This window comes from Sphingomonas sp. C3-2 (assembly GCF_033025475.1).
GTDB lineage: Bacteria > Pseudomonadota > Alphaproteobacteria > Sphingomonadales > Sphingomonadaceae > Sphingobium_A.
Map to the genome: position 1 here is coordinate 3,362,372 of NZ_CP130322.1, position 115,343 is coordinate 3,477,714.

Below are 115,343 nucleotides of genomic sequence, written 5' to 3' on the forward strand. Positions count from 1 at the left end.
TGAACATGATCGTGATCGCGGCCAGCCCCGCCAGCACGAAATGGAAGGATGGGCGCACCTTGCCAATGACGAGGAAGAACAGCACGCCCAGCGCCGCCGTCACCGTGCCGGTGAACGACGCCGTCAGCACCATCCCGATGATCAGGATGGTCACGGAAAATCCCGCCGCTGCTGCGCTGATCTGGCGCTTCAGCCGCAGATAGAGCGCGCAGGGCAGCGCCATCGCGATCACCGCCGCATTCCAGTTGGCATCGCCCAGAAACGCGGTCAGCCGCCCCGCGCCGGTCACGAATTCATGCGAAAAACGCTGCAATTCCAGATAGGAACCGTCATAGACGAAATAGGCTGCCGCGCCGAACAACTCCATCGCCACCACCCCGGCAAGCGACGCTTTCAGCAACGCATAGGTTCGCCGTTCGCCCTGGCCCATAAGGATCATCGGCAAAAGGATGAGGCTGAACAGATATTGTAGCCCGGCAACCAGCCAGCGGTCGAGAACGCCGTTCGCCATGCTGCCGATGAACAGCCCGATCACCAGCGCCGCCGAGGTGAGCAGCCACAAGGGCGTCGAGTCGTTGAAAGGCTGCAACGGCATCCGCCGCGCCAATATCACCAGCGCTATCCCGATCACGAACAGCCCGTCGCTCAGCGTGAAGAGCATCTCGCTGGGGCGCCAACTGATATAGGGGCAGAAAAAGGCACCCGCGAGAATGAACGGGCGCGCCAGTTGCCATGATAACAGGGCGGGGGCGGATGGCGGGATGGTGCGATACATGGCGCTCAGACCCTGCTCGTCCTCGCCTCTGGGGCCACCAGCCAGGGGGTCAGGTCGCGGCCCAGCAGCCGCCCGAGATTTTCGACATCGCTCAAGTAATATTCGGTCAGCCGCGCGCGCAGGTCGTCGGACAGGGGCGGATAGCGGATTGGCCGCGCAATCGTGTCGCGGATCGCCCGAAACCACGGCCGGTCGCGGTACTCGCTCACCATCTGCTTGAACGGGCGCGCCACGCGGCGCACGGGCAGGGGCAGGATCGGCGTCGTGCTGTCGTTCTTGCGCGTCGCCATCTCGGCCGGGGCCATGGTCAGCGGAACGCCGATATGCTGGCTCACCGCGGCGATCACTTGTTCGGGCGCGCGGGTCACGTCCTCGTGCAGCAGCGTGCAGATCTGCTCGCGCGGGAAATGATCAAGATAACGGGCAAGATGCTGGCCATACAGGCCATTGTCCAGAAACCGCCGGTCTTCGGGATTGGCGGTCCGCAAATAGCGTTCGGGATCGCCCGTTACGGTGCCCCGGCGAAACAACATGCAATAATCCGAATAGGCCCGGTCGACGGGGTTGCGCAGCAGCACAATCAGCCGTGCCTCGGGCAGCTTCATCGCCAGCCGCGCGGGCGCCTGCGGGTGGGACAGATAATCCGCCGATTTCTCGCCGATCTTCTGCGCGGGCGCGGCGGCGGCGAACAGCGATCCGTACCAGCCGGGGCCGCGATGATATTCGGTGCTGAAATAATGCGGCTCGGGGCCGGGCAGGTACAGGTCGGGATGCTGGCGCAGCTGGTGCGCCACCCAGGTCGTCGCGGCCTTGATCGCGCCGATGATCACGAAATCGGGCAAACGCGCGGGGGGAGGCGCCATCGTTTCAGTTCCCCTTTGCCGATGCGGCGTCGAGCACCGATCGCAGCACTTCGCCCATCGTCCGGATGCTGTCGTCATCCAGCGTGTGGTCGATCGGCATCATGATGCTTTCCTCGCCCAGCTGGCGCGCGCTCCGCAGCACGCTTTCGGGGCGGTATCCGGCGCGAATACATGCCTGTTCGCGGTAGATTTCGGGGCAGGATCCGCTCTGGCACGGCAGCCCTGCGGCAATTGCCGCCTCCAATATCGCGTCGCGGCTCCAGCCGGGGGCCAGCCTTTCAGGCCGGACAAAGGCGTAATATTTATAATAAGCGGGTTCGCAATCGTCGGCGGGAACGATCAGGCGCAGCGCGCGCTGCCCCGCCAGTATCTCGTTCAACATCGCCGCGTGCCGCCGCCGCGTCTCCAGCCAGTCGGGCAGCTTGCGCAGCTGTTGCAGCCCGATTGCAGCCTGCATCTCGGTCATCCGGAAATTGCTGCCAAAGCTGTCATGGAGCCACAGGAAACGCCCGCCGCCGCTGGCCTGCGGCATCGTGCGCGGGTTCTTGCCATGGTCCTTATAGGCCCAGGCGCGGGCCCAGTCCTCTTCCTCGCGCAGCAGCAGCATCCCGCCTTCGCCGCCCGTCGACATGATCTTGTCGGTGCAAAAGGAAAAGGCGGCGGCATGGCCGAACGATCCCACCGGGCGCCCGTTGAACCGCGCGCCGTGCGCCTGTGCGCAGTCCTCGATGATCTTGATGTCATAGGCCTCGGTTAGCACCGTCAGCTCGTCCATCGCGCAAGGGTGGCCGGCCAGATGCACGGCGATCACGGCACGGGTCTTGGGGCTCATCGCCTGCGCCACGGTTTCGGCGTTCAGGTTCTGCGTGTCGGGATCGACATCGGCGAACACAGGCACCGCGCCAACGGCAACGATGCAGCTTGCCGACGCCATGAAGCTGCGCGCGGGCACGATCACCTCGTCGCCCGGCGCGATGCCCACCGCGCGGAGCGCCAGCTCCAGCGCCAATGTGCCATTGGCCACCGCAATCGCATGCGGCACCGCGCACATCTGGGCGAATTCGCTCTCGAAGCGGTGGCAATTGTCGCCGTGGTGCAGCGCGTTCACCCGGCCCGAATGCAGAACTGCGGCCACCGCATCGATCTCGTCCTGCGCATAGACCGGCCAGCGCGATCGGATCGGCTCGATATGATGGCCGGTCTGGCGCCGCCGTGTCCGGGCGGTTGTGCGGTTGAGGCGGGGAAGCGGTTCCGAAAAGGTGGAGGCTGCCATATGCGATCCCTCCTATGCCCGGTTGGGCAGGCCGGCCGGGGAAGGCCGTGTCATTGCAGATATGGTGGCGGGTTCGACCGTCCCATCCATTGCTTCGGTCGCGTCGGCATCGGGTCGCAACAGCTGGCGGATACCCGCCAGCACCGCGTCATTGTCGCCGCGGCTCGCCGCCTCGGCCAGTGCGTCGAACGCATGATGCAGCGTTTCGATCGCGATCGCCTGGGGCTCGGCCTCGAACACGCCGGGGACGGAGGAGGGGAGACGCTTCTCGCTCTGGTCGAACAGTTCCTCATACAGCTTCTCGCCCGGCCGCAGCCCGACGATATCGATGCGCACATCCTTTTCGGGCTCCAGCCCGGCCAGGCTGATCATCCGGCGCGCAATGTCGATGATCTTGATCGGCTGCCCCATGTCGAGCACGAAGATCCGGCCCCGCCGCATCTGGCCTTCCAGCGCGCTCGCGGTGCTCTGCAGGATCAGTTGCACCGCTTCGTGCACCGTCATGAAATAGCGTTCGATTTCCGGATGCGTCACGGTCAGCGGCAAGCGCCGGACCAGCTGGCGCTGGAACAGCGGGATAAGCGACCCGCTCGATCCCAGCACATTGCCGAAGCGCACGGTCATGAAGCGCGGCGAATGCTCGCTATGTGCCCCGTCAAGGTCGAGCGCCTGGGCATAGAGCTCGCCCAGCCGCTTGGTCGCCCCCATCACGCCGACGGGGTTCACCGCCTTGTCGCTCGAGACCTGGACGACCGCACGCGCGCCATAGAGCAGTGCCGCGTCGGCCACGTTGCGCGTGCCCAGCACATTGGTCTGCACGCCCGCGCAGGGGTTGGTCTCCACCAGCGGCACATGCTTCAGTGCGGCGGCGTGGAACACCAGCTCGGGCCGGTGTTCGGCAAAGGCCTGCATCACGCTGGCCCGCTGGCGGATCGAGCACAGCACCGAACTGCGCGGGATATGCGGGTAATTTTCCTGCATCTCCAAGTCGATGCTGTAGAGGTTGAATTCGCCGGCATCGAGCAGCACGAGGTGCGATGGTTCCAGCGCCGCGATCTGGTGCACCAGTTCGCGGCCGATCGTGCCACCGGCGCCGGTGACGAGCACCTTGCGCCCCGTGATCACGCGCGTGACGACGCTGTTGTCGAGCTGCGCCTGCGGCCGGCCGAGCAGCACCGAAAGGTCCACCTGTTCCAGCTGCAGCGGCGTCGCGCCGTTCTTGTCGAGCCGTGCAGGCGCGCCGGTGCGCGCAACGGTCAGGCCTAGCCCCTGCGCGCGGGTGACGAGATCGACCATATGGGCGGGCAGCGCCCGGTCGCTTTCATGCGCCAGGATCAGGCATTCAGGCCGCGCATCCTGGCTGTCGAGTTGCTTCACCACATGTTCCAGCGCATCGAACGTACCGAGCACTGGCACGCCGCGCAGCCGCAGGCGGACATGGTGTCCGCTATCGTCGAGGATGCCGACCGGCCGATAGCCCGAACCCGGGCTGTGTTCGATCTGGCGGAGCAGCAGTTCCACCTGCTCGGCGGGGCCCGCGATGAGCGCGCGGCGCAACGCTGTCGAGGGCGTTGCAACGCGCGTAGGCGCCTTGGCCTTGCCGTTATAGGCATTGCGCACCGCGATACGCATCAGGCGGACGCCGCCCAGCATGACGACAAGGACGAACCACTGGATGATCGGCACCGACGCCGGCATCCAGTCGGCGCGGCCAAGCACCATGAGCGTCAGCACGGTGACGAGGATCGCGGCCGTCGCTGCTTCGAACAGCGCGGCGAGATCGGAAATACCCAGATAGCGCCATATCCGCCGGTGCAGCCCGGCTGCATAAAAGATGACGGCGGCCACCAATATGGCCACCGGCATCGCAAACTCCAGCCCTTCGGCCATATGGCGGGGTATGTTGCCGTTCATGCGCAAGGTGAGTGCCACCCCCATCGATGCACCGGCGGCCAGCGCGTCGATCATGATCACGGCCACGTTGCGCGCATATCTGCGCCACGAACGATGAATGGATATGGTGATCACTAGTTGCGCTCTCCCCCTCACCATCAGGCAAGGATTTGTCCGGCACGGCATTCGTTCCTGATCATGGCGGATCCCGAAAGGGGGTCATCGCATGCTGGAATGCGCCTGTGCGGAGCTGAATTTCCATACGCCCTGCAATCAAGGATAGTTAAATGGGGGGGGATGGAAATGCGCTCTTCGGAGCGATGCGAAATGGGGTAGGCAATGCCCCTCCTTTGAATGCGCAGGCGCATTTGCGGGCGGCCGTGATTGGCATATTTCATCGGATAATCGCCGTTTTGCTGTGCTTCTGCGTGGTGATCCGGGCGATCATCCGGGGCCAGGGCGTCCTTTGCTGCGCTGCACGGAAGGATGATGACCGAAAGATCGCATCCAGGCCCTCGTTTTCCTGCTTAGACTTTGCCCCGGTTGTTTCGCATCGGGCTGCGGCAACCGGCTGTTTCAGGCCGTTTCTCGGCATGGATAGCCGATGGCACGGCGTCGTAATCGCCCGAAAATGTCCATGGCTCAGGGGGCTCGATGAAGCTGCTGCACGTCATCACCGCGCTCAATGTCGGGGGTGCTGAAACGATGCTGGCCAAGCTGCTGGAGCAGCCGGCCTACACGCGCAATGGCGTCACGCAGGAAGTGCTTTCGCTGATGGCGCCGGGTCCGATGGCCGAACGCATCGGTGCCACCGGCGTCCCCGTTCATTCGCTGGATATGGGCGAAGGTCAGCTCTCGCTCGCGGCACTCGGGCGGCTGGTTCGCATCGCGCGGGCGATCCGCCCCGATGCGATCATGGGCTGGATGCATCATGGCCATCTGGCGGCCACGCTCGCCGCGCAGGCGGTGCGCCCCCGGCCCGCGCTCATCTGGAATGTGCGTCATTCGCTCAGCGACATCGCGCATGAAAAACGGCTTACCAGAATCGTCCTGCGATGCTGCGCGAAGCTTTCGAACCGCCCCGATGCGATCCTTTACAATGCGCAGGCGTCGCGCACCCAATATGCTGATTTCGGCTATTCCGATGCGCGTGCGCTGGTGCTCCCCAACGGGTTTGATTGCCGCCGCTTCCGGCCCGGCGCCGATGCGCGCGCGCTGCTCAGGGAAGAATTCGGGGTCGCCGAAAAATCGATGGTCGTCGGCATGGTCGCGCGCGCGCACCCGATGAAGGATCCCGAAACATTGATTTCGGCGGTGGAACGCGCGCGACGCGGTGGGCTCGACCTTCATCTGCTAATCGTCGGCAAGGGGATGGAATATCTGCGCGACAATGTCGCCGCCGCGCTCCCGCCTGATCGCGTCACGCTGATCGGCCAGCGCGGTGATGTGGCAGACTGGCTTTCCGGGCTAGACATGCTGGTGCTGCCATCGGCCTGGGGGGAAGGGTTTCCCAACATCCTCGGGGAAGCGATGGCGAGCGGCGTGCCCTGCATCGCCACCGATGTCGGGGACAGCGGCTGGATCGTCGGCAGCGCGGGGCGCATCGTCCCGCCGCGCGATGTCCCTGCACTCACCCGCGCGCTCATCGAACTGGCCATGCTGGGCGATAGCGGTCGCAAGGCGCTTGGCATGAAGGGGCGCGCCCGGGTGATCGAGCGCTTCTCGATGCCCGAGGTCTCGGCAAGCTATTCGCGGCTCTACGATGCGATGATTGATCGGCGACGGGGGACCGTGTCCGGCGTTCGCGGGCAGCCGGAGGTGGTGGCATGAAGATCGTCGTCGTCGCCAGCCTGGCCTATTCGCTCATCAACTTTCGCGGCGCCCTGCTTGGTGAAATGGTGGCCGCCGGGCACGATGTCATCGCCTGCGCCCCCGATCAGGATGCGGAGATCATCGCCGCTCTCGCCGAAAGGGGCATTTCCTTCCGCCAGATCCCGATGGACCGGGCGGGGACGAACCCGATCGCCGATCTCGCGACGCTGCGCGCGCTCGTCGGCCTCTTTCGGGCAGAGCGGCCCGATATCGTTCTCGCCTATACGCAAAAGCCGATCGTCTATGCTGGCCTTGCCACGCGCATCGTCGGAAAAATGCGCTTCTTTGCGATGGTCAGCGGGCTCGGCCATGTCTTCAGTGAGGGGGAGGGCAGCTGGCTCGTCCGCACCATATTGTCGCGCCTGTACCGTGTGGCCATTGCCCATGCCTCGGCTGTCTTCGTCTTCAACGGCGATGATGCGGGTGAAATGCGCGCGCTCGGCATCCTCCGGCCGCATCACCGGGTGATCCAGGTTCCCGGATCGGGCGTCGATCTCTCCCGTTTCCCGCGCCGCGACTTGCCCTTGGGGGCACCAGTCTTCCTCCTCGTCGCGCGGCTGCTGCGCGGCAAGGGGCTGGGCGAGTTCGTTGATGCCGCGCGTCAGGTTCGCCGCCAGCATCCCGAATGCCGCTTCCTGATATTGGGCCCGCGCGATGCCAATCCGGATTGCGTGGGGGAAGACGAACTCCGCCGCTGGGCAGAGGAAGGCGTGGTCGATTATCTTGGCGAAACCCGCAATGTCGCGCCGCATCTGGCTGCGGCCTCGGTGTTCGTCCTGCCGACCTATTACCGTGAAGGGCTGCCCCGGACGATACTCGAGGCGATGGCAACCGGCCGGGCGATCATCACCACCGACACGCCGGGCTGCCGCGAAACCGTGATCGGGGGCGAAAACGGCTTCCTTGTCCCCCCGCGAAACAGCACCGCGCTGGCCGAAGCGATGCTGTGTTTCGCGCGGGAACCGATGCTCGCTGCCACCATGGGGGCGCGCTCCCATGATTTTGCCGTCGAAACTTTCGCGGTCGAAAAGGTCAACGCAATCCTGCTTGGTGCGATGCGGCTTCGCCCGGGCGATCCGCCCGATCCCGTCCAGCCAAGGCGCGCACCGATCCGCCGTGCCGTCGATATCGCCGTATCCGTCGTCGCGGGCATTCTTCTCCTGCCCTTCATCGCGCTCCTCGCGCTATTCGTGTCGCTATCGATGGGACGTCCCGTCCTTTTCGCGCAGGTGCGCGGCGGGCAGGGCGGGCGCGCCTTCCGCCTCGTCAAGTTCCGCACGATGACCGACGCGCGCGATCGCACCGGCCAGTTGCTGCCCGATGATGCTCGCATCACGGGTTTTGGGCGGTTCCTCCGCCGCTCTCGGCTCGATGAACTGCCCGAACTCTGGAACATCCTGAAAGGCGATATGAGCCTGATCGGCCCGCGGCCGCTGCTTCCGGGCTGGGCCCCCGGAGGCACAGAGTCGATCGCTCAGCGTGCCGTGATGCGGCCGGGGCTCACCGGCTGGGCGCAAGTGAACGGCAACACGCTGCTTAGCGACGAGGACAAGCTGGCGCTCGATCTCTGGTATGTCGATCATGCGTCGCTGCGCACCGATATTTCGATCATCGCGCGCACCATCGGCGTCGTCCTGCACGGCGAGCGGATCAACCAACCCGAGGTGCGGAGGGCCTATGCGGGCCATCATCGTCGGGGCAGTTGAAAGCACGCGCGTCGCGCTGGAGGCGTTGGCCGCCGCACCCGACTGGCAGGTCGATGCGCTGATCACGCTGCCGCGCACACTCGCCGCGCGCCATTCCGATTTCGTCGATCTGGAACCGTTCGCTGCCGCAGCCGGCGCGCGCATGATCGAGGCGGCGGACAGCAATGCGCCCGATGTCGTTGCTGCGGTGCGCGAGGCTGTGCCTGACATGGTGTTCGTGATCGGCTGGTCCCAGATCTGCAAGGCGCCGTTCCTCGACGCGGCCTTGGGCAATGTCATCGGCTATCATCCCGCGCCGCTCCCGCAATTGCGTGGGCGGGCGGTGCTTCCGTGGACGATCCTGCTGGGCCATACGATCACCGCGTCCACGCTCTTCTGGGTTGATGGCGGGCTCGATTCCGGGCCGATCCTCGCCCAGCGCTTTCTGCATGTCGCGCCCGACGAGACAGCGGCCACGCTTTATGATCGCCATATTGTAGCGCTTCGTGACCTGCTTGATGAAAATCTGCCGTCGATCGCGAAAGGCTGCGCACCGCGAACCCCTCAGGATGATCGCTACGCCAGCTGGGCCGCGCGGCGTACGGCGGAGGATGGCCGCATAGACTGGCGGCGCGGGGCCGAGGATATCTGGCGGCTGATCCGTGCCGTTGGAAAACCCTATCCCGGGGCGTTCACCCATACCTCGGTGGGCAAGCTCGTCCTGTGGCAGGCCGATCTCTGGGATTGCAGCCGCCATCCCGGCGCGCTTCCGGGGCAGGTGCTGCTCCGGACCGAGCATGGGTTCGGCGTTTGCTGCGGCGACGGACGGGGCATATGGGTCAGCGACTGGCAGAGCGAAAGTGGCCGTCCGCCCGCACTTCACCGCATATTGGGGCAGGGAGGGGTGCGATGACCGGTTGGGAGGGGATTGACCGCGCCATGGTCGTGGCCCCGCATCCCGATGACGAGGTGTTAGGCTGCGGCGGCACGATCGCCCGGCTGGCGGCGCAGGGCGTACGTGTCGATGTCGTCATCGCAACAAAGGGGCGCGTTGCCGATTTCGGCGCAGAGCGCGTGGCTGCCGTCGAGGCGGAGGCTGGGGCCGCCCATGCCCGGCTGGGGGTAGCGGAAACCCATTGGCTCGATTTCCCGGCGGCGCGGCTCGATGGGGAGCCGCATGCCGCCATGAACCAGGCGCTTGGCGCGCTGGTCGCCGCGCTCCGTCCACAACTGCTCTTCATTCCCTTTGTCGGCGACGTCCATCTCGATCATCAACTGGTGTTCCTGTCGTCGCTCGTCGCCGCGCGGCCGCGCGGGACGGATAGTCCCGCTGCGATCTACGCCTATGAGACGCTGTCCGAAACCAACTGGAACGCGCCTTATCTGTCGCCTGCTTTCGCGCCCAATATCTTTGTCGATATTAGCGATTTTCTCGCGGCAAAGCTCGATGCCTTTCGTCTCTTCCGGTCGCAGGTCCAGCCCTTCCCGCATGAGCGCTCGCCCGAGGCGGTCGAGGCGCTGGCACGTTTGCGCGGGGCAACGGTGTGTCGGCACGCCGCCGAAGCGTTCGTGCTGGTGAGGGAGGTGTTATGAAACCTGAAATGCTGTGTCAGCGGAGCGATCTGCCGCTTCGGATGATGATCACCTCGGCCGGCCGCCGAGTCGGGCTGCTCAACAGCTTCCGCAATTCGGCGGCGGAATTGGGCCTGCCGCTCGAAATCCTCGCTTGCGATTGCAATGTCGCGATGAGCTCGGCCTGTCATGAGGCGGATCTCCGCTTTGCCGTGCCCCCGGCGTCAGATCCTAGCTATGTCGAGGCGCTTCTGGATATTTGCCGCACGCACGGCGTCGCGCTGCTGGTGCCTACTATAGATCCCGAATTGCAACCGTTGGCTGACGCGGATCAGCGCTTTGCCGAAATCGGCACATATGTGTCAGTCAGCGCGCCGGCACTTGTGGCCATCGCGCGCGACAAGCTGGAAACGGCCCGGTTCCTCGCCGCCGTCGATGTTTCAGCGCCGCGTTCGGCAACACCTCAGGATATTCTGGATGAGCCCGAAGGTTGGGCGTGGCCGCTGCTCGCCAAGCCGAGCCATGGAAGTTCCGGCCGTGCAGTCCAGCGTGTCGTCGATCTCGATGCCGTCCGACATCTTCCCACTGACGAGGACTTTGTCGTTCAGGAGTTTCTCGAAGGGCGGGAGCACACCGTCAATCTCTATTTCGATCGGTGTGGTCATATGCGCTGCGCCATCCCGCATGAGCGACTTCAGATCCGCAGCGGCGAGGTCGAAAAGGGCATCACCTGCCATGTGCCCGCGCTCGAGGAAATCGCCGAAAAACTAGCGCGGGCCTTGCCGTCTCCGCGCGGAGCCTTGTGTTTCCAGGCTATGGTGCGGGCCGATGGCTCGGCATCGGTGTTTGAAATCAATGCGCGGTTCGGTGGCGGCTATCCGCTGGCGCACCGCGCTGGCGGCCATTTCACCCGCTGGTTGCTCGAGGAAGTCTCGGGGCGCACGGCAAGCGCGAATAATGGGTGGCAAGAGGGGGTGCTGATGCTTCGCTATGACGCCGCATTCTTTGTAACGCCATGAACAGGACGCGCCGGCTCATCGTCTTCGATCTCGACGACACGCTCTATCTCGAGCGGGATTATGCGCAAAGCGGCTTTCGCGCGGTCGGGCGCTGGCTCGAAGACAGCATCGGCCCAAACCCCTTCGCCGATCTCGCCTGGAGGCAGTTTTGCATGGGCCGCCGCAACGACATCTTCGACGCGGTACTCGAAGAGATGGATATCCGGGCCAACGGGGCGCTCATTCGCCAGCTCGTTTCGGTCTATCGACACCACCATCCCGATATCCATCTCGCCCCCGACGCCGCGCGGCTGCTCGGCACGCATCCGCCTGAAGGCACGCGCTATGCGCTCATTACCGACGGTTTTCTGGCGGCGCAGACGCGCAAGCTCAGGGCGCTGGGCCTCTCGGAAATGGGGCTCTGGCCGCTGATCTGCACCGATATTTGGGGGCGGGTATATTGGAAGCCCCATGCGCGCGCCTTTGAATGCGTGCAGGCAATGCACGGACTGCCGTCACACGCGATCACCTATGTGGCTGATAATGCGACCAAGGATTTCATCGCGCCGCGTCGTTTGGGCTGGAATACCGTGGAATTGCTGCGTCCCGAACGCGTCAGGGCCAACGAGGATATGCCATCGGGGGAAGGGGCCGATCGTTCGGTTGTCAGCCTCGATGCGCTGGAAGAGCGCCATTTTCACTCACTCGGCTAGTATACGTAAAATTTCCATTCGCGTCAGAACCACGCCCGAGTTATAAAAATCGGGTTAACAAAATGTTGACCTTGTCACAGGAACTGGGCGGCATTTGTTCAACCTGCTGAAAATTCCGGTTCTGGCCGTAATTATCAGATAACTTACACAAGTGTTCATAGATTATTTTTTTAAAATAAAAACGAAAATACTTGTGTCTAAAGTATAGTATATTTTTGATGTAGGCCGTTAGTCATGGTCGTGGGAATTATAATTCTAATGGTCGCGTGATCCGAATGGCGCCAACGGGCGGCGCAACTGGAGGAAATATTATGCGCGAGAATATTCAGGTTTCCATCCTGGGGCGAAACGAAATCGTACGCGAAGGACTTCGCAGAATTCTTACCGAACAATCCTTTCATGTGCGTGCAGTGGTTCCCGATCCCGATGAATTGGGGGAAGAAAACAGTCAGGATGAAGAGCATTGCCTCTTCATCGTCGATTCCGCTTCCGACAGCGATGGACTCGATGCCTGCCGGCGCTTGCGAGAGCGGTTCCCGGATGGTCGCGTCGTTCTGATGGCGGACGATTATCGTCTCGATACCATTGCGCGCGCTTTCGATGCCGGTGCGCATGGCTATCTCGTCAAGGCGATTTCGTGCGAACCGCTCGCCGGCGCGCTCGAACTGGTCGCGCTGGGTGAAAAGGTGGTGCCCACGCAGATCGTTGACTCGCTCGCCAATCTCCGCTGGCGGCCGCATAGTGGCGATTGGGAAAGCAGCCGTGCTGCGGCCAATTTGTCCGATCGCGAAATCGAGATATTGCAATGCCTTGTACATGGTGAAGCGAACAAGATCATCGCCCGCCGTCTGGATATCACCGAGGCGACGGTGAAGGTTCATATCAAGGCGATCCTGCGCAAGCTGCACGTTCTCAATCGCACCCAGGCGGCTATCTGGGCGGTGCTCCGGGGGCTCAACGATCAGGAACCCGCTTCGGCTGCCTGTCACTGACGGCTGATCCGGTTCGGATATGCGCGAAAGGGTGGTCCCGAACAGGGGCCACCCTTTCCTTTGTCCAAAGCGCATGATTTCGCATCGGTGGGGGTAGGCGCGGCGCAAAGGAAGTGTGCGCTATCCCTTGGGCGTTATCACGATGCTCACTGGCCATGAACTTCCCCGGAACAATAGAATGAAGGCCTCCTTATCGGGCGCGCGGCGTGGAGTTGCCGCAGGGATTCATTGTGTCACGACAACAGCCAAGGGGGCGTTATGGCAAGCCGCGCACTGAAGCAGTTCGATGGACGGGGACTTGTGGGGCAACCCATTCCCCGCGAAGCGCCACCGCCACCGCACACTCCTCCGGGCGCCGCCTATATCGGCCTTGTCGAACTGATGCGGATCTTGAAGCGGCGCGGGCGGCTGGTGCTGGCGACCATTGCGGTGGTGATGGCGCTCACCATCCTCGCGCTGATGATGGCGACGCCCGTCTACAAATCGTCTGCGGTGATGCTGGTCGAACCCACCAGCGATCCGGTCGCGCAGTCGGGCACCCCGGTCGTCGCGAAACCCGATGAAGAGCTCCGGATCGCGACGCGGATGGAATTGCTGCAATCGCGGGCGCTGGCCCGGCGTATCGCGCGTAACATGCGGCTGGCCGAGGATCCCGAATTCGCTGTGGGCCGCGATGAAAATCCCGGGATCGTACGGCGCCTGATTGCGCTGGTGCGGCCCGACAAGAATAGCGGCGACCCCGAATATACCGGTGGGATGAGCGCGAAGGATATTCAGCAGGCGAGCGATCAGGCCGAGATGGAAGCCGTCACTTCGCGGCTGATGGATCGGATCACGGTCGAACGAGTGCAGAAGTCCCATCTGGTAAGCATCACGGCGGAATCGCAAAACCCCTATAAGGCTTCGCTGCTCGCAAACCGGCTGGCCGAAACCTATATCAAGGGTCAGGTGGTCGAGCAGGGCGATGCCTATAAGGCGCAGGTTTCCGGCCTCCGCCAGCGGGTTGAGCAATTGCGTGAACGCGTGAACCTCGCGGATCAAGCGGTGATCGATTATCGCCGTTCGAATAATTTGTTCGCCTCGCGCTCCGAAGAGATGAACACCGCCATGTATGCGCGCCTGTCCGGCGCGCTCGCTGAGGCGCGTGCCGCCAGTGCGCAAAGTTCCGCGCGCGCCAGCGGGATGAGCGGATCGGCCGCGTTGCTCGCTTCGTCGCCGCTGCTCAGCGAGTTGAAGGGCCAGGAGGCACTGCTCGGCAAGCGCATGGCCGAATTGTCGAGCTTCTACGGCCCCGGCCATCCGGACATGGTCAACGCCAAGGCGCAGCTGGACGATGTTCAGAAGCGCATCGCCGCCGAAACCGGGCGCGCGCAGGCGGCGGTCGGGCGCGAAGCCGCAATCGCCAGCGGCGCGGTCGGCGCAAGCGTCGGCACGCTCGCCTCCGAACTCGGCGCGCTGCGCAGCGCCAATAGCCATGAAGTCGCGGCGTCGGTTGGGCTGCGTGAACTCGAACGCGAGGCGGAAACGAGCAACGCGCTCTATGTGTCGCTCATGGCACAGCTCAAGGAAGTCGGCGGGCGCGGCGCAAACGACAAGCCCGATGCACGGATCGTCTCACGCGCGCCGATCCCCGACAGCCCCGCCTATCCCGAAGTGAAGCGGACGCTGGTGATCGCGTTCATCGGGGCGCTTGCGCTGGCCGCGATCCTCGCCTTTGTTGTCGAAAATCTCGACAACCGGGTGCGCACGGCCGATCAGGTCGATCGCCTGCTTGGCCTCCCCACGCTTGCGATGATCCCCGACGTGTCGGATCAACTGGCCTTCCGCCAGCCGCACGAGATTATTCAGCATGAACCGCGCTCGGTATTCGCGGAGTCCGTTCGAAATCTCTATATCGAGCTGCTCGCGCAGTTCGATCAGCCGGGCTCGAAGGTGGTGGTCGTCACGTCCCCGCTTGCCAATGAGGGTAAGTCGACGGTCGCCAACAGTCTCGCCGCCGCCGCCACCACGCTGGGGCATTCGGCGGTCATGCTTGATGTCGATCTGCGCAAACCCGCAGTATACGATGCACTGATCGGTGAGGAAGGGACGTCGCACGCTGCGGGCCACGCCGATATCGTCGCCTATCTCAATGATCGCGCGCGGCTCGATCAACTGATCGGCGCAGAGGCCGATATTGCCGATGGCGACCACGCTTCCTTTGTCCGTATCAATGCGCACGAGGCCGCGCAGGATCCGGGCGCGCTGATTTCGTCGCCGCGCCTTGCCAAGCTGATTGCGCAGTTGCGGGAGCGTTTCGATCTGGTCGTGCTCAACGCGCCGCCCATCCTGCCGGTGCGCGATGCCAAGATTTTGGCGGGCTATGCTGATGGCGCGCTGATGGTGTTGCGTTGGGGTTCAACCCATCCCGATGCCGCGCGCGTCGCGGTCGAGCTTTTCGGCGACAAGATGATGGGCGCGGTGCTCAACCGGGTTGATTATGCCGAGCATGCCCGCCGCAATTATGGCGATGCCATCCATTATTACGCGCAATATGCGGGCCAATATCCCGAAGACGGCAAGATGCCCAAGCCCATTGGCCGCATCTTTTACCGGGCGCTTGGGCGTACGGCACCCGCCGACGCCTGAAGGCTGGTTGATCGCGGGCCGGTCGCGCAAAGGCGCGGCCGGCCCTTTTTTGTTTTCAGGGCAGGTCAGGCCGCATCGTGCCGGAGCGTATCGGCGCAGCGATCGGCGGCAGGGCTCTGCTCACAGGAAGACGCGGCACGTTCATCCTCACGCCGCGCCTGCGCAAGCCCGCTCTTCAGCAGGATGGAAAGGCCCAGCAACCAGACGCTGCCCAGTACGATATGCGCGATATTGGCCCCCATCGGCCCTATACGGGGGATGAGCAGCGCCGCTGTCGCGAAGAACAGCGCGATGGAAAGGACGACCAGCCCGAAAATCTGGCGCTCGCGCCCCATGGACAGCAGCGCCACGCGCGCGATCGATCCGCTCAGCACAAGCGTTACCGCCACCATCTGCACCACAAGCAGCGGGGCCGCGCCCGCAAAGGCCTTGCCCGCCACCAGCAATATGACCGGCTTGGCCACCAGCAGCGTTGCGCAGAAAAGCGCCAGCCCGGCGCTGGCAAGCAGCATTTCGGTCTGCAGCACGACATTGCGGAACGCACGGATCGCGCCGGCCTGCCACAGCCGGGCGATCTCGGGATAGGCGACAGCCTGTACCTGCGCGCCCGCCTGCTGCACTGCGCGTCCGATCCGTTTGGCAATGTGGTAAAGCCCGGCCGATGCCGGGTCGGTCAGCGCGCCGACCAGCAACACATCCAGTTGCTGCGCGCTCGACCATAGGGTGAGCGAGAAATTGGCAGACCAGGTAAAGCCCCATATCCCCGGAAAGCGTGCGCGAATGCCTTTCAGCGACGCCTTGTCGAGCCGATGGAGCCCACGGCTGCGCAATTCGCGCCAGGCGGCGAAGGCAAGCAGCAACTGGCTCAAAATCTGCGTCGTCATCCAGATGACGGCAAATGCAAAGACCCCGCCGCCCATCGCAAAGGCGATCGCGCAGCCGATCAGGCGGGCGCCTACGCCCAAAACCTGCAGATAGGCCGTCGCCCGGAATTTTCCGGCCAGCCGCAGGATCGCGACGGGCGTACCGTTGACGCGAAACAGCAGGACCAGGCTGTACGTCAGCACCGTGGCGTAAACCGCCGGCTCCCACCCCAGCAAAAACCCTGCAATCGCGGTAACGCCAAGCGCGATCATCCATCCCGTAATGGCGGCCGCCATGTCGAGCAGCAGCCCATATTTGAACAGCGCCATCAACTCGTCACGGTGCGCCTCGTCATCAAGATCGGCGCCGTAGCGGATAAGCGGTTGCCACGTCTGGAAGTTGACGAAGGAATCGATCGCCTGCGCGCCGCTGATCACCAACGCTAATATGCCGTATTCATGCGGCCCCAGCGCACGCGCCGTGAGTGCGACGGCAAACAGCCCGATGACAAGCGTGGCGGCATTGCCCGAAAGAAGATGGCCGACATTGGCATAGCGGCGGCGAAAGGATTCGGCCGTAACCGCCTTGCGCAAGGCGCGCGCACGCCCCCTGATCTTTGTCATATCCGATGCGCCCGTAGCTGGTGCAGGGAATTTGGTAATGCAGATCCCACAGCCATGGGCAGCATAGTGGTCCAGCCCTTGGAAAATGCGCACCGATCTCCGGTTTTACTCCGAAATTGCCTGTCGCTCCGGGGCGCTCGGGATGGTGTAATCCGCGTGTCGCCAGGACGCCGTCATGTGCTCCGCAACACAGGCGAATGGGCGCGATTGGTTCGGCCGCAGCGACAATGGGGGCAGGCTAGATCAGATGACGTTGACCGCGACAAGCTTCTTCTCCGCCGATCCCGGGTCGATCAGCCCGCGGGCAGAGGATCGTTTCTTCGGCGCTATCCGAAACCGGAACAGGACGTTCAAGTTCACCGGCACGGCGCGGCTCACGGGGCTTGATGAGGCGCTGGTTCGCCAACTCGAAGCGCGCGGCCTGCGCGCGGGCGAGGTGCTTGATATCGGCATGTCCTCGGGCGTCACCACGCTCGAACTCGCCGATTGCCTGCGGCGTTCGGGGCATGATGCCATCGTCACCGGAACCGATCTCACGCTGCGGGCCTATATCGTTCCCGTCGCACCGGGATGCCGGGCGCTGGTCGATGCGAATGGCCATGTGCTGCAATATGAAGTCGCCGGCCGCGCGCTTAATCCCTGGGGGCGGCGTCTCGATTATTTCAACGGCATGGTCGCGGTGCGCGCGCTGGCGGATCGGCTGCTCGCCCCGCGTGCGCGCCGCGCGATGAATGCCGGGCAGGGCATTCGCCAGGTGGCGCTCGTGTCTCCGCGGCTGTCGGGGCGCGCGGATATCGGTGCGCTCGAAGATAATGTGATGATCCTCAATCCGCGCTTCCTTGGGCGTTTTCCGGTGGTGCGTGCCGCCAATATCCTCAATCTCAGCTATTTCCCCGAGGCCGCGCTCAACACGGCGCTGCGCAATGTCGCCGCCTATCTCGCCGGCCCCGGTGCGCTGCTGCTCGTCGTACGCAGCGTTCCCGGCATGGGAAATCATGGCAGCCTGTTCGAAGTCTCGCCCGATGGCGCAAGGCTGATCCTCGTCGAACGCTATGGCAACGGGTCTGAGGTTGAGCATCTGGTTCTGGCGACGCGGCGCGCGGCGGGCATGGCGGGTGAAACCAGCCATGGCTGAGCAACGGCCTTTGATCTGCTTTCCCTTTGTCGGCGACGATATCGGGGGAAGCCATATCTCTGCGGCGGGATTGATCCGCCGGATCGATCCCAACCGATTTCGGGTCCTTGTCCTGCTGCAAAATGTGAACGGGGCGATGGCGGCGTTTTTCCGCAAGGAGGGCATTGGCTTTGAAGCGGCGCCGCCCTCTGCCGCGCTCGCCCATGGGCAGCGGGCCGGGCTGGGGCAGGCGCTCGGGCTGGTGCGCGGCGTGATGCCGCTTGTGCACTTCCTGCGCCGCCGCGGCGTCGATCTGGTACACAGCAATGATGGGCGCACCCATGCCACCTGGGCGCTTGCTACCCGGCTCGCGGGGGCAAGGCTGCTCTGGCACCATCGCGGTGATCCCGATGCGCGCGGGCTGCGCTTCGTAGCGCCGCTGCTCGCCGATCATGTCGTCGCCGTGTCCCATTTTGCGGTGCCCAGGCCCGGAATTTACAGCGCGGCACGGCGCACCGATGTGGTGCACAGCCCATTCGATACCAGCGTGCACGAGGATCGCGATGCCGCGCGCGCCGCGCTCATCGCCGAACTCGGCCTTCCTGCCAATGCGCTCGTCATCGGCTTTTTCGGCGCGCTGATCGAGCGCAAGCGCCCCCTGTTGTTCGTCGATGCCATCGCTGCGCTTCGGGCGCGGTTGCCCGGCCGCCCGGTGTACGGCCTGTTGTTCGGCGAAGCATTCGATGGCGCCGAACGCGCCATCCCCGCGCGGGTGTCGGCACTCGGCGTTGCCGATCAAATCCGCATGATGGGGTTTCGCGCCCCCGGCACACGCTGGCTCGCGGCGTGCGATATGCTGCTTGTTCCCGCGATCAACGAGCCTTTCGGGCGCACCTTGATCGAGGCGATGCTCGTCGGCACCCCGGTCGTCGCCACCGCATCGGGGGGGAATATCGAGGCGATCCGCCACGGCGAAACCGGGCTTTTGGCGCCGCCCGACGATGCCGAGGGGCTTGCCGATGCCATGGCCCGCCTTGCCGACGATCCGGCGTTGATGGCCACCATCGCCGAACAAGCCGCGCTCGGCGCGCGCAGCCATTTCGGCATGGCGCGGCATGCCGACGCGATCATGGCGATCTATGATCAAATGCTTTCGCACGGGCCGACGCGCTCGGTCCGTGGCAATCGCCACGCCCGCCGGCCCGCACGCGGGATTTCCTGACTCGCAGACACGATGGTCGGGGAAGGGGGCGCTGCCCCGTTCCCCCCATCCTCAGTCGCGCATCGCCATGCCGCCGTTCACGCTGAACACCTGCCCGCTGATCCATTCGGAATCGTCAGAGGCAAGGAATGCCACCATCGCGGCAATATCGTCGGGTTTGCCAAGGCGCGGGCATACGGCGCGCTCCAGCCCGGCATCGACATATTCCTGCGTCAGATGTTCTTTCACCGCTTCGGTCAGCACCAGGCCGGGCGCCACGACATTCGCGCGCACGCCCTGTTTGCCATAGCGCGCGGCAACATGGCGCATCAGCGCATGCACGCCGTTCTTCGCGATCGGATAGGCCACCTGAAAGGCCGCCCCACCATAGGCCGCACCCGAACTGGTATAGATCATCGCGCCGCCTTGTTTCAGCAACTCGGGCAACGCCTTTTGCGTGCAGATCAGATAGCTTTTGAGATTAAGCTCGATTGACCGGTCGAACACTTCGAGCGGTACGTTGATCGCTTCGATGTCCCCCTGCGTGCCGCCGGCCGCATTGGCATGGAAGAAGTCGAGGCGCCCGTAATTCTCCACCGCCGTGTCGACCAGTGCCTGCACCGAATCCTCATTGCAGATATCAAGCGCGGTGCCGATCGCGATGCCACCGTTCTGGCGGATCTTTTCGGCGGTTTCCTCGGCCCAGTCGCCGCGAATGTCACCGATGACGACGCGCGCGCCTTCTTCGGCAAGTCGTGTCGCGGTTGCCGCACCAATGCCGCGGCCGCCGCCTGCAACAATACCAACCTTATCCTTTAGGCCTCTCATCCATCCTCCTCATGGCGCGTTTTTATTGAATCGCCAATCACTGGACTGTGGTCTAATTATTTCGAGAGGCCAAGGAAAAACGTGGGTTTACTCGTTATCCATCAGGCAGAAAATCAGGTCGCAGGCCCGGCGCAGATGATGGTGCAGGTCGTAATCCTCGGTGATCCGCCAATTGTGGATGATGCCGACATAGATGGCGACCGCCGATTCGATCACGGGATGTTCAAGCGTCTCATGCGGATCGGTGATGCCGTAACCCAGCATGTTGGAAAATGCCGCGCGCAGCCGCGCCATGCGCCCGGCGCCCGTATCCTCATGGATCGCAAGTTCGGAATAGCCCACCAGATGCTTGGCGCCGCGCCCAAGCTTGTCCAGCCCGTTCGCGCCATGGTCGAAAACGGCGATGGTGCGTTCCCGGATGGACGGGATGGTGCGGCACAGTTCGGCGATCGCGTCCATGAACGCATCGTCCATCAGGCTCACGATTTCATCGACGATTTCTGTTTTACTGGCGAAATAATTGAACAGCGTCGCACGCGAGATTTCTGCGCCCTCGGCGATCTCGTCCATCGTTGTGGCATAGATCCCGGCGCGCCCGAAACCCTTTCGGGCCGCATTAAGGATTGCAGCACGCGTCCGAGCCTTGTTACGCTCGCGCCGTGACAGTTTCTCCCCGGTGGAGCCCTGGTCTTTCAGCGTAGCCATCCTCTCGCTTTGTCTTTTTGCGACACTCACAACTGTAGACTTTCATCCATATTTGTAGTCCAGTCAATAATCACCGGACGGGCCGGCGCCAGGGCCGACGGAAAACAAAACGGCGCACGGAGAAGGATTGTGAACCAGATTTCCCAAAAGGATTTGGATTACTTCAATGGCGCCAATCGCGCCCTCACCACCGAAAGCTCGGTGCTGATCAGCTCGTCACCCTATCTCAATCATCCTCGTTTGCCGGGGCTGATTGCACAAGAAATGCTGCGCCGCAACGGGGCAGACCTTGCGACGACGGCCTATATCCCCGAAGTCGCCACCTGCCTCTTCGAAGTCGAGGATCTCGCCTATGTCGAGGGGCTGATCGCGGCCGAGCGCGTAAAGAACCCCGAATTCGCCGCCTGGCTCGATCGTCGGCACCTGTCGAACTTCGTGGTCGATGACGTCAAGGACTGCGCCCCCGGTACGCTCGGCAGCGTGATCCACGATTTCCTCGCCAACAGCGGCTACCAGATCGACTATTTCTTTCAGGGCATGCCGGTCGAAACCGATTACGATTATTACAAGAAAGAACGCGTCTTCACCCACGACATCGAACATATGGTGACGGGGTTCGAAACCGATTTCGCCAGCGAGGTCGGGCTGATCTTCGCGAATCTTTCGGCGTTCTACAAATATTTCACGCCCGAACTCGCCAGCGAATTCTGCCGCGTGAACGGTTATCTCTCGGCCAAGTCGATGATGCGCACGACGCTTTTCTATCCCCGCATCATGAGCACCTTCCTCGAGGCGCAACAGCGCGGCATCATGATGGGTCAGGGCTGGAAAAAGCCGCTGATGCTCGTCGCCTGGCGCGATCATCTCGATTGGACGATCCCGCAGATTCGCGAAGAATATGCGATCTCCGGCAGCCCCGAGGACGGGGCATGGAGCTGGACGACCGCCGCCGTACAAGATTGAGTAAAAGGCGGCGCGTAAGGCCGCCACGGAGACGCAGATGACAAGCCGTCCGATACCGAATTCCGTATCTCTGGATGCCAGCCGAAATCAGGTCAGCAAGGCATGGTATGCCCTTGCGATCCTGCTGATCATCTACACGTTCAACTATGCCGATCGCTATCTGATCGCCAGCCTGGCCGAGCCGCTGAAGCTCGAACTGGGGCTCAGCGACAGCTTTGTCGGTGTGCTGATGGGGCCGGCCTTTGCCGTGCTCTATACCATCTTCTCGATCCCGCTCGCGCGTCTGGCGGATCGCACCTCGCGCCTCGCGGTCATTTGCGGCGGCTGCGTCATCTGGAGCGCCTTCACCATCCTGTCGGGCATGGCGACCGATGGCTGGACGCTCGCTCTGATGCGCATCGGTGTGGGGATTGGCGAGGCCGCCTTTGTCGCGCCCGCCTATGCCCTGTTGGCGGATTATTTCGCGCCCAATCGCCGGGGGATGGCCTTCGCGCTGTTCGGGCTGGGCATCTATTTCGGCCAGATGGGCGGCTATATCGCTGGCCCCGCCATCGCGGCAACCGAGGGCTGGCGCGCCGCGTTCGTCTGGGTCGGTGCGCTTGGCGCGCTGTTCGCCGTGATCGGCTATTTCACCGTGCGTGAGCCCAGCCGTGATACCAGCACGGGTACCGCAAAGCCCGCCGCACCGCCCGTGCTGGCAACCGTTGCGGCGTTGTGGCGCCGGCCAACCTATTGGCGCATGAACATCGGCGTGGCGCTTGGCAGTTTCTCGGGTCTTGCCTTCGGGATGTGGGCGCCAACGCTGTTCGTCCGTAATTTCGATGTGTCGCTGGCCGAGGCGTCGAGCAAGTTCGGGTCGGCCTTCGGGGTTGCCGGGCTGATCGGCATGTTCCTGTTCGGGGCGCTGTCCGATCGCCTGACCGCGCGGGACATCAACTGGCCGCTCCGGCTCTCGGCGATTGCGCTGCTCTCGGCCACGATCGCCGTATCCTGCGCCACGGTCGCGCCCAGCATGGATGTGGTTCTGATGATCGCCATTCCCAGCGGGCTGCTTGGTGGCGGCTGGGTCATCGGCGCGCTATCGTCGCTGCAGCGCATTCTCGATGACAGCATCCGCTCTACCGGCGTCGCGATCTTCAACTTCGTGACGACGTTCGCCGGACTTGTCTTTGGTCCGTTTGCTGTGGGCGTGCTCAGCGACGCGCTGGGTGGCGGGGCCGATGGGCTGCAAAATGCGGTGCTGCTCGCGATCTCGCCCGGCGTCATCGGCGCATGGCTGTTCTGGAGTGCGTCGCGCACGCTGAAACAGGACGTGACCGAAGCCTGATATGCAAAAGGCGGGGAGGAAACTCCCCGCCTTTTCACTGTACCCGGCCGATCAGGCGCTCCCAATTTTCCACGGTCATCGCCTGCAGATATTCGGCCTGCATTTCGGGCGTCAGCAACTCGATCATCTGGCGGCCCTCGATCCATAGTTCGATCACGCCGAACTGGCCGCCACGCTTGCGATATTTGGCCGGCCAGTTTTCGCGCGCGGCAATCTCGAAAACCCGCTCGCTATCCAGTGCCGTCCCGATCGCCGCATGGGTTGCCGTAAAGCGCTCGGCGGTTTGCTTGTCTCCACTCGCATCGGCATCGCCCTCCGCTTCGCGCAGCACGGTGCCCAGTGGATAGACCTCGATCGCGGTGCCGCGGTCATCCCCGGCCATGGCGATCCAGCCATCATCCGAAACCGGTGGGAAAGGGGCCGCCTTTCCGCCCCAGAATTCGGCCAGAACCTCGGCCACATGGCGCGGTTGTTCCGCCGCGATAGACAGGTGATACAGCATCGTCACACCCACATCTGAAAGGCGGCGCTCATAGCATGCGGCCTTTCTCAGATGGTGGGCGCAAAAGGGGAGCGCGAAGGGATAGGGTAAATTCCGCCTCGCGCTCAACGGCTCATACGTCGCGCGCTTCAGTGGCCCTTTGCGGCCATCGCGGCGTCGTTTTCCGCCTTCGAAATCATCCCGTCGCTATTGCTGTCGGTCTTGGCGAACCAGGCCGATTTCTTCGACATGAATTCCGATTGAGACATTTGCCCATCGCCGTTGCTGTCGGCCTCGCCCCATTTTTCGCCGGCCTTTTTCCCGGCCTCGGCCATGGTGAGTTGGCCGTTCTTGTCGGCATCCATGCGGGTCCAGGCGGCAGCGGTTCCGGCATCATATTCCGAACGGGAAATCTGCCCGTCCTTGTTCTGGTCCATGTCCTTCCAATGGTCATGGGCCTGCGCGGTAGCGGCCAGTCCGAGGCACAGGCCTGCGGCAATAATCGCGCCCTTCATAGACAATCCTCCTCCATATGACGGCGTCGGCCGTCCATGACGACCGAACGCCCGGGAACGCCGCTGCTATCCGTGCGGAAACGTCGAAACGGCACGTTTCACCCCGTTCTTCCGCATTATTCTGGGAGCGCGCCTCTTCTGCTATGATCCGCACGGGGACGCATGGAGGATTGTGCCGTGTCGGAACAAGTGCTGATCGTCGGCGCCGGGCCAACCGGCCTCGTCCTTGCCTTGTGGCTAAGCCAGTTCGGCATCCGGCCACGGATCATCGACCGCGTGGCGGAGCCCGGAACAACCTCGCGTGCGCTTGCCGTGCAGGCACGAACGCTGGAATTGTACCGGCAAATCGGCCTGGCCGACGATGTCATGCGCGCCGGGCACAGCGTCAAGGCGGTCAATCTCTGGGTGCGCGGGCAGCGCGCTGCCCAACTGCCCTTCGGCGCAGTTGGCGAGGGGCTGACCGCTTATCCCTTCCTCCACATCTTCCCGCAGGACGAGCATGAGCGGCTGCTGATCGCGCGCCTCGCAGCCGCGGGCATCACCGTCGAGCGCTCGGTCGAGCTCATCTCCGCCCGCAATGCCGGGGACCGGGTCGAATTCGCTCTGCGGCATGCAGGCGGGCGTCAGGAACAGGGGCAGTCTGCCTTCGTCGTCGGATGCGACGGGGCGCATTCGGCGGTTCGCGGCGCAATGGGCGTCAGCTTTTCGGGCGGCACCTATCGCCAGCTCTTCTACGTCGCCGATATCGAAGGCGCGGGGCTGGCGCTCGACGGGCAACTGCATATCGATCTGGATGAGGCCGATTTTCTCGCGATCTTCCCGCTGTCAGGCACAGGCCGTGTGCGGCTGATCGGCACGGTGCGCGACGAACGCGCCGACGATGCCGGGGCTCTGGGTTTCGACGATGTCAGCCAGCGGGCGATGACGGGGCTGGGGCTCGTCGTCAACCGGGTCAACTGGTTCTCCACCTATCATGTCCACCACCGCGTTGCGGACGCCTTTCGCGCGGACAGGATGTTCATCGCCGGCGATGCCGCGCATATCCATTCGCCGGCGGGCGGGCAGGGGATGAACACGGGCATTGGCGATGCGATCAACCTCGCCTGGAAGCTCGCCGCCGTCCTGAACGGCAAAGCATCGATGGCGATATTGGACAGCTATCAGGCCGAACGGATCGGCTTTGCCCGGCGGCTGGTGGAGACGACGGATCGGGTGTTCAGCTTCGTCACCGCCGAAGGGCGGCTGGCTGATCGGATCCGCATGCAGCTCGTCCCGCGCCTTTTCCCGCGCCTCATCCGTCTGGCGGCGGTGCGCGATTTCATGTTCCGCACCGTCTCCCAGATCATGATCAGCTATCGCGGTGGCCCGCTGGCCGAAGGGCGCGCGGGGGCGGTTCACGGCGGGGACCGTCTGCCCTGGGTGCGTGTCGATGGCGGTGACAATTTCGCGCCGCTCACCGGCATGCACTGGCAGGTCCATGTCTATGGCGAACCGACGCCGGACCTTGAGGCGTGGTGCGCTGAGGCCGAGGTGCCGCTTCATGCCTTCGCATGGCAGGATATTTGGGAACGCAAAGGGCTGGCCCGCGACGCTGGCTATCTGATCCGTCCCGACGGTTATGTCGCGGTCGCCGATCCCGACGGCGCGCCGGATCGGATCGCGGCGTTTCTGGAAAGCCGGGGGTTCATAATCGCATCCGCCGACCCATCCGAAAATCACCCCCTTGCCCCGGTTTGAAGGGTGAACCTATGTTCTCCCCGTCAAAACAACACATTGGGGAATGCCATGGCGACGCCACTTTACACTATTCCGCTGAATGCCATCGACGGGGCCGATACCTCGCTCGACACATATGCCGGCAAGGTTCTGCTGATCGTCAATGTCGCCTCGAAATGCGGGCTGACCCCGCAATATGAAGGCCTTGAAAAGCTCTATCAGGGCTACCGCGATCAGGGGCTTGAAGTGCTTGGCTTCCCCGCAAACGACTTTGCCGGGCAGGAACCGGGCAGCAACGCCGAAATCCAGGAATTCTGCCGCACCAATTTCAGCGTCGATTTCCCGATGTTCGCCAAGATCGCCGTCACGGGCGACGAAACCCATCCGCTCTACCGCGAACTCACGGCCGCCACACCCGCGACCCATGTGAAGGGCGATGAATTCCGCGAGAAGCTGACGGGCTATGGCATGACGCCCAATCCCGAACCCGGCATCCTCTGGAACTTCGAAAAGTTCGTGGTGTCACGCGGTGGTGAGGTCGTCGCCCGCTTCTCGCCCGATACTGCGCCTGACGATGCACGCATCGTCGAGGCGATCGAAACCGAACTGGCCAAGGGCTGATCGGCACTATGGGGGCGGCGGGGCCGCCCCCGAATGTCGCGGTGTCTTCAGGCCGCGGCCGAGGCCGTCGTCACCACCGGCCCGCGAGACATGGTGCAGGTATAGACGCGGTGCTTCACGCGCCAGCCGGCCGGGGTGCGAACCAGTTCGTCGTCATATTGGCCCCACATCGAATATTGCTCGCCCGCGAAATCGCGCTGGCCCTTATGTTCGGCATAATAATGGACCTTGGCGCGCGCGGTGTCGCCATCCACGCTGATCCGGAAATTGCCGACATTATGATGCGTGGGGCCGCAATTGGAATTGGCACCGAGATTTTGGTGGAGCGAGGCGATCAGGCTTGCGCGATTGGGGCTGATCACGCCGGGGCCCAGCGACTGGGTATAGTCGCCCACGGCATCCTCGACAAAAACCTCGTCCATCGCCTCGAACTGCTTGCTGTCGACGATCTCGCAATAGCGCACATAGACCTGCTCGATCGCGCGCAGGTCCAACAACCCCTTCAGATCCATCATTCTCTCCTTGTCTGTGCGCCATAGCTGCCCCGCCATCCGGCTCATGACAAACGGAAAATGAGGATTTTTCGTCAGAGCGCGGGCCCGTTGTCCCTGTCCGGGCCGTGATCGGCCAGCCGCAGATCGCGCCGCTTCAGGAAATCGGTGACGGCACCGGCGGCGATATGCGCGCCTTGCGCGCTGAAATGGGCGTCGGCGGCGTAGAGCGTTTCCGGTTGAGGATGGCTGCGGAAAATCGGCGCGAGATCGACCACGGGAATGCCGTTCTTGGCCGCGCTGGCGAGCACCTTTGATCGCACCTGGTCGTAAACGAAGTCGCGGTTGATCAGGCCCAGAAACCGGTCCTGAAGCGGGATGTAGAGGATGATCAGATGGCCGCCCCAGCCCTCGACGATCTGCTTGGTCCGCGCCAGTATCCGCGAATATTCGGGAATGGCCGGCGGTGCCTTGGGATAGGCTATGCCAAGGCTGAGCGAGGTTTTCTGAAGCGCCGCCAGATTGCGCAGGCTGTGCGTCCGGCTCAACATTTCAACCGCGCCGGGCATGCGCATGTTCTGCCAGTCGTCGATCACCGAATGCGCGCGTTCCAGTGTGGCCGGGGCAGGGGTAACCCCGCCAAAATCGGCATTGGGGGACAGCGCCTGCCGCAGATATGGGGTCCGCAGTTCGGCTTCCAGATTTTCCCAGTCATTCCCCTCGAAAAAGGCCATGACGACCGTTCTGGGGTGGAATTTGCCACCATAGCGGCCCGTTGCCGCCAGCCCATAAAGCGGGCCGGCGCCGCGATTGCCGATCCCCAGCGTCGCCGTCGTCGTCCGGCGTAACTGGCCGACCAGTGTCTGTGCGGGCTCAAGGCATATGCCCTCGACGAACGAATCCCCCACCACCATGATGTCCGGCGCGCGCGCATAGGCGGCGGGGGGATTGTTGAACCCCATCTGGTCCGCCTGATAGAATATCGGCTTGGCGCCGCTCGAACAGAGATAGACGCGCTTGCCCGGAATATTGCCAAGCACCGCGTCCGACAGCGCCGTCACCCCAATCGCGGTGTTCAGCGCCTTTACGGTTCTGCTCGGGGGCAGCGTGTCATCCACCCGCTGTGCACGCAACCAGGATTTTTCGGGCAGCGCAACCAGCCCCATCGTCGCCGAATAGGTCCGCGCCGTCATGAAAAATTCGAACGCGAACATGCCGACAAAGATCGCGAGCCCGCACGAAGCGGTGATCGCGCGCGCGTCCGGCCGCATTTTCCACGCGCAAAGGGCCAACAGGATCGCGATGGTGCCAGGGGCGATCACATAGCGTAGCAATTGTGGCCGCGCCGATGCGAACTGGTTAGCGTGGATCAGCGCAAAGAGCGCCGTACCCGCGAAATAGGCTGCCAGAAAAAGGCAGATGATCGTTGAAATTCGCCAGCGTTTTTGAGGCGTACCCGCTTCGCTCATTGCTGCGCTACCTACTGACTGGGACGACCCGTGCCGCTTTGCGGCGGATGGAGGGGGGACCCTAAAGGACCGATAGCCAGCTAAACAGACGCAACTTTGGGTAAGCTCTAACCCCGATGGCGCCGTGCCTTCGTCTTTTGGAAAGCATCGCAAAGCGCTTGCATCTTCGTTCGTCTTATGTTCTCCGAGGCGCAAGGTGTTGGAAAAGACGATGGGCGCGCGCAAGATCATCCATATCGACATGGACGCGTTTTTCGCCTCGGTGGAGCAGCGCGATCATCCCGAACTGCGCGGCCGCCCGGTGGCGGTGGGCGGATCGCGCGAACGCGGTGTGGTTGCCGCGGCCAGCTATGAAGCACGCGTCTTCGGCGTGCGTTCGGCCATGGCGTCGGTCGTCGCGCTCCGGAAATGCCCGGAATTGATCTTCGTGCCCCCGCGCTTCGATGTCTACCGCAACGTTTCCCGCCAGATCCGCGCGATCTTCGCCGAATATGCGCCGCTGATCGAACCGCTTTCGCTCGACGAGGCCTATCTGGACGTTACCAGTGATCTCAAGGGCATCGGGTCCGCCACGCAGATCGCGTCCGAAATCCGCACGCGCATCCATGCCGAAACCGGGCTCACCGCCTCGGCGGGCGTTTCGTACAACAAGTTCATCGCCAAGCTCGCCTCCGATCAGAACAAGCCCAACGGCATGTGCGTGATCCGCCCGCGCGATGGCGCGGCCTTTGTCGCCGCCTTGCCCGTTCGGCGCTTTCACGGGGTCGGTCCGGTCCGCGCGGCGCAGATGGAACGGCTCGGCATCCGCACCGGTGCCGATCTGCGCGACAAGGACATGGCGTTCATGGAACGGCATTTCGGCAGTTTTGCCGGCTATCTCTACGGCGCGGCGCGGGGGCATGATGAACGCGCCGTCCAGCCAGATCGCCCGCACAAGTCGATCAGCGTCGAAACCACCTTCGACGTCGATCTGAAAACCTCTGCCGCACTGGCCGAGGCGCTCGAACCGATTGCCGAGTCCCTTGCCCAGCGGGTCGCCCGCGCGGACGCTGCCGGGCGCACGGTGACGCTCAAACTGCGCTACGCCGATTTCCGCATCGTCACCCGCAGCCGTACCCTGCTTTCGCCTGTCCACGCGCGGGAGGCGCTGCTCGAGGCAGGCGGGGAACTTCTGCGATCGGTGCCGGGTATCGGGCAGGGCGTGCGGCTGCTGGGGCTTGGGATATCCAATCTGCACCAGCAGGCGGGCGAGGTGGCGGTGCAGCCTCAGCTTCCCTTTGGCTGACCCGCGAAAGGGGCTCGACGCGTGATCGGCAACGGGGCATTCGGTGGTTTCAGAAAGTCGTGAGGAGTTTGGTGTAACGTGTTGGCTTCAGGGCAATTGAATCTGCTCGCAGGCGCCTTGTTCATCGGCCTGTTGATCGGGCTCGAACGCGGCTGGACCGCGCGGGAACAGCCGGCGGGAAGCCGCGTCGCGGGCTTTCGTACCTTTGCCTTGCTGGGGCTCGCAGGCGGCGTTGCCGGGCTCTTGCCGCCGATCATCGGCGCGGTGATCGCGCTTGGCGTCACCGGCCTACTGCTCATCGGCTATTACCGTGCGAGCGTCAGCGATGATCGTCTTAGCGCCACCAACGGCTTTGCCGCCATGCTCACCTTTGCGCTCGGCATGATGGCGGTCACCGGCTTTCAGATAGAGGCATTCGCCGCCGCCGCGATCACCACGCTCATCCTCGCCATGCGCGGCCAGATGCATGGCCTGCTCAAGGGGATGAGCGCCGAAGAGGTGGGCGCCGTCGGCCGCTTTGCGCTGCTCGCGCTCGTCATCCTGCCGCTCATGCCCGATCAGACGATGGGGCCCTATAATGCATGGAACCCGCGCCAGATCTGGCTGGTCGTCGTGCTCGTCTGCGGCCTGTCGTTTATCGGCTATGTCGCGGCGCGGCGCACCGGGCCCACGCGCGGGCTGCTGATGACCGCGCTCACCGGCGCCATTGTCTCGTCAACGGCGGTGACGGCGGCCTTCTCGCGCAAGCTGGTGCAGCCGTCGGACAGCGAAGGCGCGCTGATCGCCGGCATCGCGCTGGCCTCGACCACGATGTTCGTGCGCGTGCTGATCCTCTCGGCGGGGCTGCTGCCCTGGGCCTTGCCCTATCTCGCGCTGGCGATGATCCCGGCCACCATCGTCTCGGTCGTCATGGCCGGGCTGGCGCTGCGCCATGCCAATCGGTCGGGCCCGGCCGAGCCGATGCCGCTCGGCAATCCGCTCGATTTTGGCCCGGCGCTCTATCTGGCGGGCTTCGTCGCGGTGCTGGCGGTGGTTTCGCGCTGGGCGGAGGCAAAGTTCGGCGGGGCCGGCATCGCGGTTCTGCTCGGTATCACCGGCATGGCCGATGTCGATGCTGCGGTGATCACCATGGCGGGGCTTCCGCGCGATATGCTCGATCCGCGTCAGGCCGGTCTGATCCTGTCGATCCCGGTGCTTGCCAACACCACGCTCAAGGCGTTTCTGGCGATGCTCATCGCGCGCAACCGGCGCGGCGTGCGGGCAGCGATGCCGCTTCTGGCAAGCGTCGCGGCGTCGGGGATCGCGCTTCTTTTTCTCTTTTAGGCGCTTGACCCTGACACGGTGTCACATGACAGGACGGTGCCCGAACACAACGAATGGCACGAAAGGTTTGGTAGGTGGAGGCAATGCAGAGCAGGCGATCCCTGATGCGCGGCGGAATGGCGATCGCGTTTCTCGCGCTGGTGGGCTGCGCGCCCGCAGACGGGGCGGATAGCGGATCGGGCACCGGTGAACGCGTGCCCTTCGCGCAAGCAGCCATGACCGTCCACCGCGATCCCAGTTGCGGTTGCTGCGAGGCTTGGGCCGAAATCGCGTCCAAGGCGGGCTACAAGGTCACCGTCGTCCAGCATGACGATATGACCGCGGTCAAGCAGCGGCTCGGCGTTCCCGCCGATCTCGCCTCGTGCCACACCGTTGAGGTGGGCGGCTATGTGCTCGAAGGCCATGTCCCGATGGATCAGGTCGAACGTCTTCTTCGGGAAAAGCCCGGCGATATCGCCGGCATCGCGGTGCCCGGAATGCCGCTCGGCTCGCCGGGGATGGAGGTGCCCGATGGCACCGTCGATGACTATCAGGTGATCGCCTTCGACCGCGCCGGCAACGCCCGCGTCTACCGCGCCTGAGGGCCTTTTAGGCGATGACCAGCGATCTTCCGATCCTCTACAGCTTCAGGCGCTGCCCCTATGCGATGCGGGCGCGTCTGGCGCTGCTGGCCAGCGGAACGCAGGTCGAGATCCGCGAGATCGTGCTCAGGAACAAGCCGGCCGCGATGCTCCAGGCATCGCCCAAGGGCACGGTGCCGGTGCTCGTGCTGCCGGATGGCCGCGTGATCGAGCAGAGCCTCGAGATCATGGACTGGGCTTTGGCGCGGAACGATCCGGAAGGCTGGGCGGACAAACGCGACACCGATCTGATCGCGCTCAACGATGGCCCGTTCAAACATCATCTCGATCGCTACAAATATCCCGAACGCCACGGATCGGACCCGGTCGAGCATCGACAATCCGGATATGAAATCTTAAGTTTATTGAATAAAAAACTGACAATAAATGATAATTTGTCAGACGTTGTGCGCGGTTTGACAGACGCTGCGATCATGCCCTTCGTGCGGCAATTCGCCGCGACCGACGCGGCATGGTTCGACGCGCAGCCGTGGCCACAGCTGCAACACTGGCTCGCATTGCATGTCGCATCTGACCTGTTTGCCGCGGCGATGGTCCGGCTGGCGCCATGGCAGCCGGGGGATGCGCCGGTTTATTTCGGCGCGGATGGCTGAGCACTTTCCCGTTCCCAGCCGCCGCCCAGCGTCTTGAACACCGCCACCTGCTGGCGAGAGATCAGCGCGCCTGAAGCGGCCAGCGCGGTTTCGGCCTGCGCCAGCGTGCGCTCGGCGTCGAGTACGGTGAGATAGCCCTCGCGCCCGAAGCGATAGAGCTTCTGCGCTTGCCCCACCGCCTTGGCCGCATCGTCGCGCGCGGCAGACAGCGCAGCGTGGCGCCGCAACTCATTGCCATAATTGGTCAGCGCGCTCTCGGTTTCGCGCAGCGCCTCAAGAACGACGCCGTCGAACTGCGCCAGCGCGGCGCGCTCGGCCGCCTCCGCCTGATCGATATGCGCATGCGCGATCCGGCGATTGGGAAAACTCCAGGAAATCAGCGGGCCCAGGCTCAGGCTGAACGAACTGGCCGAGCCAAGGCTCGAAAAGGGGCTGGCCACGCCCAGCGATCCCCCGAGGCGAACCTGCGGATACAGCTCGGCCACCGCCACGCCGATCAGTGCTGAACGGGCGGCGATCTCGCGCTCGGCTGCGCGAATGTCGGGGCGGCGGCGGATCAGCGCCGCGCCGTCGCCAACGGGCAGGGGCGTCGCGATACGCGGTGGCGTGTCGCACTGCGAAATCTCGGCCGGAAACTCCGCCGGCGGCCGTCCAGCGAGTACCGCGAGCCGGAACAGCGCGTTCTGGCGGGCGGAATCGAAATCGGGAAGAACGGCGCGCAGCTGCTCGACAAGCGCCTCGGCGCGTGTCGTGTCGAGCGCGGTACCGCGCCCGCCGCGCATCAGCCGCCGTGTCGTCTCGAGGCTGCGTTCCTGCACGCCAAGCGTCCGCAGCGCGGCGTTTTTCTGGAAACCCGCCGCACAGGCATCGGCATAGGCGCCGACGACATTGGCAACCACCGTCATCCGGGCCAGATCATAGGCCGCCTGCGCCGCCTCGCTGTCAGCCTGCGCCACCTCGATCAACCGCTTCAGCCGGCCGACGACATCGACTTCATAGGATGCCGAAAGCCCCGCATTATACCCCAGCTCTCCGGGCAGCGATCCGCCGGTGCCGGATGGCCGTGCCAGCGTCACGCCGCCACCGACCTCGGTCTGCACCTGACGGGAAAGCCCGGCTTCGCGCAGTCGCGCTTGTGCTTGCTCGATATTGGCGGTCGCAACGCGCAGATCGGTGTTGGCCTTCAGCGCATCGGCCACCAGTGCATCGAGCCGGGGATCGGCATAGAGGCGCCACCATTCGCCCGGCACCGGATTGTCGACGAACGGCCCGCTGCGGCTGCTCGCAAAGGCCCCGGTCGCGCTGGGGGCGGCGGCGGTTGGCGATTGCGGCCCGGCATAATCGGGGCCGACCGTGGTGCACGCGGCGAGCGCGGTGGAAAGCCCGAGGGCCAATGCGGCGGCGCGAAGGCGGGGGAGGCGCATCACCGGGTCTTTCCTGCCTGCTGTGCTTGCTTTTCCTCGCGGTCCTCGGGTTCGATGATCGTCACGGTCGCGGTCCGCCCGGCGATCAGCCGGATGTCCTTGGGCACATGGAGCAGCTTAACGCGCACCGGCACGCGCTGGGCAAGGCGCACCCAGTTGAAGGTAGGGTTGACGCTCGGCAGCAGGTTGCTCGATGAGCTGCGGTCGCGGTCGTCAATCCCCGCGGCGATGCTCTCCACCCGGCCCTCGATCACGTCCTTCTCGCCCATCAGCGTCACCTGCACCCGGTCGCCGATGCGGATATTGGGCAGCTTGGTTTCCTCGAAATAGCCGTCGACGTGGAGCGAATCCTCGTCCACCAGCGCCATCGCCTGCGCGCCGGCCTGAGCATAATCGCCCGGGCGGAGCTGGAGGTTGGTGACGGTCCCGTTCACCGATGCCGTCACCGTGGTGCGCTTCAGGTTCAGCCGCGCGACGTCGGCGGATGCCCGCGCTTGTTCGAGCGCAGCGACCGCGCTTTCCACCCTTGCACGGCCCTGTTCGCGTTCCTCGCCCGCCACAAGGTCTCCCAGCGCGTCGTTGCGCCGCGCCTCGCGCTGCGCCTGTAACAGTGTGGCGCGCGCACTCGCGATCGCGGCTTCAGCCTGCGCCACCGCCAGCCGATAGCGCGGCGCATCGACCACAAAGAGTGTCTGCCCCTTGGTCACGCGCTGGTTGTCATGGACGAGCACCTCGGTCACCAGCCCGGCGACATCGGGGGCGACGCGCACGACATCGGCGCGCACGCGGCCGTCACGCGTCCAGGGTTCCTCCTGATAATGGTGCCACATCCACAGCGCTGCCCAAGCGGCCAGGGCAACAAGGGTAAGCGTCACGCAGATGCGGACAAGATTACGCAGGGCGGGGGTCATGCAGAAACCTGTGAAAAGAAGGTGGAGGAAAGGGCAGCGAGGCCCCCGAGCACAACGAGGTAGAGCGCGACGTCGAACAGCGCGCGGTGCCAGACGAAGCGGTAGAGTTGCCAATGCTGGATCAGCTTGCGGATGAGCAGCGTGGGCACCGTTGCCATCACCGCAAGCACCAGCAGGGCCGGCAGGTAAACGCCGCCGATCGCGATTTCGCCGCTCATGCGCCGGCCCTTTCGATGGTTATGGATTGCGGGAAGAGGAGGCGGCGGAGCCCGGCGAGCGCAAGCAACGCCTCATGGCGCAGCGGGCTGGCAGGCTGTCGGCTGGCGTCATCGATGGCGGCGTCTATGCGCGACATAACCTCGGGCGACGGAACATCTTCGCGCCCGCTGGCCTTTCGCCTGAAATGGCGGTTGAGCTGTTCGAGCACGGCGTCGAGCGCGGGCCCACCCATGCCGCTGCTGCGCAGCGCGCGCAGCGACAGGATGTTGAGGCCCGTGCGCAGGTCGACCACCGCTCCGCTCAACACGGCATCGCGGTCGGGCAGGGCGCCGAGGCGCGGGCCGAGCAACCCCAGCCGGTCGACCATGCGCGTGATCCATTCCGAACGATCCGGCGGCTTGCGCGTGGTGCTCGCCCGCGCCAGATCGCGCCAGGCGGCGTGGATGATCCGCCGCGCACCGAAATCGGCGCCCACCGAGCGGATAAGCCGGGTGATGACGCCCGCCGCGAAACACCCCGCCACCATCGCGATCGACGAATTGGCAAAGCGCGCAAAATCGGGCGCAAAGGTTTCCTGAATGGCCAGCGCCCCCGTGACGCCCAGGATCACCGGGATAACGCGCGGTGCATAGGCGGGTATGGCCGCCAGATAACCGCACCCGATCAGGAAGGGGGAAAGCGCCAGCGCCAGCATGGGAAAGCTGTCGAGCGGTTGCATGATCGCGAACAGGTAGATCGCGGCAATGGGGATGCCGAGGGCGGTGTACAGGGTAAAGCCGCTGATCGCCTTGGCCGGATCGTCCATGCTGGCGAAGAAGCACATGAAGATCGCCGTCATCATCGCCGCCGTGCCCCCATCGGCCCATCCCGTCAGGATCCAGAACGCACAGATGAGGAGAATGGCCGCCGTCGCCGCGAGGCCGGACCATATCGCCATGCCGTAATCGAGGTGGAGCGACTGGCGCTGGGTTTCCGCCGCCAGCGTCCGGCCTTCGGGCGGCAAGGCGGTGCCAAAGGTCAGGTGGCGGCTGAGCATCCGGCAATCGCGGTAGATGATGATGAGCTCGACCAGCCGGGCATGAAAGCTTGCCGCCATCATCTCGTGCATGTCGGGGTCGGCCGGGATGGTGGGCTCAAGCGCCTTTGCGCGGGCCAGCAAGTCGGCTGCATCCTCCACCCGCGCATCGAGCCCCAGGCCCACCCACACGGTCACATCGGCCAGCAGGGCCTCGGTCTCAGGGGGCAGCGGTCGCGGGTCCTGGCGCAGCATGTTCAGCCGGTCGCCGACGGTGGCGGCGAGGGGGAGGAGCATCGCCATGCGTTCGGACAGCTTGCTCACCTCGCGGCTTTTGGTCTGCAGGTCCGACGTGTCAAAGGGCAGATGGGTAGCCATGATGTAAAGCTCGGTTACATCGGCAGAGAGCTTATGGGCATGGGGCGGATTGGCGACATGCTGTCCGGCCAGCGCGTCGAGCGTCCAGGTCTGCGCGTCGCGCATGAAGGCGGTGATCCGCGTGGTCAGCGAGACGCGCGCACCTTGCGGATAGATGATGCTGTGAAACGCCGTCGCGCACACGATGCCCAATCCGATTTCTTCGACGCGGGCCAGCGCCACGTCAAAGATCACGAGCGGGTTGTTGACCGTGGTGAAGCCAATGAGCGCCGCGGTATAGCCGCCAAGCATGAAGACATAGGAACGCGGCGTCCGGTCGAGCAGCGCGACGCCAAGGCACAGCCCCACCCAGAGCGCCAGTGCAAGGCTCAGCATTTCGGGCGCATTGCCAAGCGCGGGCACCATGATCACCGATGCCGCGCCGCCCGCGATCGTGCCGAGCAGCCGGTACAGCGCCTTCGATCGCACCGATCCGGCTTGCGGGCTGCTGACGATATAGACCGTCATCATCGACCAGAACGGGTTCATCAGATCGAGGCTGAGCGCGATATAGAGCGCCAGCATCGAGGCCGCGAAACAGTTCAGCGAAAAAATCAGCCGGTGGGTGACGACGCTCATGGCCGACGTGCCTCCTCGGCGCGGGCGCGCTCATGCTGTTCCAGAATGGCGGCAAAGCGGTCGAGGACGTCGATACAGGCTTCGATTTCATCGGGGGAGATCGAGGAAAGAATTTCGTCGCGCAATCCGGAGATGGTCTCTTCGATGCGTTTCGAAAGATCCTCGCCTTTTGCGGTCAGGTGCAGCCTGTTCGCCCGCCGGTCATTGGGGTCGGTACGACGATCGATCAGGTACTGCTCGGCCAGCCGGTCGAGCACGCGCACCAATGCAGGCCCGCGAATGCCGAGGCGTTCGGCCAGTTCAACCTGCGTGATCCCGCCGCCGGCGCGGGCGATCTGGACAAGGGGGGCCGCAATCGCCTCGGAGATATCGAACCGCGCCAGCTCTGCATCCACCACCCGGCGCCAGAAGCGGCCGAGATAGGGCAGGGCAGATGTAAAGCGGACGGAGGGATGCATCGAGACTCGCTTATCGTTCGTATGCAAACTAATATCATCCGAGCTATTATGTGCGCAATCCCATTATCATGGCGAATACGCATCGGGAGGATGGTTGGATATTCAGTGTGTTCCTGCGAAATGGTTCCCGCATCATCGCCGGAAAAATTTGCCGCTTCGGCCATATCCCGATGCAAATCGCCATTTTAACCCGGATCGAGATGCGCTATCCGCAATGCATGCGTAATCCGATGTCGTTCCGACCCGTTCAATTGGCAATCGCTCCGATGCTGGCCGTTTCCGCGCCGCTATTCGCGCAGGCACTGCCTCCCGCATCGCCCGCCACGGGTGTGAAGCCGCCCGAAAATATCCTTCCCGTTGCACCGCCACAGGTCGCGCCGCAGCCGGTTCCGTTGCCGCAACTCAGCCAGCCGCAGGAACAGTTCCTGCGCGACTGGCTTGCCCAGGGCGCAACGCAGGGGCTTTCGATTGCGCGCACCTCACCCGTGTCGCTGACGGGCGATGCGCTCGTCCGCACCGCGCTTGATCGTGCGCGCGCACTTCATGTCGGCCGCGTGGATCCGTCCGACTTTCTCGAGGTTTGGGCGCTGCGCCCGGCGGCCTATGATCCCTTGCCCGCCTTTGCCGATGCGGTTTCGGCGGATCGGCTGAGCCAGTGGGCCAATGATCTGACGCCGCCCTATGCGGGGTATGAGGGGCTCAAAAAGGGGCTCTTCACCTATGAATCGATCCGCGATCAGGGGGGGTGGCCCAAGCTTGTCGCCGCGTCCGACGCCGCAACCGTACGGGCGCGCCTCGCGATCGAGGATCCGGCGGTAACCTCGAACGAAAAGCTGGTCAATGCGCTCCAGCGTGCGCAGAGGCGCTATGGGCTCAACCCCACCGGCCAACTCGATGCCCGGACGCTGGCGGCGCTCAACGTGCCGGTCGAAGATCGCATCAAGGCGATCATGGCGAACATGGAACGGTGGCGCTGGCTGCCGCGCGAATTGCCGGTCAACCGCGTCCAGGTGAATATCGCCGCTGCGGTGCTTACGGTGTTCGAGGGGGATAATCCGGTGTCGTCGATGCGCGCCGTCACGGGCAGCCCCGGCAACGAAACACCGATGCTCGTCTCGAACATCCACTCGATCGTGGTCAACCCGCCGTGGAACGTGCCGCAGTCGATCGCGAAGAAGGAATTGTGGCCGAAGGGGCGCGCAACGCTGCTGCGCGAAGGGTACAAGATCGTCGGCACGCCCGAGACCGGTCAGCGCATCGTTCAGCCCGCCGGGCCGAACAGCGCACTTGGGCGCCTGAAGTTCGATTTTAACAATCCCTTCGCGGTCTATCTTCATGATACCCCGGCGCGCGCGAAATTCTCGAGCTATGATCGGCTTGCCAGCCATGGCTGCGTCCGGCTTGAAAAGCCCATTCCGCTCGCGGAACTGATGATGCGCGACGATCCCGCATTTGCAGGACGCATCCAGGAAGTGATCGATGCCGGCAAGACGCGGCGCGTGCAGCTTCCCAAGGAAGTCGCCGTCTATCTGCTCTACTGGACGGCGTTCGCCAGCTCCAACGGAACGATGAATTTCCGCGCCGATCCCTATAATTGGGACAAGCTTCTCGCCTCGAAGATTGAGGATTCAAGCCGTCGTGCGGCCACCACCGCCATTGCATCCAAGGAATGACGAATATGCGTAAGATCGCCTTTGCGGCCATTGCCGGCACGCTTGTCCTCAGCGCCTGCAACAGCAAGCCCGAAGAAGCGCCGGTTGAAAACGAAACGCTGAACATCACCGTCGACGAACCTGTGGTCAATGAAGTCGTCAACATCGTCGAGCCGGAAAAGCCCGTCGTGAACGAAACGCCGCCGGCCGCTCCGCCGCCAGAGGTTTCGGAGGAAGAGCAGATGCTTGACGATGCCGATGCCACCGGTCTCACCTCACGTCTTCCGCGGTCGGATGATGCGGGGGCAGGGTCGACTGAAAACGAAACGCGCCCGGCCGAATAAGTGCCCCGTTGGAGGCACGGCTAGGCAATGATATAAAAATATCATGGATCGCAGGACTTTTTCGAAATTCGCACTGACCGGGATGGGCCTTGCCTGCCTGCCCGGTCCGGTTGCCCGCGCCAGCATCGGTGGTGCCGGCATGTCCTTTTCGGGGCAGGGCAAACCTTATGAAAGGTTGCTGGAACGCGCAAAGGCCGCGCTCGCGCAGCATGCTCGCTCGATCCCGCTTCACGATCGGGTCGCGCTTGCCGATTTCAATGCCGCCTCCAACGAACATCGCTTCCATATCGTCGATCTGGTAAGCGGGCGAGCAATGTCCTGCCTCGTGGCGCATGGCCGCGGGTCCGATCCCGGCCATTCGGGTTGGCTGCACCGTTTCTCGAACGAGCCGGGCTCGCTGGCCACCTCCAGCGGCGCGTATCGGACCGCTGAGATTTACCATGGCATGCACGGGGCCGCGATGCGCCTCAATGGTCTGGATCCGCAAAATTACAATGCGGAAAGCCGTGCCATCGTCGTACATGGTGCCGATTATGTCAGCGAAAACCATATCGCGACCTGGGGCAAGCTCGGGCGCAGCGAAGGCTGTTTCGCGGTTGCGCGGCACATTCTTCCGGAAGTGCTCGGCATGCTCGGGCCCGGGCGCTTGATCTACGCCGACAAGGTCTGATCGGCGTCGGCCTTCTGATACCTCTTCTGTATCGATGGCGCCGAAATCAATATTTGCGTGGTTAGTGCTGTCGACCTAGCAAAGGGCTCTTACAAGTCTTTTGAAACGGGAGAGCAGCGTTGGAACCCTTTCTGATTGTCGAGCGTGACGGACCGGTCGTAACGGCAACGCTCAACCGTCCGGACCAGCGCAACGCGATTTCCACGCAGGACGATGTTCTCGCGGTCGAGCGTTTCTGCGCCCATGTTGCGGCCGACATGTCGGTTCGCGCGGTCGTGCTCACCGGGGCCGGTTCGGCGTTCTGCGCGGGCGGCAACGTCAAGGACATGCATGGCCGCACGGGCATGTTCGCCGGCTCGCCCTATGCGCTGCGCAATGCCTATCGCGCCGGCATCCAGCGGATCCCGATGGCGCTTTACGAACTCGAGGTGCCCGTCGTGGCAGCCGTCAACGGCCCGGCCATCGGTGCCGGGCTCGATCTGGCCTGCATGTGCGATATCCGCATCGCCAGCGACAAGGCGAAGTTTGCTGAAAGCTTCGTCAAGCTCGGCATCGTCCCGGGCGATGGCGGAGCATGGCTTCTCCCGCGCGTGATCGGCATGGCACGCGCCAGCCTGATGACGCTTACCGGCGACATGATCGATGCCGCCAAGGCGCTTGAATATGGTCTGCTCAGCGAAGTCGTGTCGTCAGACGATCTGCTCTCATCCGCTCAGGCCATCGCGCAGCGCATCGCGGCCAATCCCGGTCATGGAACGCGGCTTGCCAAACGCTTGCTCCGCGAAGGGCAGGATATGAAGCTTGCACCGCTGCTCGAACTTTCCGCCGCCTATCAGGCGCTTGCCCACCATACCGAAGATCATCACGAAGCTGTCTCGGCGATGCTGGAAAAACGTCCGGCGGCACTTCAGGATCGCTGATCGGCGCTATTCGCGCCTTTGCACGGCAATGAACCTGGCCCAGCGCGCGGAGATTTCGACCCGTTCGAAGATCCGCGCGCCATGGCTATGGAGTGCTGCCCCAAGGCAAAGGCCGATAAATCCCAGCGCGGCGAGCAAGATTTCGGCGATATTCGCGTCATGCTCCGGCGGAACATGAACGGCGTTATAGAGCAGCTTCATCGCCAGTGCGCCCGCCAATAGCAGCATCAGGCCAGCCAGCCTCAGCCAGAGATCCTGCCTCGTAAACCCCTTATGCTCTTGCATGCCGCCCTCCATTGTGGCGGCGAGATACCTAAAGATCAGAGCATAGGGTTTCGAGCGGAGGAAACCGCACCGCCCATAGTATTCTCATAAATACAGCCCTGAAGGCGCGGTGCCGGCGTTGGTGACCCCTACGGGAATCGAACCCGTGTTTCAGCCGTGAGAGGGCCGCGTCCTGACCGCTAGACGAAGGGGCCGCGTTGGAGTGCAACGCAGCGCGTTTCACCTCATCTACGATCGGTGGCGGCGTGGCGTCAAGTGTGCCGGGAAGCGTATCGGGGCGGCTTTTCTCTCGTTCCGGTGGCGATACAAGCCGGGATCATCTTTGCACTTTGGTAATAATCACTGGGCTATGGCGGCAATCAGAGGGTCTTTTGGATGCGATGGTTGCTGAATAATCGCAGCGGAAAACGGTGGCTGGGCCAGCACAAGCTGCTTGCCTGGCTGGTTTTCGTTTCGCTGATTTTCGGCATTATCGAATTCGGCGCGCCGCTTGATCTCGTTTTGCGCACGATGCGCGACAAGATGCGCTCCCAACCCGTGAGCGGTGAGGTCGTCGTCGTCGGTATCGACTACAAGGCGATGGGCGAAATAGGCTCCTGGCCCTGGAAGCGCGACAAACTAGCGGTTCTCACCGATCGGCTGTTCGAAGCGGGTGCGCAGCGGGTGTTCTTTGAGCTGTATCTGGAGCCGCTTGACGCCAAGGGTGACCAAATTCTTGCAGATACGTTCAAGCGCTATCCTGATCGCGTGTTCGTGGCGAGTTCGATGGATTTTTCTGCCAACGTATCCGGATCGCGGGCCATCCTGCCGATGCCGCAAATTGCAGACAAGGTCGAAGCAGTAAGCGTGATGCGCTGGGTGACGCACTGGAATGGCGTTACGGATCTTCCTTACAAGAAGATGATCGGTGGTGCCCCGAGGCGCTCGATGGAAGCTGCCATTTCCGGCGTTGAAGGGGCAGTCGATGAACAATTCCCCATTGATTATGCCTATCTCGCAAACAGCATCCCTTATGTCGCTGCAGGCGATATTTTACGGGGGCCGCTTAAGCCCGGCACGTTGACAGGCAAGTCGGTCATTGTCGGTATGAATCTGGGGGGGCTGGAAGGGGCCCTGATGGTTCCGGGTCAGGGACGATATGCCAGCGTTTTTGTATCCGCTATCGGGGCGGAAACGTTAAAGGCTGGAAAACCGATAGACCTGGGGTGGTTTCCCTTATGGCTCCTGACCTGCGGACTTGTCCTCTTTCTCTTGTCCCGGAAAAGCATTGGTCCTTCGGTCATCACTGGGTCCGTCTCGTTGGGCTTAGTGATCGTCGGTCCGGTTTTTCTTGAAGAGCAGAATATCTTCATGGATATCTCGCCCGCGCTCTTCCTGCTGCTTTTTGCGATCGTAGCGAGTGTCTGGCAGTGGATCGGAAGGCGTAACCGCGATCAGGGCTCGACCAATCCGATTTCCGGGCTTCGCACCGTCAACGCCTTTCTGCGCGATGAGCGGTTCAATCCCCATATCCTTGTGGCCGTGCGTCTCCGTCGTTTCGCCGAGATCATCAGCACTTTGCCATCGGATGGCGAGCGTGAGTTTCTTCGGCAGGTTGTGGCGCGTCTCTCAATGGGGGCGGGGGATGCCGAGATGCTGCACGGAGATGATGGCAATTTCTTCTGGTTGCTGCCGACCGAAGAGCTTCCATCGGTTGTCGATCGGTTCAAGGCGCTTCAGCTGATTTTCCGAACGCCGATTGGCGTCGGAGATCGCCGTTTCGATGCCGATGTCGCCTTTGGCGTCGACCGGGAAACGCATATTCCGCCATCGACGCGGCTCGCGAGTGCTCTGGCCGCAGCGCATGCTGCGGCTGACGAAGGGGTGTGCTGGAAGGTGCATGACCCTGCGTCCAGTGGTGAAAAGGAATGGACGCTTTCGCTGCTCGGCGAACTCGAAGAGGCGATCGACGCGGGCGATGTCTGGGTCGCCTATCAGCCGAAAATGGAATTGGCCACGGGCAAGATCATCGGTGCCGAAGCGCTTGTCCGTTGGACCCATACCAAGCGCGGCCCGATCGACCCGGGTGAGTTCATTGCCATGGCGGAGCGCTATGGCCGCATTGATCGGTTGACCTCTTTTGTCCTGAATGATGCTGCGCAGACGGTCACCTCGGCGCTGTTGCGGGATCCGAATTTTAAGGTTTCGGTTAATATTTCCACCCGTCTCCTCGTCGACCGGGGCGTGGTCGAGATGGTCCGGGCATCGCTCGAGCGATATAATCTTTCGGCGTCCTGCCTGATCCTGGAGATCACCGAAACCGCTGCGATGAGCGAGGGGGACGGCGCTTTCGAAGTGCTCGACGAATTGCGCAGCCTTGGCGTGGGCCTGTCGATTGATGATTACGGTACCGGCATGTCGACGCTCGATTATATTCGACGGATACCCGCTAAGGAATTGAAAATAGACCGCTGCTTTACTGCGGCGCTTCTCGTCAGCGCCGAGGATCAGGCGGTCATGCGCTCGACGATCGAGCTTGCCCACATGCTTGGCATGCGAGTCGTTGCGGAAGGAATCGAGACCGACGAATCACTCAGATTGCTTCGAACCATGGGGTGCGAGATCGGACAAGGCTATCATATCGGACGGCCAATGCCTTGGATTCGCTTGTGTAATGAGATCTGGCCGCCCCTCCAACTCGTGGCAGATGGTTAACACTTGTAAACCATTTCCATTTACCATATTTAGTCTCCCAGATCGCGTGGGCGGTCCATGCTCATTCTTGGGGGCTCAATATGAAGAACCTTTCTCGAAATCGTCGTCTTCCCGTCGCAGCATCGCGTCAGCAGCAGCCTGCTCGTGGCTTCTGGGATTGGCTGATGGGTGGCGGCTGGGTCGGCGCACAGCGCTAATCCCGGTATAGTTTGAGTTTCAGGAAAAGCCCCGTTCAGGGGCTTTTCTTTTATCAGCTGAATGCAGCCGTTGCTGATTTGCGATCATCAATAAAAAAGCGCCCGAAACCATAAGGTTTCAGGCGCTTTCTTATTAAAGCGGAAGAGGGGCGATCAGGCCGCGGCTTTGCGACGCTCCGCCAGTTCCTGATTGAGCATTTCAGCGAGCAGGAACGCCAGTTCCAGCGACTGGCTGGCGTTGAGGCGCGGGTCGCAATGCGTGTGATAGCGATCGGCCAGCGACTGCTCGGTGACGTCGACCGCGCCGCCCGTGCATTCGGTGACGTTCTGCCCGGTCATTTCCGCATGGATACCGCCGGCAAAGCTACCTTCGGCGCGGTGGACAGCGAAGAAGCCGCGCACTTCAGCCAGAATGCGGTCGAACGGACGCGTCTTGTAGCCATTCTGCGCCTTGATCACGTTGCCGTGCATCGGGTCGCAGCTCCACACCACAGGATGGCCTTCGCGCATCACCGCGCGCACCAGCTTGGGCAGCCCGGCTTCGATCTTGTCGTGCCCGTACCGCGTGATCAGCGTGATGCGTCCGGCTTCGCGGCCGGGGTTCAGCGTGTCGAGCAGACGAAGCAGCGCGTCGGGCTCAAGGCTCGGGCCGCACTTCATGCCGATCGGGTTGCCGATACCGCGCAGGAACTCGACATGCGCCGAGCCCTCGAAACGCGTGCGATCGCCGATCCACAGCATGTGCGCGCTGGTGTCGTACCAGTCACCGGTCAGCGAATCCTGCCGCGTCAGCGCCTGCTCATATTGCAGCAGCAATGCTTCGTGGCTGGTGTAGAAATTGGTGCCCGAAAGCTGAGGTACGGTTTCGGGGTCGATCCCGCACGCCGCCATGAAGTCGAGCGCTTCGCCGATCCGGTCCGCGGTTTCCTTATACTTCTTGGCCCAGGGGCTGCGGCCCATGAAATCATGGGTCCAGCGGTGCACCTGGTGCAGATTGGCATAACCGCCCTGCGCAAAGGCGCGCAGCAGGTTGAGCGTGGCCGCCGCCTGGCTGTACGCGCGCACCATGCGCTGCGGATTCGGGATGCGGCCCGTTTCCTCGAACGCGATATCGTTGATGATATCGCCGCGATAGCTGGGGAGCGATACGCCGCCGATATCTTCCATATCCGCCGAGCGCGGCTTGGCGAACTGGCCCGCCATGCGGCCGACCTTAACCACCGGCAGCTTCGAGGCATAGGTGAGCACCACGGCCATCTGGAGGATGACGCGGAAGGTGTCGCGAATGTTGTTCGGATGGAACTCGGCAAAGCTTTCCGCGCAATCGCCGCCCTGAAGCAGAAAGGCCTTGCCCTCCGCCACGCGGCCGAGGTCGGCCTTCAGGTTGCGGGCTTCGCCGGCAAAGACGAGCGGCGGATAGGAGCCAAGCTCCTTGGTCGCGGCTTCGAGTGCGGCGCCGTCCGGATAGTTCGGAAGCTGCCGTGCTTCATGGTTCGTCCAGCTGTCGGGGGCCCATTTGGCGGCCATTTTTGTTCGTCCAATATGTGTTGAAGGCAAGTTTCCTTGCGGAAAACTGGCCGGAAAAGCAATGCCAAATGGCTTTGCTGCTGGATAGCGGTCCTTTTCGCGGGGCTCAGAGCCCGAGTTCACGGGCCGCCTGATCGAAACGTGCGAGTTGCGCCGAGTCCCCGGTAAAGGCGGCGCGGGCGGAGGTGAGCGCCGCGCGCGCTTGATCGCGTTCACCCAATACCATGCGGCTGCGCATCAGGCGAATCCAGCCATCGGCATCCTTGGGGTTGCGCGCCAGTCGCTCGGCCAGCCCGTCGACCATGCCACGCACCATCTGCTGCTGCTCGCTTGGCGGCAGCTTGGCGGCGGCGGCCATGTCGTCGCGCGAGGGGCCGGGAATGGCGGCCGTGGCGACCGATCCGGCCGCGGGTGCCATCGGCGCGGCGGGCGTTGCTGCAGCCAGACGGGCACTCACGTCGATCTTGTCGCGGGCACCGACCTGTTCGATCGTCCGGCGCAGATCCGCTTCCCAGGGCGCGCCGGCGGGCGTGTCCTTCAAAAGTGCAAACCAGTCTTCAAGCGCGTCCTTCGTTTTTCCGGACAAGTCCTTGTGAACGCCGATGAAATAGCGCGCACGCGGATCCTTTGGATCGACCGCCAGCGCCTTCTCAAATGCCGTCAATGCATCGACGGGCACCGAGCTGCCGTCGCTCGCTAGCACCAGTGCTTCGCCAAGCGCCGAGGAGAATTCGGCATTATTGGGGCTCAATGCCACGGCCTTGCGATAGGCGGTGGCTGCCTCGGCATAGCGGCCCGTTTCGAAAAACGCCCAGCCCAGCATCTGCCAGCCTTCGACATCGTCGGGGTTTTTCTTCAGCTTGGCTTCAAGCTCGGCAATTGCGGCCTCGGGAGAGGGCGCGGCGGTAGTGGCGGCCGTGTCTTTCGCGCTCGAATCGCCGGATCCGGTGCTACGGAAAATCGCAACGGCAATGGCGATGGCGGCGATGATCGCAGCCAAAATCAACGCTATGCGCCCGATTTGCAGCGCACTGCGATCAGAATTTTCCTTTGCCGCCATGATTTTAACCCCATGTTATCAGCGATAATGCAGGCAGCGTCTCTAGCGCGTAACGATCATTTTGTTAAAGTGGCCGTGGGGTCGCACCGAATTTTTACATAAAAGACCGGGACATGGCGTCCGTTTACGGTCGAGGATAGGGCTGTTCGTGGGGGAAAAATTTCGGATTGCGATCGTCGGTTCCGGGCCGGCGGGATTAAGTGCCGCCGCGCGCGCCGCGGCGCTCGGGTTATCGCATGTGTTGCTCGAAAAGACGGACCATCTGTCCGACACGATCTTCAAATATCAAAAGGGCAAGCACGTCATGGCGACGCCGAGCCAGCTGGTGCTGCGCTCGGATGTCGATTTCGAAGCGGGCAAGCGCGAAAAGATACTCGGTGTCTGGAACGAGCAGGCGGCCGGCGCCGGCATCAACGTGCGTTATCATGCCGATGTGGCGGCCATCACGGGTGAGAAGGACGATTTCACGCTGAGTCTTGCGGGCGGCGACAGCATCACGGCTGAATTCGTGATCCTCGCCATCGGCACACAGGGAAACCCCAATTTGCTGCGCTGCGCCGGGGGGGATTTGCCCCATATCCAGTATCAGCTCGACGATCCGGGCGCCTATATCGATGAGCATATTACCGTCATCGGTTCGGGCGATGCGGGGATCGAGAACGCGCTTGGGCTGGCCGCGGACCCCGAACAGCGCAACATCGTCACCATCCTCAATCGCGGCGCCGATTTCGCGCGTGCCAAGGGCGCCAATGTAAAGCTTCTGATGCAGGCGCGCGATGAAGGCCGCGTCCATGTCCGCACCGAAACCTCGCCCGCACGCGTCGAACAGGGCTGGCTGGTGCTCGACACCCGCGATGGCGAGGAGCGCATCCGCTGCGATCGGGTAATCGCGCGCATGGGCTCGGCGGCGCCCCGCAAGTTCGTCGAAGGCTGCGGCGTCGTCTTCACCAGCGAGGATCGCGAGGCCTTTCCCCAGCTCTCGCCCGTGTTCGAGGCGACAAAGCCCGGCATCTTCGTGATCGGTGCGCTCGCGGGCTATCCGCTGATCAAGCACTGCATGAATCAGGGCTATGACGTCGTCGAGTTCATCAACGGCAATACGGATCTGAAGCCCGCCGACGAGCCGATCCTCGAAGAGCGTTTCGCTGGCCTGCCCGGCGGTCGCAGCGTTGCCGAGTGGCTCGAATTCCTGCGCGCCAATATCGCGATCCTGAACGACCTTTCACCGCTTCAGATGCGCGAATTCATGCTCGATTCCGAGGTGCGGGCCTACCGCGCCGGAGAAATCGTCTTCTCGCGCAACGAACCCGGATCGTCGCTCTTCGCCATCGCCGATGGCGGCGTGCTGGTGGAGGTGAACAAGGACGATCCCTCGATCACCGTCCCGATCGCCAGGGGATCGATCTTCGGCGAAGTCGGCCTCATCTCGGGCCGCCGCCGTGGGGCGACGATCCGTGCCGCCGAACCTTCGATCCTTGTCGAGATTTCGCGCACCGCCGCGCTCAAGCTGATGGCCTCGGTGCCCGCCGCAAGGCGCGCCGTTACCCGCATTTCGATCGAGCGGCAGCTGCTCCAGATGTTCGGTTCGGGGCTGGTGGCAGGCGATGTCCAGCATCTGCTCGATACCGCCGAGGTAAAGCAGATACGCGCCGGTCAGGCGATCATCACCGAAGGCGAAGAGGGAGAGGATATCTTCGTCATCCGCTCGGGCTCGGTGGTCGTCGAAAAGACGGTCGGTGGAAAGCCGGTCTTTCTCTCCTATCTCCCCGCCGGCTCCTATGTCGGCGAAATGGCGCTCATCGCGGGTGGCCGCCGCACCGCAACCGTGCGCGCAGCGGTCAAGTCGGAGGTGATCCGCCTCGATGGCACCGCCTTCCGCACGGTGATGGAGGCAAAGCCCGCGCTCCTTGAAAAGGCGCGGCGCGACATGGCCTCGCGGCAGGATCTGAACGCCTTTATCGAGGCGAAGAAGGACAGCTTCTCCGGTGTCGTCGACATGTATTCGAGCGTCGCCAACTTCCTAGTCGAACAGGGGATTGGCGAGGCGACCGACGTTCTCCTCATCGACGAAAATCTCTGTGTCGGCTGCGACAATTGCGAAAAGGCCTGTGCCGACAGCCATGAAGGCCTGTCGCGGCTCGATCGCGAGGCGGGGCGCACCTATGCGCATCTCCACGTGCCCACATCGTGCCGGCACTGCGAACATCCGCATTGCATGGCCGATTGCCCGCCCAACGCGATCCACCGTGGTCCCGATGGTGAGGTGTTCATCGACGATAGCTGCATCGGCTGCGGCAATTGCCAGCGCAACTGCCCTTATGGCGTGATCCGCATGGATGCCGTGCCGCCCAAAAAGCCGGGACTCTTGTCGTGGCTGCTCTTCGGACGCGGGCCGGGGCCGGGGGAGCCGTCGAAGAAATGGTCCTACGCGCATAGCGATCCGGCTGTCGAAAAGCCCAAAAAGGCGATCAAGTGCGACATGTGCGCTGGGCTCGAAGGTGGCCCCGCTTGTGTGCGCGCCTGTCCCACGGGGGCTGCCATCCGCGTCGCGCCCGAAGATTTTCTCAGCGTCTCCCGCCTGCAGCAGGGGGCCGCGTGATGGCCACGCGCATCGGAACCCCCGGCCGGGTAAAGGGCGACGTGCTGCACGACGGTTTCCTGCGGCACCGCAATTTCCGCTGGGCCAAGATCGCCACCATCCTCTCGGTAGTGCTGATCGCGGCCTATATGCTCATCGATGTGACACCGCGGCACAATGGCGGCAGCTGGTATGGCTATATCCTCGGCACGCTCGGCGCGCTCCAGATCCTCTGGCTGACCGCGCTCGGCGTGCGCAAGCGGGCGATGACGCGCGGGCGCTGGTCGCTCAAGGCATGGACTTCGGCGCATGTCTATCTCGGCCTCAGCCTGATCGTCGTCGGCACACTCCACACCGGCTTCCAGTTCGGCTGGAACGTCCACACGCTCGCCTATGGGCTGATGATGCTCGTCATCCTGTCGGGGCTGTTCGGCATGGTCGCCTATGCGACCATTCCCGTGGCGCTCAGCAGCAACCGCGAGGAAATGACCCAGCCCCAGATGATCGAGGCGCTGCGCGCGATCGATCGTCAGTTGCACGACGCCGCCCAGCCGCTCGATCAGGCGATGGCTGGTGCCGTGCGCCAGTCGCTGGATCAGGATCCGTTCGGCGGTGGGCTCATCCGGCGTCTTTCGGGCCGCTATCCCGATTGCGCGACGCGCGCGGCGCAGGTGGCTGTGCGCAAGGAAACCGCCTATCGCCCGCGCATTGGCGATGATCCGCTGGAAAAGGTGGATGCGCTACTGGTGCGCAAGGAAGCGATCTTGGCCCGGCTGCGCCGCCATCTTCAGCTCAAGGCGATGCTGGAAATCTGGCTCTACATCCATGTGCCCATAACCTTCGCGTTCATTGCGGCGCTGTCGGCGCACATCTTCTCTGTCTTCTTCTATTGGTGATACGGCCGTGAGCTTTCTGATCAGGCAGATTTCGCGAACGGCGGACGGGCGTGAAATCGTCCGCGACAATCGCGTTGAAACCAGCACGCTTTCCGTCGGCCGCGATGCCGCGAGCGACATCCATCTCGCCGATCTCGGCGTAGCGCTGCGCCATGCGCAGATTACACGGATCGATGGTCGTCATATCGCGCTCCGTCCGCTGGATGGCGCACGCGTCGATATCGATGGCCAGCAAAGCGCCGGCGCCGAAATTGACGCCGCGCGCGGTGCAGAGCTGCGCTTCGGCAGCCACCGTGCCACGGTCTCGCTCGAGGATGGCACCGTCATCCTCGCGATCGAGCGTATCGAGGCCTTGTCCGATGCGTCCGAATATAAGGACGAACAAAAGGTCTTCTCGCTCGCGGGCATCCTGCCCGGCAAGCGGATCGGGGCCTGGAGCTTTATCGGCCTGGTGCTTGCCTGCTTCCTCGTCTTTCCGCTGTGGAGCTGGGCGACGTACAAGGATGTGAAGACCCGTCCGCCGGGCTTCCACGCCGATCAGACCTGGTCCAGCGGCAAATTGTCGCTCGCCCACAAGTCGCTCGAAAATAACTGTCAGGCCTGTCATACCGAAGCGTTTGTCGCGGTGCGCGACAATGCCTGCGCCACCTGCCACACCGATGTCCATGATCATGCCGATCCCAAGCGGCTTGCCGGTTCCAAGGCCGCGCCGGGGCTAGGGGGGCAGGTCAAGCTTGCCTTTGCCGGTGCCTTCAACATTCCCCAGGGGCGCTGTGTCGAATGCCATACCGAGCATGAAGGCGCCGGGAAGATGCCGCCTCCGGCGCAGCAATTCTGCGCCGATTGCCACGGTGATCTCAGCAAGCGGCTGACCGATACCAAGCTGCTCGACGCCGGCGATTTCGGCACCGCGCATCCGCAGTTTCGGCCCGCCGTGATCGTCCAGCCCAATGGGACCACCCCGGCGCTCCGCCGTATTTCCTTCGATCGCAAGCCGACCGAGGATAACGGTCTCAAATTCCCGCACGATCTCCACCTGTCGCGCACCGGCGGCGTTGCCCGCATGGCGCAGACGATGAAGGCGGAGCAGGGCTTTGGCGATGCGCTGGCGTGCAAGGACTGTCATAAGCCCGATGCCACCGGAACACGCTTTACCCCGGTCGAAATGGAACGCGATTGCGCCATGTGCCACAGCCTGTCGTTCGACAAGGTCGGCGGCACCGTTCGTACGCTGCGTCATGGCCAGCCCGAACAGGTGATCGCCGATCTGCGCGCTTTCTATCGTGGCACCACGCCCGTCCGCCCGGCCAATCTGGGCGGCATGGCGCGCCGGCGCCCCGGTCTCTATGCCGAGGGGCAGGTCTACCACGCCTATTTTAACGCGGCTGCGGCGCGCGGCGGGCAGGCGGATGCCGCCATCCACGCCGTCTTTTCCGAAGGCGGCGCTTGTTATGATTGCCACACGGTCAGCAAGACGGGCCCCTCCGTCGCAGACATCCGCGTGCATCCGGTCAGCCAGAACAGCCGCTATTTCCAGAAGGGCTGGTTCGATCACAACGCCCACAAGACGGAAAGCTGCGAAAGCTGCCACGCCGCGCCGAAATCGAAGGCGGCGACCGATCTGCTGATCCCCGATCTCAACAGCTGCCGCACCTGCCATGTCGGCGAACAGGGCGGAACGCTGGTGAAGGTCGAAAAGCCCGTGCCGTCCGGCTGTGCGATGTGTCACAGCTATCACATGGGCGATGGCTTAAACTGGAGCGTACGTCAGCGGGTCGCGTCGGGGAAGGGCGGAAACAATCCGGTCCTACCCGCCAATGCTGCTGCAAACGGCAATGGGCGGGGAGAATAGGGTATATGTTGATCGGCCAGATCACCGACATTCATCTGGGTTTCGAACCGGATAATCCGGGGGAGCTCAATCGCCAGCGGCTCGATGCCGTGCTGGCGCATATGGCGGGGATCAGTACGCGGCCCGATATTCTTCTCGCCACCGGCGATCTTGTCGATCGGGGCGACCGGGAAAGCTATGAACGCTTGCGTCAGGCCTTTTCGACCTGCCCGATCCCGGCATTGCCGTGCATGGGCAATCACGACGAACGCGCGCCCTTTCGCGCCGTCTTTCCCGAATTTGCGGGTGAGGGCGGGTTCATCCAATATCATGCCGATATCGGCGCGCTCCGCCTGATCATCGTCGATACGCTTGAGGAAGGCCGCCATGGCGGCGCCTTTTGCGATACGCGCGCGCGCTGGCTGTCGAATCGGCTGGGTGCGGAAAAGGATCGGCCGACGCTGATCGTCATGCATCATCCCCCCGTCGAACTCGGCATCGAATGGATGAACACCGATCCGCGCGAACCCTGGGTCGCGCGCTTTGCCGATGCGATTTCCGGGCACGCTCAAGTGCGCGGCATTATCTGCGGCCACGTCCACCGCCCGATCGTTTCCGCCTTTGAAGGCGTGCCGTTGGCCGTCTGCCCGTCCACCGCGCCGCAGGTCGCGCTCGATCTGGCCCCCATCGATCCCGAACGCCCCGATGGCCGCCCGATGATCGTTGCCGAGCCGCCCGCCTATGCGCTCCATTGGTGGAACGGCCAGGCACTGGTCAGCCATTTCGAAAAAGCCGAAAGCTATCCCGTTCTTGCCAGCTTTGATGAACGGATGCAGCCGCTGGTGCGCGGCATGGTGGGCGAACGCCCGGCCTGAAACGGAAAGGGGCCGCAGATGCGGCCCCGAACCTCAGTTGATTTCGTTTTCGACGGTCTCGCTGGCGGACTTTAGGTCATCGCCCGCGCCCGAAACCGTGTTGCAGGCCGCCACGGTAAAACTGCCGAGCAGCGCGAAAACCAGAACGATCCTTTTCATCGCGTCCTCCTTCATTGTCGAAAGAACAACGCCCAAAAGGGGTTAAGGCTCCGGTCGCGCGCCGATCCGGGGATTTTGCGCGACCGGGCGTCCCTCAATCGCGCGCCGCAAGCGCCGGCACCCAATCGTCCAGCGTCACGGTATCGCGCACCTTATAAGGGACGCCGCGATTGTTGAGGAACAGCTTCTCCATTTCCTTGCGGGTGAACGGACGGCTGCCGAGGCGGCCGAACACCGCGATCTGCCCGCCGGTTTCATCAACCGCACGGTCGCGGTCCAGCCCCTTCGAAACCGACAGCGCGGGCGAGGAGGTTTTCGCCCAGGCGATCAGCTCGGGCACCGGCGCGGGGGAGAAGCCGTAAAAATTGGGCTGGCTGTCCGGGTTGGTGAGCTGCAGCACCTTCAGCCCGTTCCGCCCGTCTGCGACATAGGCGAAGGCGGATGCGTTGGTGCTGGCGACGATCACGTCCTCGGCATCGTTCATCCGGCCGCCCAGATTTTCCTTCCGGAAGATGTGCGGGCGCTCGGGCGACTTGATGTCGACGATCACAAGCCCATCGGCCTTGGCGGCGACATAGGCATAGGTACGCGCCAGATAGATGCGGCGCGCATCCGCCAGCGGGACGGTGCCCGAGGGGATGGCCAAAGGCTGGTCCATCCGGGTGATATCGAACAGCTTCAGCCCCTCGGAATCGCTCACCCACAGGTAACGGAACTGCACGGCCGAGGCGCGCGCATCGGTCAGCGCGAGCGTGGTCACCAGCCGCGGCTTGGCCGGATCGTCGAGGTCGACGACGACAAGCCCGGCCTTCGCGGTGATATAGGCGAAATGCCCCGCCAGCGTGATGTGGCGGGCGCCTTCCAGCACGTTGCCCGGGTTCCACGTCACCGTGCGCTTCAGGAAGTTGTTGCGGAATTCGCCGTCAACCAGCGTGTTGACGTCGACCAGGATCAGGCCTTCGACCGCATCGGTCACCACCGCATAGTTATAGATCGGGTGGAACGGCTGTTCCTCGTTCATGTCACGCAGCTCGGGCGTGTTGCGCAGCGGCGCGATCGGCTGGTTGGTGGGCAGCGCCACGCAGGTGGCGTTGCGGCTCTTCACCTGAATGTCCTGGCCCAGCGGGGAGAAGGGCGCCGTCACGATCCGCTCGGAAAAGCCCTTGTTCGCGATCGAGGCGACGTCATAGGCACGGAAACCGCCCTTGCCCTCGGCCACGAACATATATTCGCCGCGCAGCTGCAGGCAGCCGACCGCACCGGCGGTGCCCTGCGTCACATTGGCGAATTCCTCCAGCGCGCGGGTCTCGCCCGAAAGCTTCTTGTCAAAGGTCTTGCCGCGCACCCAGTTCTTCAACTCGCGCCCGTTCTTCTCGACATGCATCGACCAGTAATCGGGATAGGCATAGCGGTGGAGATAGGAACCAATCACCGCCTGCGGTTCGTCCCATTCGGTCACGCGCGTTGCCTGGAACCCGCCCTCAAGCCCGGTCCAGGCATGAAGCCCGACAAAGTTCACATAGTTCGTGCCGAGCAACAGCAACTGCGACATGATCGCGTTATTGTCGTCCTCGGCCGACAAGTGGCAATCGGTGCAGGTCTTGGTTTCGGTCAGGCGCACCGTGTGCGGGAAATGCGGTGCAAAGGCCTGCGACGAATAGCCGATCGATGAAATCGGCGGCTGCTGCACATAGATGCGTTCGCGGTTGAGGTTGGTCGACGACAGCACCAGTGCCGAGGTCGAGCGCACCGGCGCGACGATATTGCCCTTGGTCGTCTGGTGACGGCCCAGCTGGAACATCTCGTCGCGGGCGACCTGGGGGTTATAGGTCGCGAAATTGCGCGTTTCGCCGCCCTCATATTTGTGCTGCGTCGTCTTCCAGTTCGCCTCGATCGGCAGGTGGCAGCCGCCACAGCTCGTCGTCCAGCTCAGATGGCAGGTGAAACACGCCATATTGTCGTCGCTGTGCGCGCGGTCCGATTTCGGCACGCCGGGGCCAAAGCTGAACGTGCCCGTTTCCGCGCCAGACCGACTCATCAGCTTGGCGCGCGCGGCCTTGGCGTTGAAATGCGGGCTACCGCGATCAACCGCGTCCTTGACGAGTGACACCTGCCATTCAAGCTTGGGGTCGACGATCGAACGCTGGGTCAGCACGCGGTTTCCGCTCGCGTCATAATGCCATTCGAAACGGCGGCGGCCATCCGCGTTGCGGATCAGCGACAGGTCAGTGCCGCCCGGCCGCGCGGCGGGGCCAGAGGTCTTCAGCGTCGGATGGGCATCCGTCGTCCCGTGGCAGTCCTTGCACCCGATCTCGATCGCATTGGCCACCTCGCCGTAAATCAGGCCGTTGCCATGATTGTCCTGGCTGAAATGGCAGTCGGCGCACTGCATGCCCTTTTCGGCATGGATGTCCATCAGATGGACGGCCTTGCCCTTTTGCTCGCCGGGCTGGACGAATTCGGCTGCGCCGTTCTTGCGGAATTTCTCCGGATCGTCGGGCGATACGATATTGCCCTCGGCGTCGAGCAGGTTGCCGTCGCGGTCGCGCTTGAACACGGCACGGAAATTCCAGCCATGGCCGTGATAATCGGCGAACTGGGTGTCCTTGGCCTTGGGGTTCACATCGTCATAGACGCGGCGCAGGAAATCGAGGTCGGCCCATTTGCCGCGCGGTGCGGCGCCTTCGGGATTGCGGTCCAGCACTTTGCGCACTTCGGCGGCGGTCGGATATTTCTGCTGCTCGGGCCACATCAGCGGCGCATCCGCCTCATAATCCCACATCGTGTAGCCGAGATAGGAATTCAGGAAGATATTGGGCTGGTGCATGTGGCAGTTCATGCACTGCGCGGTCGGGATCTGCCGCGTGAAGACATGCTGCAGCGGGTGGCCCTTTTCCTTCACCGGCGCCTTGGGCGCGGGGCCATGGGCGTCGCCCGGCTGCTTGATCGCGCCGTGCTTGCCGTGTTCCTCGGGTTCCAGCTTGTCCTTGATCGTCGGGTCGACGGTGATCGTCTGCCCGTCGCGCCCGTGCTGGGCATAGATCAGGCTGTGCCGGGGTTCGCGGTCATTGGCATAGATGACATGGCACGAGGCGCAGCCCGAATGGCGGTAATCGCCCGGCTGGTCGTTGGTGCCCATGAACCAGGTGAACGGGTCGTTGAGGCGCGTCTTATGGATGTTGAGCACGGGGATCGCGACGCGCAGGCCCGTCGCCGGGCCTCGGTTCGATTGCTTCAGGTCGGGGCGGCCCGGTTCCTCAAGCCGCTGGATGCTGCCCGTGGGGTTGGGCAGACCAATCTCGGCGAACTGCGTGCCGATGTTGCGCCCGCCGCGCTCGAACACGCGGAAAATATCGCCCGGCGGAATGACATGCCAGGTGGGCAGCGGGTAAAGCTGCGCCAGCGCGCCGCGCTTCTTCTGCGCATCGGTCACCGTGCCGTGCGGCGTGCCGGGCGAAACGATCTTGGCGGGCTGCCCGTCGCGGGTATAGGCCTCGCCAAAGACATAGTTCTTATAGGGGACGATGCCGTTGTTGTAGGCCGCGCCGCCCCACAGCATCGCGCCCGACGCCATCAGCGATCGTTCGGATGCCTCGATCACTTCCAGATGGCACGCGCCGCAGCTCTCGCGCGCCACGCGGTAGTCGGACGGGTTCACGAAGCGAATGAATTCGGGGCTTTCGCGGTTGAGCAGCGTATAGCTCGCCTTGGGATTGGCCGAGCTTGGCCAGTGCCAGCTTTGCGGAAAGCGCGGCAGCACATGCGCCTTGTCGCGCGCGGCGACATAGGCGGGGGCAGTGTGCGGCAGTTCCGAATTTCCCGCTACCTTCGGGTCGCCGCCATGGCAGTCGACACAGCCCAGCTGCACCGCCGGGCTGGTGTGCATCGTCGGCGCGTCTGAGGCCGTATGGCAGGTCAGGCAGCCTTCCGATTTGCTCGCCGCCTGCTGAGGCGTCTGGCTCTGCGGCGCGGGCGCGGTGAAGGCATAGATGCGCTGGACGGGCTTTTCGCCGCCGCCGGCCGCCAGTGTGACGGAGGCCGGGATGAACAACAGCATCGCGGCGGCCAGAAGCTTGCGCGGAAAGGCGAGGGATCGGATCGGAAAAGCGCGCATCAGTAAGCCAGAATCGCGTTGAACAGGACGGAATAATAGCGGTCGTCGCGGCGGGCGTTGGTGAACAGGTCACGAAAGCCCTTGGCGGGATCGAGCACCGCGCCGGACAGGCGGAAAACGATGTTCTGCGTCGCCTTGGGGCGCCAGATCGCGGCGGCGGACAGGTCCCAGCCGATATCGTTGGGGATCGATCCCTCGTTGCGCAGCGCCTGCAGCACAGCGGTCTTGTGGAACCACAGCCGGTTCACATTGCCTGAAAGCCGGAATTGCGGGGTCAGATCGAAATCGGCGCCCGCGCCCACCAGCATCGTACCCGGATTGTTGAAATTGGACTGGCCCTGTTCCTTGGAGGAACGCAGCGAATTCAGGATGCCGTTGCGGCCCTGAACGCCGATCGCCCGGCCGCCGCCGGCAAAGGGAATGGTCTGCCGGATCCAGTAGCTGGTATCGGCGCCCGCAAAGATCGGGTTCTCGAAAATCGCGTCGAAGCCGGTTTCCCGGTTGTCATAAGGGTCGCCGTCACCGCTGGCGAACAGACCGGACAGGCGAAAACGCGCCCAGTCGACATCATAGCTCGCCTCGGCCGCGGCGAAATAGCTGCGCACCTTGGCGGGCTTGCTCGTGAAGATGCTGTTCCGGTCTTCGCCCAGTGCGGCATAGAGCGAATGGGTCAGGTTGATCCGGCCAATGCGGCCATCACCCGAATAGCCGAGATAGACGATATCGTAATCGCGCGCGCGCAGGTCGCCGATCAGCCCGGGGCGCACCGGAAAGCCGTTATCGTCCACCTTGATCTGATCGCCTTCGCGATTGCGGTTATAGGTGACGGAGAACTGGCTGGTGAAACCGGGAAAGGGCAGGTCCTGCCGGAACACATTGGCAAAGAACACCCAGTCGTCGCGAATGCGCTGGGTTACGTCGTTCAGCCCGCTATTCGTGTCCTTTTCCAACCGCCAGATCGCGCCGAGGTTGAACTGAACACGGTTATTGTCGCGGTTGCCGAACAGGCGGATGCCCAGCTGGTTGTCCTGAAACAGGAAACCGCGGAAATCCATGTTGAACGGCTGGATACCCGCGCGGATCGAATAGAAATCATACCGGTCGGACGAGTTGCCGAGGTGATAGTCGACAAAGGCTTCCTGCACGCCAAGGAAATCGTCGGTGCGGTTGGTCGGCTTCGATGGCTCGACGAACAGCACGCGGCGTTCGGCCACGTCGACATGGTTTATCTGATAGGCAAGCGTCAGTCGATATTCGACATCGGGCGGGCGGTAAGCGGTCGATCCCTTGATCAGCGCGCCGCCGACGATGAAGGTCTGCGCGGTGACCAGGCTGTTCGACCGGCCGAACACATCGTTGCTGCCGGGGCGGTCGGTGGTCTGCACCCCCACCGGAATGGGAAAGCTGCGCGGCTCGACTACAGTGTCCGACACCGCATTGGCGACGAAGAACCAGTCATTGCCCTTGATCGGCAGCCATTTGGGCTTCTTCTCAAGGCTGATCGGCCGATCGCCCTTCAGCGTGTTCTGGTGATACGGGTCGAACCAGCGTTCCTTCACCACGCCCAGCGTTTCGATCAGGCGCCAGCGGTCGGGAACCGGAAAGCTTTCGGTCGGAAACGCCTCGGGCGGCGGCGGGCGGACCGCGCCGGGATTGTCCTGGATGATCTTTTCGGGGAGCCCGCGCTGAAATCCGGGGCGTTTGCGTCCCTCGACCAGCGCCTCCTCGGCATCGATCGCGCTCGCGTCATCGGCGGGCAGGGGCGCCTGCACATCGGCAACAACGGGCTGCTCCTGTGCCTGCACGGGGGCGGCGGCGAGGCTGGCGATCAAGGAAACAAGGGGCAGGGCGGACGCCATCGTCACAGCCCCTGGCACACATTCTGGTCGCTGCTGCCCAGGAACGGCGCGAACGGGCAGTTGATGTAGCGCAAACGCACCTGCTGGCTGCCGACCGGCACGGTGATCTGGTCCGCCCGGGCAGAGGGCGCGGCATTGCCGATGCCGCCTACGCGCAGGCCCGCATTGTGCAGCCCCAGAAAGCTGATCATGTCATCCTGGTCGATACCGTCGCCCGACACGCCGATGCCACCCACCAGTTCGGATCCGCGATAGATCGGCACCGAACCCGGAAAGATCTGGATGCCGTTCTGCAGTCGGTTCTGCGCCGCCGCCACATCGGGCGTCGCGGTGCAGCGCTGCGGCGTATCGGGATTGGCACCAAGGATGAAGCCGACATGCGTCAGCACATTGTCTTTGATCAGCGCCGATTGCAGCCCGGTCGAAAACGGGTTGAAGCTGGCGATTGGGCGCGAAAAGGGCCCGTTCGGGCGGCCGACTTCGCCGTCCGGGAAATAGGGGCGCGAAACATTGCCGTTGGCACGGTCGGAAAAGGCATATTTCCCGGTCAGCGCCGCCGGATCGTTGAAGAATGTCCGCGCCGCCGCAACGAAGGACTGCACATCGGCGCTCGGATTGGCGAGCAGCTGCGTGCCCGCCTGCGCGTTCGAGAAGAACATCGCCGTCCGCGCCTTTTGCAGCGATACGTCGGTGCCGAAGATCGGCGCGTCGGGGGAACGGACGATACCCAGTGCCACGCCGTGCGTGTCGACGATCGAAATCGTCACCTGCGCGCGGCTGTCGAGCGGCTGGCGGATCTGCGCGCGCGCGCGCGACATCACCGAAAAGGCTTCTTCCAATATCGCGCGCACTTCGGCGGCGCTGAGCGGGGTGGAAACCGCGCCCGTATCGCTGCCCGCGCGGATGGGATAGCGGTTGGCGCCCGATCCATTGGTCAGCACGAATGCGTCGCTGTTCGAAAATTCGCCGGTCCCCGCGCGGCGGATGCCCGATGCTTCGGTGCCATAGGCGGTCCCGGCGCGCACGCCCGCTGCCGCCTCGAAATATCCGGCCACGCTCACCAGCGCGCCCAGCGCCCCGTTGATCGCGGCGAAGCCGGCGGCGCTTGCGGGATTGCTCTTCAGCCCTGTTGGCATCGCATCCGAAAAGCGCAGCGCGGTGCCGTCCACGGTGATCCGGTCGGCGCGGATGGTCTCGGGCGCGGCAAAGCCGGTCGTTCCGGCCAGCGCGATAAATTCCTCGTCATCCTCGTCGGTGTCGAGGATATTGGGGTCGAACCCATATTCGCCATCGGCCATCACGCCGATACCGCCCACGACCACGCCGTTCTTGTAAAGCGGCAGGCCACCGGGGTCGGCCGACAGGCCGAGCGGGGAGCGTTTCGGGCCGATCAGCGCGGTCGCACCGCCCGCCGGCTGGAACCGCGCGGCAAGGTCCGAACAGGGAAGCTGGCTGAATTGCACGCCAAAAAGTGGCCCCGATTCCAGCCCCACGGTCGAGGGGGCGGGCGGGAAATGCTGCTGAACAATCTGGCTCGCCGTCCGCGTCGAAAAGGCGTTGCCCGAGGATGAGAGATAGGCACCCGTGATCGCCTTGGCGATGGCCCCGGCCACCGCGCCGGGCACGTCCACGCCCTGCAGGTCGTTGGTGCTGCCATCGGTGGGGCGGGGAACGGCCAGATTGGGGTTGGCGCCGTTCATCACGAACACCGCAAGCACATTGCCCACCCGGTCGACCACGGCGATATTCGCCGGACGGCCGCGCGCCTGCGCTTCGGCGGCGGCCTGTGCAATCACCTGCTGCACCTCGGCGCTGGTCAGCGCTTCCTGGGCGGGGGCGGTGTAAAGCCCGCCGGTTGCGGGCGGGGTGGTCGGCGTCGTCGGCTGGCCCGATCCGCCACCATCGCTGCCGCCGCCACCGCAGCCTGAAAGAACGAACATCGCCGCGCCCAGCAACAGGGCGGCCTTACCATGGATTGTCATTACTTCAGTGCCCCGATCGAACGGGCTGCGCCGCCCAGTGCCTGGCGGAATGCCGCGGGGCGATAGCCATTGGGGTCCTTCACCGCGGCATAGGCGGCGTTGATGTCGCGGCGGATCGCGGTCGCCTGCGTCGCCGACACCGAACCGCCGTTGACGAGCGCGTTCAGCAGCGTGTCGACCGCCATCACCGCCTGCACGCTGCCTTCATAATCGGTGAAGCGCGGCGTGATCGCCTCGCTCGCAATCGCCTGCACGATGGCAAAGCTCTGCTGCGTGCCAAAGGGGCTGCTAGCGAAGCGGTCGGCCAGCGCTCCGGCGCTTGCGCGCAGCCTTGCGGCGGCGGTTACGGCCGCCCCGCGATCCTGCGCCAGCGCGGCGTGGAAGGCGCGCGAGTCCGCGTCGAACTGACGGCCCAGATCGGGCGCCACGACGCGCGCTGCGGCCGAGAGCATGATCATATTCTCGTCGTTGAACGCGGGCATGCCTTCGGGGATCGGGCGGCCGGGGTTGCGCACGCCGGTCTTCACGCCCTTTTCATCGTCGAAAATCTGGCGGTGGCAGGTGTGGCAATCGAAGAAATAGAATTCCGGGAAGATGCCTTCCTGGCCAAGGCGCGGATTGGCGTAGAGCGTCAGCGCACGTTCCAGCGCCATCGCCTGGCCCACCGCCCAGAAACGGACATTGTTGCTCCGGCCCTTGCGCTGCGCATAATCGGCGTCTTCGTCGTGATGCTGCTGCAGCGTCGAAAACAGGTCGAGCTCGAACGAGATGCGCGGATGGCCTGCCGCCATGATCCGGTGGTCGACAAACTGGCCCTGTTCCGCGCTGCCGAAATGACAATCGAGGCAGACCGAGGCGCGCGCCCGCGGATTTTCGAGCGGGATCATGCCCAGCGCCACATTGTTGCGGTGGCTCGCACCAACCGAATAATGCGCCGAAATCCAGTTCGATGCGCCGCCATGGCAGGATTCGCAGCCCACCCCGTCCGATGCCTGAAAGCGCGGGCCGCGTTGGCTGGCCGGGGCGCTGTGGCAGCCAAGGCACATCGGTGCCGAGGTGGCCGGGCCGATGCCCAGTCGCGCGGCGATCTTCTGGCTGCGGGCATTGGAAAGCACGTCAAAGGCGCGGCTGTGCGCGCCGCCTGCGCTCGATGGCTCCTGCCAGCGCATCAGTTCGTCCTGACGGACGATCTTGCCATCGGCTTCCTGTCGGCCATGGCAGGTCGATCCGGCGCACGATGCCACACCCAGATGCACGCCGCGCTGCGGGGGTTGTGCAGTGGCGCTGCTGGTACCGGGATTAAGGCCAATGGCGATCGCCGCCGCAACCATCGCCATGATGGCGAACAGCACGAACGCGCCGATATACCGACTGGAAGACAGCCCCCTGGCACCCATTATACGCAACGCCCCCTGCCTGACCCCCGTCAGGCTTATCAGAATTGAGGTGCGACCCAATCAGCCGCGGTTATGTCGAAGGGGGTGGGGATAGGCAAGAAAAACCGCCCCTAAATCGCGGTAAAATATGCCTTTACATGAAATTATGTTGCGCGCGCACCTTGTCACTACGTCAGTCGAGCGAGATCGACCATTCCCAGCCGAGCGGATCGCCGTCCATCAACTCGACGCCAAGCGCCTTCAGATCGTCGCGGATCTTGTCGGACGTCGCAAAGTCCTTCGCCGCGCGCGCCTGCTGGCGTTCCTCGATCCGTGCCGCAATCCCGTCTTCGCTAATTTCGGCATCGACCGGGCGGATGCGCAGATCGGCGCGTTCGGTGTCGATGAGGTTGAGCCCAAGGACAAGGTCCATGCTCGCCACCAGCTTCAGCCGGTCGTCGGCGGGCATGCTCTTCAGCCCGACGATTTCCTCAAGCAGCGGCAAGGCCCGCGGCACCATCAGGTCGGCGGCGATCGCTTCGTCGAAAGGCGTCAGCACTTCCAGCGCGGCCTTGGACAGTCCGGCCTCGATCACGCCGCGCTGATAGGCAAAGGATGCGCCCTTGCTGTCGCGGGCCTCGCGCACGACGCGCAGCCAGGCGGTGTCCTTGGCCTTGGTCTTGAGCGTGCCGACCGCCATCAGCAGCCGCTTCAGCCGGGTAAGCGCCGCTGCCACGCTTTCACCCGAAAATTCCAGTTCGGACCGGTAATGGGCCGACAGGCAGAGCAGGCGGTAAGCCAGCGGATGCACGCCGCGGTCGATCAGCGACTGCAGTGTGGTGAACCCGCCCTTGGATTTCGACATCTTGCCGCCGCGGTCGACAAGGAAGTTATTGTGCATCCACCAGTTGGCGCCGGTATCGTCGGTGCCGGTATAGGCCTGATTCTGCGCGATCTCGTTGCAGTGATGGATTTCGCGGTGGTCGATCCCGCCGGTATGGATGTCGAACCGGGTGCCGAGATATTTCATGCTCATCACCGAGCATTCGAGATGCCAGCCGGGCGCGCCGGGGCCCCAGGGGGACTGCCATTCCATCTGGCGCTGCTCGCCGGGGGCGGATGCGCGCCAGATCGCGAAATCGGCGGCGTGGCGCTTGCCCTCCACCGGATCGATCCGGCTTTCGCCCTCATCGGTGCCCGCGCGCGCCAGTCGGCCATAATCGGCCACGGTGCTGCTGTCGAAATACAGGCCGGTGTCGAGGCTGTAGCAATGCTTGTCGGCGATCTTCTCGGCATAGGCGATCATATCCTGGATATGATCGGTCGCCGTGCTCCAGATCGTGGGCGGCAGGATGTTGAGGTCGCTCAGGTTCGATTTGAACGCCGTGGTGTAAAAGGCGGCAATGTCCCAGATCGACTTGCCGGTCTTCGCGGCGGCGGCTTCCATCTTGTCGTCGCCGGCATCGGCGTCGGACGTCAGATGGCCGACATCGGTGATGTTGATGACATGGTTGACCGCATAGCCCTTCCAGTTGAGCGTGCGGCGCAGCGTGTCGGTGAACACATAGGCGCGCAGATTGCCCAGATGCGCAAAGTTATAGACGGTCGGCCCGCAGCTATAGAGCCGCACCATATCGTCCGAAATCGGTACGAACGGGTCGGCGGAACGGGTGAGGCTGTTGTAAAGGACAAGCGGCGCGTTCTGGATCATGGCTCAAGCCCTTTCCCGCAAACGCGCCGCCCGTCAACCATCTGCCGCCATTATGGCCGCGTCGGCGTGGCGCAGCCCAGCGCCGGGTCGCATTCGGGCATCCACAGATCGTCATTGCCCGCACCCGTCACCGGTTCGTCGATCAGCGGTTCGAAGCCGAGCGGCTGGAAATCCTGCAATTCCATCAGCGTCAGCGGGAAAAGCTGCTCGAAACGTTCCTGCGCCTCTTCGGGGTTGATCGGCGCCTCGAAAATTTCGCGGGGCAGGGGCGTATCGGGCGTCACCATCCCGTCGCAGAAGCCGGGGCTGGTCAGGATGCAGCCGTTGATCGTTGATCGGCGGTCGATGCCCGTCACGCGCGCGCCGCTCTCGCCGTTGATCGAAACACGCGCGATCAGGTCGGTGCCGGTGATGTAGCCGCCCGCACCGTCTTCCTGACGGCCATTGATCACGATCCGCGCGGCGGTGCCGCTGGTCGTGATCGCCAGCCCGCCGCTCCCCACGGTAAACCCGCGCCGGTCGGCATTTTCGGTGCCCGTGCCGGAATTCTGGATGAAGAATCCGTCGCGCACATTGGCCTCGATCCCGCCCGCGCGAATAAAGCCTTCGTCATTCGCGTTGCCGTCGGTGATCGCCAGCCGGTCCTCGATCGCATCGATATCGGTTGCTGCGCCGACATCGGCGATCGCCGCCATCGATGCCACGATTATATCGTCGGCGCTCATCGCCAGCGTGCCGGCAAGCCCGCCGGTGCTGTTGTGCATGTCGATCGATCCGCCTGCGGTGTCGATCTCGATCGCTTCGCCCGCTGCCAGTTCAAGCCGGTTGCCCGCCCCCAGATCGGTGAACGACACCGCGCCCACCACGCGCATCTTGCCCGTCGTTGCAATCCGCAGTCGCCCGTTCGCACCGATATTGCCCGACGAATTGCTTGCCCGGCTCGAAAGCGTGAAGGGGCCAATGACGACATCGGGCTGCCGCGCCGAGCCGACGGACATGGGCAGCGCACCGCCAAAGGCGGGCAGCGCAATCGCGATGTCATCGGCATATATGCGCCCGATCTCGTCGGCGGACAGGCTATAGGCACCGGCCTGATCGCCCCCGCCAATATAGCTGCGGCGATTGTTGTCGGTGTTGAACAGGCTCACCTGCGTCGTCCGGCCGCTCGTGCCAAGCTGGCCGTTCGCGCCGATCACGATATCGCCCGACCGCACCGAAACGCTCTGCCCGGTCGCGGTGCCGTTGATGGTTGCCGTCCCCGCAGCCGAGAGGTCGAGGGCGGTCGCCGCATCAAGCGTCCCGACGCTCAGATTGCCGCCGCTGCTCGTCAGCCTTATCTCGCCGGTGCTGGCCAGCGTGTCGGTCACATCGAGGTCGCCGATCGCCGTCAGGTCGACCGAGCGGCCCTGTGCCGTGACACTCCCGGCAATCAGGTCGGTGCGCACGATCACGGCGCCATTGTCGGCAATTAGCCGCGCATCGCCGCCCGCTACGGTGAGCGTGCCGATATCGATCCCGTGCACGGCGTTCACCGAAAGCGGTTCGCCCGAGGTGACGGTGGTGGCGGTGAAGCGGCCGTCCAGCATCAGATTATAGGGATCGACGGTCATGCCATTGGCATCGACCGTGCCGATGCTGCCGCCGCTCGCAAGCGTTCCAAAGGTCGCATCGCCGGTTGCATGGATGCCGACGAACGATCCCGCGCTCACGGTCGAACCCGCAGCATTGATCGCGCCCGCCGATTGCAGGCGGATCACGCCCGGCGCGCTGATCACCGCGCCGCTGCCAAGGGTGAGGGGGCCGCCCAGCGCATTCAGCGACAACAGGTCCATCGCGCTCACGCTGCCGCTGGCAAGCGCGCCGTCCGCCGAGATCGACGCCAGGCCGCCGCTGGCAATGCCCGCCAGCGCCGCGCTGGTGTAATCGCCCCCCGCATGGATCGATACGCCACCGGCATCGATCACGGTCGCCGCGTTTGTGCCGCTGTAACCGATGTCGACATTGCCGCCGCCAAAGGCGTCGAACATGCCCGCGCGGATCTGCCCGCCGGCGCCCGCGTCGATCACGATGTCCGCATCGGTCGTCAGCGATGCCTGACCCGCAATTTCGAACGGCGTGCCGCTGAGGTCCACGAAAATCCCGCTGACAAGCCCGCCGCTCGCCATGGCGCCATTGCTGGTTGCGCTGAGCATATCGACGTTCAGGCTGCCGCTGGTTGCGCTGTTCTCGATTTCGATGCGTCCGGCCGTGGCCGTCGCCGGCACCCCGCCGCTTGCACTGCCCCAAGCGCCGCTGGCACCGATTGAGAGGCCAGCCAGCGTCACGGCACTATTCGCGCCGCTGTTGGAAAATGCTGCAATCCCGCCGGCGCCGCTGCCGGCATTGCCTGCCGCTGCGGCACCTGTCACGTCTCCGCCGCGCCCGCCAACGCCGTTTGCCGAGATTTCGACGTCACCGGCGGTCACGTTCGCACCGGTGAATGCCAGTCGCGCTTCGCCACCGCGGCCGTCGCCGCCATCGCTGGCATCGCTGTCTAGGCCGCTGCCGGAAATCCCGTCCTGCCCGTCGCCGCCCAGGCCTTCAGCCAGCACCCGGAGTGTTGTGGTGGTCTGCAGGCTGGCGTTGGTGACCACGAAAATGCTCGTGCCGCCCGTGCCTGTGCCGCCATCGCCCGCCCGGCCCACGCTCAGGCCGAAACCACCCGAACCGCCGAACCCGCCCGATCCGCTGGACGACGTTCTGAAAACGCCCATGACATCGGCGGACGCACCATCGGCAATCGTCGTGCTGGCATTGCCGCCCATGCCGTTGCCGCCGGCCCCGCCTGCCAATCCGGCACCGGTGCTGTCGCTGCCGCCAGAGCCGCCCGATCCACCAAAGGCGTCGGCCTCGACAAACAACCCGTCGGTTACGCTGAAGGTTGTGCCTGCCCCCGACAGGGTAAAGCTGGCATCGCCGCCTGTGCCGTTGCCGCCCGCACCGCCGATGCCGGAATAGCTGAAGCCGACGTTACCGCCATTGCCTGTCGATCGGAGAAGGACGGAACCGGCTGACAGCCCGGCTGCGGTGGACGAAAAATGGGTTCCACCCGTCGCCCCGGCTCCGCCAAAGCCATCGCCGCCCGCGCCGCCGATCGCGCCATTGCCGCCGAAGCCGCCGTAACCGTTGGTGCTTGCATCGACGGTCGACAGATAGAAGCCTTGCGTCAGATTAATCCGGACTTCGCCGCCGCGGCCTGTGCCACCGTTGCCGCCGTTGTCACCAGCGGCCGTTCCGTAAAGGTTGCTCCCGCCAAATCCGCCAGAGCCGTCGGCTGATGCAGAAATTTCACCGATTTCGCTCGCCTCGGAGGAAACCGTCAGATCGACTCGGCCCCCCGTCGCATTGCCGCCATGTGCGGCCGCAAATCCGCTGTCTGCGTCGCTGCCGTGGCCGCCGTTCGCGCTGGCGCTGAGGTCGAGGCCGGAGGCAAGCAAAGAGCCGCCTGTAATCTGCGCGGATACATTCCCGCCCGTGGCATTCCCGCCATTGCCCCCGTGCGTGCTGTAATAGTTACCGCCATCGCCGCCATACGCAGTTGCGTAAATCGTTATGTATGTGGTGCCGCTAAAATTGGCACTGCCCTGCATCGTGGCATTGCCCCCCAACGAGAATGTCGCCGATCCCCCATACGCATCGCCACCATTGGATACCCCGGTATCGATGCCCATGCCTGTGCCGCCGCGCGCATTGACGTTCATCGAGATGCTTTCGACCGTTATCGTGCCCGACGTTGCTGTGAGCGTTGCTGTACCGCCATATCCGTCGCCCGGTCGCGCCAACGCACCCGCTTGTGCGCTATTGGTCGTACTGCCGCCCTGGCCATTGGCGGAGAGAGAGATCAAATCGGCGGTCACGTCGGCCCCGGCCAGCGTCAGGCTGGCCGTGCCGCCTCGGCCATCACCTGCCTGTGAGGTGGTTGCTCCCCCCAGATACGCGGCGTCGGCACCATAGCCGCTGACGTCGATCGAAATGCTGCTCGCGGTAAACTGCCCCCCCAGAAGGTTCAGCGATACCGTACCGCCAATGCCCGCGCCGCCATTGCCGCCAGTCGGCATCCAGACGTCTGTCGGGGGCGTGCCTCTACCGTCCGCTTGGGCGCCGAGAAAACCCGCCGAAATGCTCGAGAGGTTGGCTGCCGTAGCGCGTGTTTCCACGGTGATGACGCCGCCTTGGCCAACCCCCGAATTGGGCAGGTCGCTGCCGCTGCCCGCCACCGCCCCGGCTTCGAAGCTCGCCGAGCCGAGGGCCAGCGTGCCGTCTTCGGCATAGACGGTGATCGTGCCGCCGGTGGCGTCAACGCCCGTCGCGCTCGCGCCGCCGGTTGCGTTTGCATATACCTCCAGCGACGATGTTGCGCTGAAGCTGCCTTGCGTGGTCGCGTCGCCGCTCGCGAAAAGCGTGAACGAACCGGCTCGCGCGGCACCGCTCGTGTCAACCGCGTGCGTGGTGTTCGCGTCGATCGACGCGGTGAATCCACCAACCGAAATCGTCCCCGCGTCCGCCCCGGCGGTGATCGAACCAGCTATTGCCCCACCGGTGCTCAGCAGGCCCGCATTGTATGAAAATGTCCGCGCATCGGCAGAAAGGATGACGCCGCCAGAGCTTGCCGTGATCGAACCACCATCCCGCGCCAGCAGTTCGATCGTGCCGCCGTGCGCATCGCCGATGCTGATGCCGTCGCCATAGGCGGTCGCATTGGCGGTAATGTCCAGGAACGAGCCGATGTCGAGGCTGCTGCCGGTGCCCGACACGGTGAGCCGCGCGGTGCCATTGGCGGCATTCGCGCTGCCGCCAATTCCGGTCGATGCCATGCCGGTTCGCGCACTGATATCGAGCGAAAGCAGCCCGGTATTCGTCGTCCCCCCGCCGGTGATGCTGAATTCGGCGTTTCCGGCCGTGGCGCTGCCGCCATTTTCGCCGTCGCCGCCGCGCCCAACGGCGTCCAGGCTGATCCCGTTCGAAATCGTCGTCGTACCGCCCGATTGCAGGTAGCGGACGGTCCCGCCCGTGCCGTTGCCGCCACTCGATCCGGAAAACCCCATCGGGTCGCCCATGCCAAGGCCGTTTGCCTGCACGATCAGGTTCTGCGCGGCAAAGTCACCCGAACCGATCAGGATTTCTGCGGTGCCGCCCACGCCGTTGCCGCCGGTCGTCCCCATGCTGTCGATGCCGCCCGTGCCATTGGCCCGCACCTCGGTATCGCCCAGTGAAACATCGCCGCCGCTGACCGATAGCCGCGCGGTGCCGCCGGTGCCGGTTCCGGACGCGCTGCCGCTGAAACCCCCTTGGCCTTCGGCCAGTATCTGCGTCTGGCCCATCACGTTGATCGTGCCGCCCGGCGCAAGCAGTTCGGCGGTGCCGCCCTGTCCATTCAGCGCACCGACCGCCCCGGCATTGCCGTTGGCATCAAGGGTCAGGTCTGCGCCGACATAGATGGAGGAATTGGCCGAGGCCGTGGTCGCAAGCCGCACCGTCCCGCCCGTGGCGCCGGTGCCCGCCTTGGCCAAGAGCGATCCGTCCACCGTAATCGCGCCACCCGCGATCAGGTTCACATCGCCATCGGCCAGCAGTGTCAGGTTTCCGGTGGCATTGAGCGGGGTTCCGGTTCCATTGCCGATATTGCCGGCGGCGTTTGCGGTCGTGTTCGACGTAAAGCTCACCCCCGTCAGATCGATATGCGCGGGATTGCCGCCATTGGCCGCGATCGGGCGGGTGTCGGGAATGTCATAGCCTGCATAAAGGACGACGGTGCCGTTTTCGACGCCTGCCGATCCTGCCGGCTGATAGCCGATATTGCCGCCCACCAGCATCGTCATCGCGGTGTTGCGGGGGATCGCCACCATGTACGTCCGATGGTTGTCGCCCACGCCGCTCGATGCAGCGCCGGTTGTCGTGCCGGTGTGAACGATACCGTTGGCGTCGCTCGTGCCTTGCTGCACATCAATGTTGAACAGGCCATTCGCCATGTTGATCCGCACCGATTCGGCAGCCACCAGCGCGGCCGATCCGTTGACGTCGATCGTCCCGCCCTGAACGATGCGCGGCGCCACCAGCGCGACATAGCTGTTCTCGTTGATCGCGGAAATCTGCGCGCCCGGATTGATCGTGATCGCCCCCGCGCCGGGGGCGGCCGTGAATTGCCGCGTGCTGCCGCCCAGAAAATTGGCGTCGGTGACGTCCAGCGTAGATAGCGTCAGGCTGCCGACATCGAACCGCGCGGTCGATCCCAGCACAATCCCGCCCGGCGAATAGAACCAGACATGCCCGCCCGCAGAGGCCGTGGTTTCACCGTTGAACTGGATTGCGCGCCCGGCAGCCGCGCCGTCCGGAACGATCCGGTTGAGCACGGTATAATTGCCGCTGCCGCTGAAATTGGCGGTGGTGCCCGCATCCTGAAAGATGATCGGCGCGCTGCCGCCGTTCACGTCATTGGGCTGCCAGTTGATGATCGCGTTCGGCTGGTTCACCGTGATGGTGGTGATGCCGGGGGAGGAGTTTTCAACCGTCGCGCCGATCGGCGATCCGATGACGCTGCCCTGATAGGATTGCGCGTGCGACGGCCCGGCATGGCCAATCGCGGTCAGCGCAAGGCCGATCGCGCAGCTGCTGCGCAGACGGGTCATCCGGGGGGCGGTCTTGATCGTCTTGGTGACCATGGCGTTATCCGTGCGCATCAGCGGTTCCAGGGAAGAAATTTGACGATAAGGGAAACGAGCAGGCGCGGGTCGGCGCGCTCGGCCTGAAGCCCGCTCTTGCGAAGCGGCACGGCAAGCCCTGCGTCCAGCCGGGCATGGTTGCCCCATGCCGCGCGCACGCCGCCACCCGTTGAAAACAGGCGCGAACGATTGTCGAGTACAACCAGCGTCCGGTCCTCGTTCCACACCTTGGCCGCGTCGAAAAAGACGTAAGGCTGGATCGCCACCTTGTTGGCGGCGCCCGCCATCAGGCTGCCATAGCGCAGCTCCGCCTGCACCCCGAGGCCGCTGTCCCCGATGATCGTGCCCGGATCATATCCGCGCCCGACCGTATAGTTCCCGCCCGAAAATTCTTCATAGCTGAGCAGCGCATGCGGCGCCCATTGCGCGCGTGGCGTCAGGCTCAGTGCCAGTTCGGGCACGGGCCGGAATTCGGCATAGCCCGATGCGCGTGCGACGAATGCGGTGGGGTCGCCGTCGATCCGGCTCAGCGCCGTGCGTGGGGAAATGCAGTTGAGGTAATTGGCGCCGCACGCCTCGCTTGCACCCAAAATGTCGAGCCCCTGGCGCAGTTCAAGTGAGGCCCCCGCGCGCCAGCGCGGCTCTGCCGCCGAATAGCCGCGCGTGCTGGAAAGGCTCATCGGGTCGATGATGTCGTAATCGATGCGCGCGAACGCCACGCGCAGCTTGTCCTTGCTCAGCGTGACCGCGGGAGAGGACCGGAATTCCACCTGCTGGTCGACATAATCGAGGCCGAAGGCCGCAAACAGGTTGCGGCTCTGGCCGCGGATGAGGGGGTAGGATGCATTGACGCTCCACACCAGCGCGTTCGATCCAATGCCAAGCGCGGTGTCGGGGCGGGTCCAAGCATAGGTGAAGTCGCCCGAAATCGTCAGCCCATCGCTGTTCGCGCGAAAGGCATGACCCAACTGCAAAACCTGCTGTTCCTTGAAATCGCTGGTCGAGAAAAAGCCTATCGTCGTCCGGTCGCCCATCCCGGTCAGCCCGTTCAGCTGGACGCGCGCCTGCCCACCAAAACGGCCCACATCGCGCGATCCCATATTCTGGAAATTCGCGTCGATCTCGACAGGGGTATAGTTGACGGTAACCTCACCGATCACCTCGCCGGGCACCGTGCCCGCCGGGCGCAATGTCATGCGCACATCGTAACCGGGCAGGTCGCGGGCGAGCAGCAGATAGCGTTCGGCCTCGTTGATGTTGAACACCGGCTGGTCGCTCAAGGGGCTCAGCTGGCGCGCGATAATGCCTTGGGATCGGCCGACATTGCCGCGTACGCGGATCGCGGTCATCCGTGCCATCAGCACATCGAAACGGACAACGCCGTTCTCCTCGATACGCTGTGGGGGCACCTGCACGGCGGCAAGATAGCCGGCGCGGCGCAATATGGTCGCGGCCTCGTCGCGGATCTCGCATACCGTGGCCACCGGCACGGTCTGGCCCTGATAGCGCGCCCAGGCCGAACGCAGTGCCTCGGCGCTCACACCCTGCAAGCCATCGAACTGCACGTCGGACAGCGTTATCCGGACATCGCCGAAGCGCGGATCGGCGAGCGGGCAGGGCGCGCGCTCGATCGCGCCTTCCACGGTCACGCGCTGGCCGGGCGTGGGGACGGAAGGGGTGGTCGGTTCACGCCGGATTTCCTCACGCGTCACCTGCGCAGCGGCCATATGGGGTAGCGCCAATGCGGCAAGCAGCGGCAGCGAAGACGTGGCAAGCAGACGCGAAGTGAACATTGGCAATCCCCAGCTACCGCCGATGTGGCGGCATTCCCCTTATCGACCGGGCCCCGTGCGGCCCGGATAGTAGCTACGGGCACGGGCGCGATGCCCGTGCCCCGCACGGATATGTCAGTCGCCCGTCTTGTCCGCGTCGGCCTCGATCGCGGTGATCATCAGGTCATATTGGGCCTGGCAATCCTGGCTGATCAGCGCCCCGGCCAGCGCGGCCGGATTGGCCAGATCGGCATCGATCGCGGCAAAGGTCACGCGAACGCTCGTGCCCTTGTCCGCGCGGGCGAGGGTATAGCGTGCGCCCGCTGCGGGCTTGGCTGCGCCCATGGGCCATTCGGCTTCCTGCGCGCCCACGGCGAAATTGACGTCGCTCGCGCGGCCCGCCTCGTCGGTCAGCACCAGCTTTGCCGCCCGTTCCTTGTCGGCCCGCCACAGGCGCGGCGCGGTGCTCGCTGCCGCGCAGAAGGTGCCGCCTCGGCTGGTGTCGACATCCCACAAATTGGTCGGGCGGGGCGCCGCTTCGCCGCCGACATTGCGGACGGCCCCGGTGCGTGCGCGGCGCTTGTTCTGGGTGGAGACAAGGCGCGTGAAGCTCGTGTTCGTCGCCGCGCCCGATGCGGCGGCCAGGCTGAACGTGCCCGGCCCGCGCAGCGTGCGGGTGCCCTTGCCGTCGAGGATGGTGAGCGTATCGCCCGCCGCCAGCGTCACCGATCCGCCCGCAACCGGCTTGCCTGCGGGGTACCGCGCGGCAGAGGGGCCGCCCGCGCGCACGACGATCGTCTGCGCCAGCGCGGTGCCGCCCATGGCCGCGAAAAGCGCCAGCGCCATCACGCCGCGCCGTATCTTCCTGTCAGTCGAGAACATAAACGCCTCCAGCTTCCACTGTCTTGTAACGATGAACCAGATTGGCGAGCGCGCCGTCGTCCTCGTGCGCTTCTGAAAGCTGTTCGAGGTCGCGGATCGCCGCCCTGTCGCCATCGTCTATACGATTGATAATCTGCGCGAAGTGATGCCGGTCACTGGCGGCCAGTTCGGGCACGGGCTCGAACAGGTCCACCGCCGTCGCGCGTCCGCGCAATTGCACGCGGCCCATCGGCCGCCACCAATCGAGCCCCGATCGCTCCACCGCCTCGCGGCTGGCCAATACGCTCGTCTTCAGGGGCTTGCTCGCCGCCTCGATGCGGGCGGCGGTGTTCATGCTGTCGCCCAGCGCGGTATATTGGATGCGGCCTTCGCCGCCGAAATTGCCGACGATCGCGTCGCCGAAATGCAATCCGACGCGCGTCTTGCCGATGGGCGGCACCCCTTCGGGGGCGTTGCGGCGAAACGCCTCGCCCGCCTGCCACATGGCATAAGCGGCGCGGGCGGCACGCTCGCCGTCATCAGGCCGCGAAATCGGCGCGCCCCAAAAGGCGACGACCGCATCGCCCACAAATTTGTCGATCGTGCCGCCATGTTCCAGCACCACATCGCTCAGCATGTCGAGATAGGTGTTGAGCAGCCGTGCCACCATTTCCGGCGGAATCTCGTGCGACAAGCGGGTAAAGCCCTCAAGATCGCTGAACACCACGAAGATTGCACGCTTCTCGCCGTGTAGCGCCAGCCGGTCGGGATCGGCCATGATCTGGTTGGCAATGTCGCGCGGCAGATATTTGCCCAGCGCCGATTGCGCGAAGCGCCGCTGCTCGGAACCCACGGCGCGCGCGGCGGCGCCCACCGCGGCAAAGGCGATCATCCAGCCCACGGCCCATCCGAATGCGGGCACGAACTGGGTGTCGATGCCGCTCCGCTGCATCCAGAAGGGCAGCCCGCCGAACAGTGCTAGCTGCGCGGCGAGAAGGATCGCCATCCGCCACCATGCGCCCAGCATCATGCTCGAAAGCGCACCCGCCAGCACGGCCAGCGCGGCCAGCCCCCAATTGACCCAGCCGGGCAACGCCGAAAGCTTTGCGCCATCGAGCAGCTGGGCGAGCATATGCGCATGCACCTCAAGCCCCCACATCGCGCTGCCGGTGAGCGGGCGGAGCGGGGTCTCGAATTCGTCGACATCGATGATGGCGCCGCCGATCAGCACATATTTGCCGCGTATCTGCTCGGCAAAGGCAGCGGCGGTCGCGTCGTCGGCGAACAGCTGGATCGGGAAGCTGTCGAAAACCTTGCGCTCGGCTTCGGCGGGAATGCGAAAGCGGATCGATCCGCGGTGGTCGGCAAAGCTTTGATCGCCGGTCATCGCCACCGAGAGCAGGGGCGGCAGGCCCGGCAGGCTCTGCGGCCAGCTGCGCACGACATTGTCGCCGTCCACCTCCAGCCGGATGCTCGTCGGCGCGGTCTGGCTGCCTTTCAGCTGCGCCTGGAAATCCTCAAGAAATTTCTGCTGGTTGAACTGGATATCCTCGGCATTGCTGCTTGCCGAGGCATAGGCCAGCCAGGTCGGCGTCCCCATCGCGCGGAAACTGTCGATCAGCTGCGGGTCTTCGTCCTGCGGCTGGTCGATCAGGATATCGATGCCGATCGCCTTTGCGCCCATCGTGTCGATATTGCCGAGCGCGCGGGCAAGCATCGCACGGTCGAGCGGCGATCGCTTGCGCGTTTCGATCAGCGTGTCGTCGTCATAGACGACCATCACGATGCGCGGATCGGGTTCGGCCTTGGGCGCCGTGCTGGTGGCGCGCAGATCATAGAGCGCGCGTTCGGCCTGTCCCGCCAACGGAATGTCCCAGCTGAACCGCGCGATCAGCAACGCCACCGCCAGAAACGCGATGGTGATGGCCAGCCGCACGCCCCCGATCCGGCGCAGCCTTTGCAGGATGCGCGGGCGACGCGGCGGTGCGGCGTCGGTCTGGGGCGGGGCGGGTTGGTCGGTCACGCGGCGGCCGCCTCAGCGCGCCGTGATCAGCGGGCGGGCACCGTCACCCACAATCGCGAACCCCGACCAGTAATAGGGGTGCGATGTTTCCGCCTTGTCCATCAGCGCGCTCGCCGCATGTTGCATCGCCGCGCCCACGCTGTCACCGGCCCCTGTCTGGAAAAGGCCCGAGATCAGCTTTTCGGTGGCGTTGAAATCATCGGGTGCGGGCCAGTGGCTCGCCACCACCGATCGTCCGCCCGCGCCGATGAACGCGCGCACCAGCCCGTCAAGCGCGCTGCCGCCGCCCGTCGTCACCCCGGCTTCGCGCGTCGCGGCAAGGCTGGCCTTGCCCGCCGTGTCGCACGCCGAAAGGATGACGAGATCGGCGTCGATCTTGAGGTCATAGATTTCGCTGAACGACAGCAGCCCGTCCGAATTGCCGTCCCCGAACGAGGTGAGCAGCGCGGGGCGGGCGGCGCACTCGGGCCGCGGCGCCGTCACCAGCCCGTGCGTCGCGAAATGCAGGATACGGTAATCGGACAGGTCCTGCCGTGCGCGAATATCGCTGTCGGTGAACGCTCCGCCGGTTACGATCAGCGACTGGGTATTGCCAAGGATCGCGGCCGTCTGGCGCAATTCGCGGTCGGCAATCGGTTTGTTCCATTCGGTCAGCGGCCAGTCGCAACCTTCGCCCGCGGCCCCGCCCAGCGATCCGCGCGATGCCGATACGAACTGTTCGGTCGCCGAAATCGGCGCGTTCTGGCCAAAACCCATATATTGGCGGCCCGCGCGCGACGCAGGCATCTGGCGCGCCTCACGGAAACTGCGCGCCGATACCGCAGTGCTCACGGCATGGCTCCGCCCCAGCCAGGTGATCCCACGCATGTCGAACGGGTCGCCGTCGGGCGCGTCCGCGCGCTTCAGATAGGCATCGATTCCGTTGTCATCGGCAATCAGCAGATTGGCGGGCAATTGCAGCATTGCGCCGTCAGGTTCGAACACAAGGTGCTGCGCCGCCTTCAGCCGTGCGTCGACCGGGGCGAACAGGTCGCGGTAAAGTTGGCGCGCACCCTTCACGTCGAAGGGATAGGTCACCTGCTGGCCGTTCTCCTCGACCGAAATCGTCTCGCGCAGCCCGCGCACCCGGCCTTCCAGGTCGCGCACCGAAAGCGGCAGGCGATATCCGGTCGCGCCTTCCGCATCCGCCCAGACCGCATAGATCGCGTCGCCACTCACCGCGAGCTTGTAATAAGCCTCACCGGGCTTCAGCGCTGCGCGCAGATCGGCAAGCGTCAGTACATCGGTCGAAAGCGCGCGGTACTGCGAATATCCCGAAAGCTGTGCCTGGGTTTGCGCCTGTTGCTGGATCAGCGCGTCCAGCTCTTCTTTCAGGCTAACGGCGCGGCCGCTCGTTTCTGCCTCGGTTGCATCCTGCGCCTGCGCCAGCGCGATGCGCGTGCGTTCGATATCGCGCGTTAACGTCACCGATTGGCGGAACAGGCGTGATGCTTCGCCGCCGCCATCGCTCAGTTCGCGCGCCAGAACCGCCTGCGTGTCGGCAACGCCGGGCCGCACCAGTGCCTGTGTGGCCAGGAACATGTCCTCCACCAGTTCGGGGCGGCTGGGGATCTGCGCAGCGAGCAACGTAAAATAGGGTGAAAGCTGGTTCGAAAGCCCGGTCGTCGCGGCGGGGTTGCCCGCGCTCGACTGCACAACCTCGCGGTACAGCGCGATCGCCTGTTCGGCCTTGCCGCGCCGCGCGAAAAAGGCACCGAGCCGCGCGCGCGCGCCGTTCACCGCGCTGGTTTCGGGATATTGCGCGGCGATCAGCTGCAGCGCGGCCGAAAGCTGCCCCTCGGCGGCGCCCAGATCGCCTTCCTGTTCATGGGCCAGCCCGCGTTCGGCCATGATCTGCGCGCGCAGCCGGGTGATCGATGAAACCCGTCCGCCGCGGATCGCGTCGACATCGGCCATCGCGCGCACCAGCAGTGCTCGCGCCTCGGCGGGCTTGCCCTGCATGCGCAGGATCGTACCGCGCAACTGCATTGCCTGCGCATCGAGGATCGCGCCGCGTTCGGCCGGGGTCAGGCTGGTGCTCTGCCGCACGCCCAGCCGTTGCCCGGCGGCGGCGCTGTTGATCTCGGCGGCCAGTTGCGGGCTCAGTTCAACGCCGCCCGCTGTGTCGGGCTCGATATTGCCAAGCGTCGAGACCGAACGTTCAAGCACCGCCAGCGCATCGTCGAAACGGCGTTGGTTGATCAGGTTCAGCGCCTCGAAATTGCGGCGCAGGCGCATCTGGACGCGGTCGAGCGTCGGGATGCGCGCGGCTTCGGCGAACAGCCTGTTGGCTTCGGCGAACTCGCCCAGATTCGATTTCTGCAGCGCGCGGTTGACCGCATATTCATGGCGCAGTTCGTCGCGCGCCGCGCCGCTTCCCGCCATGCCCGCCTCGGCGGTCAACCGCTGCTCCAATATGTCGAAAAACGCCGCTGCCTCGGCATAGTCGCCCGAATTGTTGCGGCGATAACCTTCGCCCAGCGCCTGACGCGGGTCGAGTGTACCCGCCTGCACGCGCGCAAAGGCCTGTGGGTCGCTGACGCCCGTGGTCGCCACCGCGATATCGCCGGGCACGATCCGGTCGGCGATCACGGTGCGCAGCCCCAATGTCAGTGCGCTGTCATATCCGGCCAGCCCCTGCGCCAGCCAGCGTGTATCGCCCTTGGCCACCTCATAGATGCGGTAACCGACATCGCCGCCTGCAACGCTGCAGTTGCTCACCGATACGTTGCCAAGACCCTCGATGGTCTGCGCCACGGGCGCCGCGCAGCTGATTTTCTCGGTGCGCCCCTTGGCGATCCGTGGCAACGCGTCCTCGCCCGCGCGCAACTGGTATAGCTGGCCGACGGGGCGGGCGGCGTCGCGGCACACGATCGTCCAGGCGCGGTCGAACATTCCTTCGATCGCGGCATCGGCGCTGTTGTTCTGGACGCGACAGAGGATCCCCGCACCGCTGCCGAGGCGAAAGCTGTCCTCAAGGCTGGGGCGGGTCGATTGGGCTGAGGCAGGAGCCGAAAGAAGCGCGGCCGACATCGAAATGATCGAGACGCAGAACAGATGGGCGCGCAAAATTTCTCTCCCCCACAGAAGATGACCCCGGCGGCACCGCTCGCGCAGGCACCGGAACGATTGAGAGCGACCCGAATCGAATTCGCCGTTAATTACATAAGCAGGTTAATAAGTGTAAATATCGTAAGCAGGCATGATTTTTCGCGCCTGTGGGGCGTTGGTCTGGACCCTCCCTGTTAACCATTTTGGCACCGGGCCAAAGGCATATGCGCGATGGCGCAACCAGAACCACATTCTCCGATTTTAGATTGCTCTCGGCCTATTTGGTGGGTCAAAAAATGCGCAGGCGTCGCCCGGTTATGCGCATCACCGAAAAAACTATCTGATTTTAACGATAAAATTTGACGCCAAGGATATAGTTTTACAAAAAATTTATTCTATTAACACGCGCTTATATCTGAAAGTTCAAACCAAAATCGGCAATCTGGGGTAGTGATAATAATGAAGAAAATGGTTCTGGCGGCAACGATGCTGGCGGTCGCCACGCCGGCTGCGGCAACACCGCTGTGGCAGGGGGTTGAGGCGGGCATGAGCGGGCGTGACGTGATGAAGCTCTACCCGAAGGCCAAGAAATCGAAGAAGCAGATCGACATCAAGAAATATGAGCCGATTGCGGGCTGCAAGGGTGAGGTCAACATCATGCTGGTCAAGGACGCCGTCACCGAGGTGATCGTGACGGGCGACGACAACAAGTGCGCCAGCAAGCTCTACGTCGCGTTGATGGGCAAATATGGCAACCCGGCCGATGCGAGCCAGTCCGGCAAGGGCGGCGGCGCACGCGGCTATCTCGATGGCCAGGTGAACAAGGGCCTCGGCAACCTGATGGACCAGGCAATCCCTGGCGGTGCGCTCGCCTCGAACCTCGTCGATGGCCTCGGGCTGTTCGGCGGCGATAGCAAGAAGGAAGCAACCTGGTTCCAGGAAGGCGCCATGCTGCGCTTTGCCCTCAAGGGCGGCGACTGGAGCATGACCTACAGCCCGATGGAAGATCTGGGGCTCTAAGCACACCACTTTGGCGACCGCTATGGGGTGCAACGGGCTTCCCCGCAGCGGTCGTCGCAACTCGACCAATTCGAGAAGGGGGCAAGCGCAGCGGAATCTGCGGTTCGGCGTTCGCCAAGGACTGCGCAAATGCCGGGACGCACGGCGCAGCGCGCGCATAAGCGCGCTGTGGGCAGCCAGCTATCAGTGAATTTTCAGGAAGTGGAGGCCCGAGCCGGAATCGAACCGGCGTGCAAGGATTTGCAGTCCTCTGCGTAACCACTCCGCCATCGGGCCGAGGACCGCGCAAATGCTTGGGTTTTCGCGCCGTGTCAAGCGGGAGTTGCATCCCGCCCGCACAGATTTTTCACCCTTCGCCCGCTTCGGCCAGCTTTTGCTTGCGCTCGGCGGATGCGCGCGGCGGCAATGTCCGGATGGTTGCGGCATATTCGGCGAACAGGATGAAGATCCAATATTCGACGCCAGCCAGCGTGCCGTCCTCGATCGCGGAGAAAAGGCGCAGGATCAGCCCCAGCACCACGACCATCCGGAACCAGAACCAGCTTGCCGTCGGCCGGTCCGCGCGCAGCGACGCGGTCAGCATCATGAAAAAGCTGCCAAGGCCAAAGATCAGGTAATCGACCGCATTGTCCGCGCGGTACAGGCCGCTCAGCATCGCCATGAACCAGAACAGGCGCGACACGGCATATTGCGACTGGCGGGTAAGGTGGCACAGCTTGACGATCGGCGGAATGAACAGCGTCTTGCCGAGCCAGAGGTCGAATTTCCTGAGCACTTGAACGGGTGGTTCCATCTGCGGTTTGGGTGGTGCGGCGCTGTTTATACCGGGCATGGGGGGCAGGCCAAGCCCGCACATCGGCAGGTCTTTGTCCTTTCCGCAAATGTTTTGTGCATATTTGTTGGCCGCTTGCGCTTGGCTCCGCGCGCCGCAGGGGATAGAAGCGCCTGTCACCCCATTTAGTGTATTGCGCGACTATAACGGTTGTGCGATCTGGAAATAGTTATGACCGAACCGAATTTTGAATCGATGCGTCGTGCCATGGTTTCGAACCAGCTGCGGACCAACGCGGTAACCGATCCGGAGATCGTGTCCGCGATGGGCGAAGTGGCACGCGAACAGTTCGTGCCCGCCGATCGCGCGGAAATCGCCTATCTCGACAAGCCCGTGCCGCTCGCTGCCGGCCGCGCGCTCAACGTGCCGCTCGCCACCGCGCGCCTGCTCGATGCGCTGGCCGTGCAAAAGGGCGAGAAGGTGCTCGTCGTTGGTGCCGCTACCGGTTATTCGGCGGCGCTGCTCGGCCATGTCGGCGCCAATGTCGTCGCGGTCGAGGAAGATGCCGTTCTGGCCGAAGCCGCGCGCAAGGCGCTTTCGGACGTCGCCGGCGTCAAGGTCGAAACCGGCCCGCTGGCGCAGGGCTGGGCCGCTGGCGCGCCTTATGATGCGGTGTTGATCGACGGCGCGGTGGATCATGTGCCCCAGGCGATCAGCGATCAGCTGAAGGATGGCGGCCGGATTGCCGCGGGTCTCGCCGAACGCGGCGTGACGCGTCTGGCGTCGGGGCGCAAGGCCAAGGGTGGCGTCACCCTGACGGCGTTCGTCGATTCCGAAACGATTGCGCTGCCGGGCTTTGAAGCGCCCAAGGCTTTCGCATTCTGATAAAAATATTTTGAGGGGGAAGGGTGACGCGCGTGGGTAGGATCAGGTTCAGGTGCCGGGCGCTTGCGGGCGCCGCGTTGGTTGCGCTTGCATTGGGCGGTTCACCGGTTTCGGCCGAAACGCTCAAGGAAGCGTTGACCAAGGCCTATCTCTCCAACCCGACATTGACCGGCGCGCGCGCTGGCCAGCGGGCCGAGGACGAAAACGTCCCACTGGCACGCGCACAAGCCCTTCCGTCCCTCGGTGCGAACGCCGAATATACCGAGGTTCTGCGCAAGCCCGATAACAGCTTCAATGCTCCCTCGCGCAGCGTGTTCGCGGGTGCGCGGTTGGCGGTGCCAATCTATCGCGGCGGCGGCGTCAAGAACGCCATCCGCGCCGCCGATACCCGCGTTATGGCGGGGCAGGCGGGGCTGCGCGGTACCGAATCGATCGTGTTCACCAACGTGGTCGCGGCCTATATGGACGTGATCCGCGATTCCGCGATCGTCTCGCTCAACCGCGCCAATGTCGGCGTGCTTGAAGTCAATCTTCAGGCGACCAAGGACCGGTTCGAGGTCGGCGATCTGACGCGCACCGATATCGCCCAGTCCGATGCACGCCTCGCCATCGCCCGCAGCGATCTGCAGGCGGCCGAAGCGCTGCTGATCGGCAGCAAGGAACGCTATATCCAGCTCGTCGGCAACGCGCCCGGCACGCTCGAAAACCCGCCCGCGCTGCCCAATTTCCCGACTTCGCCGGATCAGGCGGTCGAAACCGCGCTCGAAAACAACCCCGATCTGATCGCCGCCCAGCGCGAGCGTGAGGCCGCGCGCTTCGACGTGCGCGGGGCCAATGCCTCGCGGCTGCCCAGCGTCTCGGGTGTTTCGGAAGGCAGCTACACCAATTATCTCGGCACGCTCGGCTCCTCGATCCCGGGGGCGGCGATTGCGCAGTCGACCAAGACCGCAACTCTGGGCGTCGAAGCCACGATCCCGCTCTATCAGGGCGGCGCGCCCTCTGCCCGGATGCGGCAGGCGCAGGCGCGCGAAAGCCAGTCGATCGAACGCCAGATCGAGGTGGAACGCAGCATCATTTCGCAAACGCGCGCCGCCTATGCCAGCTGGCGCGCCTCCAACGAGGTGATCGAAAGCTCGCGTCTGGCGGTTTCGGCGAACACGCTCTCGCTGGAAGGCGTTCGCGCCGAAAACAGCGTCGGCACACGCACGATCATCGAAATCCTGAATGCGGAACAGGAACTGCTCAACGCGCAGGTCCAACTCGTGACCGCGCAGCGCGACGCCTATGTCGCGGGCTTCTCGCTGCTTGCCGCAATGGGGCAGGCTGAGGCGCGCGATCTCGGGCTTGAAGGCGGCCCACTTTACGATCCGATGACCAATTACAAGCGCGTCCGGAACCATATCGGCGACTGGGACAGCGATCCCACGCCCGAACCGGTCGCCACGCGCACCGTTGACACGCCCGCCCAAAATCCGTCAGTGGTAGCTTTCCCCAAGTAACCAGGACCAGGAATATGGGTGGGATTGCGAACGAACCGTCGATGGAGGAGATTCTGTCCTCCATCAAGCGGATCATTGCCGAAGAGGGGGATCAGCCTCTTTCGGCGTCGCGTTCGCGTTCTCCATCGCGCAAGCCAAAGGTCGATCTGTCAGCGCCTGCAGCGGATGCCGACGAGGTGCTTGAGCTGACCGATCCGGTCGGCGATCTCGAAGACGCATCGGCCGCCGCCGCAGAGCAGGCCGATCTGGCCCAGCTCGTCTCCTCCGATGCGGCGATCGCCAGCCGCGAAAAACTGGCCTCGCTGTCGGCGCTCATCATTCGGCCCGATGCGGGTGACAACACGCTCGAAGGGCTGGTCCGCGAAATGCTTCGCCCGATGCTGAAGGAATGGCTCGACGCCAATCTGCCGACCTTGGTCGAGCGCATCGTCGCGCGCGAGGTCGCGCGGATCACCGGGCAGGGCGGCTGATCGCTGTTCTCCAAAGAAAATATCAATCGCAACTTTCTTGGGTTGCGTTATAATTTATCAATATAAATGAATGCATTATATTTAACTTCTCAAACATTTTGAGAGGTTTTTGCCTGCGGCGAACGGTGCCATTTGCCCGACCGTTGCTTTGCGCGCTTCATTCTCCGTGCTAGCTCTGCGCCCCATGAAAAAGCTTCTGCTCGCGAGCCTGGGTGCGCTCGCCATCGCCCAGGCGCCCACCGCTGTCCTTGCCCGCCCGATGACGGCTGAGGACCTTGCCACCTTCCGCCGCATCGCAGCCCCCACCGTCTCCCCCGACGGCAAATGGGCGGTCTATCAGCTGCGTGAAACCGATCTGGCGGCGAACAAGGGCAAGACCGATCTCTATCTGCTCGATCTCGCAAAGCGCGGGGCAAAGCCGGTGGCGATCGCGTCCGCAGCAGACAAGAACGAGCATGATCCCAAATTCTCGGCCGACGGCCAGCACGTCTATTATCTCAGCAACGCCTCGGGTTCGGATCAGCTGTGGCGCGTCGCGCTCCCCGGCGGCGCGCCCGAACAGGTGACCGATCTCAGCAGCGACATTGCCGGTTTCGTGCTTTCGCCGGCCGGTGACCGCATCGCGGTCTGGGCGGACAAGGCGATCGACTGCGCCGATTTCGCCTGCACCAATGTGGCGGCCAAGCCCGATACCGGTTCGGCGCGCACCTATGATCAGCTCTTTACGCGCCATTGGGACAGCTGGCGCGTGCCCGAAGAACGCTCGCGCATCTTCACCTTCGCGCTCGAAAACGGCAAGGCGGTGGGCCAGGGCATGCCGGTCACCGGCACGCTCGTCGGCGATGCGCCGTCCAAGCCCTTTGGCGGGGCCGAGGAAGTCGCCTTCAGCCCCGATGGCAAGACGCTCTTCTTCGCGCTGCGCGAAGCCGGGCGGATCGAACCGCTTTCGACCAATCTCGATATCTTCTCGGTGCCGGCCGATGGCAGCGCCCAGCCGGTCAACCTCACCGACGCGAACGACGCGCTCGATAATATGCCCACCGTTTCGCCGGACGGGCAATGGCTCGCCTATGTCGCGATGAAGCGCCCCGGCTATGAAGCCGATCGCACCGTGCTCCATCTGCGCAACCTCGCCACCGGCGAAACGCGCGCGCTGACCGAAGGCTGGGACCGTGCGGTCGGCTCGGTCGCCTGGGCGGCCAATGGCAAGAGCCTGATCGTCACCGCGGGCGACACGCTCGACAATCCGGCGTTCAGCGTCGACGCCACCACCGGCAAGGTCACGCGCCTCACCAAGGCGGGCAGCGCGGGCAATATCGTGCCGCTGGGCGATGGCTCGATCCTGCTCACGATGAACTCGATCCAGGCGCCCGACGATCTTTATCGCCTGCGCGGCGGCAAGCTGGAACAGCTGACCGCGGTCAATGCCGACAAGCTGGCCGGGCTCGATAAGGTCGCGGTCAAGCGCTTCAGCTTCAAGGGCGCGAACGGCGATACGGTCTGGGGCCAGATCGTGAAACCGGCGGATGCCAAGGGCAAGCTGCCCGTCGCCTATCTCGTTCATGGCGGCCCGCAGGGCTCGTTCGGTGATGGCTGGTCCTATCGCTGGAACCCCTGGCTCTTCTCCGCGCCGGGCTATGCCGCCGTGACCGTAGATTTCCACGGATCAACGGGTTATGGGCAAGAGTTCACAGATAGTATCAACAAGGATTGGGGCGGAAAGCCGCTTCAGGACCTGAAGCTCGGCCTCGCTGCGGCGGGCGCGAACGATGCGTCGGTTGATATTTCCAACGCCTGCGCGCTGGGCGGCTCGTACGGCGGCTACATGATGAACTGGATCGCCGGAAACTGGGCGGACGGGTTCAAGTGCCTCATCAACCATGCCGGCGTCTTCGATGCGCGCGCCATGGCGTACGAGACCGAGGAACTCTGGTTCGACGAATGGGAACATGGCGGTCCCTATTTCCAGAACCCCGCCGAGTTCGAGAAGTGGAACCCGGTAAACCACGTCACCAACTGGAAAACGCCGATGCTCGTCATCCACGGTGAAAAGGATTTCCGCATTCCCTATACCCAGGGTCTGGCGGCGTTCACCGCGCTGCAGCGTCGGAATGTGCCGTCGCGTCTCGTCATGTTCCCGGACGAGAACCACTGGATCCTGAAGCCCAAAAATTCGATCCAATGGTATGGCGAGGTGTTCGACTGGCTCGGCAAATGGACGGGCAAGGCGGGCAAATAAGCGCGCGGGCTTGAACGCTGCTTTGAAAGGGCCTCTTCCCGGTCGGCCGGGAAGGGGCCTTTTTCATGGGTGAACGCCCGCGACACATTTGGAAACGTCATGCCGCTTTTGTTTGGCGCATCGCCTGCGCCCGACATGAAAAAACCCCTTCGCACTTTATCGCCAACTGTTTTAGAGGCGGGGCATCATGACTGAACTCGCAAAGACCTTCGATCCTGCCGCCATTGAAGCGCGCTGGTATAGCCATTGGGAAGACAAGGGCCTGTTCCGCCCCGAACGCGGTGAGGCCGAACCCTTCACCATCGTAATCCCGCCGCCCAACGTAACGGGCAGCCTGCATATCGGCCACGCGCTCGACGATACGCTGCAGGACGTTCTGGTCCGCCATGCCCGTCTGCAGGGCAAGGATGCGCTCTGGGTCGTCGGAACCGACCATGCCGGCATCGCCACCCAGATGGTGGTCGAACGGCAGATGAATGCGCGCGGCGAAAAGCGTACCGATTATTCGCGCGATGCCTTTATCGACAAGGTCTGGGAATGGAAGGCGGAAAGCGGCGGCACGATCACGCGCCAGCTGCGCCGCCTCGGCGCGTCGTGCGATTGGGCCAATGAACGCTTCACCATGGACGAAGGTTTTTCGAAGGCCGTCCTCAAGGTGTTCGTCGAGCTTTACAAGCAGGGCCTGCTCTACCGCGACAAGCGGCTCGTGAACTGGGATCCGGGTCTCAAGACCGCGATTTCGGATCTCGAGGTCGAAACCAAGGAAGTCGGCGGCAAGTTCTGGCATCTGAGCTATCCGCTCGAAGACGGCAGCGGCACGATCTCGGTCGCCACCACGCGCCCCGAAACGATGCTCGCCGATATGGCGGTGGCGGTGAACCCCGAGGATGATCGCTACAAGGCGCTCATTGGCAAGAATGTCCGCCTGCCGATCACCGGCCGCCTCATCCCGATCGTCGCCGACGAACATGCCGATCCCGAACTGGGTTCGGGCGCGGTGAAGATCACGCCAGGGCATGACTTCAACGACTTTGAAGTGGGCAAGCGCGCCGGGTTCAAGCCCGCCGAGATGCTCAACATGCTCGACGCCGATGCGCATGTCATCCAGACGTCGGACGGCCTGATCCCCGAAGAATTCCTCGGCCTCGAACGCTTCGAGGCGCGCACGCGCGTCGTCGCGCGGCTCGAAGAACAGGGCATTCTCGGAAAGGTTGAAGACCGCGTCATCCAGACACCGTTCGGTGATCGTTCGGGCGCGGTGATCGAGCCCTGGCTCACCGATCAATGGTATGTCGATGCCGAAACGCTCGCCAAGCCCGCGCTTGAAGCCGTGCGGTCGGGGGCGATCAAGGTGGTGCCGGAAAGCTGGAAGAAGACCTATTATAACTGGCTCGAAAACATCCAGCCCTGGTGCGTCAGCCGCCAGCTCTGGTGGGGCCATCAGATCCCGGCCTGGTATGATGAAGACGGCAACGTCTATGTCGCCGAGGACGAAGCCGAGGCACAGCTTCAGGCGGGCAACCGCAAGATCACGCGCGACAGCGACGTGCTCGACACCTGGTTCTCGTCCGCGCTCTGGCCCTTCGGCACGCTGGGCTGGCCCGAAAAGACCGAGAAGCTCGAACGCCATTATCCCAATGACGTGCTGATCTCGGGCTTCGACATCCTCTTCTTCTGGGATGCCCGCATGATCATGCAGGGCATGCATTTCATGGAAGAAGTGCCGTTCAAGACCTTGTATCTCCACGGTCTTGTCCGTGCGGCCGATGGCTCGAAAATGTCGAAGTCGAAGGGCAATACCGTCGATCCGCTCGGCCTTATCGACAAATATGGTGCCGATGCGCTGCGCTTCACGCTTACAGCGATGGAAAGCCAGGGCCGCGACATCAAGCTCGATGAAAAGCGCGTTGAGGGCTATCGCAACTTCGCGACCAAGCTCTGGAACGCGTCGCGTTTCTGCCAGGCGAACGGGATCGGCGCGTCGAAAACGCTGCGCGCGCCCGATGCCGCAGCGCCCGTCAACCGCTGGATCATCGCCGAGACGATCTCGACCGTCCAGAAGCTCGATCTGGCACTGGCCGATCTGCGCTATGATGAAGCCGCCAACACCATCTATCACTTCACCTGGAGCCGCTTCTGCGACTGGTATCTTGAGCTGATCAAGGGCCAGATCGATGACGAGACCCGGGCAGTGGCCGGTTGGGTGCTCGATCAGATCCTCGTCATGCTTCACCCCTTCATGCCCTTCATCACCGAAGAACTGTGGCATGCGATGGGCGCGCGTGAAAACGAGATCATCGTCGCGCACTGGCCGCTGGCCGATACCCATGCGCTCGATGCCAATGCCGCGCAGGAAATCGACTGGCTCATCCGCCTCGTCTCCGAAATCCGCGCCGCGCGGTCCGAACTCAATGTCCCGCCGGGCGCCAAGCTTGCGCTCCACGTCCGCGATGCGTCGGCGGTCACCGGCGAACGGCTCGATCGTCAGGCCACCGCGCTTGGCCGTCTGGCCCGTGTCGAAACGATCAGCCTCGATCCGGCGCCAGCCGGTGGGGCGGCACAGGTGGTGGTCGACGAGGCAACTTATGTGCTGCCGCTCGAAGGCGTGATTGATCTTACGGCCGAACGCGCGCGTCTCACCAAGGGTATCGAAGCCGCCGCCAAGGAGCGCGACTCGCTTGGCAAGCGCCTTGAAAACCCGGCCTTTGTCGAAAAGGCGAAGCCGGAGGCGGTTGAAAAGGCGCGAGCCGACCATGCCGAGAAATCGGCCGAGGCCGAACGCCTGTCCGCCGCGCTGGCACGGCTCGGCTAATGGCTGGGGCAGCGCGCGGCAGTCAGGATCTGCTCAATGGTCCGATCAGCCGCACGCTGCTGCTTTTCGCACTGCCGACCCTTGGATCGAACGTCCTCCAGTCGCTGAACGGCTCGGTCAACGCGATCTGGATCGGTCGTTTTCTGGGGGAGGACGCAATCGCCGCCACCGCCAATGCGAACATCATCATGTTCCTGATGTTCGCGGCGGTGTTCGGTTTCGGCATGGCCGCAACCGTCCTGATCGGGCAGAGCTTCGGGCGTGGTGATCTGGACGGTGCCCGCCGCGCCATGGGAACGGCGATGGGGCTGTTCCTGCCGCTTTCGGTGCTGGTCGGCCTCGCGGGCTGGACGTTTTCGCCCAATATCCTGAAGGCGCTCGCAACGCCGGGCGAGGCATTCGAACTCGCGCATGATTATCTGCGTCTGATCTTCCTCTCGACGCCCGCCTCCTTCCTCATGGTCCTCATGATGATGGGCCTGCGCGGATCGGGCGATTCGATGACGCCGCTCTGGTTCATGGGGCTGAGCGTGGTGCTCGACATTATCCTCAATCCCGTACTGATCCTCGGGCTGGGCCCGGCGCCCGCAATGGGGATTGCCGGTTCGGCGATGGCCACCGTCATCGCGGGCTATGTCAGCCTTATTGGTATCATCATCTATGTCTATGTCCGCGATCTGCCGCTTCGCCTGAAAGGACGCGAACTGGGCTATTTGCGCCCCGATCCGGCGCTGCTCCGGTCGATCGTGCTCAAGGGCTTTCCCATGGGCCTGCAGATGGTCGTGATTTCTTCCGCCGCGATGGCGATGGTCGGGCTCGTCAACCGCGAGGGGCTGCTCGCCACCGCGGCCTACGGCGTCACCCAGCAGCTCTGGACCTATGTTCAGATGCCCGCCATGGCCGTGGGGGCGGCGGTCAGCGCCATGGCCGCGCAGAATATCGGGGCGGGGCGGTGGGACCGCGTCGCGCGGATCACGCGCACCGGCATCTTCTACAATATCGTGATGACGGGCGCGCTCGTCGTCCTGCTCACATTGGTCGACCGCGCCGCGCTCGGCCTGTTCCTCGGCACCGAAAGCCCGGCGATCCCGGTCGCGGCGCACATTCATCTTCTCGGCGGGTGGAGCTTTGTCTTCTTCGGCGTCTCGCTGGTGTTGTTCGGCACGATGCGCGCCAATGGCGCGGTGATCGCGCCGCTCATCATCCTCTTCCTGTCAATGTATCCGATCCGCCTCGGTTTCGTCTATTTCGCCTATCCGGTGCTGGGCGCGGACGCGCTCTGGCTCAGCTTCCCGCTCGGTTCGCTGGCGTCGACGGCGTGCGCGATCTGGGTTTACCGGCGCGGCGGATGGCGCAAGGCCAAGATGATCGAGGCGCCCGATCCCGAGGAATGCCGCGAAGCCGTTCTGGCGGAAAGCGAACCCGCAGGCCGCCTCAATCCCACCGGTTAAGCGCTGTCCCTCGAGGCGGGCGGCGCCGCCACCCAGATCACATCGGCGGCAATCTTCGCGGTCACCGGCGTCCTGGCCAGCACTTCGCCGTCGATCGAAATGGCAAGCGGCGGCTCGGTCGAGATTTTGAGGCTCCGGCCATAGAAATTCTCGACCGTTTCCTTGCGCGCTTCCAGCCGAAAGGCGCTCGCCACCCAGTTCCAGATCAGCCGCCGTTTCAGATGGCCGGTCACCGCCTGAACCACGATCTCGCCGCTGTCGACCGCTGCATCGTCCACCAGCTCGGTACCGCCATGATAGGGGCCGTTCGAAATCCGCACCTCGACGACGTTCAGGCGTTTTTCACCGTTGCCGTCATCGACGATCAGCGTGAACGGTTTGAACTGGACGAATTTCCACGCCGCCCAGATCAGATAGCCGAGCCGCCCCAATGTCCGTTTCAGCTTGTGCGGCACCGTGGCTGCGATCAGCGGCGAAAGCCCCATCGCCGCGCAATTGGCGAAATAGTCGCCGTCGATCATGCCCAGGTCGATCCGCCGCAAATGCCCCGCGCCGATCACCGCCATCGCGCCTTCGAGGGTCAATGGAATTTCCAATGTGCGGGCAAAGCTGTTCGCCGTGCCCAGCGGCAGCACGCCCAGTGCGATGTCGCGGCCGACAATATGGTCCACCAGCCCGCTGATCGTGCCGTCGCCGCCGCCAAGGATCAGCATGTCCGGCTTATCGGAGAGAGCTCGCCTTACCGTTTCGTCGAGCTTTGCGGGCTTGCGGACTTCAAAACATTGCACCGGAAAATCGAGCTTGGCCGCCAGCGCGCGCGCCTCACGAAACAATTTGCGCCCTTTTCTGGACTGCGCGTTGACGACGAGTGCCGCGGACCGGATTTTCTGCATCGATCACCAAAATGTTTGAACCGGCTATCAGGATGCAACCGCCATCCCAAGTCCGCAACCTTCTGCCGCTTGCGCCGACTCGGTTTCATGGCCGAAAGCAGGGCTATGACCGCTTCCTTTCCCGCGCTTCGCCTTCGCCGCCCCCGTGCCACCGCATGGAGCCGCGCGCTTCACGCCGAAACGGTGCTCACGCCGTCCGATCTCATCTGGCCGCTTTTCATTACCGAGGGGCAGGGCGTCGAGGAACCGGTGTCGAGCCTGCCGGGCGTGTCGCGCTGGTCGGTCGATCTGATCGTCGATCGGGCGCGCGAAGCCCGCGATGCCGGCATCCCCTGTCTCGCGCTTTTTCCCAATACCCCGCGCGAAAAGCGCAGCGAACGGGGGGAGGAAGCGCTCAATCCCGACAATCTCATGTGCCGCGCCACACGCGCGATCAAGGACGCGGTGCCCGATATCGGCATTCTCACCGATGTCGCGCTCGATCCCTATACCGCGCACGGCCATGACGGGATCATCGATGCCGATGGCTATGTGCTCAACGACATCACCTCCGAACTGCTGGTCGAACAGGCGCTCAATCAGGCACGTGCTGGTGCCGATGTGATCGCCCCGTCTGACATGATGGACGGCCGCGTCGCTGCGATCCGCGCGGCGCTGGAGGGCGAAAGCTTCGTGAACGTCCAGATCATGGCCTATTCGGCAAAATATGCCAGCGCCTTTTACGGCCCGTTCCGCGATGCTGTCGGCTCGCGCGGGCTGCTGAAGGGGGACAAGCGCACCTATCAGATGGACCCCGCCAATGCGGAAGAAGCGTTGCGCGAGATTGAGGCCGATCTGGCCGAGGGCGCGGACAGTGTCATGGTGAAGCCGGGCTTGCCCTATCTCGACATCATCCGCAGCGCCAAGAGCCGCTTCCAGGTGCCCGTCTTCGCCTATCAGGTGTCGGGTGAGTATGCGATGATCGAGGCGGCGGTGGCCGCGGGCGCTGCGGACCGCGATGCCATGGTCCTGGAAACGCTGATGGCGTTCAAGCGCGCCGGCTGTTCGGGCGTGCTGACCTATCATGCGCTCCACGCCGCGCGGCTGCTCAATGGCTGATATCATCATCGAAACGCCCCGCCTGCGTCTGCGGACCTGGGATGCGGGCGATGTCGATGCCTTTCATGCGCATCTCAATTCGCCAGCGGTCATGCGCTGGCTGGGCGGGGTTCAGCCCCGCGAGGCCTATCAGGCCAGCTATGAGCGTACGGTCACGTCGCACGCGCGCTACGGCCATTGTTTTTGGGTGGTCGAGCGGATCGCCGACGGCGCGCTACTCGGTTTTTGCGGTCTGAAGCGCGTGGATGCCGAAGGCACCGACCTCACTGGCAGCTTCGAGATCGGATGGCGGCTGCGTGAGGATTGCTGGGGGCAGGGCTATGCCCGGGAGGCCGCCGAGGCTGCACTCGGCCGCGCCTTTGGTGTGCACGATGCACCCTTCGTTGTCGCCTTTACGGTCGAAGGCAATGCCGCCAGCTGGGGGCTGATGAAACGCCTCGGCATGGAAAGGCACCCCGAACTTGATTTCGTCGATCCGCGCTTCGGTCCGGATCTCAATCCGACGATCGTTTACCGTATTGGGAGAGAACAGTGGAAGGTGTGAGCATCATAACGTTCAACGGCAAGACGCCGAAGATCGATCCTTCCGCCTTTGTCGCGCCGGGCTGCCGCATCATCGGTGATGTCGAAATCGGGCCCGAAGCCAGCATCTGGTATAATTGCGTGCTGCGCGGTGACGTGAACTTCATCCGCATCGGCGCGCGGACCAATATTCAGGACGGCACCGTCATCCACTGCGATTCGGGGCATGGCAGCGGCGAGGGCTTTCCCTCGATCATCGGCGATGACGTGCTCGTCGGCCATATGGCGATGCTCCATGGCGTCACCGTCCAGGATCGCGGCTTTGTCGGCCTGGGATCGGTGGCGATGGACGGCACTGTGATCGAATCGGGCGGTATGCTTGCGGCCGGCGCGCTGCTCACGCCCAACAAGCATATCGGCCGCAACGAGATGTGGGGCGGCCGCCCGGCCAAGCTCATGCGCATGCTGACCGATGAGCAGGTCGCCGCCAATCTTATGGGGGTCGCTAACTATTGCCGCCTGGCCAAGGCACACAGCGCCGCGATTACGGGCGCCTGAGCGCGTCCCGCAGCACGGTCAACCGCTCCGCCTGCCGCGCGTTGATCGCCTCGGCCTCGGCGCGGGCGGCCACGGCCTCTTCTACGCCACCGATCTTGGCATCGCGCGATGCGCCCTCGGCGCGCGCGACGAGGAGCTCGTCAAGCGAGGCCAATGCGGTGGAGGTGGGCGTCCGCGCCGAATCGAGGATCGAGATCAGGCGCTGGGCCTCCACCCAGGGCTCGCTCGCCGGTGCCGCCTGCCGCGCGGCATTCACCGCCCGCTCGGCTGCCGGAAGCGCGGCCTCGAACGCGCTGTCGCCCGCGCGGGCCTGTGTCAGCAATTCCGCCAGTTGCGCGGCGAAGGCCGAATCCGCGGCCGCCGGGGCGGGGGGCTCGGGCGTTTCAACCTCTTCGCTGCGCTGTTCCACCGGGCGCGGCAGCAGCGAGGGGAAATCGCCCTGGTTTCCGGCACAACCGGAAACCGCAGCGGCAAGAAAAAGCGGAGCGACGCGAAAAATTTTCATGTCTTTTCCCTAATCGCGTCAGAAAAGTGCTGCAACGGGGTTGCGCTCTTTGCGCATCCCCCTTAGAGGCCCCTCCACACCGCGCGCCCGTAGCTCAGCTGGATAGAGCACCAGACTACGAATCTGGGGGTCAGAGGTTCGAATCCTTTCGGGCGCGCCATTTTCTCAAGATCAAAAGACGCCGTACCGGCGACCGTGGCCCCGGAGCAAAACCGGACGCATGGGTATTAGAATCCCTCAGCGGTTCAAACGAACTGGCTGGCCGTTTCGACCTTCCCCCCCATGGCATTCCCTGCAAGGTCACCGCGTAAGTTTCTGGCGCACGGAAACCGCCCCCACCGGTTCGGCAGGGGCGGCTATATCCGGGTTACGCCCTCAGGTCGTACCGATCGGCGTTCATCACTTTCTGCCAAGCGGTAACAAAGTCCTTCACGAACTTTTCGCCCGCGTCGCCCGAGGCATAGACCTCGGAAAGAGCACGAAGCTGCGAATTCGATCCGAAGACGAGGTCGGTCCGCGTTGCAGTCCATTTTTCGGCACCGGTTGCACGGTCCGTGCCGACATAGACCTCATCGCCGCGGTCGCTCACTTCCTTCCACGCCGTGCCCATGTCGAGCAGGTTAACGAAAAAGTCGTTGGTGAGCTGGCCGGGACGATTGGTCAGCACGCCATGCTTGCTGCCGCCATGATTGGCGCCCAGCACGCGCAGGCCACCGACAAGGACGGTCATTTCAGGTGCGCTCAGACGCAGCAACTGGGCACGGTCGACCAGCAATTCCTCTGTCGGCACGTTGTACCGAACCTGAAGATAGTTGCGGAAACCATCGACCTTGGGTTCAAGCACCGCAAAGCCGTCGACATCGGTCTGGTCCTGCGATGCGTCGGTGCGGCCCCATACGAGCGGGATCGTCACGTTCACACCAGCATCCTTCGCGGCCTTCTCGATACCGGCATTGCCGCCGAGCACGATCAGGTCGGCGATGCTCACCTTCTTGCCACCCGCACTGCCATCGAACTCGGCTTTGATGCCCTCATAGACCTTCAGCACCTTGGCCAGTTGATCGGGCTGGTTGACCGCCCAGTCCTTTTGCGGTGCAAGGCGGATGCGGCCGCCATTGGCGCCGCCACGATGGTCGGACCCGCGATAGGTCGAGGCCGACGCCCAGGCCGTCGTCACCAGTTCGGCAACGCTCAGCCCCGATCCAAGGACCTTGCCCTTGAGCGCGGCAACATCATTGTCGTCGATGGAAGCATAGTCCGCCTTGGGGATCGGATCCTGCCAGATCAGGTCCTCGCTCGGCACTTCCGGGCCGAGATAGCGTGACTTGGGCCCCATGTCGCGGTGGCAGAGCTTGAACCACGCCCGTGCAAAGGTATCCGCAAATTCTTCTGGATTGTCGCGGAAATGCTCGCTGATCTTGCGATAGGCAGGGTCGGTCTTCAGCGCGATGTCGGCGGTGGTCATCATCGTCGGCAGGCGGCGTTCGGGGCTGTGCGCGCCCGGCGCCAGGTCTTCCGGCTTCTGGTTGATCGGCTGCCACTGCTTGGCGCCCGCGGGGCTGCGCACCAGCTCATATTCATAGTCGAGCAGCATGTGGAAGAAGGTCATGTCCCAGGTCGTGGGGGTCGGCGTCCACGCGCCCTCGATGCCACTGGTGATCGTATGGTCACCCACGCCACTCTCATGGCTGCTGGTCCAACCCAGCCCCTGCTGGGCGATATCCGCACCTTCGGGCTCCGCACCCACCTTGGATGCGTCGCCGGCGCCGTGCGCCTTGCCAAAGGTGTGGCCGCCCGCGGTGAGCGCTACGGTCTCCTCGTCGTTCATGCCCATGCGCGCAAAGGTCTCGCGAATGTCGCGCGCGGATTGCAGCGGATCGGGGTTGCCGCCGGGGCCTTCGGGATTGACATAGATCAGCCCCATCTGGATCGCGGCCAGCGGGCTTTCCAGCGCCATGTTCTTTTCGGGCTGGATGCGGGTTTGATTGCCTTCCTGGTTAACCCACAGTTCTTCCGTGCCCCAATAGACGTCCTTTTCGGGTTCCCACACATCGGGGCGGCCACCGCCAAAGCCGAAGACCGGCCCGCCCATTGACTCGATCGCGACATTGCCGGCGAGGATCAGCAGATCGGCCCAGCTCAGCTTGGCCCCGTATTTCTGCTTAATCGACCACAGCAGGCGGCGGGCCTTGTCGAGATTGGCGTTGTCGGGCCAACTGTTGAGTGGTGCAAAGCGCTGTTGCCCGGCGCCGGCGCCGCCGCGTCCATCGCCGGTGCGATAGGTGCCTGCGCTGTGCCAGGCCATGCGGATGAAGAAGGGGCCGTAATGGCCATAATCGGCCGGCCACCATGGCTGGCTATCGGTCATCAACGCATGGAGATCGCGCTTCACCGCTGCGTAATCGAGCGACTTGAAGGCTTGCGTATAGTTGAAGGCATCGCCCATCGGGTCGCTGGAAAGGCCATTCTGCTGCAGGATGTCGAGGGACATCTGGTTCGGCCACCAATCGCGATTGGTGCGGCCGAGCAGCGATCTGACCGCTGCGGGCTCCTTCATCGGGCAACCTAGGGGATCGCTGGTTTTGGCATCCATAATGTCCTCCATCTCTTCTGGTCGTTCGGTGCGTCCAGTCAGTTCAGCCAATATCATGCCGTGCACGGCTGGTGGGCAACTGTCCCACATCTCGCCCGGTTTTACAGACGATTTTTTACAATATCGCTGTGCGAAAATTTTCGCTGTACATCAGGGTGATGTCGAAATTGCGTTCTGGCACAGCAACATGCCGATCGAATCATATTTTCGCTGGGGCTTGCAAAGGCTGTCCGCGCGAGCAGCAACAGCGATTGCAGGCGGCCATGCCAGGTTGCGCCCCGGTGCAGGTCGCGGCGGGCCAGCCGATCGAAAATCTCGCACTCCCAGCCGCGCCAGCTTCATCGCAAAGGGGACAGTTCAAGGGCTGACACTCCTTCTTTTGGGCATGTTCGGGCTCACAATCACAGAAGCGCGGTGGGGATCATCCGCAGCAGTGGCGAGATCTGCTTGCGCCAGCGGACCGCATTTCGTTGACGTTGCGGCAGATCCTTTGCCATCCGATACATGGCCCTGCGCGACATTCCGGTTCGCTCGCACAGAAAGGGATGGCGGGGGCGGTTCGCGAAATAGCTGTAGAATATGGCCGCCCGATCACGGCCCGTTGCCGGCTTCCCCCGGTGATAGAAGCGCGCGGTGTCCGTGAAGATCACGGTTCCGCGCGGGCCCTCGCAACTGGCAATGTCGGCTGTGAAATCGGGGCCGAGATGGCGGGCCAGTTCTAGGTCGTCTGCCAGCTCATAGCTAAAACCGTCAATGTCTCCCGAATGCGCGTCCTTGCGCGGGATCATCTGGAACGGCCCGGCATTTTCGTCGACGTCATGCAGGTAGATGGCGATTTTCAGCATCCGCCTGTCTTCCCAGTCGCGATGCCATTTTCGCGTCGATATCTCACGGCCATCGGCAACGGTATAATTGACGGTCACGCCGTCATAGGCGGGCGGCAGGCCCAGATAGGCTTCTGCGATGTTCAGCAAGCGGTCTTGCAGCCCCCACAGGAATATCTCTGGATTGGCGATGATCCGGTGGGACGGGACGATCAGGAAATCTTCACCGAAGCGTACGCGCAGACGGGCCTCTTCAGCGAATTCTTCGGCCAGTTTCGTGCTGCTGGCCAGCATCGCATCGCTGGCTGAAAGCCCGAGCTGGTCCAGCGTCGTGACATACAGGCCGCGTTCCTCGATGGCTGAAACGATTTCCGCCGACAACGCATCCAGTGCAGGTAATTGACCCCGATGCCGTGCCAGTGCCACGTCGTGGCGCCTGCGCAGCAAGACGCGCACATATGGGTGATTGCTTGCGCGAAGCGCGAGGCGTGAGGGAAGATTGCGCCATCTGCGAAGCTGGCGCTCTAACGCGATATGCAGCGGTTGCCGATCGGCCCCAATTTCCATCGATGTCCTGCTCCGGATTGAGCCGCCACGCTAGTCTCTCCCATTTCGTCTCGGCATTGGGGGATGGCGGCTCAGGATTTTGGGGTGGGAAATTTGGGCCGAAATGCCAAAAAAACAGGAGCCCAAAATCCGAGCAGAAGCGAACCGCGCAAACCGGCATGATACGCGAGGCAATCTGACGGGGGAGCCGGAAATTTGGCGCGCATCCATCGGAATGTGCTCGTAGCGCTGGGGCTATTGCTCCTGATAACCGGGCTTGTGGTTTTTGCGGTGCCCACACGCTGGGCGGCGGCGAATGGCGAGGACGTTCAACTGCCACGGCCGACGGCGACCCGACTGGGTATCAACCTGTTCGGGCTCGCGACGTTCAATCGTCAACAGGTATTCACCAACATGATCCTGCAGAGCGAATGGTTTTCGTCGCGCGGACAGGGGTGGACGGCCTTTCCCGACCATCAGCTTGATGAAAATGGCTGGGTGCGCTTTCTGGAACCGGGGCAAACCGCGCCGCGTCCGCTCATGCTGCCGCCCGCCCCATATCGGGCGATCATCGTCCGATGTCGTTATGCGGGGCGGGGCGTGCTGTCTGCAGGAGGCGCGGCAAGAGCCCAAGAGCCCGTCGGCAACCAGGAGCTTGTTCTCGATCTCGCGCTCACCGGCGCTGATGACGAAGGCGCCTGGATCGAGCTTCTTGAAACCGATCCCGCTAATCCTGTCAGGAACATTGATTGTCGGGAAGGCGGTCGCCCCGCCACCGAGCGTTTCCATCCCGAGTTCCTGTCTTTCGTGCGCCCGTTTCGGATCGTGCGCTTTCTCGATTGGCAACGGACGAACGACAATGTTTCTGTACGGTGGGAAAACCGGACAAGGCCCGATAGCGCCAGTCAGGTCGGGGTCTATGGCGCTGCGATCGAGGATATGATCGATCTGGCGAACATCACGGGCGTCGATCCCTGGTTCCTGATGCCGTATCGCGCCGACGATGCCTATGTCAGGAAGTTCGCGCAGCTTGTCCACGAGCGTCTGGCACCGGATCGCCGGGTCCATGTCGAACTCGGCAATGAAATCTGGAACGACATGTTCGATGCGGCCCAGCAGGCGCAGCGCGAGGGCTTGGCGCTCGGGTTGGGGAAGGGGGATCCGGCCCGTGCGAAAATGCTCCGCTATGCGCAAAAGCTCCGCCAGACGATGCGCATATGGACCGAGGTTTTCGCCGATCAGCCCGATCGGCTGGTTCGTGTCGCATCCAGCCAGAACGCCTGGCCCGATCTCGCAAGAATGATGCTCGAAGACGGGGATACGCCGCAATGGATCGATGCGCTTGCCACCGCGCCTTATGTCTGGCTCGATCTCGATCGATATTCATCGGCCGACATTGACCGCGTTTTCGCGGATGTGCCGGCGGCGGTTGCCGACACGATCGATCATGCCGAGATCCATCGCAAGATAGCCCATGCGCATGGTTTGCGTTTCCTTACCTATGAGGGCGGCCAGCATCTTGTGACCCGGGATATGGCGTTCGCCCGGGCTATCCAGCGCGATCCGCGTATGGGCGCGCTCTACCGCGCTTATTTAAGCGCCTGGCAGGACCGTATCGGCGGAGATCTCGTCCTCTATGCCTCGACCGCACCGATATCCGAATATGGGGCATGGGGCTTGCGCGAATATGCCGGCCAGCCCCTGCAGCAAGCACCGAAGCTCGCCGCTGTTCGGCAGTTCATGGGAACAGGGGAATGAAGCGCGACGATCTTGTGCACGGCGCTGTGCCCGTTCTCATGGCCTCGTTCTTGATTCTGGCCTATTTCACGATCAAGCACGCGCTGCACGTGGCGACGCTTGGGGGGCTGGCCGCTGCGCTGTTTCTGTTCTGCCTCCCCGCCGCCGCCCGGCGGGATATGGCGGGGCGCTGCCTCTTCATTGTGGTGGGCATGCCGATCATCGGCTGGTCATTTACAAACCCGTGGCTGCTTTACCTTGTCATGTGTCTCTGGGTGCCGATGGTCGCGTTGCGGATCGACAAGATCGTACCCGTCTATCTCTTCAGTCTGCTCATGCTGCCAGGGCTGGATTCTACTGCGGCTATCGGCGTACTGAAACTGTTCGATTTCGGCGTGCATGATGCGCTGGCCATCGGTGCCGCGATCGCGCTTTTTTTAAATCCGGCCAAGGCTCGGTCCAACTGGCTTATCGATCTTCCAGCTTGTGCGCTCCTCCTCCTCCTTGCTGCCGCCCTGGCGCGCGATACAAGCTTTTCGAATTTCCTGCGGTCGTCGTCGAACGTGATCCTTGATCTGGGATTGCCCTATTACATCGTCAGCCGCGGCATCCGCACGATGAAGGAATGCAAGGCCATCCTGTTGTGGCTGGGCTGCGGGGGGACGGTGTTGTCCGCTATCCTGTTCTATGAATTTATCCGCTTCTGGCCGATCTACAACGAACTCTACGTCAATTATGAATTGTCGACGTTGCTGCTCGTCAAATCGCGCGGTGGATTTCTGCGGGCCGGTGGGCCGTTTGTCGAATCAACATCGGCGGCGATGATCCTCGCGATCTGCGTTCTGGCGTTGTCGCTATGCCGAAATCAGTTTCGCACGCGTTGGTATTTTTTTGCGGCGATGGCCTTTTGTTGCGTGGGATTGGTGGCGCCCCAATCTCGCGGGGCATGGGTCGGCCTTTTCTTCGCGATGGCGGCCGCTGAAATTTATCGTCGGCGCTATTTCCAATTATCGGTCGGCGCGGTGGTCGTGGCCGCAGGCATTGCACTGATAGCCGTGGGCGCACAATTCTCGTCCAGCTTTTCGGAAAGCATCGGGCTATCGGGCAATTCCAGCGATACGTCCGATTATCGCCGGCTCCTGCTCATGCGGGGGCTGCAGGAATTCTCGAATAGTCCCCTGATCGGCTTTTCCCTGCCGGAGGCCCAATGGCGCCTGCACGATCTTATACAGGGTGAGGGGATCGTCGATTTCGTGAATAGCTATGTCTGGATCATGATGATTTCGGGGGTTGTCGGTCTCGCCATCTTTATCTGGGCGTTTGTCTTTTTCATCATTCGTTCTCTGGCGTTTCGTCCCTCCCGAAGGAAACGCTATGACGATGCCGAGGTGCCCGCCTTTATTTTCTCCAGCCTTGTCATGATGATGGAAATGCTGTTCTTCACATCCTTCGGCACACGCCCTGCCATTTTTGTGTTCGGCCTGTTCGGATTTTCAGCGGCCTTTCTCAAGATCGCCCATCTGCGCGCGCATCGTCGATCCCCAGTTGTCCGGCTGCCAGAAACACCGGCGCCCGTTTCCTCAGCCAAGGCTGTCTATTAGCAGCCAATTGACCACAGCGCCGATCAAGATCCCGGCGGCCCCGGCGGATAGGAACAGAATTTCATACCCAAGGCGCAGCAGCGCCGCACGGTGCATCTGGATCCATTTGACGAGCAGAGCCGGCACTTCCATCAAGCCGATCGCCGCGACCAACCCGATCTCCCCGCCGAACACGAAGCCAATCGGTGCCGCGATCGCGAGCCAGACGAGCTTCGATATGCTTGCCTGCAATGTCGCCTCGATCCGCCCGGTGGCCGTCAGCGCCTCATTGGCGCTGTTCGATGCGAGCGCGAAAAACGGATTGAGCGCAAGCAGCTGAAGATAGAGGCTCGCTCCGGCATAGCGCGGGTCATAGAGGACCGCGATGACGAGCGGCGCTGATCCAATGAGGCCACCGGCGGCAAAGCTGTAGAGCAATGAGGGGCCCCAACGCTTGGCGTAAAATTGCCTGCACAGATCGCCGACGCCGTCCCGCCACAATTGCGCATAGGCGGGATACAGTACGCGCGAAGCATAGGCCGTGGTAAATGCAAGCGGCGCGGCAACGAGATTGCCGGCAAGGATGTAGAGCCCGAAATCTTCCAGCGGCATCAGCCGCGCCAGAACCAGCTTGTCGCTTTGAAGCAGGATCAGCGTGATGATGCTCGATCCAGTGACATAGCGCGCGAAATGCCACAGATCGCGCGCATATCCACGGTCGAACGCGATCCGCCGTCGCGCGCCGGAAAAAATGATGTAGCTGAGAGCGGTTTTCAGGATGCTGCTGATAAGCAACGCCACCAGCAGCGCCCAGATGTTCCGCCACAGATAGGCGAGCACAATCCCGACCACGATCTGGACGGCCAGAACGCTGAGTTCCAAAAGCGAAAGGCGGATAAGCTGGCGGTTCCGGATGGCAGTCAGCAGCGTGAGCGATGCGAGACCTTCGATGACGAAGCTCAGCGAAGACAGTGCGATCAGCGGTGCCAGTTCGGGCTTGGCAAGTATGTTGGCGATCGGCGTCGCCAACACCGCCAGCGTTGTCGTTAATACGGCCGCGCGAATAACCGCGATCGTCCAGACCGTATCGAGAAACTCGGGCTTGTCTCCGTCCTGATGGCGAACGACGAAAGCCTGAAATCCGAGGTCTGACGCCATCGCGGCCGCAAAGGATATCGCGCCGATGATACCTGACATGCCGAATATCTCGGGCACCAGCAGCCGGGTTAGGATAACGGTGCTTATCGCGCGCAACAAATTTGTGACGATAACCGAGGCGATGACGACATTGGTGTCCCGACCGATCAGGCCGCGCCACCGCTGGAGGGGCCGGCTCCCATCCGGCAGCGCAGTGGACGGGCTCGCTGTCACGCCTTCATCTGCTCGGCGCAGGATGCATAAAGGTCGAGCATTTGGCCGCCCACCGCATCCAGCGAAAAATGGGTTTTGCAGCGGCTATGGCCCTCTGCTCCCATCTGAGCGGCGTGCTCGGGATTGGCCATCATCCACGAAAGCCGCTCGGCCATTGCGGTTGGATCATCAATGGGGGGAGATAAGGCCGCCAGTCGCGTTTCCAGAATTTCAGCACTGCCGGCCCAGGCTGTCGAAAGGGTTGGGCACCCCTGCGCCATGCTCTCAAGCAGCGTGTATGGGAAATTCTCATATCGTGATGCGACCACGCTCAAAAAAGCGTTGCGCCGAAGTGCTTCGATCTCCCCTGGCGGAAGCTGCCCGGTAAAGGTCACGCGGCTACGGGCTTCCGGTGAAAGCTTGGCACCGAGGAAGTCGTGAAATCGCGTCACGCGCCCCGGTCTCTCGGCAATGCCGATATCGCTTCCCACAAGCGTAAGCCGCGCCGATGGGAGGCGTTTCAACATCTGGTCAAAAGCCAGCAGCAAGGTGTCCGCGCCCTTGCAGTGGTCGAAGCGACCAACCATCAGAATATGGTTGCGGTCGCAGGCGTCGAGCCGCCATTGCGTCCCTGCCGCAGTCATCCGGATCGGGTTCGGGATCACAAGGTTCCGGCTGTCGGTAGGTCGGCCCAGATGCGAGCAGGCGGTGGTCATCATCGTGCGGGTGGGGGCCGTCAGCGCGCCGGCATATTTGACCGCGCGTTCCTCGGCGCGACAGCGCTGCCTATGGGTACGCGTTTCCAGCGCCGTTCTTGGAGTTTTCGGGGTGAGGAACCAGGGGCCATGAAGCCGGGTGATCACCGGAACGTCGATTGCCCGCTGGACGAGGCGGGACCAGCCAAAACTTTCTTCCATCTCCAGCACATCGAATGGCTCTTCCTGATGCACCGACCGAACCTGGTCGGCTATGGCCAGACCGATGCCCGGCAGGTGGCCCCTATACCGATCAAGATATCGATCTACGCGCCGCCTGAAGCCAGGCTGACCTGCAATGGGCGTTTCACGGTTGTCGCTGTCGATCCAATTTCCTTTCGCAAGGATCGAAACGCGGTGCCCTTTTGACAAAAGATATTCACGGACTGCGGAAACATAGGTCACGATGCCGTTTGCCGACCGGGACGGCGGCCAGTCAGGGGAACAGAAACCGATATGCACCCGTGCGTCTCCCGCCGATTGCGATGCTTTCCGTTCTATCGACAGGGGCGAAATCAATCGATCATGAGAAGTGCCAAGGGGTTTTCCATCGCTTGTTCGGCGGCCCAGCACAGCGCCTAATCGGAAGGTGAAGACTGCCCGGTTGCGGGCGATTTTTGTGGTGCAGCAGTGACGGTTCAGAGGTAGCAATGCCGATACTCAAGCTCGACGATATTCGCGGATATCGCTGCTTCGATCATGATCAGTGCCAGCAGGCCGGGCAGGCATTGGCCGCGCGCTATGCGGTTGATGACCCTTTTCCTCACATTGTCCTTGACGATTTTCTGGATCAAAATCTGCTGCGCGCCGTGGCTGCCGAATTTCCGGACAGCGCGGGGCATGACTGCTTCATGCGCGATCAGGAACGGCTGAAGTTCCAATTTCGACCTGATCAATGTCAGGGGCTTGCAACCCGCATGTTGTTCGCTGAGCTCAATTCGCGCGCTTTCTTGACGTTCCTGTCGGAACTCACAGGCATTGAGGGGCTGATCGCTGATCCCTATCATGCCGGTGCGGGGCTTCACGAGATCAAGCGCGGCGGCCATCTCAGCATCCATGCCGATTTCCCACAACATGAATGGATGAAGGTGGATCGCCGGCTCAATCTGCTCATCTATCTCAATGAGGATTGGGAAGAGGCTTATGGCGGTTCGCTGGAATTGTGGGATCGCCGTATGAAGTCCGTTCGTCAGCGCATTTCGCCGCTATTCGGGCGCGCTGTGATTTTCAACACCGATCGGGATACCTTCCACGGGCACCCCGATCCTCTGAACTGCCCTGATGGCCGTTCCCGTCGGTCGATCGCGACCTATTATTATACCGCCCAGCCCTCGGTACGGCAGGCCTTCGAGCGCACAACCGATTTCAAGGCACGTCCGGGAAGCACCGACAAGCGCGATTGGCGGATCATGCTGCACCATCTGAAGGCTGACTGGATTCCTCCAGTTCTGCAGCGCCGCCGTTCGGGCTGACTGTGCGGTTAGGGGGGCGTTTCTCTTTCGGTGCGCACCCAGTGCCGTTCACGCCGCGTGAAAAAGCGCATCAGGATAGGCAGTTTCCATAGGAAATAGCCCGGTAATCCGAGCAACGCTGCGGGTGGTAACAGGGTTCGTCCCCACTTCAACCAGACCAGCCCCAGCGACAGCGCAAACGTACCGAGGCAGATGAGAAGGAATAGCAACGGGGCCATCGAGGCGCCGGCGACAGCGCCCGCACCGATCGCGGCCAGCGCCAGGGCTGCGACGATCGCCAGCGCACCGAGTGGGGGCACCATAAGATCGAGGCTCAGCGCTATCGCGCCTGCGCGACCGCCCAAGGCTGCGCGCATCAGCTTGGCGGATAGTCGGGGTGCAGCCGAGAGATAGCCGTGCTCCCACCGCGTGCGTTGCGAGCGGGTTCCTGCCGGCTCCGCAGCCCCACTTGTAAAACGCGCGCGTTCGCAGAAACCCACTTTGGTCCCGCTCAAAACTAGGTCCGCACCCAGTTCGAGGTCTTCCACCAGGCTGGCGCTGGCCAGCGGTGCCCGCCGAAATATCTCCCAGGGAAAGGCCATGCCGCTCCCCTGAAGCAAGGCAAGCCCCGACAGCCGATAGAGCCCCTTTTGCCGTACGAGATTTTTCAGCCAGAAGGCGAAGGTCGAAATACTGACGACCGGGTCATTGCCCGGCGCTTGAAGCAAATAGCATCCCTGCAGCACGGCCTGTTCGTGCCATGCCTGTGATGCGATATGTTGAATGGCACCTGCTTCAGGCAGCGTGTCCGCATCCATCACGATAACGATCGCGGGCGGGGTATGAATCGTCAGAAAATCGCGGCCAAAGTCGAGCGCGTACGCCTTGCCGCGTCGCTTGGGATCATGCCGCTCAATCACCTCCGCCCCGGCTCTTGTGGCGATGATGGCGGTATCGTCGGTGCAATTGTCTGCAACCACGATAAGCCGGTCGCATGGACGCATCTGCTCCTGGGTCGCCGCCAGTACCGCGCCGATCCCCGCCGCTTCATCATGCGCGGGGACTAATATTGCGATCGGTGGGGCGTCCATAAGGGGCGCCGCATCTATTCGCCGGTCAGTCAGCGCGGCCAAGCATTCCACGCTTATCGTTACAAGCGGTATGGCGGGCAAAAAGGCAATGGACCAAAGCAGCACCTTACCACACCGGCATTTGCGCGTAATGCACGATGGCTTCGACCGTATCGAAATTGTCCAGCGTAACGTCCGCGGCATCGATCTCATGCCCGATCGCATCCTCGACAAAGCAGATCAGGTTCAACATCGAAAGCGAATCCAACGCCCCGGATGAAAAGAGCGCCGTTGTCGGCTGGATCTCCGTGTCCGGCAATTCGGCACGAAGATGGGCGATAAGCGTCGCTTCGGTCAGCCTCATGGTGGTCCTCCCTCGATTGTGGCAGGTTTCTTTGTCTCATCGCCCGTGCAGTTACGCACCACCTCTGCCCGTGCCAGTTTGCCGCTTGCCGTTTGTGGCATCGTGTCTGGCCAGATGTGAAACCGCACGGGCTGCATATAGGCGGGCATTGTCGCGCGGCAGTGCTCGCGGAGCGCTTTCTCCGAGAAACCGGGAAGGGGCGTAACCGCCGCATGGATTGCCTGTCCGCGCTCCGCATCCTCGATGCCGAAGGCCACGGCATCGGCGACAAGTCCGCTGCGGCACAAAAGGTCCTCCACTTCATCGGGGCTAACCCGAAACCCTTGGGTCTTGATGAGGGCATCGGTGCGACCGACGAACCAGAGATAGCCTTCCTCGTCGATGCGTACGGTATCACCGCTATAGACGACGGGATCGGTGCCGATCATCGCGCGCAGTTCCGGGCATGGCCGGATGCGTTCGCGGGTTTTCTCGGGACGCCCCCAATATCCCATGCTGACGAGCGGACCATGGTGGACAAGCTCACCCTGCTCACCGGGCCCGGCCGGGCCAATCCCGTGCTTGATCACATGGATGTTCGCGCCCGGAATTGCTCGCCCGATCGAGCCCATTTTTCGGGCGAAGTCAGCCGGTGGCAGATAGGTCGATCGAAATGCCTCGGTCAGGCCGTACATCAGATAGATTTTTGTGCCCGGAAACGCCGTCGGCATTTGCTCCAGAATGTTCTTCGCTATGCTGCCGCCCGAATTGGTTATCCGTCTGAGGGCTGGCAATATTGTCGGGCTGTCTTGCTGAAGCCGGACGATCTGACCCCAGAGCGGCGGGACCGCTGCCAGCCCGGTCGCGTCGTGACGCGCGGCGGTGGCGATGATTTCGGCTGGCATGGGCACCGGTTGATGGATCACCGTGCCACCGAGCAGCATCATTGTGGTAAGCTGGTTCAAACCATAATCGAAGCAATAGGGCAGCACGCTCAACAGGCGATCGTCTCCATCGAGCTCAAGATATCTTGCCACCGATCGCGCCCCCGCCAGAAGATTACGGTGGCTCAGCATCACGCCCTTCGGACCGCCCGTCGATCCCGATGTGTAGATCAGCATCGCCAGGTCGCTATCGAGCGGAGATGCGGAGGGAGGAGCGCTACACTGCGCGGTTGTCGTTGATGATTGGAACCTGGGGCTTTCCGGCGCGGGGCCCGCCACAACGACCCTCCGTACGCTTTCTGATATGTGCACGCCTGTCAGCCTGCGCGCCATGGATGGCTCGACGATGATGGCCGCCGCGCGGCAGTCCTTCACGACGTTGAGTAATTGTTCCGCAGTCCACTGGGCATGCACGTTGACGATCACCGCGCCCAGCCTTGCAACACCAAACATCGCCGCGACTTCCGCGATCGATTTGCGAAGCTGAATGACGACGCGGTCACCAACGCCTATGCCTGCAGCATGAAGCTGCGCGGCAAAGTTGACGACTTCCTCTTCCAGTTCGGCGTAAGTTACGGAGCGCCCGGGATCGATGATCGCCGTTTTGTCCGAATGGGTATGAAGGTTGTCGGCCAGCAGCTCGTAAAAGCAGGTGGTGATCGCGCCCATCAGGCCCTCTCCACGTCCTGTACTTGATGAAAATCGGGGAACGGCCCCAGGCGGGGATAGATTTTGGCCGGTGAACCGATCGCGATGCAGTCCGCGGGAATATCCGTCGACACAGCGGTATTTGCACCAATTCGTACCCGGTCGCCGATCTTCACCGGGCCGAGGATTGTCGAGTTCACGCCGATAAATACGTCGTCGCCAATGATCGGTGCCGGGCCGCGCATGTTGGTCCCGATCGTCACATTGTGCATCACGCCAACCCGGTCGCCGATCACCGTGTCCGGATGGATCGACAGAGAGCCTTCGGCGTGGATGATATGGAAATCGGCGCCGATCTGAACCTGCGGCGGTATCCAGATCTTGGAAATATTGGCGACGAAGACGTTCATCACGCCGTAGCATTTTTGCATCGCATACCGACTCAGCGGGTTGGATCTGCGCATGCCCCAGCGCCCGAACCGATAGATACAGAGCGATAGGAAGCCCATGTTCGTGAAGGAACTCCCGTGCCGGGTATAATCGGCGTTGATCGTTGAAAAGCCCATGGCTCAGCTCGCTATCAGATCAAGGGTACGTTCGATTTCATACGGGTCGATGTGAAACTGGTTGGCACCGGCATCCGTGCCGATCACCAGCGCAAAGCCTTGTCCCTGACGGTCGGTCACGATCTTCAACGCTGAGGTGACACGGGCAGGGGGCTGCAGGGTCAGCAGCGTTGCCGTTGGTGGCATGATGATGAGGCCGTGGGCAAGTTGACTGCCCTCCACACCGATCACAATCCGGGCGCCAGCACAGGCCTCGACGATGTCGTCGACAGGGGAAGAGACAGGATCGATAACACGAAAGCCGTGGCGCTCAGCTAAAAATTCGGCGATCTCGCGCTCGTTGACAAGCACCCGCCGATCGCCGCTGGTTCCCCGTAATAGGAAAGTGCCGACATGCGGTTCCGGTCGTGCGCCCGCGATCACAGCAGCACGCATGCGATCGGCGCGTTCACGCTTCCCGTCATTGTGCGAAGCATCCCCGAACAGGATCAGTTCATCGAAGGAGGCATCACCAACGCTCGCTGCCTGCATGGCAATGCGCTGTGCATATTCGGGCATATGGCCAATCAGATTCCGCCGCGTCATGACCGGGCGGGGGTGCTCGCCTGACAGGGCGTAGGTCAGGCAGTCATTGATCAGCCAGTTGCCGAACCAGCGATTGCCCACCCAGCTTTCAAAGAGCGTAGCCGACGCATGCCGTTTCGGCCGTCTATATACCGGACGAAAACGACGCGCGCGGGGGCGCAAGGGGCTGGCGGCATCACCGGCATAAAGAACGCCGTCGACAAGATCGGCGTCCTTGACCCGAAACCCATAGGTTTCGGGTTGATGCGCGTCATAACCGCCCTGAAAATCGCGCACGACCTCGGCCACCGTCCCGAATTCTGTTTTGCAGATGCGTTCAAGCTGTCCGGGCAGGGCATATGCGGGCCGGATGGGGCGGCGCGTTGCAGGCGAAATCGTCCAGCGCTCTACCGCTGCCTGTTCGATATCGATCGGGCGCACCCCGCCCAATTTCCTCGCGGCGTGTATGGCGGGTCGGATGGAAAACAACGCGCCTCCTTGCCGCAGCCCTATGCTGCACATACCGGAAATCATCATTCGCTAAGCATGTTATGCCGGTACGCGATCACTCGATATGCGCAGGATAGGCCTCGGGATTTTCCCCAATACGTTGGAGGGATAGAGTGGCCGCGACAAATGCCGTCATCGATGGAAGAACGGATTTCGGGGGCTGTTTCGGCCGAACAGGATCGCCCACTCGACCCGGTGGCGGAACCACTGGATCTGCCCTTTTAGGCCCTGGTTCGCATAAGTCGGACGGATGTACCGTAGATACTGACCGATAAATTCTTGTCGCAGATAATCGCGGCACGCCTGCATCGACATGGGCTGCATCGTCAGCCGATATTCCCGAACGAACCGATCCGCGATCGGCGGCAGGCTCTGTTGCGCGGCCAAAGGGATGCCGCTGGCCGGCTGTTCAATGGGCGACTGCCCCTTGCCGAGCCAAGCGTGGGTCACCAGCGCTGCATAATAGGCGCCTGTCGGTGTCGGATGCACATCATCTTCAAACAATGTGGCAAGGGCACGATCTGCATCTGCATTGGCAACACCGGGCACATGCACGGCGCTTGCCATGGCGACCAAGTTAGCGAGTGCCAGAGCTGTGGGTATCACGCCGATGCGATCCGTGCGCCCGTCGGCTTCAAGCGTCATATTGACGCGGCGGGCGAGGCATTCCCAGACCGGAGCGGCCCCCCGCTCAAACTCTATCCAGCGTCCCGCTCGCGCCGCATCTACACCCAGCCATGCCGTGAACAGAAAGCTTTGCCCGGTCGGGTTCTCGGCAATGAACCGGTCATGCATTGCGCGCAGGCTCTGAACGCTGTCGTTCCAGACGAGATTGTCGATCAGGCTGTGTTGTTCGGCGACGATCATCGTGTCGGCATGGTTCGGAACCGTTGGCGGAGACAGCGATGGGTTCGTTGCGGCCAGCCTGTCCTTGATCGATGTTCCGAAGCGGTTCGCGGTATCAATTCGAACGGTCTGGCCCGTCTGGGCAAAGACCGTGGCCAGCATCTCCGGATAAGGTCGCTCGGTCAGGCTATGGCCCGAAATGAATATATGGCTTGGCACCCTTGTTGGCGGTGCGGCTTTTCCGGTTGTCATGTTTTGAGCGTCCGGGAACGGCGCGCTCGCGGTCAGGCCGGTCGCCAGCATCAATGGCAGGATGGCATGGCCGGGACGCGCCCAGTACCTCTTCATCGCGCCGATGAAGTGTCTGCCGCCCGCGCCCGCCAGCGATTGAATATCGGGAATATCCGTGGGCCATCGACCAGATAGCGCTGCGTCAGTCTTGAGGGGTTGGTGGCGAGCCGGAACAACCATTCCAGCGCCAGTTTCTGGACAATCACAGGCGCACGGCGCTGATCGCCGGTCAGAAATTCCAGGCTGGCGCCGATGCACAACCCGGTTCCTACTGCCCGTTCGGAACGCGCGATCCGATAGGCAAGAATTTCCTGCTGGGGGGAGCCCACCGCCAGAAATGTATAGCGCGCACGCGCCTCAATGGCGAACGCGACGGCGCGCTCCATTGCCGCTGCATCGTTGACGAAACCCATTGGCGGGTTGTGATGGATCACATTGCCGAGCCCAAATTTTTTACAGAGGCGCTCGATCATCGTGGCATTGCCGCCGATAATGGCAATGCGGTCGCCCGGCATAATGGCCTTGCCCAAAATCGCAGCGGTCAAATCGCTTCCTGGAACTGCTTGAATTGTCTTGCCGGTCGAGCGGGCCAGCGCCGAAAGGATGCGGCTATCGCACAGTGTAAGCCACGCCGCCCGATAGACTGGCCAAAGGTCGGATCGCTGCTGCTGCAATCGCACCATATGGTCTACATTTGGTGTAACAACATAACTAAATGGGACGCTCTCTCCTCGTGAAGCAATCAGCCGCAACGCGGATTCTTCGCTAAGATCGGCGAAATCCAGATCTAGAAAATGCGTCCCGCTCGCTGTCCGGTCTTCGGGTGCCGGGGATAGTAGCGCATTGGCGATCAGCCTTGGTGCGTGGGAAGCCAATTTCTTCTCCGCCGATTAGGTGCCTCTGAATTGGGCACCGCTCTCCTCCTTCCGGCTTAGCCGCAGGCGCGGGGCGGCCCAATTCACATAAAACCTAGGCCCGAATACCTCGTGGAAAATCCCTAGGACGAATGATCGGAATTGCTCGGAGAAATCCCCACGCAAGAATTGGTTCTGTTGAAGCAGAATGCCGTCAAATGGCTCATCGCATTTAATATGCCTGCGCGCCCAAGCTTTGGAACAGGCAGCGGAAATCATGGCGATCAGCGAACAAAAGCCCGGCACATATCCACGCACTTCAGGCGGTTTCGCCCGATGGGGCGGATGGCTGATAACCTCGGCCGCCATCGCACTCGTGTCGCCGGGAACGGCTTCGGCGCAAATGGCAAGCGTGGTCAGCGCGCAGACGGTCGATGAAAGCGATTACCGCGTCAACATCGGTGACGAGCTTGAAGTCCTGGTCTGGGGCGAGGAACGCCTTCAGCGGACCGTCCGGGTTCAGCCCGATGGCAATTTCGCCTTCCCGCTCGCCGGAAGCGTGCCGGCGGCTGGAATGTCCGCAAACGCGATCGGCCGAGAGATCGAGGCCCGCCTTGCCCCCAAATATCGTGGTGGCCCGCCTGATGTCACCGTCACCGTGCGCGATCCTTCGGGCATGCGCTTCTTCGTCATCGGAAAGGTGCGCACGCCCGGTGGGTTCGCCGCCAGCGGGGGGATTGATATTCTTCAGGCGCTCAGTCTGGCGGGTGGACTTGCCGAATTTGCCGACGTCAAGGGCGCGGTGATCCTCCGCCGCACCCCGCAGGGGCAAACGGTCGAGCGGGTTCAACTGGCACAGGTGCTGAAGGGGAGCCGTCGTCTTGATCCTGGCGCATTGCCGGCGCCTTTGCCCGTGTTGAAGAGCGGCGATGTCCTGGTCATTCCCTAAATGGCGATCAGTCTCACATTGCGGATGCCGGACGCTGATCTCAACCGGCATTGCGCTGTCCACCGCATGGCCTTTCACGCCAATCCGCGCGCAATCCACCATCGTCGAGCTGGAGGCCGAAGCAGGGGGCGTGATCTCCTCCAATCCGCTGATGCTCACCGATGGGCGGAGCGCGCTGATGGGTGAAGTGGCGCTGCACCCACGAATTCGTACTGAGTTTCCGACCGGGTCGATGCTCGATTTCTCAGCGCGGGTGGCCGATCGGCAATATAGCCGGGATTTCGGGAATATTCTGGTCGGCAACGCCGTTACCGAGATGCTCTATCGCCGCAACGAACGCTTGTCGCTTCGCGGCCGGGCGCTGATCGAACGCGATGTGCTGGCGGATCGCATTACGTCGGGCCTTGATGCGGCTGTCAGCAGCCGTGCGGTGCGCGCAGGCTATGGCGCCCTGATCGGTGCTGACTGGCGCCCCGATGTCTATTGGGAAATCCGGCCCGAAGTCCATCTCGATGGAAGCCATTACAATGTGGCCGGGTTGTTCGATACGCGAACAATCGGTGCAGACCTCTCCATCAGCCGGCGGCTCAGTCCCTATACGCGCCTTGGTGCCCGCTTCGGCGTCGATCGCAATCGCGCCGATGGCGTGGGCAGCTTCACTGTCGCGTCCGCAATCTTCGTTATGTCCCAGCGCTTCAGCCCGCATCTGCGTGGTGACTTTGAGCTGGGTGTGCAGCATTACGGATCGCGCCCCACCTTCGCAGCGGGCGTTCCCAGCGTGCAGAAGGGGACGCTCAATCTCCTGAATGTGAAGGGCGAACTCTGTCATGAAAGCACGCGCACATCGGCCTGCTTTACGACGGAACTCGGCTCGGGCGTGACGGCGGTTGGCGGTGCCGAACGGCGTTTTGTCGTCGGCGGTCGTATCACGCACCGTCTGGCCGAACGGCTGAGCCTGTCGGCATCGGCGGATTACCAGCGCGTGAAACTTCTGGAATCCGATGTGCCGCACCTTAGATCAGCGCAGGTTCGCCTGGCGCTCGATCATGATCTTGGTCGCCGCCTCACGCTAGGGGGCATCGCCGAATATCGTCGCCGGGAAACCTTCGGCGCGCAGACGGTCGATGCCGGCTATCTGGGGCTGCGCTTGCGTTATCGCTGGAGGCGTCCGTGAACGACGAGGACGAAAACACCGTTCCCCTGATCACCTGGCCCGAACTGCTGGCAACCGCCTATCGCAGGCGGTGGTGGATCGCGCTCCCCACGCTGGGGGGCGGACTGGTCGGGTTGGGCGCGGGCTTTGTGATGGAGCCGCAATATACCTCGACGGCCTCGCTCCTGATCGCCTCGCAGGAAATTCCGACCGCTTTGGTGGCATCGCCGCTCACCCATTATGCGGATGAACGGATTGCCAAGATACGCCAGCAAATTCTCAGCCGTTCGAACCTGCAGCAATTGATCGCGGCGACAAATCTCTATCCGGAAGAACGCAAGACGCTCACCCCGGAACAGGTTGAAAATCTCGTTCGCCAAAAGATCGCGGTCGATCTGCTCAGTACCAACGCCGCTAACCATACCGGGCGCAGCATGGATACCACCATCGCGTTCAGTATCGCTTTCACTTATCGTAATCCGGTGCAGGCACAGGCGGTCACCGAACGGCTGACGCAGAAGTTCATCACCGAAGACAAAAGGCTCCGAACCGAGCAGGCCTCGGGAACCGCTGCCTTTCTGGCGCGTCGCGGCAATGAACTGCAGGAACGCCTGATCGACTTGCAAGGCAAACGCCGCGAGATCGAGGCCCGCTATCAGGGGGCCTTGCCCGATCAACTGGCGCTCAGCACCCAGTCCAATTCTGCGCTGCGGGCAGAGGTTTCGCGCATCGATGCCGAAACCCAGGGCATCATGGGGCAGAACAGCGTTCTGGCGGCCAGAGAGGCTGAGCTGGTATCCGGGCCGGGGGCGGGGGGCGATAGCGTCCGCCGCGCCGAAGAGCGGCTGGCGCAGCTCGAGGCCGTGTATTCCGACGAGCATCCTGATGTGCGCGCCGCGCGCAGTGCGTTGGACGTGGCACGCAACAATGCTGACCTGCCGGGCGGCGCCGGAACCCGGATCATCTCGGCGGAAATCGCGGCTGGGCGGTCACGCATTGCCGAGCTCAGCCATCGGCGCGCGCAGATGGTCGCCTCGATCGGGCAGATGGAGCAACTGGCCGCGCTCGCCCCGCAGGCCGCCTATGAACTCAACAATCTCGAACGCGATCATGACAATTTGAAGCTGCAATATCAGGATATCCGCGAGAAACAGTTGGAGGCGCAGGTCGCCGCCAATCTCCAGGCCGAGGACAAGGGCGAACGCTTCTCGCTCGTCGATCCACCCAGCCTGCCATTGGAACCCATCCAACCCAAGAAGCAGATGATGCTTCTCATGGGGCTTTTCGGCGGCTTTGCCTTTGGCATTGCGCTGTCGATCTGGCTCGAACTGTTCGGAAACCGGGTGCATGGGCGCTCTGCCGTCCAGCGGGTTACCGGAAGTCGGCCGCTTGTCGTCATCCCCGACATTTCCGACAAGCCGTCCTCTCCGTTCGTGCGAGTATTTCGGCGCTTATTGCCGGCGCGTGCCACGCAAGGGGAGGGATAGTCATGGCGAGCGAATTCATCCCTGATCCGCACCGAGCCGCCTTCGCCCCGCGGGCATTGCCCAAGCCGGCCAATGAGCCGGCCGCCGCCGGGCAGGTAGCGTTGGACGCCGATCACCTCCATAGCAACGGTATTTTCGGCTTTGACGAGCTCGATATACGTGGGCGCAGCTTTACCTTTCTGCGCTCGCTCCTGCACAATGATTTCTATCGCCCAGGCGGTCGCGTGCTGGCGATCTGCTCGGCGAGACCGGGGGACGGAAAAACCTTTGTCGCAACCAACCTGGCTGCTGCGATCAGCAGGATCCAGCCCGCATGCCTTGTCGATCTGGACCTGCGAAAGCCGATGCTGGCAGAACGCTTCGGGCTGGTGCCGCAGGCCGGCGTCGATGATCTGCTCGAACAGGCGCAGTCGTTCGACGATGTCGCCGTTACGGTTGCGGGGGAGGCATTGACCTTGTTCCCGATCCGCCAGGCGCGAAGAAACTCCACCGAACTTCTCTCCGGCCCCATGCTGGCGCAGATGTTCGCCGCGCTTCGGGATCAGCCGGATCATCCGTTCATCCTTGTCGATACGCCTCCGGCGCTCGTGCTCGATGACATGCTCCTGATCGCCGAACATGTCGATGGCGTGATCTTCGTTGTGGAGGAAGGAAAGTCCCGAAGCGACGAATTGAAGGAGGCAATCCGGCTTCTGCACGGGACGCCGCTCATAGGAACGGTGCTCAATCGCTCGCTGTCCTCCTCCGGCGATAGATACTCCTATGCGGGGTATTACGAGACACGAGATCGCTAGGCGGCGCTAACGCCGCGCGCTTACCCGCAACCCTGGGGATCGCGCATCAGGGTGGCGCCGCTTTCAAGCTGGGCGATTATCCGATCAGGCCATTCGCCAAAGCAAAAGCCACCATGTGCGATCGGTTCCGCGTGCGCGTTTTGAGGCGGATATGATCGATATGTCGCTCCACGGTGCGGGGGGCGATATTCAGTTGCTTCGCCACTTCCTTGGCCGAAAGCCCTGTTGCAACGAAATTGAGTATCTGCCGCTCGCGTGGCGTGAGTTCCAGTTCGGCATTCATCTCTGGTCCGGCGATCACATGTCCCTCCCACACGGGGATCGTCAGGCTGTCGGTTCACAGCATAGCGGCCATCTCGATTCGGGCCGCAGACCCGGTGCGTGCTGTGAAACCCCTGCCTCTCGATGAAGATTTGGTTATCGAATTTTATTAAGCAAGCGTAACCTTTTTGCGGACTGTTTTGAAGCCGTTCGGGCCAATGCACCACCCTGCTACCACTTTCGATATCAAATGGATAATTGCGCTAGAGCGGCGCGACTAAC

At 63.3% G+C, this 115,343-nt stretch carries 90 protein-coding genes and 3 tRNA genes (1 of these 93 cut by a window edge); 45 read left to right on the top strand and 48 right to left on the bottom strand.

Annotation, left to right across the window (positions count from 1 at the left end; translation table 11 throughout):
• The 4 genes in view from QYC26_RS16130 to QYC26_RS16145 are tightly spaced (at most 12 nt apart) and all read right to left on the bottom strand, a layout consistent with a single transcriptional unit that may run on beyond the window.
• Positions 1–775 carry the 5' portion of an O-antigen ligase family protein gene (locus QYC26_RS16130; RefSeq protein WP_317513242.1) on the bottom strand. 518 nt of this gene lie to the left of the window's left edge, so the window shows 775 of its 1,293 coding nt (coding positions 1–775); it begins with the start codon at positions 773–775; its stop codon lies off the left edge, out of view.
• Positions 776–780: 5 nt separating this feature from the next.
• On the bottom strand, positions 781–1,638 hold the full coding sequence (locus tag QYC26_RS16135) for a sulfotransferase (protein ID WP_317513243.1): 858 nt from the start codon (positions 1,636–1,638) through the stop codon (positions 781–783).
• Between the two features lie 4 nt (positions 1,639–1,642).
• Positions 1,643–2,911: a DegT/DnrJ/EryC1/StrS family aminotransferase gene (locus QYC26_RS16140; protein WP_317513244.1), complete on the bottom strand. Its 1,269-nt coding sequence runs from the start codon at positions 2,909–2,911 to the stop codon at positions 1,643–1,645.
• A 12-nt stretch (positions 2,912–2,923) separates the two neighbouring features.
• The gene (locus QYC26_RS16145; protein ID WP_317513245.1) at positions 2,924–4,939 is read right to left on the bottom strand and encodes a nucleoside-diphosphate sugar epimerase/dehydratase; all 2,016 of its coding nucleotides are present in this window, start codon (positions 4,937–4,939) and stop codon (positions 2,924–2,926) included.
• Between the two features lie 519 nt (positions 4,940–5,458).
• Between QYC26_RS16145 and QYC26_RS16150 the strand changes: the two genes are divergently transcribed.
• The 8 genes from QYC26_RS16150 to QYC26_RS16185 all read left to right on the top strand — a co-directional run bounded on the left by QYC26_RS16150 (position 5,459) and on the right by QYC26_RS16185 (position 15,264).
• The gene (locus QYC26_RS16150; RefSeq protein WP_317513246.1) at positions 5,459–6,634 is read left to right on the top strand and encodes a glycosyltransferase; all 1,176 of its coding nucleotides are present in this window, start codon (positions 5,459–5,461) and stop codon (positions 6,632–6,634) included.
• The gene (locus QYC26_RS16155) at positions 6,631–8,382 is read left to right on the top strand and encodes a sugar transferase (protein ID WP_317513247.1); all 1,752 of its coding nucleotides are present in this window, start codon (positions 6,631–6,633) and stop codon (positions 8,380–8,382) included. Before QYC26_RS16150 ends, QYC26_RS16155 begins: the two co-directional genes overlap by 4 nt.
• Entirely contained in the window at positions 8,354–9,274 is a 921-nt protein-coding gene (locus QYC26_RS16160; RefSeq protein ID WP_317513248.1) for a methionyl-tRNA formyltransferase, read from the top strand. The genes QYC26_RS16155 and QYC26_RS16160 overlap by 29 nt, the downstream gene beginning before the upstream one ends.
• Entirely contained in the window at positions 9,271–9,954 is a 684-nt protein-coding gene (locus tag QYC26_RS16165; protein ID WP_317513249.1) for a PIG-L deacetylase family protein, read from the top strand. The genes QYC26_RS16160 and QYC26_RS16165 overlap by 4 nt, the downstream gene beginning before the upstream one ends.
• Positions 9,951–10,952, top strand: a complete 1,002-nt coding sequence (locus QYC26_RS16170; RefSeq protein ID WP_317513250.1) for an ATP-grasp domain-containing protein — start codon at positions 9,951–9,953, stop codon at positions 10,950–10,952. Before QYC26_RS16165 ends, QYC26_RS16170 begins: the two co-directional genes overlap by 4 nt.
• Complete coding sequence (locus QYC26_RS16175) at positions 10,949–11,644, top strand: HAD family hydrolase (RefSeq protein ID WP_317513251.1); 696 nt, start codon at positions 10,949–10,951, stop codon at positions 11,642–11,644. Before QYC26_RS16170 ends, QYC26_RS16175 begins: the two co-directional genes overlap by 4 nt.
• Before the next feature lie 311 nt (positions 11,645–11,955).
• Positions 11,956–12,636, top strand: a complete 681-nt coding sequence (locus tag QYC26_RS16180) for a response regulator transcription factor (RefSeq protein WP_317513252.1) — start codon at positions 11,956–11,958, stop codon at positions 12,634–12,636.
• A gap of 258 nt (positions 12,637–12,894) precedes the next feature.
• Positions 12,895–15,264: a GumC family protein gene (locus QYC26_RS16185; RefSeq protein ID WP_317513253.1), complete on the top strand. Its 2,370-nt coding sequence runs from the start codon at positions 12,895–12,897 to the stop codon at positions 15,262–15,264.
• A 65-nt stretch (positions 15,265–15,329) separates the two neighbouring features.
• Here the strand turns inward: QYC26_RS16185 and QYC26_RS16190 are convergent, their stop codons facing one another.
• Entirely contained in the window at positions 15,330–16,751 is a 1,422-nt protein-coding gene (locus QYC26_RS16190; protein ID WP_317513254.1) for a lipopolysaccharide biosynthesis protein, read from the bottom strand.
• Between the two features lie 247 nt (positions 16,752–16,998).
• On the opposite strand from QYC26_RS16190, the gene QYC26_RS16195 reads away from it, so the two are divergent.
• Positions 16,999–17,886, top strand: a complete 888-nt coding sequence (locus QYC26_RS16195) for a hypothetical protein (protein WP_317513255.1) — start codon at positions 16,999–17,001, stop codon at positions 17,884–17,886.
• Positions 17,879–19,087: a glycosyltransferase family 4 protein gene (locus QYC26_RS16200; RefSeq protein WP_317513256.1), complete on the top strand. Its 1,209-nt coding sequence runs from the start codon at positions 17,879–17,881 to the stop codon at positions 19,085–19,087. Before QYC26_RS16195 ends, QYC26_RS16200 begins: the two co-directional genes overlap by 8 nt.
• A gap of 51 nt (positions 19,088–19,138) precedes the next feature.
• Here the strand turns inward: QYC26_RS16200 and QYC26_RS16205 are convergent, their stop codons facing one another.
• Together QYC26_RS16205 and QYC26_RS16210 are read right to left on the bottom strand one after the other, a co-directional pair.
• Complete coding sequence (locus QYC26_RS16205) at positions 19,139–19,894, bottom strand: SDR family oxidoreductase (protein WP_317513257.1); 756 nt, start codon at positions 19,892–19,894, stop codon at positions 19,139–19,141.
• An 87-nt stretch (positions 19,895–19,981) separates the two neighbouring features.
• Positions 19,982–20,599 (bottom strand): helix-turn-helix domain-containing protein, encoded by a 618-nt coding sequence (locus QYC26_RS16210; protein WP_317513258.1) that lies wholly within the window; start codon positions 20,597–20,599, stop codon positions 19,982–19,984.
• Between the two features lie 129 nt (positions 20,600–20,728).
• On the opposite strand from QYC26_RS16210, the gene QYC26_RS16215 reads away from it, so the two are divergent.
• Together QYC26_RS16215 and QYC26_RS16220 are read left to right on the top strand one after the other, a co-directional pair.
• A complete protein-coding gene (locus tag QYC26_RS16215; RefSeq protein WP_317513259.1) occupies positions 20,729–21,562 on the top strand; it encodes a hypothetical protein in 834 nt (277 codons plus the stop codon).
• A 37-nt stretch (positions 21,563–21,599) separates the two neighbouring features.
• Complete coding sequence (locus QYC26_RS16220) at positions 21,600–22,889, top strand: MFS transporter (RefSeq protein WP_317513260.1); 1,290 nt, start codon at positions 21,600–21,602, stop codon at positions 22,887–22,889.
• 34 nt (positions 22,890–22,923) lie between these two features.
• Here the strand turns inward: QYC26_RS16220 and QYC26_RS16225 are convergent, their stop codons facing one another.
• Both QYC26_RS16225 and QYC26_RS16230 read right to left on the bottom strand, forming a co-directional pair.
• Entirely contained in the window at positions 22,924–23,391 is a 468-nt protein-coding gene (locus QYC26_RS16225; RefSeq protein WP_317515090.1) for a hypothetical protein, read from the bottom strand.
• Between the two features lie 128 nt (positions 23,392–23,519).
• Positions 23,520–23,885, bottom strand: coding sequence for a hypothetical protein (locus tag QYC26_RS16230; RefSeq protein ID WP_317513261.1), 366 nt, complete (start codon positions 23,883–23,885; stop codon positions 23,520–23,522).
• Positions 23,886–24,062: 177 nt separating this feature from the next.
• Between QYC26_RS16230 and QYC26_RS16235 the strand changes: the two genes are divergently transcribed.
• Both QYC26_RS16235 and QYC26_RS16240 read left to right on the top strand, forming a co-directional pair.
• Positions 24,063–25,622: an FAD-dependent monooxygenase gene (locus QYC26_RS16235; RefSeq protein WP_317513262.1), complete on the top strand. Its 1,560-nt coding sequence runs from the start codon at positions 24,063–24,065 to the stop codon at positions 25,620–25,622.
• A 48-nt stretch (positions 25,623–25,670) separates the two neighbouring features.
• Positions 25,671–26,222, top strand: coding sequence for a glutathione peroxidase (locus QYC26_RS16240; protein ID WP_317513263.1), 552 nt, complete (start codon positions 25,671–25,673; stop codon positions 26,220–26,222).
• A 47-nt stretch (positions 26,223–26,269) separates the two neighbouring features.
• On the opposite strand, the gene QYC26_RS16245 is transcribed toward QYC26_RS16240, so the two are convergent.
• Both QYC26_RS16245 and QYC26_RS16250 read right to left on the bottom strand, forming a co-directional pair.
• Positions 26,270–26,737: a nuclear transport factor 2 family protein gene (locus QYC26_RS16245; RefSeq protein WP_317513264.1), complete on the bottom strand. Its 468-nt coding sequence runs from the start codon at positions 26,735–26,737 to the stop codon at positions 26,270–26,272.
• A gap of 71 nt (positions 26,738–26,808) precedes the next feature.
• On the bottom strand, positions 26,809–28,182 hold the full coding sequence (locus QYC26_RS16250; RefSeq protein ID WP_317513265.1) for an alginate O-acetyltransferase AlgX-related protein: 1,374 nt from the start codon (positions 28,180–28,182) through the stop codon (positions 26,809–26,811).
• A gap of 211 nt (positions 28,183–28,393) precedes the next feature.
• On the opposite strand from QYC26_RS16250, the gene dinB reads away from it, so the two are divergent.
• From dinB to QYC26_RS16270, 4 genes are all read left to right on the top strand, one after another.
• Positions 28,394–29,467, top strand: coding sequence for a DNA polymerase IV (gene dinB, locus QYC26_RS16255; RefSeq protein WP_317515091.1), 1,074 nt, complete (start codon positions 28,394–28,396; stop codon positions 29,465–29,467).
• 96 nt (positions 29,468–29,563) lie between these two features.
• The gene (locus QYC26_RS16260) at positions 29,564–30,790 is read left to right on the top strand and encodes an MgtC/SapB family protein (protein WP_317513266.1); all 1,227 of its coding nucleotides are present in this window, start codon (positions 29,564–29,566) and stop codon (positions 30,788–30,790) included.
• Between the two features lie 104 nt (positions 30,791–30,894).
• Positions 30,895–31,371, top strand: a complete 477-nt coding sequence (locus QYC26_RS16265; protein ID WP_317513267.1) for a DUF411 domain-containing protein — start codon at positions 30,895–30,897, stop codon at positions 31,369–31,371.
• A 14-nt stretch (positions 31,372–31,385) separates the two neighbouring features.
• Entirely contained in the window at positions 31,386–32,024 is a 639-nt protein-coding gene (locus QYC26_RS16270; protein ID WP_317513268.1) for a glutathione S-transferase, read from the top strand.
• Here QYC26_RS16270 and QYC26_RS16275 read toward each other — a convergent pair.
• From QYC26_RS16275 to QYC26_RS16295, 5 genes are read right to left on the bottom strand one after another with little or no spacing between them, the layout of a single operon-like run.
• Entirely contained in the window at positions 32,003–33,448 is a 1,446-nt protein-coding gene (locus QYC26_RS16275) for an efflux transporter outer membrane subunit (protein WP_317515092.1), read from the bottom strand. The genes QYC26_RS16270 and QYC26_RS16275 overlap by 22 nt on opposite strands.
• Entirely contained in the window at positions 33,448–34,359 is a 912-nt protein-coding gene (locus QYC26_RS16280; RefSeq protein ID WP_317513269.1) for an efflux RND transporter periplasmic adaptor subunit, read from the bottom strand. The genes QYC26_RS16275 and QYC26_RS16280 overlap by 1 nt, the downstream gene beginning before the upstream one ends.
• Entirely contained in the window at positions 34,356–34,577 is a 222-nt protein-coding gene (locus QYC26_RS16285) for a DUF1656 domain-containing protein (protein WP_317513270.1), read from the bottom strand. Before QYC26_RS16285 ends, QYC26_RS16280 begins: the two co-directional genes overlap by 4 nt.
• Entirely contained in the window at positions 34,574–36,589 is a 2,016-nt protein-coding gene (locus QYC26_RS16290; RefSeq protein ID WP_317513271.1) for an FUSC family protein, read from the bottom strand. The genes QYC26_RS16285 and QYC26_RS16290 overlap by 4 nt, the downstream gene beginning before the upstream one ends.
• Entirely contained in the window at positions 36,586–37,047 is a 462-nt protein-coding gene (locus QYC26_RS16295) for a MarR family winged helix-turn-helix transcriptional regulator (protein WP_317513272.1), read from the bottom strand. Before QYC26_RS16295 ends, QYC26_RS16290 begins: the two co-directional genes overlap by 4 nt.
• A gap of 266 nt (positions 37,048–37,313) precedes the next feature.
• Between QYC26_RS16295 and QYC26_RS16300 the strand changes: the two genes are divergently transcribed.
• From QYC26_RS16300 to QYC26_RS16315, 4 genes are all read left to right on the top strand, one after another.
• Complete coding sequence (locus QYC26_RS16300) at positions 37,314–38,720, top strand: L,D-transpeptidase family protein (RefSeq protein ID WP_317513273.1); 1,407 nt, start codon at positions 37,314–37,316, stop codon at positions 38,718–38,720.
• Between the two features lie 5 nt (positions 38,721–38,725).
• Complete coding sequence (locus QYC26_RS16305) at positions 38,726–39,043, top strand: hypothetical protein (protein ID WP_317513274.1); 318 nt, start codon at positions 38,726–38,728, stop codon at positions 39,041–39,043.
• A gap of 43 nt (positions 39,044–39,086) precedes the next feature.
• Entirely contained in the window at positions 39,087–39,713 is a 627-nt protein-coding gene (locus QYC26_RS16310; protein WP_317513275.1) for a murein L,D-transpeptidase catalytic domain family protein, read from the top strand.
• A gap of 119 nt (positions 39,714–39,832) precedes the next feature.
• A complete protein-coding gene (locus QYC26_RS16315) occupies positions 39,833–40,633 on the top strand; it encodes a crotonase/enoyl-CoA hydratase family protein (RefSeq protein ID WP_317513276.1) in 801 nt (266 codons plus the stop codon).
• Between the two features lie 6 nt (positions 40,634–40,639).
• Here QYC26_RS16315 and QYC26_RS16320 read toward each other — a convergent pair whose 3' ends face one another.
• Complete coding sequence (locus QYC26_RS16320; protein ID WP_317513277.1) at positions 40,640–40,918, bottom strand: hypothetical protein; 279 nt, start codon at positions 40,916–40,918, stop codon at positions 40,640–40,642.
• 119 nt (positions 40,919–41,037) lie between these two features.
• Positions 41,038–41,112 (bottom strand) — tRNA-Glu (locus QYC26_RS16325).
• A gap of 181 nt (positions 41,113–41,293) precedes the next feature.
• On the opposite strand from QYC26_RS16325, the gene QYC26_RS16330 reads away from it, so the two are divergent.
• A complete protein-coding gene (locus QYC26_RS16330) occupies positions 41,294–43,612 on the top strand; it encodes an EAL domain-containing protein (RefSeq protein ID WP_317513278.1) in 2,319 nt (772 codons plus the stop codon).
• A 350-nt stretch (positions 43,613–43,962) separates the two neighbouring features.
• On the opposite strand, the gene QYC26_RS16335 is transcribed toward QYC26_RS16330, so the two are convergent.
• Positions 43,963–45,336, bottom strand: a complete 1,374-nt coding sequence (locus QYC26_RS16335; protein ID WP_317513279.1) for a class II 3-deoxy-7-phosphoheptulonate synthase — start codon at positions 45,334–45,336, stop codon at positions 43,963–43,965.
• A 106-nt stretch (positions 45,337–45,442) separates the two neighbouring features.
• A complete protein-coding gene (locus tag QYC26_RS16340) occupies positions 45,443–46,336 on the bottom strand; it encodes a tetratricopeptide repeat protein (RefSeq protein ID WP_317513280.1) in 894 nt (297 codons plus the stop codon).
• Between the two features lie 208 nt (positions 46,337–46,544).
• On the opposite strand from QYC26_RS16340, the gene QYC26_RS16345 reads away from it, so the two are divergent.
• Genes QYC26_RS16345 through QYC26_RS16360 form a run of 4 tightly spaced genes read left to right on the top strand, consistent with a single transcriptional unit; the run spans position 46,545 to position 52,576 of the window.
• The gene (locus tag QYC26_RS16345) at positions 46,545–48,995 is read left to right on the top strand and encodes a cyclic nucleotide-binding domain-containing protein (protein WP_317513281.1); all 2,451 of its coding nucleotides are present in this window, start codon (positions 46,545–46,547) and stop codon (positions 48,993–48,995) included.
• On the top strand, positions 48,995–49,870 hold the full coding sequence (locus tag QYC26_RS16350) for a hypothetical protein (protein WP_317513282.1): 876 nt from the start codon (positions 48,995–48,997) through the stop codon (positions 49,868–49,870). The genes QYC26_RS16345 and QYC26_RS16350 overlap by 1 nt, the downstream gene beginning before the upstream one ends.
• Before the next feature lie 7 nt (positions 49,871–49,877).
• A complete protein-coding gene (locus QYC26_RS16355) occupies positions 49,878–51,722 on the top strand; it encodes a cytochrome c3 family protein (RefSeq protein ID WP_317513283.1) in 1,845 nt (614 codons plus the stop codon).
• Between the two features lie 5 nt (positions 51,723–51,727).
• Positions 51,728–52,576 carry a phosphodiesterase gene (locus QYC26_RS16360; protein ID WP_317513284.1) on the top strand — a complete coding sequence of 283 codons (849 nt, stop codon included), beginning with the start codon at positions 51,728–51,730 and terminating at the stop codon, positions 52,574–52,576.
• A 33-nt stretch (positions 52,577–52,609) separates the two neighbouring features.
• Here QYC26_RS16360 and QYC26_RS16365 read toward each other — a convergent pair whose 3' ends face one another.
• From QYC26_RS16365 to QYC26_RS16415, 11 genes are all read right to left on the bottom strand, one after another.
• Complete coding sequence (locus tag QYC26_RS16365; RefSeq protein ID WP_317513285.1) at positions 52,610–52,735, bottom strand: entericidin EcnA/B family protein; 126 nt, start codon at positions 52,733–52,735, stop codon at positions 52,610–52,612.
• 94 nt (positions 52,736–52,829) lie between these two features.
• The gene (locus QYC26_RS16370; protein ID WP_411197612.1) at positions 52,830–56,849 is read right to left on the bottom strand and encodes a multiheme c-type cytochrome; all 4,020 of its coding nucleotides are present in this window, start codon (positions 56,847–56,849) and stop codon (positions 52,830–52,832) included.
• Positions 56,849–58,708 (bottom strand): hypothetical protein, encoded by a 1,860-nt coding sequence (locus QYC26_RS16375; protein WP_317513286.1) that lies wholly within the window; start codon positions 58,706–58,708, stop codon positions 56,849–56,851. The genes QYC26_RS16370 and QYC26_RS16375 overlap by 1 nt, the downstream gene beginning before the upstream one ends.
• Positions 58,709–58,710: 2 nt before the next feature.
• A complete protein-coding gene (locus QYC26_RS16380) occupies positions 58,711–60,690 on the bottom strand; it encodes a heme-binding protein (protein WP_317513287.1) in 1,980 nt (659 codons plus the stop codon).
• Positions 60,690–62,087 (bottom strand): multiheme c-type cytochrome, encoded by a 1,398-nt coding sequence (locus QYC26_RS16385; protein ID WP_317513288.1) that lies wholly within the window; start codon positions 62,085–62,087, stop codon positions 60,690–60,692. Before QYC26_RS16385 ends, QYC26_RS16380 begins: the two co-directional genes overlap by 1 nt.
• 172 nt (positions 62,088–62,259) lie before the next feature.
• A complete protein-coding gene (gene cysS, locus QYC26_RS16390; protein WP_317513289.1) occupies positions 62,260–63,777 on the bottom strand; it encodes a cysteine--tRNA ligase in 1,518 nt (505 codons plus the stop codon).
• A gap of 50 nt (positions 63,778–63,827) precedes the next feature.
• Entirely contained in the window at positions 63,828–70,493 is a 6,666-nt protein-coding gene (locus QYC26_RS16395) for a hypothetical protein (RefSeq protein ID WP_317513290.1), read from the bottom strand.
• Complete coding sequence (locus tag QYC26_RS16400; protein ID WP_317513291.1) at positions 70,493–72,268, bottom strand: ShlB/FhaC/HecB family hemolysin secretion/activation protein; 1,776 nt, start codon at positions 72,266–72,268, stop codon at positions 70,493–70,495. Before QYC26_RS16400 ends, QYC26_RS16395 begins: the two co-directional genes overlap by 1 nt.
• Positions 72,269–72,382: 114 nt before the next feature.
• A complete protein-coding gene (locus QYC26_RS16405) occupies positions 72,383–73,129 on the bottom strand; it encodes a hypothetical protein (RefSeq protein ID WP_317513292.1) in 747 nt (248 codons plus the stop codon).
• A complete protein-coding gene (locus QYC26_RS16410; protein ID WP_317513293.1) occupies positions 73,116–75,131 on the bottom strand; it encodes an adenylate/guanylate cyclase domain-containing protein in 2,016 nt (671 codons plus the stop codon). Before QYC26_RS16410 ends, QYC26_RS16405 begins: the two co-directional genes overlap by 14 nt.
• 12 nt (positions 75,132–75,143) lie before the next feature.
• On the bottom strand, positions 75,144–78,239 hold the full coding sequence (locus tag QYC26_RS16415; RefSeq protein WP_317513294.1) for a CHAT domain-containing protein: 3,096 nt from the start codon (positions 78,237–78,239) through the stop codon (positions 75,144–75,146).
• A gap of 441 nt (positions 78,240–78,680) precedes the next feature.
• Here QYC26_RS16415 and QYC26_RS16420 point away from each other — a divergent pair, with 441 nt between their 5' ends.
• Entirely contained in the window at positions 78,681–79,241 is a 561-nt protein-coding gene (locus QYC26_RS16420) for a hypothetical protein (RefSeq protein ID WP_317513295.1), read from the top strand.
• 202 nt (positions 79,242–79,443) lie between these two features.
• On the opposite strand, the gene QYC26_RS16425 is transcribed toward QYC26_RS16420, so the two are convergent.
• Positions 79,444–79,517, bottom strand: a tRNA-Cys gene (locus QYC26_RS16425).
• A 70-nt stretch (positions 79,518–79,587) separates the two neighbouring features.
• Entirely contained in the window at positions 79,588–80,016 is a 429-nt protein-coding gene (locus tag QYC26_RS16430; RefSeq protein ID WP_317513296.1) for a hypothetical protein, read from the bottom strand.
• 228 nt (positions 80,017–80,244) lie between these two features.
• Here QYC26_RS16430 and QYC26_RS16435 point away from each other — a divergent pair, with 228 nt between their 5' ends.
• The 6 genes from QYC26_RS16435 (at position 80,245) to QYC26_RS16460 (ending at position 89,369) form a co-directional block, all read left to right on the top strand.
• The gene (locus tag QYC26_RS16435) at positions 80,245–80,898 is read left to right on the top strand and encodes a protein-L-isoaspartate O-methyltransferase (RefSeq protein WP_317513297.1); all 654 of its coding nucleotides are present in this window, start codon (positions 80,245–80,247) and stop codon (positions 80,896–80,898) included.
• A gap of 32 nt (positions 80,899–80,930) precedes the next feature.
• Positions 80,931–82,397 carry a TolC family outer membrane protein gene (locus QYC26_RS16440; protein WP_317513298.1) on the top strand — a complete coding sequence of 489 codons (1,467 nt, stop codon included), beginning with the start codon at positions 80,931–80,933 and terminating at the stop codon, positions 82,395–82,397.
• 14 nt (positions 82,398–82,411) lie between these two features.
• Positions 82,412–82,867 (top strand): DUF2497 domain-containing protein, encoded by a 456-nt coding sequence (locus tag QYC26_RS16445; RefSeq protein ID WP_317513299.1) that lies wholly within the window; start codon positions 82,412–82,414, stop codon positions 82,865–82,867.
• A 184-nt stretch (positions 82,868–83,051) separates the two neighbouring features.
• Positions 83,052–85,106 carry a S9 family peptidase gene (locus QYC26_RS16450; RefSeq protein WP_317513300.1) on the top strand — a complete coding sequence of 685 codons (2,055 nt, stop codon included), beginning with the start codon at positions 83,052–83,054 and terminating at the stop codon, positions 85,104–85,106.
• 187 nt (positions 85,107–85,293) lie between these two features.
• The gene (locus QYC26_RS16455; RefSeq protein ID WP_317513301.1) at positions 85,294–87,918 is read left to right on the top strand and encodes a valine--tRNA ligase; all 2,625 of its coding nucleotides are present in this window, start codon (positions 85,294–85,296) and stop codon (positions 87,916–87,918) included.
• Complete coding sequence (locus tag QYC26_RS16460) at positions 87,918–89,369, top strand: MATE family efflux transporter (RefSeq protein WP_317513302.1); 1,452 nt, start codon at positions 87,918–87,920, stop codon at positions 89,367–89,369. Before QYC26_RS16455 ends, QYC26_RS16460 begins: the two co-directional genes overlap by 1 nt.
• Here the strand turns inward: QYC26_RS16460 and QYC26_RS16465 are convergent.
• Positions 89,366–90,262 (bottom strand): diacylglycerol/lipid kinase family protein, encoded by an 897-nt coding sequence (locus tag QYC26_RS16465; protein ID WP_317513303.1) that lies wholly within the window; start codon positions 90,260–90,262, stop codon positions 89,366–89,368. The genes QYC26_RS16460 and QYC26_RS16465 overlap by 4 nt on opposite strands.
• A gap of 105 nt (positions 90,263–90,367) precedes the next feature.
• Here QYC26_RS16465 and hemB point away from each other — a divergent pair, with 105 nt between their 5' ends.
• Genes hemB through QYC26_RS16480 form a run of 3 tightly spaced genes read left to right on the top strand, consistent with a single transcriptional unit; the run spans position 90,368 to position 92,440 of the window.
• Complete coding sequence (gene hemB / locus QYC26_RS16470; RefSeq protein ID WP_317513304.1) at positions 90,368–91,360, top strand: porphobilinogen synthase; 993 nt, start codon at positions 90,368–90,370, stop codon at positions 91,358–91,360.
• Positions 91,353–91,904: a GNAT family N-acetyltransferase gene (locus QYC26_RS16475; RefSeq protein WP_317513306.1), complete on the top strand. Its 552-nt coding sequence runs from the start codon at positions 91,353–91,355 to the stop codon at positions 91,902–91,904. Before hemB ends, QYC26_RS16475 begins: the two co-directional genes overlap by 8 nt.
• Positions 91,892–92,440, top strand: a complete 549-nt coding sequence (locus QYC26_RS16480; RefSeq protein WP_317513307.1) for a gamma carbonic anhydrase family protein — start codon at positions 91,892–91,894, stop codon at positions 92,438–92,440. The genes QYC26_RS16475 and QYC26_RS16480 overlap by 13 nt, the downstream gene beginning before the upstream one ends.
• Here QYC26_RS16480 and QYC26_RS16485 read toward each other — a convergent pair.
• A complete protein-coding gene (locus QYC26_RS16485) occupies positions 92,427–92,945 on the bottom strand; it encodes a hypothetical protein (RefSeq protein ID WP_317513309.1) in 519 nt (172 codons plus the stop codon). The two genes, QYC26_RS16480 and QYC26_RS16485, sit on opposite strands and share 14 nt — an antisense overlap.
• Before the next feature lie 83 nt (positions 92,946–93,028).
• Between QYC26_RS16485 and QYC26_RS16490 the strand changes: the two genes are divergently transcribed.
• Positions 93,029–93,105, top strand: a tRNA-Arg gene (locus QYC26_RS16490).
• 207 nt (positions 93,106–93,312) lie between these two features.
• Here QYC26_RS16490 and katG read toward each other — a convergent pair.
• Positions 93,313–95,538, bottom strand: coding sequence for a catalase/peroxidase HPI (gene katG / locus QYC26_RS16495; protein ID WP_317513310.1), 2,226 nt, complete (start codon positions 95,536–95,538; stop codon positions 93,313–93,315).
• Between the two features lie 401 nt (positions 95,539–95,939).
• Positions 95,940–96,929 carry a hypothetical protein gene (locus QYC26_RS16500; protein ID WP_317513311.1) on the bottom strand — a complete coding sequence of 330 codons (990 nt, stop codon included), beginning with the start codon at positions 96,927–96,929 and terminating at the stop codon, positions 95,940–95,942.
• 195 nt (positions 96,930–97,124) lie between these two features.
• Here QYC26_RS16500 and QYC26_RS16505 point away from each other — a divergent pair, with 195 nt between their 5' ends.
• Both QYC26_RS16505 and QYC26_RS16510 read left to right on the top strand, forming a co-directional pair.
• On the top strand, positions 97,125–98,666 hold the full coding sequence (locus tag QYC26_RS16505) for a hypothetical protein (protein WP_317513312.1): 1,542 nt from the start codon (positions 97,125–97,127) through the stop codon (positions 98,664–98,666).
• The gene (locus QYC26_RS16510; protein WP_317513313.1) at positions 98,663–100,246 is read left to right on the top strand and encodes an O-antigen ligase family protein; all 1,584 of its coding nucleotides are present in this window, start codon (positions 98,663–98,665) and stop codon (positions 100,244–100,246) included. The genes QYC26_RS16505 and QYC26_RS16510 overlap by 4 nt, the downstream gene beginning before the upstream one ends.
• Here the strand turns inward: QYC26_RS16510 and QYC26_RS16515 are convergent.
• The 3 genes from QYC26_RS16515 to QYC26_RS16525 all read right to left on the bottom strand — a co-directional run bounded on the left by QYC26_RS16515 (position 100,226) and on the right by QYC26_RS16525 (position 103,388).
• A complete protein-coding gene (locus QYC26_RS16515) occupies positions 100,226–101,596 on the bottom strand; it encodes an oligosaccharide flippase family protein (RefSeq protein WP_317513314.1) in 1,371 nt (456 codons plus the stop codon). The genes QYC26_RS16510 and QYC26_RS16515 overlap by 21 nt on opposite strands.
• Positions 101,593–102,792, bottom strand: a complete 1,200-nt coding sequence (locus QYC26_RS16520; protein ID WP_317513315.1) for a glycosyltransferase family 4 protein — start codon at positions 102,790–102,792, stop codon at positions 101,593–101,595. Before QYC26_RS16520 ends, QYC26_RS16515 begins: the two co-directional genes overlap by 4 nt.
• Positions 102,793–102,968: 176 nt before the next feature.
• A complete protein-coding gene (locus QYC26_RS16525; protein ID WP_317515097.1) occupies positions 102,969–103,388 on the bottom strand; it encodes a hypothetical protein in 420 nt (139 codons plus the stop codon).
• Between QYC26_RS16525 and QYC26_RS16530 the strand changes: the two genes are divergently transcribed.
• Positions 103,281–103,802, top strand: coding sequence for a 2OG-Fe(II) oxygenase (locus QYC26_RS16530; RefSeq protein ID WP_317515095.1), 522 nt, complete (start codon positions 103,281–103,283; stop codon positions 103,800–103,802). The two genes, QYC26_RS16525 and QYC26_RS16530, sit on opposite strands and share 108 nt — an antisense overlap.
• Before the next feature lie 8 nt (positions 103,803–103,810).
• Here QYC26_RS16530 and QYC26_RS16535 read toward each other — a convergent pair whose 3' ends face one another.
• From QYC26_RS16535 to QYC26_RS16565, 7 genes are all read right to left on the bottom strand, one after another.
• Positions 103,811–104,914 carry a glycosyltransferase family 2 protein gene (locus tag QYC26_RS16535; RefSeq protein ID WP_317513316.1) on the bottom strand — a complete coding sequence of 368 codons (1,104 nt, stop codon included), beginning with the start codon at positions 104,912–104,914 and terminating at the stop codon, positions 103,811–103,813.
• 64 nt (positions 104,915–104,978) lie between these two features.
• Positions 104,979–105,215, bottom strand: a complete 237-nt coding sequence (locus QYC26_RS16540) for an acyl carrier protein (RefSeq protein ID WP_317513317.1) — start codon at positions 105,213–105,215, stop codon at positions 104,979–104,981.
• A complete protein-coding gene (locus QYC26_RS16545; protein ID WP_317513318.1) occupies positions 105,212–106,807 on the bottom strand; it encodes an AMP-binding protein in 1,596 nt (531 codons plus the stop codon). The genes QYC26_RS16540 and QYC26_RS16545 overlap by 4 nt, the downstream gene beginning before the upstream one ends.
• A complete protein-coding gene (locus QYC26_RS16550; RefSeq protein WP_317513319.1) occupies positions 106,807–107,352 on the bottom strand; it encodes a serine acetyltransferase in 546 nt (181 codons plus the stop codon). The genes QYC26_RS16545 and QYC26_RS16550 overlap by 1 nt, the downstream gene beginning before the upstream one ends.
• Positions 107,353–107,355: 3 nt before the next feature.
• Positions 107,356–108,357: a glycosyltransferase family 61 protein gene (locus QYC26_RS16555; RefSeq protein WP_317513320.1), complete on the bottom strand. Its 1,002-nt coding sequence runs from the start codon at positions 108,355–108,357 to the stop codon at positions 107,356–107,358.
• 201 nt (positions 108,358–108,558) lie between these two features.
• The gene (locus tag QYC26_RS16560) at positions 108,559–109,578 is read right to left on the bottom strand and encodes a hypothetical protein (protein ID WP_317513322.1); all 1,020 of its coding nucleotides are present in this window, start codon (positions 109,576–109,578) and stop codon (positions 108,559–108,561) included.
• A gap of 38 nt (positions 109,579–109,616) precedes the next feature.
• Positions 109,617–110,438 carry a WecB/TagA/CpsF family glycosyltransferase gene (locus tag QYC26_RS16565; protein WP_317513323.1) on the bottom strand — a complete coding sequence of 274 codons (822 nt, stop codon included), beginning with the start codon at positions 110,436–110,438 and terminating at the stop codon, positions 109,617–109,619.
• A gap of 187 nt (positions 110,439–110,625) precedes the next feature.
• Between QYC26_RS16565 and QYC26_RS16570 the strand changes: the two genes are divergently transcribed.
• The 4 genes from QYC26_RS16570 to QYC26_RS16585 are packed head-to-tail and all read left to right on the top strand — an operon-like array spanning position 110,626 to position 114,800.
• Complete coding sequence (locus QYC26_RS16570) at positions 110,626–111,366, top strand: polysaccharide biosynthesis/export family protein (protein ID WP_317513324.1); 741 nt, start codon at positions 110,626–110,628, stop codon at positions 111,364–111,366.
• Positions 111,347–112,540, top strand: a complete 1,194-nt coding sequence (locus QYC26_RS16575; protein ID WP_317513325.1) for a hypothetical protein — start codon at positions 111,347–111,349, stop codon at positions 112,538–112,540. Before QYC26_RS16570 ends, QYC26_RS16575 begins: the two co-directional genes overlap by 20 nt.
• Positions 112,537–114,006, top strand: coding sequence for a GumC family protein (locus QYC26_RS16580; protein WP_317513326.1), 1,470 nt, complete (start codon positions 112,537–112,539; stop codon positions 114,004–114,006). Before QYC26_RS16575 ends, QYC26_RS16580 begins: the two co-directional genes overlap by 4 nt.
• A 2-nt stretch (positions 114,007–114,008) precedes the next feature.
• Complete coding sequence (locus QYC26_RS16585; protein WP_317513327.1) at positions 114,009–114,800, top strand: CpsD/CapB family tyrosine-protein kinase; 792 nt, start codon at positions 114,009–114,011, stop codon at positions 114,798–114,800.
• Between the two features lie 76 nt (positions 114,801–114,876).
• Here the strand turns inward: QYC26_RS16585 and QYC26_RS16590 are convergent, their stop codons facing one another.
• Positions 114,877–115,083, bottom strand: a complete 207-nt coding sequence (locus QYC26_RS16590) for a helix-turn-helix transcriptional regulator (RefSeq protein ID WP_317513328.1) — start codon at positions 115,081–115,083, stop codon at positions 114,877–114,879.
• Positions 115,084–115,343: the final 260 nt, after the last annotated feature.

Bases quoted from the DNA above. Each gene is read 5' to 3' on its own strand.
- QYC26_RS16135 (WP_317513243.1), bottom strand. From the start codon at position 1,638: ATGGCGCCTCCCCCCGCGCGTTTGCCCGATTTCGTGATCATCGGCGCG.
- QYC26_RS16140 (WP_317513244.1), bottom strand. From the start codon at position 2,911: ATGGCAGCCTCCACCTTTTCGGAACCGCTTCCCCGCCTCAACCGCACA.
- QYC26_RS16150 (WP_317513246.1), top strand. From the start codon at position 5,459: ATGAAGCTGCTGCACGTCATCACCGCGCTCAATGTCGGGGGTGCTGAA.
- QYC26_RS16155 (WP_317513247.1), top strand. From the start codon at position 6,631: ATGAAGATCGTCGTCGTCGCCAGCCTGGCCTATTCGCTCATCAACTTT.
- QYC26_RS16160 (WP_317513248.1), top strand. From the start codon at position 8,354: ATGCGGGCCATCATCGTCGGGGCAGTTGAAAGCACGCGCGTCGCGCTG.
- QYC26_RS16165 (WP_317513249.1), top strand. From the start codon at position 9,271: ATGACCGGTTGGGAGGGGATTGACCGCGCCATGGTCGTGGCCCCGCAT.
- QYC26_RS16170 (WP_317513250.1), top strand. From the start codon at position 9,951: ATGAAACCTGAAATGCTGTGTCAGCGGAGCGATCTGCCGCTTCGGATG.
- QYC26_RS16175 (WP_317513251.1), top strand. From the start codon at position 10,949: ATGAACAGGACGCGCCGGCTCATCGTCTTCGATCTCGACGACACGCTC.
- QYC26_RS16180 (WP_317513252.1), top strand. From the start codon at position 11,956: ATGCGCGAGAATATTCAGGTTTCCATCCTGGGGCGAAACGAAATCGTA.
- QYC26_RS16185 (WP_317513253.1), top strand. From the start codon at position 12,895: ATGGCAAGCCGCGCACTGAAGCAGTTCGATGGACGGGGACTTGTGGGG.
- QYC26_RS16190 (WP_317513254.1), bottom strand. From the start codon at position 16,751: ATGACAAAGATCAGGGGGCGTGCGCGCGCCTTGCGCAAGGCGGTTACG.
- QYC26_RS16195 (WP_317513255.1), top strand. From the start codon at position 16,999: ATGACGTTGACCGCGACAAGCTTCTTCTCCGCCGATCCCGGGTCGATC.
- QYC26_RS16200 (WP_317513256.1), top strand. From the start codon at position 17,879: ATGGCTGAGCAACGGCCTTTGATCTGCTTTCCCTTTGTCGGCGACGAT.
- QYC26_RS16205 (WP_317513257.1), bottom strand. From the start codon at position 19,894: ATGAGAGGCCTAAAGGATAAGGTTGGTATTGTTGCAGGCGGCGGCCGC.
- QYC26_RS16210 (WP_317513258.1), bottom strand. From the start codon at position 20,599: ATGGCTACGCTGAAAGACCAGGGCTCCACCGGGGAGAAACTGTCACGG.
- QYC26_RS16220 (WP_317513260.1), top strand. From the start codon at position 21,600: ATGACAAGCCGTCCGATACCGAATTCCGTATCTCTGGATGCCAGCCGA.
- QYC26_RS16225 (WP_317515090.1), bottom strand. From the start codon at position 23,391: ATGCTGTATCACCTGTCTATCGCGGCGGAACAACCGCGCCATGTGGCC.
- QYC26_RS16230 (WP_317513261.1), bottom strand. From the start codon at position 23,885: ATGAAGGGCGCGATTATTGCCGCAGGCCTGTGCCTCGGACTGGCCGCT.
- QYC26_RS16240 (WP_317513263.1), top strand. From the start codon at position 25,671: ATGGCGACGCCACTTTACACTATTCCGCTGAATGCCATCGACGGGGCC.
- QYC26_RS16245 (WP_317513264.1), bottom strand. From the start codon at position 26,737: ATGATGGATCTGAAGGGGTTGTTGGACCTGCGCGCGATCGAGCAGGTC.
- QYC26_RS16250 (WP_317513265.1), bottom strand. From the start codon at position 28,182: ATGAGCGAAGCGGGTACGCCTCAAAAACGCTGGCGAATTTCAACGATC.
- dinB (WP_317515091.1), top strand. From the start codon at position 28,394: ATGGGCGCGCGCAAGATCATCCATATCGACATGGACGCGTTTTTCGCC.
- QYC26_RS16265 (WP_317513267.1), top strand. From the start codon at position 30,895: ATGCGCGGCGGAATGGCGATCGCGTTTCTCGCGCTGGTGGGCTGCGCG.
- QYC26_RS16270 (WP_317513268.1), top strand. From the start codon at position 31,386: ATGACCAGCGATCTTCCGATCCTCTACAGCTTCAGGCGCTGCCCCTAT.
- QYC26_RS16275 (WP_317515092.1), bottom strand. From the start codon at position 33,448: ATGCGCCTCCCCCGCCTTCGCGCCGCCGCATTGGCCCTCGGGCTTTCC.
- QYC26_RS16280 (WP_317513269.1), bottom strand. From the start codon at position 34,359: ATGACCCCCGCCCTGCGTAATCTTGTCCGCATCTGCGTGACGCTTACC.
- QYC26_RS16285 (WP_317513270.1), bottom strand. From the start codon at position 34,577: ATGAGCGGCGAAATCGCGATCGGCGGCGTTTACCTGCCGGCCCTGCTG.
- QYC26_RS16290 (WP_317513271.1), bottom strand. From the start codon at position 36,589: ATGAGCGTCGTCACCCACCGGCTGATTTTTTCGCTGAACTGTTTCGCG.
- QYC26_RS16295 (WP_317513272.1), bottom strand. From the start codon at position 37,047: ATGCATCCCTCCGTCCGCTTTACATCTGCCCTGCCCTATCTCGGCCGC.
- QYC26_RS16300 (WP_317513273.1), top strand. From the start codon at position 37,314: ATGCTGGCCGTTTCCGCGCCGCTATTCGCGCAGGCACTGCCTCCCGCA.
- QYC26_RS16305 (WP_317513274.1), top strand. From the start codon at position 38,726: ATGCGTAAGATCGCCTTTGCGGCCATTGCCGGCACGCTTGTCCTCAGC.
- QYC26_RS16310 (WP_317513275.1), top strand. From the start codon at position 39,087: ATGGATCGCAGGACTTTTTCGAAATTCGCACTGACCGGGATGGGCCTT.
- QYC26_RS16320 (WP_317513277.1), bottom strand. From the start codon at position 40,918: ATGCAAGAGCATAAGGGGTTTACGAGGCAGGATCTCTGGCTGAGGCTG.
- QYC26_RS16330 (WP_317513278.1), top strand. From the start codon at position 41,294: ATGCGATGGTTGCTGAATAATCGCAGCGGAAAACGGTGGCTGGGCCAG.
- QYC26_RS16335 (WP_317513279.1), bottom strand. From the start codon at position 45,336: ATGGCCGCCAAATGGGCCCCCGACAGCTGGACGAACCATGAAGCACGG.
- QYC26_RS16350 (WP_317513282.1), top strand. From the start codon at position 48,995: ATGGCCACGCGCATCGGAACCCCCGGCCGGGTAAAGGGCGACGTGCTG.
- QYC26_RS16360 (WP_317513284.1), top strand. From the start codon at position 51,728: ATGTTGATCGGCCAGATCACCGACATTCATCTGGGTTTCGAACCGGAT.
- QYC26_RS16365 (WP_317513285.1), bottom strand. From the start codon at position 52,735: ATGAAAAGGATCGTTCTGGTTTTCGCGCTGCTCGGCAGTTTTACCGTG.
- QYC26_RS16370 (WP_411197612.1), bottom strand. From the start codon at position 56,849: ATGCGCGCTTTTCCGATCCGATCCCTCGCCTTTCCGCGCAAGCTTCTG.
- QYC26_RS16375 (WP_317513286.1), bottom strand. From the start codon at position 58,708: ATGGCGTCCGCCCTGCCCCTTGTTTCCTTGATCGCCAGCCTCGCCGCC.
- QYC26_RS16380 (WP_317513287.1), bottom strand. From the start codon at position 60,690: ATGACAATCCATGGTAAGGCCGCCCTGTTGCTGGGCGCGGCGATGTTC.
- QYC26_RS16385 (WP_317513288.1), bottom strand. From the start codon at position 62,087: ATGGGTGCCAGGGGGCTGTCTTCCAGTCGGTATATCGGCGCGTTCGTG.
- cysS (WP_317513289.1), bottom strand. From the start codon at position 63,777: ATGATCCAGAACGCGCCGCTTGTCCTTTACAACAGCCTCACCCGTTCC.
- QYC26_RS16395 (WP_317513290.1), bottom strand. From the start codon at position 70,493: ATGCGCACGGATAACGCCATGGTCACCAAGACGATCAAGACCGCCCCC.
- QYC26_RS16400 (WP_317513291.1), bottom strand. From the start codon at position 72,268: ATGTTCACTTCGCGTCTGCTTGCCACGTCTTCGCTGCCGCTGCTTGCC.
- QYC26_RS16405 (WP_317513292.1), bottom strand. From the start codon at position 73,129: ATGTTCTCGACTGACAGGAAGATACGGCGCGGCGTGATGGCGCTGGCG.
- QYC26_RS16420 (WP_317513295.1), top strand. From the start codon at position 78,681: ATGAAGAAAATGGTTCTGGCGGCAACGATGCTGGCGGTCGCCACGCCG.
- QYC26_RS16435 (WP_317513297.1), top strand. From the start codon at position 80,245: ATGACCGAACCGAATTTTGAATCGATGCGTCGTGCCATGGTTTCGAAC.
- QYC26_RS16445 (WP_317513299.1), top strand. From the start codon at position 82,412: ATGGGTGGGATTGCGAACGAACCGTCGATGGAGGAGATTCTGTCCTCC.
- QYC26_RS16450 (WP_317513300.1), top strand. From the start codon at position 83,052: ATGAAAAAGCTTCTGCTCGCGAGCCTGGGTGCGCTCGCCATCGCCCAG.
- QYC26_RS16455 (WP_317513301.1), top strand. From the start codon at position 85,294: ATGACTGAACTCGCAAAGACCTTCGATCCTGCCGCCATTGAAGCGCGC.
- QYC26_RS16460 (WP_317513302.1), top strand. From the start codon at position 87,918: ATGGCTGGGGCAGCGCGCGGCAGTCAGGATCTGCTCAATGGTCCGATC.
- QYC26_RS16465 (WP_317513303.1), bottom strand. From the start codon at position 90,262: ATGCAGAAAATCCGGTCCGCGGCACTCGTCGTCAACGCGCAGTCCAGA.
- hemB (WP_317513304.1), top strand. From the start codon at position 90,368: ATGACCGCTTCCTTTCCCGCGCTTCGCCTTCGCCGCCCCCGTGCCACC.
- QYC26_RS16475 (WP_317513306.1), top strand. From the start codon at position 91,353: ATGGCTGATATCATCATCGAAACGCCCCGCCTGCGTCTGCGGACCTGG.
- QYC26_RS16485 (WP_317513309.1), bottom strand. From the start codon at position 92,945: ATGAAAATTTTTCGCGTCGCTCCGCTTTTTCTTGCCGCTGCGGTTTCC.
- katG (WP_317513310.1), bottom strand. From the start codon at position 95,538: ATGGATGCCAAAACCAGCGATCCCCTAGGTTGCCCGATGAAGGAGCCC.
- QYC26_RS16500 (WP_317513311.1), bottom strand. From the start codon at position 96,929: ATGGAAATTGGGGCCGATCGGCAACCGCTGCATATCGCGTTAGAGCGC.
- QYC26_RS16510 (WP_317513313.1), top strand. From the start codon at position 98,663: ATGAAGCGCGACGATCTTGTGCACGGCGCTGTGCCCGTTCTCATGGCC.
- QYC26_RS16525 (WP_317515097.1), bottom strand. From the start codon at position 103,388: ATGGATGCTGAGATGGCCGCCGCGCTTGATCTCGTGAAGCCCCGCACC.
- QYC26_RS16540 (WP_317513317.1), bottom strand. From the start codon at position 105,215: ATGAGGCTGACCGAAGCGACGCTTATCGCCCATCTTCGTGCCGAATTG.
- QYC26_RS16545 (WP_317513318.1), bottom strand. From the start codon at position 106,807: ATGGGCGCGATCACCACCTGCTTTTACGAGCTGCTGGCCGACAACCTT.
- QYC26_RS16550 (WP_317513319.1), bottom strand. From the start codon at position 107,352: ATGGGCTTTTCAACGATCAACGCCGATTATACCCGGCACGGGAGTTCC.
- QYC26_RS16570 (WP_317513324.1), top strand. From the start codon at position 110,626: ATGCCGTCAAATGGCTCATCGCATTTAATATGCCTGCGCGCCCAAGCT.
- QYC26_RS16575 (WP_317513325.1), top strand. From the start codon at position 111,347: ATGTCCTGGTCATTCCCTAAATGGCGATCAGTCTCACATTGCGGATGC.
- QYC26_RS16585 (WP_317513327.1), top strand. From the start codon at position 114,009: ATGGCGAGCGAATTCATCCCTGATCCGCACCGAGCCGCCTTCGCCCCG.
- QYC26_RS16590 (WP_317513328.1), bottom strand. From the start codon at position 115,083: ATGAATGCCGAACTGGAACTCACGCCACGCGAGCGGCAGATACTCAAT.